Here is a 113,962-nt window from a genome sequence, read left to right on the forward strand (position 1 = left end):
CGACGCAGCAGCCACTGCCCGAGCGCGGCACCGCCGACGAACGAGAGCCCGTTCGCCGCGGCGAGGCCGAGCACGACCTGCTCCGGCGGGAGCAGCAGCGGGCACGCCAGCAGCAGCGGGATCTTGACCCCGACCATGCCGACCTGGATCAGGGTCGGGGTGCGGGAGTCGGTCATCGCGTAGAACACGCGCATCTGCAGCATGGTGACCGCGTAGGGCAGGAGCCCGAACGCCGACCATGCGACGGCCTGGCCGAGGCGTTCCGCCCCGGCCCCGCTGCCCGCGCCGACGGAGAACAGCGCGGTGCCCAGGGCCGGGCCGAACGCCGTCATGACGGCCGCGATCGGCACGAGCCCGACGGTGGACAGGCGGGCGCCGAGCGAGAGATCGGTGACGACCTGGTCGACGTCGCCCTTCGCCGCGGCCCGGCTCATCCGCGGCATGAGCGCGGTCAGCAGCGACACGCCGAGCACGCCGTAGGGGACCTGGAGCAGCAGCCACGCGTTCATGTAGGTCGCGACCGACCCCTCGGACGCCGAGGCGGCGACCCGGGTGGTCACGATGTAGCCGGCCTGCCCGACCAGCACGTAGGCGACGATCCACAGGGCCATCCCGCCGGCCAGCGACAACCGCGGGTCCCAGCCCCACACCGGGCGGTAGCGGAACCCGATGCTGCGCATGAAGGGGATCAGGACCAGCGCCTGCACGACGATGCCGAGCGTCGTCCCGATGCCCAGCACCAGCAGCTTCGGGTCGCCCATCCGGACCGGGTCGACCGAGATCTCCCCCGGCACGAGGACGTAGACCACGAGCACGCCCAGCATGACGACGTTGTTGAGCACCGGCGCCCAGGCGAACGGCCCGAACACCTGCTTCGAGTTGAGGACCGCGCCGAGCAGCGCACCGATGCCGTAGAAGAAGATCTGCGGCAACAGCAACCAGGCGAACGCCGTGGCCAGCGCCGGGTTGGCCTGCCCGTTGTCCCCCGAACCGAGGTAGAGCCTGGTCAGCAGCGGGGCGGCGGCCATCGCGATCAGGGTCGCGACCAGCAACGCCGCCCCGACGACGGTCAGCAGCCGCCGGGTGAACCGTTCGCCGCCGTCGGCGTCCTCGGACTGGGCGCGGACCAGCACCGGGATCATCACGCTGGTCAGGACCCCGCCGAGCAGCAGCTCGTAGACGATGTTCGGCAGCGTGTTCGAGATCGTGTAGGAGTCGTTGACGACCGCGAAGCCCAACACCGCGACCAGCGCGAGGTTCCGGACGAAGCCGGTGATCCTGCTGACCAGGCTCGCGATCGCGATCATGCCGGAGGAGCGGACGAGCGACCCGGTGCGCTCCGTCCCGCCGGACGGCGTCGAGGCGGCGGAGCCGTCCGCGGATGTCCCCGGGACCGGTGCCCCGCCCCCGGGGGCGTCCCCGGTCGACGCGGTGCCGTTCGACGACGTTCCCGGGCCCACGGCGGCGCCGTTCAGGGGCGCCGGGGGCCGGCCACCCGTCGGTCCGGCAGGAGAGCTCGGGTCGGCGACCGGTCCCAGTGGGGTCGTCGGCTCCCCCGGGTCGGGGACCCGGCCGGATCCGAGCGGACGGGTCACCTCGGCGGCGCCCTCGGGAGGCGTCCGCGGGGTCCGTCGGGGGTCCGCGCCCATCACCGGTCGGGGCAGCGGCTCGTGCCGTACCACCGCGGGGTGGGGCGCCCGCTCCGCCGCTCGTCGGTCCTCACGCATCGTGGTCCATCGTGCCGGATCGGAATCGTCGTGCCGACGCCCGCCCGGTCCCGTGCCGTCCTGCGCCGTCCTGTGCCGTCCCGTCCTGGGCCGTCGTGTGCCGTCGTGTGCCGTCCTGGGCCGTCACCCACCGGTGGGCGCACCCGCCCGGCGGCACGGCGCAGCCGCGGGCGTGTCGCGGCCCACGCGAGGCGGCCGGAGGCGGGCCGGGGCCGCACCGTGCGTCGCCGCGACGCAGGATGGCCCGGTGACCACTCCCGCACCCGCCGCCCCCGTCCGTGTCGAGCGCGACGGCGACGTCGCCGTCGTCCTCGACCGTCCGCCGCTCAACCTCTTCGACGAGTCCGTCTTCGCCGGGTTCGAGCGGGCCGTGGCCGAGCTGGTCGCGCTGACCGCGCCCGGCCGCGCCGACCGCGCCCGCGCCGTGCTCCTGGAGGCCCGCGGCCGCGTGGTGTCGGCCGGGGTGCAGGTGGAGACGTTCCGCGACATCGCCGAGGGCCCCGACCCGGTCGGGGAGGGCACCGCGCTGTGGGCCCGGCTGATCCGGCTCGCCCAGACCCTGGAGGACCTGCCCGTACCGACGGTGTTCGCCGCGCACGGCCTGACCCTGACCGCCGCCTTCGAGCTGGCCCTGGCCTGCGACCTGATCGTCGCCGCCGAGCAGGCGTCGTTCGGGCTGGTCGAGATCGTCGTCGGGCTCACGCCCTCGATGGGCGGCCCGCAGCGGCTCGCCGAGCGCGCCGGCCCCACCCGGGCGAAGGAGCTGGTGTTCGGCGGTGAGCGGTATCCGGCCGCTCGGCTGGAGCAGTGGGGCGTGGTCAACCGGGTGCTGCCCGACGAGGGGTTCGCCGAGGCCGCCCGGGAGTACGCGCGTCGTCTCGCCGCGGGCCCGACGGTCGCGCACGCCGCCACCAAGCAGCTCGTGTCGACCGCGGTGCGCGACGGCGTCCGCGCCGCCGACGCGGTACTGCCCCAGGTCTCCGGGCCGCTGTTCGCGAGCGAGGACCTGCGCGGTGCGGTGGCCTCGTTCCTCGCCGACGGTCCCGGACGGGCGACCTACCGGGGTCGGTGACGCCCGCCCGGGAGACCCGGCCGCCGTCCGGGGACCGCACGACGCCCGGCCGGGCGGGTCAGCCGCCCCGGCGGACGTCCAGCACCAGGTCCCGCTCCGGCGGCGGGTCCGCGGTGATCAGCAGCGCCGCGCCGGCGAGCAGCCGCCGGGCCGCCGGGAGCCGGTCGGCGTCGTCGGTGTGCAGCTCGGCCAGCGGTGTCCCGGCGCGGACCTCGTCGCCGGGGCCGACCAGCAGCCGGACCCCGGCCCCGGCCTGCACCGGGTCCTCCTTGCGGGCGCGCCCGGCCCCGAGCTTCCAGGCCGCGGTGCCCACGGCGAGCGCGTCGGCACCGGTGAAGGTGCCGGACCGCTCGGCGACGACCGTCTCGACGTGCGCGGCCACCGGCAGCGGCGCGGACGGGTCACCGCCCTGCGCGGCGATCATCCGCTCCCACACGTCGTGGGCGGCGCCCGAGGCGAGCACCGCGGCCGGGTCCGCGTCGGGCAGACCGGCGAGGGCGAGCATCTCGGTGGCCAGCGCGACGGTGAGCGACACGAGGTCGGCGGGCCCCCCGCCACGCAGCACCTCGACCGACTCGGCGACCTCCAGGGCGTTGCCCACGCAGCGGCCCAGCGGGCGGGACATGTCGGTGAGCAGCGCGGTGGTCGGCAGGCCGTGGGCGGCGCCGATCGCGGTCATCGTGTCGGCGAGCTCCCCGGCGCGCGGCAGGGTCTTCATGAACGCCCCGGACCCGACCTTCACGTCGAGGACCAGCCCGCCGGTGCCCTCGGCGAGCTTCTTGCTCATGATCGAGCTGGCGATCAGCGGGACGGACTCGACGGTGCCGGTGACGTCGCGCAGCGCGTAGAGCCGCCGGTCGGCGGGGGCGAGCGTCGGCGTCGTCGCGCAGACGACCGCGCCGACCTCGCGGAGCTGCTCGGCGATCTCGTCGGTGGTCAGCGACGCGCGCCAGCCGGGGATGGCCTCCAGCTTGTCCAGGGTGCCGCCGGTGTGGCCGAGCCCGCGCCCGGACAGCTGCGGCACCGCGGCCCCGCAGGCCGCGACGAGCGGCGCCAGCGGCAGCGTGATCTTGTCGCCGACGCCACCGGTGGAGTGCTTGTCGACCAGCGGGCGTCCGACGTCGCCGAAGTCGAGGACCTCACCGGAGTCGATCATCGCCTGGGTCCAGTGCGCGATCTCGCCGGGCTCCATGCCGTTGAGCAGGATCGCCATGGCCAGCGCGGCCATCTGCTCGTCGGCGACCTCACCGCGGGTGTAGGCGTCGACCACCCAGTCGATCTGGGCCTTCGACAGCGTGCGGCAGTCGCGCTTGGCGGCGATGACCTCGACCGCGGAGAAGCTCACGGCAGGTCCTCCGGGCCGAACGCGTCGGGCAGCACCTCGGTGAACGGCAGCACCCCGCGCGGGGTGTCGCAGAGCAGGGTGGCGCCGCCGAACTCGTGGAGCACCTGGCGGCAGCGGCCGCAGGGCATGAGCAGGTCGCCGTCGCCGGAGCGGCAGGCGACCGCGAGCAGCCGCCCGCCGCCGGACAGGCGCAGCTGCCCGGCGAGGGTCACCTCGGCGCAGACGCCGAGGCCGTAGGAGGCGTTCTCGACGTTGCAGCCGGTGACGACCCGCCCGTCGTCGACGAGCGCGGCCGCGCCGACGTGCAGCCGGGAGTAGGGCGCGTAGGCCCAGGCCGCGGCCTGCACCGCGGCGGCCCGCAGGGCGTCCCAGTCCGGGACGGGCGCGTCGGGCCGCATCATGTCCGCGCCCGCTCCGGACGGTCCCCCACCTGCCATCTAGCGTCCTTCCCCGCGCCGGTACGGCTCGCCGAGCCGGGCCGGTGGCCGTAGTCGTTGCGAGGCCGCCGCGAGCACGATCAGCGTCACCAGCTGCGGGGCGTAGGAGGCGAACTCGCTCGGCACGGTGTCGACCGACCAGTAGATCGCGTACACCAGCAGCCCCGCGACGAGCGCGACGGCGGCGGCGGTCCACATCCGGCGGATCGCCCACAGCACCGCGACGACGACCGCGACCAGCGTCGCGCCGTAGAGCAGCGCGTGCACCGCCTCGCCCCCGGCACGCAGCTGCAGGCCGTCGACGTAGCCGAACAGCGCCGAGCCGACGAGCAGCCCGGCCGGCCGCCAGTTGCCGAAGATCATCGCGGCGAGACCGATGTACCCGCGGCCGCCGACCTGGTTCTCCAGGTAGCCGAGCTGGCCGGGGTTGAGCACCAGCGCCGCGCCACCGAGCCCGGCGAGCGCGCCGGAGATCGTGACGGCGACGTACTTGTGCAGCACGACGTTGACACCGAGCGACTCCGCGGCCACCGGCGACTCGCCCGCACTGCGCAGCCGCAGCCCGAACGCCGTCCGCCACAGCACGAGGTAGCTCACCGGGACCAGCGCGACCCCGATGATCAGGATCGGCGTCAGGCCGGTGACCAGCCCGGACAGCAGCCCGGCGAGGTCGGAGACGAACACCCGTTGCTGGGCCTGCAGCGCCGCGAGGCCGTCGGAGACCCCGGGGATCGAGAACTCGGTGAACCCCTGCAGCCGCGGGGACTGGCGCGGGTTCTGCGAGACCGGCGTGAACACCAGCGTGGCCAGGTACTTCGTCAGGCCAGTGCCGAGCAGGGTGATCGCGACGCCGGAGACGATGTGGTTGACGTTGAACGTCACCGTCGCGACGGCGTGCAGCAGCCCGCCGAGCGCGCCGAACACCAGCCCGCCGAGCATCGCCGCCCACGGGCCCCACTGGTAGCCGGCCCAGGCCGCGCCCCAGGTGCCGAGCACCATCATGCCCTCGAGGCCGATGTTGATGATCCCGGCGCGTTCGGCCCAGAGGCCGCCCAGGCCGGCGAGCAGGATCGGCAGCCCGAGCCGGACCGCGGCGGACGCGGTGCCGCCGGAGGTCAGCTGGGTCTGGCCGGTCAGCGTCACCGTGATCGCCAGGACCGCGACGAGCGCGGCCGCGATCAGCGCCGACCGGGCCCAGCCGGGCAGGGTCCGCGCACGTTCTCCGACCGCGGTCACGACGACACCTCCGCGGGTTGCGGTGCGGGAGCCGCGGCGGCGACCCGCCGTTGCTCGGCCCGCCGCTCGACCCGGCGGACGATCTCGTAGGCGACGACCACCGACAGCACGATCAGGCCCTGCATGATCAGCACGATCTCCCGCGGGATGCCGACGACGTCGAGCGCCACCGCGGACTTGTCCAGGAACGCCCACAGCAGCGCGCCCAGCGCGATGCCGACGGGGTGGTTGCGTCCCAGCAGCGCGATCGCGATGCCGGTGAAGCCGTAGCCCTGCGGCGAGGACAGCGTGTAGGCGTGGTCGCGCCCGAGCAGCTCGGGCAGCCCGACCAGCCCGGCGACGGCGCCGGAGAGCAGCAGCGCGACGACGATCGTGCGGCGCGCGTTCACCCCGCCGGTCGCGGCGGCCGTCGCCGACTCGCCCGAGGCGCGCAGCTCGAAACCGAACCGGGTGCGCCCGAGCAGGAACCAGTAGCCCACGCCCAGCGCGGCGGCGACGAACACCATCCCGAAGATCTCGCCGTTGCCGACCCCGATGCCGGGGAACCAGCCCGACTCCGGGATCGGCGGGGTGGTGATGTTGTTGCCCCGCAGCTCGCCGAAGGTCTCGGCGCGGATCAGGTAGGCGATCAGCCCCGTGGCGATCGCGTTCAGCATGATCGTCGAGATGACCTCGGAGACCCCGCGGTAGGCCTTGAGCAGCGCCGGGATCGCGACCCAGGCCGCACCGGTCAGCAGCGCCACCACCATGATCAGCACGGTGTGCAGGACCGGCGGGAGCGCCACCGTCCCGCCGACGATCGCGGCGACGCAGGCGGCGACCCGGAACTGGCCCTCCACACCGATGTTGAACAGCCGCATCTGGAAGCCGATCGCGACGGCCAGCGCGGCGAGGTAGTAGACGGCGGCGGAGTTCACGGTGTCCACGACGACCGTGCCCGACCCGACCTGCCCGAGGATGGTCGTGACCGCCGTCCACGGCGACGCCCCGCTGATCACCAGCGCGACCCCGCACAGCAGGGCGGCGACCGCGATCGCCAGTACGGGCGCGACGACGGCGCCCCGCAGCCGGCTCACGTGGCTGCTCCGGTCATCTTGGTACCCAGCTCCTCGGGGGTCACGGTCGCGGGATCGGCGGTGCCGACCAGCCGCCCGCCGGAGATGACGGCGAGGGTGTCGGACAGGCCGATCAGCTCGTCCAGGTCGGCCGAGACCAGCAGCACCGCGAGCCCGGCGGCCCTGGCCCGACGCAGCTCGGCCCAGATCCCGGCCTGCGCGCCCACGTCGACGCCACGGGTCGGGTGGGCCGCGATGAGCAGCACCGGGTCGCCGGACAGCTCCCGTCCGACGACGAGCTTCTGCTGGTTGCCGCCGGACAGCGCGGCGGCCATGACGTCGATGCCGGGGGTGCGGACGTCGAAGTCGCGCACGATCCGCTCGGTGTCGGTGCGCGCGGCGGCGGTGTCCAGCAGCCCGCGCCGGGCGATCGGCGGCCGGGACTGGAACCCGAGGATCCGGTTCGCCCACAGCGGCTGCTCGCCGAGCAGGGCGTGGCGGGACCGGTCCTCGGGGACGTAGCCGATGCCGGCCTCGCGGCGGGACATCGTCGACGCCGCCGAGATGTCGGTGCCGTTGAGCAGCACCCGGCCACGGGCGTGCCTGCGCATGCCCATGACCGTCTCGACGAGCTCGGTCTGGCCGTTGCCCTCGACGCCGGCGATGCCCAGCACCTCACCGGCGTGCACGACGAGGTCGACGCCGTCGAGCAGGTCGCGGCCGCCGTCCGGGCTCGGCAGCCCCAGCCCCTCGACGCGCAGCACCTCCCGGTCGGTCACGGTCGAGTCGCGGGTCTCCGGCGAGGGCAGCTCCGAGCCGACCATCATCTCCGCCAGCTCGCGGTTGGTGACGGTCCGCGGGTCCGCGGTGCCCACCGTGCGGCCGCGCCGGATCACGGTGATCCGGTCGGCGACCGCGCGGACCTCGTCGAGCTTGTGCGAGATGAACAGGAACGTGTAGCCGTCGCCCTGCATCGCGCGCACGGTCGCGAACAGCTCGTCGACCTCCTGCGGGACCAGCACCGCGGTCGGCTCGTCGAGGATCACCGTGCGGGCACCGCGGTAGAGCACCTTGAGGATCTCGATGCGCTGCCGGTCTGCGACGCCGAGGTGCTCGACGAGCGCGTCCTGCCGGGCGGCGAGCCCGACCGTCGCGGACAGCTCGGCGATCCGCGCGCGGGCCGCCTTCCCGATGCCGTGCAGGCGCTCGGCACCGAGCAGCACGTTCTCGGCGACCGTCAGGTTGTCGGCCAGCATGAAGTGCTGGTGGACCATCCCGATCCCCGCGGCGATGGCGTCGGCGGGGCTGCGGAAGTGCGTGTCCGTCCCGTCGACGACGATCGTGCCCTCGTCGGGCGTCTGCATCCCGTAGAGGATCTTCATCAGGGTCGACTTGCCGGCCCCGTTCTCGCCGCAGAGGGCGTGGACCTCACCGTGGGTGACGGTGAGGTCCACGCCGTCGTTCGCGACGACGCCGGGGAACCGCTTGGTGATCCCGCGCAGTTCGACCGCGTGGCGCTCCTCGGTCACTTCGTGGACTTGACGTCGATCTGTCCGGCGATGATCGCGGCCTTGTACGCCTCGAGCTGCGGGACGATGTCGTCGACCTGGCCACCGGAGGTGGAGTAGCCGACACCGTTGTTGGCGAGGTCGAACCGCGCCGGGAGCTGGGCGACCGTGTTGCCCGCGACCGCGTTGACGTAGTCGTAGACCGCCACGTCGACCCGCTTGATCATCGACGTCATGATCGTGTCGCGGACCTGGGTCAGCTGCGGCGAGTTGTACTGGTCGGAGTCGACGCCGATCGCCTTCTTCTGCGCGGTCTGCGCGGCGGCGAAGACACCCTGGTTCGACTGGCCCGCCGCGGCGAAGGAGATGTCGGCACCGCCGTCGTACTGGCCGGAGGCGATCTCGGTGGCGCGGGTGGCGTCGTTGAAGCCGGTGAAGTCACCCGCCGGGGAGATGTAGGCCGACTCGACGTCGATGCTCGGCGCGACGGCCTTGGCGCCCTGCGCGTAGCCGGCGTCGAACTTCTGGATCAGCGGGTTGTCGACGCCGCCGATGAACCCGACCTTGCAGGTCGAGGTCTTCAGCGCCGCCGCGGCACCGACCAGGAACGAGCCCTGCTCCTCGGCGAAGACCAGCGGCTTGACGTTCGGCAGCTCCACCGTGTCGTCGTCGACGATGGCGAACTGGACGTTCGGGAACTCGGTCGCGACGGTCTTCACGCCGGTGGCGTAGTTGAAGCCGACCGCGATGATCGGGTTGAACCCGCTCTGGGCGAGCTGGCGCAGGCGGTTGGTGCCGGCGTCCTCGCTCTCGCCCGCCTGGGCGGTGGCCTCACGCGTGTTGGCCTTCTGCAGGCCCAGCTCGGCGACGGCGCGGTCGAGCCCGGCGGCAGCAGCGTCGTTGAACGAGGCGTCGCCGCGGCCGCCGATGTCGTAGGCGAGCCCGACCTTCAGCCTGCTCGCGTCCGCCTTCGGGGCCTCCGGCGCCGGCTGGGCCGACGCGGCCGGGACCGACGGCGGCGCGACGCGCTCGCACTCCCCGGCCTGGGCCCCGCCGCCCCCGCCCGTGTCGCGCGCGCACCCCGCGAGCGTGAGTGCCGCCGCGGCCACGAGCGCGATCGCGGTCGCGTACCGGCCCCTGCCTCCGATGCGCTGGTTGATCCGCACGAGGTGTCCTCCCCCTCCGGCGCCACCGGTCGGCGGCGCGTGTCCGGACGGGACCGTAACTGCTGGACAACGGTTTCGGCAGAACTCGAAACACGGCCGTGACGCGGAATCGTCGAGCGGTTGACGGACGGTACCGTCCGCGCACCCGGACGATCTTGTACCGGGAGGTGACCGCTGTCGTCGAGGAGGACCGATGGATCGCGCGGAACGTACGGTGCAGGCGCCGCCGGAGCGGGTGTGGGAGCTGGTCTCCGACATCACCCGGGCGGGTGAGTGGAGCCCGGAGGCCACCGGGGGGCGGTGGCGGGGCGACGCGACCGGGCCCGCGGTGGGTGCGCGATTCACCGGCGGCAACCGGCACGGCCGGATCCGCTGGTCGACGCACTGCCGGGTCACCGAGTGCGAGCCGCCGCACCGGTTCACCTTCGTCGTGACCGAGTCGCGGACGGCCTGGGGCTGGATCCTGGAGCCTGCGGGCGACGGGGCGACGACCGTCGTCGCCTGGCGGGAGAAGGTCGGCGAGGCGGCGCTGCCGGTACGGCTGCTGCAACGCAGCGGGATCCTGGGCCGGGACCGCGAGACCCTGATGCGCGACGGGCTGGAGCGCAGCCTGGACCGGGTCAAGGAGATCGTCGAGCAGTGACCCCTGACCACTGAGCACTGAGCTGGGCACTGAGCTGGGCACTGGGCTGGGCACTGGGCTGGGCACTGGGCACGACCGGCGGCCGGGCATGATCGCCAGGAGTGGAGCGCGGGACGCAGTGCACTCGCCGGGGCGCTCCACTCCTGGCGATCATCGTCCGGAGGCCGCGGCGCGCAGTGCCGGTCCCCGGCGGTCCGGTGCGACGACGTGCGGCGGTGGGCCATGCTGCACCGGTGACCGCCTCCCCAGGACGTGCATGCCGTGCCACGCCGCTCGCGCTCCTCGTGGTGGTGCCGCTGCTCGTGGTGCTGACGCTGCTCGGACACCCCGGGACCGCGGCCGCCGCCTCCGGGACCGCGGCGGCCCCGAGCGGGGTGCCCGGCGCCGCGACGGTCACCGCGACAGCAGGATGTCCGGGCCAGGACGCCCCGCCCGGTCCGCCCGCTCGGGAGGAGACGGCGCCGGTCACCCCGCTGCCCGTGCCGTCGCCGGCGGTCGGCGGGCTCGACGGCTGCGGTGACGCCCACGCCGGGTCGGTGCCGCCCCCGCCCGTGGGGGTGGCGTCCTACGTGGTCGCCGATCTCGACTCCGGTGCCGTGCTCGCCGCCCGGGCCCCGCACGCGCGGGAACGTCCGGCGTCGACGATCAAGCTGCTGCTCGCGCTGGTCGTCGACGAGCGGCTGCCGATGGACCGGGTGGTCGTGGGCACCACCGAGGATGCGAACGTCGACGGCAGCCGGGCCGGGATCGGCCCCGGTGGGCGCTACACCGTCGACCAGCTGCTGCACGGGCTGCTGCTGTCCTCGGGCAACGACGCCGCGAACGCCCTGGCCCGCGAGCTGGGCGGCGTCCCGGCGACGCTGGCGGCGATGCGTGAGGAGGCCGCCGGCCTGGGTGCACTCGACACCCGCCCCGCGACGCCCGCCGGTCTCGACGGCCCGGGGATGTCCTCCTCGGCCTACGACCTGAGCCTGCTGCTGCGCGCCGCGTTGGAACGGCCGCGGATCGCGGCCGCGCTGACCACCCGGAACATCCCCTTCCCCGGGTTCGCCGACAAGCCCGGCTTCCTGCTCGGCAACGACGACCGGCTGCTCGGCACCCCCGGCTTCCTCGGCGGGAAGAACGGCTTCACCGACGCCGCCCGGCACACCTTCGTCGGCGCGATGGAGCGCGACGGGCGACGCCTGGTCGTCGCCGTGGTGCGCGGCGAGCAACGGCCGGTGCGGATGGTCGACCAGGCCCGGGCCCTGCTGGACTGGGGCTTCGGCGCCCCGGCCACCGGGATCGGGACGCTGGTCGAGCCCGGCACCACCGGTTCCGCCGACGGCTCGGGAACGACCCCGGGCGTCGCGGCCCCCGCCGGCGGTGCCGACGGCGCGACATCGGCGTCCGGAGGAGGCGCGGACGGGGCGACGGGGCGCACCGACGAGGCGACGACGGCCGACGCCCCGGATCCCGCGGGCGCCCCGCCGGTTCCGGCCGCGGTGCTGGTCGGCGGGGTCGCCGCGCTCGCCGGCGTCGGGGCGCTGGTGGCCGCGCGGCTGCGCCGGGGTCGTTGACCCGGGCCCGGACGACGATCTGCGGACGCACGGACCACCGCGGCGGCCTGGGGACTCTCCTCCACGCACCGTTCGCCGGCTGGACGTTCGTCGGGCCCCGCCCGGGATCCCACTCCTGATCTCCCCGGCACCCCGGGGCCGGGCGCGGGACGCGGGGGCGCCTGGTGCGTAGTCGCTTACCGGGTAAGCGAGTTCGTGGGGCCCCGTCCCCACAGCCCCGCGGACGACCCGCACGACGGCCACCGTGCCGCAGGCGGCGCCGCGCCCGAGCCGTCGCCGCACCGGTGAGCGCCGTCCGCGGTCAGCGCCCTACCCGGTCAGCGCCGTCGGCGCCCCAGGACCCGCAGGCCGAGCGCTCCACCGATCAGGCCCGCGGTCAGCAGGCCCGCCGAGGCCAGCGCGCCCGGACCGTCGCGGACGACGTACTGCGGCCGGATGATCGCCGGGGCGGGCAGGTCGCGGGGACCCTGGTCGTTCTCCTCGGCGCTGGCGGCCCAGGCGGTGACGAACAGCAGGAACCGGGAGGTGAAGAAGATGAAGATGAGCAGACCGAGGATCGACCCGAACGCGGCCCCGGCCGGTGAGGCGCCGATGGTCGCGAGGTAGACGACCATGACGCGCTGCAGGATGGCGAACCCGATCGCGCCGAGCAGCGCCGCCTTCACCGCGCTGCGCAGGGTGACGGGCTCGCGCGGGAGCCGCGCGATCACCCACAGGAAGACCAGCCAGTTCCCGCCGATGCCGACCAGGAACGACAGGACGCTGAGCAGGAACCGGGCCCAGCCCACGTCACCGAGACCGACCAGGCCGAGCAGCGACGAGCCGAGTGCCCCGGTCACCGAGGCGATCGCGAAGGACGCCACCAGGGCGAGCCCCAGACCGACCAGGGCGAGCAGGTCGAACGCGAGCCGCTTGATCATCGGTGGGGCTTCGTCGCGCTGACCCCACTGCTCGGTCAGCGCCTCGCGCAGGTTGCTCATCCAGCCGATGCCGGAGTACAGCGCACCGATCAGACCGACCGCGCCGATCGCGCCAGCGCGGTTGATCGCGGTGTCGACGACCTGCCCGAGCGTCTGGCCGAGGTCGCCGGGAGCGGCGCTGGTGATGCCGTCCCGCAGCTGCGCCACCAGATCCGGGTTCCCCCGCAGCACGAAACCGGCGATCGCGAAGCCCACCATCAGCAGCGGCACCAGCGCCAGGATCGAGAAGTAGGTGATCGCCGCGGCGTAGTGGTCGCCGTGGTTCTCGGTGTAGCGCTCCCCCGCCCGCACCAGGTGGTCCAGCCACGGATGCTTCTCCCGCTGGCGGTCGAGGAAGGTGTCGGTCTCCTCCTCGTCGGTCTCCAGCCGGTGCGCGATCGTGGCGGCGCGGTTCTCGGCCATCATTCCCCCGGTTCGGTGGTACTCCCCGCCCCGGGCGCGCGGCTCAGACGGGCGGGAGGAACCCGATCCTCTCGTGAACCGCGGCCAGTGTCGCGCCGGACACCTCACGCGCACGGGTGGCACCGCGGGCGAGCACCCGGTCGAGTTCGGCCGGGTCGGCCAGATAGCCGTTCACCTTCTCCGCGAACGGCTCCGCGAACGCGGCGACGATCTCGCCCAGGTCCTTCTTCAGGTCGCCGTAGCCGCGGCCGACGTACTCGGCCTCGACCTCGGCGACCTTCCGGTCGGTCATCGCCGCGTTGATGGTGAGCAGGTTCGCGATGCCCGGCTTGTTCTCCGGGTCGAAGCGGATCTCGCGCTCGTTGTCGGTGACCGCGGAGCGGATCTTCTTCGCCGAGGTCCGCGGCGGGTCGAGGAGCTCGACGATCCCGCTGGGCGACGACGCCGACTTGCTCATCTTCGCCGTCGGGTCCTGCAGGTCGTAGATCTTCGCCGTGGCCTGCGGGATGTGGGGCTCGGGCACCCGGAACGTCTCGCCGAACCGGTGGTTGAACCGCTGCGCGAGGTTGCGGGTCAGCTCCAGGTGCTGGCGCTGGTCCTCGCCGACCGGGACGCGGTCGGCCTGGTAGAGCAGGATGTCCGCGGCCTGCAGGATCGGGTAGGTGAACAGCCCGACCGTCGCCCGGTCGGTGCCCTGCTTGGCGGACTTGTCCTTGAACTGGGTCATCCGGCCGGCCTCGCCGAAGCCGGTGATGCACTCCAGGATCCAGGACAGCCGCGCGTGCTCCGGCACGTGCGACTGCACGAACAGCGTGCAGCGGTCCGGGTCGAGCCCCAGCCCGAGGAGCTGCGCGGCCGCGACCCGGGTCCGCCGGGCCAGCTCGGCCGGGTCGTGCTCCACCGTGATCGCGTGCAGGTCCACGACGCAGTAGAACGCCTCGTGGTCGTCCTGCAGGGCCACCCACTGCCGCAGCGCACCCAGGTAGTTGCCGAGGTGGAACGAGTCGGCCGTGGGCTGGATCCCGGACAGCACCCGGGGACGGTGGGCGTCGTTCATGCCCGCCATCGTTCCCTACCGTCGGTCATCTCGGGCGCACCGGGGACACCGGGGACACCGAGTCCCTGGCGAACGCCCGCCCGCACTGCTCGCAGTCCAGCCGCACACGGAGCGGCTGCCCGCAGGCCCGGTGGCGGATCGTGAAGTCGATCGGGGCGCCGTCCGCGCCGCACCAGCGGTGCGACCACTCGACCAGGCAGGCGTGGATCGGGAAGCAGGCGCGTCCCTTGTCGGTGAGGCGGTACTCGCCGTCGCCGCTGCGGCTGAGCACCCCGAGCCCGACGAAGCGGCGCAACCGGTCCGACAGCACCTCCGGGGAGATCGCCAGCTCGTGGGCGAAGCAGCTGAACGCCCGGACGCCGGTGAGTGCGGCGCCGATGACCGCGGCGCCCCACCGGTCGCCGATGATCTCCATGGCGCCGGGGAGGAAGGAGAGCGGGTCGGCGGGCAGCGTGCCGCGGGTGCGCCGCGGGTGCCGGCGGGCCAGCACATCCAGTCCCGGTGCCCACGGCTCGCGCTCGACCTCGGTGTCCCGCGGGCCGACCTCGCCGCCGCAGGTAGCGCAGCACACCCGCACCCGGGTGGGGCGCCCGCAGTCGCGGTGCACGATCTCGGGCAGCGGGACCTCGCGCGGGACCCAGGTCTTCTCCCAGTCCCAGGTGCAGATCAGCAGCTTCCAGATGTCCCCGCCGCGCTCGGTGAGGACGTAGCCGCGGCGCTCCCGGCCGCCGTCGGCGTAGCTGCAGGTCTCGAGCAGGCCCGCCTCGACGAGCCCGCGCAGCCGCGCCGACAACGTCGCGTCGGAGATGTTGAGGGTCTCCCGCCACCCCGCGTACCGGCTGACCCCGAGGAACGCACGCTGGAGGATCAGCAGCGTCCAGGTGTCGGCGAGCAGGCCGAGACCGCGCCCGACGGCGCCCAGCTGCTGCGGCCGCACCCGCTCGCCTCCCTTGACCCCGGACTGCGCAAGATCGTACCGTTGTCTCACTCTGCCGATCGAAGTCGCACCCGGGTGTGTGACCGTCGGCGGGGTGGGCCGGATCCGGGGGGTCGGCCCACCGGCCGGGGCGGACGTCCTGCGGCAGCGCGGTGAGGGGGCTGCGTCAGCTGCGGGGCGTCGTCCCGGTCAGCACGTCACCCGTTCTCCCGGCTCCCCCGGCCGTTCTCCCGCTCCGGCTCCTCGGGCTGCGGGGCGGCCTCGTCCCCCACCGCCTCGGCCGTCACCGCCTCGACGCTCACGACGCCCTTGTCGAGGTCGATCGGGCCCAGCCGCCACTGCTGCCCGCCCTGCGCGGCGTCCGAGTCCTCGTGCATCCGCTTCCGCGGGAACATCTCTCCGAGCACACCCATGCCGCCACCGTACGGCGATCGGCGGCCGGGCCGGTCCCACGCGGCCGAGGGCGACGCGGGACCGGCCGGGCTCGAACCAGGCCCGGGCCGGAGTCAGGCCGGGGTCAGGCCGGGGTCAGCGGCAGCATCCGCGGCCCGTCGCCCGACGCCGGGGTGAGCACGCGGGGCTCGCCGCGGTAGGTCGTCGTCCGCTGCCGGACCGGGCGACCGGCCGCCGCGGCGATCGCGGTGAGCTCGGCGACCGAGCGCTCGGAGCCGTTCTCCGAGCCGGCCATCCGGGAGATCGTCTCCTCCATCAGCGTGCCGCCCATGTCGTCGGCGCCCCCGGCCAGGATGTCCGCGGCGAGGTCGTCGCCGAGCTTCACCCAGGAGCACTGGACGTGGTCGATCCGTCCGTGCAGCGCGAGCCGGGCGAACGCGTGCACCGCCCGGTTGTCGCGCTCCGTCGGACCCGGTCGGGCGATTCCGGCCAGGTAGATCGGGGCGTTGTGGTGCACGAACGGCAGCGGCACGAACTCGGTGAACCCTCCGGTGCGGTCCTGGATCGACGCCAGGGTGCGCAGGTGCCCGAGCCAGTGCCGGGGCTCGTCGACGTGGCCGTACATCATCGTCGAGCTGCTCGGGATCCCCAGCTCGTGTGCGGTCGAGACGACCTCGATCCACTGCGACGCCGGCAGCTTGCCCTTGGTCAGGACCCAGCGGACCTCGTCGTCGAGGATCTCGGCGGCGGTGCCCGGGATCGAGCCGAGCCCGGCGGCCTTCAGCTCGGTCAGCCACTCCCGGATCGACACGCCGGCCTTCGCGGCGGCGGAGACGATCTCCATCGGGGAGAACGCGTGCACGTGCATCCCGGGCACGGCCGCGGTGACCGCGCGGACCAGGTCGGCGTAGAACGACACCGGCAGCTGGGGGTCGATGCCGCCCTGCACACAGACCTCGGTGGCGCCGTCGCGGGCGGCCTCGGCGGCGCGCTGGGCGACCTCGTCGAGCGAGAGCCGGAAGGCGTCGGCGTCGCGCTCGCGCTGGGCGAAGGCGCAGAACCGGCAGCCGACGTAGCAGACGTTCGAGAAGTTGATGTTCCGGTTGACCACGTAGGTGACGTCGTCCCCGTTGACCTGCCGGCGCACGTCGTCGGCGAGGTCGAGCAGGGTGCGCAGCGCGGGCCCGTCGGCGGTCAGCACGGCCATCGCCGCGTCGGCGTGCGCCGGGTCGAGCAGCGCAGCCGGGTCGGACGCGGCCAGGTCCAGCCCGGCCCGGACGTCGGAGTCGAGCCGCTCCGGCGCCGCCCCGTGCCCGGCGCGCTGGTGCTCCAGCTCGGCGGCCACCTCGTTCCAGTCGCCGTAGACGTCACCGAAGTCGCTGCGTCGGTCCTCGGTGCGCCCGGTGGTGTCGATCGTGGAGTTCAGGTCGGTGCGCCCGGTCGAGGCGAACCCGCCGTCGGGCTCCTGCCACGCCCGCCCCTCCACGACGGCGTCGGGCCGGGCGAGCCCGTCCGGTCCGGACAGCGCGGCGACGTGGCCGTGCAGCCGCGCGTCGATCCACGGCGACCCGGCCCGCACGTACTTCGGGTAGGCGGTGAGCCGCTCCCGCAGCGTGAAGCCCTCGGCCGCGGTGATCGCGGCCAGCTCGTCGACGGCCGGCCACGGCATCTCCGGGGACACGTGGTCCACCGTCACCGGGGAGACACCGCCCCAGTCGTCGATCCCGGCGCGCAGCATCAGCGCCTGCTCGTCGCCGACGAGGTTCGGCGGGGCCTGCAGCCGCACCTTCGGGCCGAGCACCAGCCGGGCGACGGCGATCGTCGCGGCGAGGTCGTGCAGGTCGGCGTCGGGGTCGTTCGCCATCGCGGTGTCCGGCTTCGCCCGGAAGTTCTGGACGATCACCTCCTGCACGTGCCCGTGCGCGCGGGCCGCCGAGCGGATCGCGAACAGCGACTCGGCCCGCTCGGTGCGGTTCTCCCCGATGCCGATCAGGATGCCGGTGGTGAACGGGACGCCGACGCGGCCGGCGTCGGTGAGGGCGCGCAGCCGGACCGCGGGCTCCTTGTCGGGGCTGCCGAAGTGCGGGCCGCCCTTCTCGAACAGCCGCTGCGAGGTCGTCTCCAGCATCATCCCCATGCTGGCCGCGACCGGCTTGAGCCGGGTCAGCTCCTCCCAGCTCATGACGCCCGGGTTGAGGTGCGGCAGCAGCCCGGTCTCCTCCAGGACGGCGATCGCGCACGCCCGGACGTAGTCCAGCGTCGAGTCGTAGCCCCGCGCCTCGAGCCACTCACGAGCCTGCGGCCAGCGGTCCTCGGGGCGGTCGCCGAGGGTGAACAGGGCCTCCTTGCAGCCCTGCGCGGCGCCCTGACGGGCGATCTCGACGACCTCGTCGCGCTCCAGGTACATGTCCTCGAGCCTGTGCGGGACGGTCGCGAACGTGCAGTAGTGGCAGCGGTCGCGACAGAGCCGGGTCAGCGGGATGAAGACGTTGCGGGAGTAGGTGACGACGCCGGGGCGGCCCTCCTCGACGAGTCCGGCGTCGCGGACCCGGCCGGCGTGGCCGAGCAGCTCCTCCAGGTGCTCACCGCGGGCGGCGAGCAGCACCGCGGCCTCGGTGACGTCGAGGGTCGACCCGTCGCGGACCCGGCGCAGGGCCCGGCGGAACGCGGAGTCCGAGGGGACCGGCTCGGCGGGCGCGGGGGTCGGGAGGGGTACCGGCGGGACGGCCTCGGCCGGGACGGGGGCGGCAGGAGTATCGGCCATGCCACCCACACTAGGTTTCGCGGAACACCGCAGCGACCGTCCGTTTCCCGGCGATGGATCACGCCCGGTACGGGAATAGGGCTCAGGCGACCTCGGCGGGCGTGCCGCCGGTGACGGCGACGAGCTCGTCGAACGTCGTCGGGAACACCGAGCGGGCCACCCCGCCCGCCGCCCAGACCCGGTCGAACCCGCCCAGCGCGACGTCGACCAGGGTGCGGACCGGCGCCGGGTGCCCGACGGGGGCGACCCCGCCGATGACCTGCCCGGTGGCCTCACGCACGAACTCCTTCGACGCCCGTCCGACCCGCTGCGCGCCGACCAGGGCCGCGACCCGGTCGGTGTCCACCCGGTGCGCGCCGGAGGTGAGGACGAGCAGCGGGGCGCCGTCGGCGTCGAAGACCAGCGAGTTCGCGATCTGGCCGACCTCGACCTCCAGCGCGGCGGCCGCCGCGGCGGCGGTGGTCACCGCGTCGGGCAACAGCACCAGGCCCGCGATCGACGCGGGATCGGCACCGGCCCGGCGCAGCGCCTCCTTCACGGCGGCGACGCGGGGGTGGTCGGCGGGGTGTTCGACGCTCGGGCTCACCCGGGACATCCTGCCCGCACCGCGCCGCGGCCGCTGCCGGGTTCCCCGGAGGTTCCTCGTCAGCGGTTCCTCAGAGGACGGCGAGGACCAGCAACACGACGACGACCACGGCCAGCACCCCGGCCACGCCCAGCAGGATCCAGCGGTTGCGGCCGAGGTCCCCACCCTGGGACCGGGGCCGGGCACCGCGTTCGAACAGCTCGGCGGCCCGGTCGTGGGTCGGGCGGTCGGCCGGGTCGTCGGCGGTGAGGCCGTCCAGGACCGTCGCGAGCGCGCTGCCCGCCGGCGGGCGCGGGCCCACCGCCTCGCGCAGGACGACGCCGAGACACCACAGGTCCGCGGCCGGGGTGTCGGCGCCCTCGGGAGCGGCGGGCGCACCGGTCCCGCCGGGGCGCGGGCCGACCGCGCGGGCGAGACCGACGTCGGTGAGCAGGGCGCGGCCCTCCGCGGTGATCAGCACCGCGTCGGCGTCGAGCCCGCCGTGGGTGCCGCCGTCGGCGTGCACCGCCCGCAGCGCGGCCAGCACGTCCCGCCCGACCAGCGCGACCTGCCGGGGCGACGGCGGCTCCGCCTCGACGACCGCGCCCAGCGGCCGTGCGTCCGGGTGCTCGGTGACCAGGTACTCGCGCATGTCCCCGGCCGAGGACCGGTCGGTGACCAGGTCCAGCACCCCGACGACCGACGGGTGCCGCAGCCGTCCGGCCGCCCGGACCTCGGTCAGCAGCCGCTCCCGGACCCCCGCGACCGGGGGCAGCGCGATCTCGGTGACGGCGACGGTGCGGCCGGTGATGCGGTCCTCGGCGCGGTGGGTCGGCCCGAAGCCGCGGCGGCCCAGCTCGTCGAGCAGCAGGTAGCGGCCGCCGACCATCCGTCCGGCGATCACACGGCCCCCAGCCGGACGACGACGGGGGCGTGGTCGGAGAAGCGCCGGTCGTGCGCGGGTGCCCGGTCCACGACGGCCTCGTACGCCGCGTCGGCGAGCCCGGGCGTGGTGAGCAGGTGGTCGATCCGCCACCCGGTGTCGTTGTCGAAGGCCCGCCCGCGGTAGCTCCACCACGAGTACGGCCCGTCGACGCCCGGGTGCCGTTCGCGCACCACGTCGCGCCAGCCGTGTTCGAGCAGCTTCGCGAACCACTCCCGCTCGTGCGGCAGGAAACCGGAGTTGCGCCGGTTCCCGCGCCAGTTGCGCAGGTCCAGCTCGGTGGGCGCGATGTTCCAGTCCCCGCCGACGACCATCTCCCGGCCGGTCGCGGCGCACCGGTCGAACGCGGTGCGCAGGTGGTCGCCGAACGCGGCGCAGAACGCGTCCTTGGCGTCCTGCTTCGGTGTGCCCGCCTCACCCTTGGGCAGGTACAGCGAGGCCACGGTGAGCCCACCCGGCAGGTCCACCTCGAGATAGCGGCCGTCGAGGTCGGTCGCAGGGTCGGTGCTGTTGCTCGCTCCGCGGGCTCCGCTCGGGAGACCGATCCGTACGGCCTCCGGCTCGTCACGGCTCAGCACGGCGACGCCGTTGCGCCCCTTCGCCGTCAGCGAGGGCGCCAGCCGCAGGTGCCAGCCGCCCGCGTCGAGCGCGGCCAGGAAGGCGGCCGGCAGCTCGTCGGGCAGGGCCCGGACCTCCTGCAGGCAGACCGCCCGCGCGTCGGTCGCGGCCAGCCACTCCAGCAGCCCCTTGGTGGTGGCGGCACGGACCCCGTTGACGTTGACCGTGGCGAGGGCGTTCACGCCGTCTACTGTGCCGCACCCATGATCACGCTGCGCGACGGGTTCAGCACCGGCTGCCCGGGGTCGCGGCGACGGAGTCCACCGGGACCCACTGGTTCTGCTCGGTGAGCTTGCGGAAGCCGCCGTCGACGATCGTCTCGGCCGCGACCTCGGTGCCGACCGGCAGCGTGCGGACCGGTGCCGCCGAGTTGCCGGGGGCCGCGCGCACCGTGACCTGCTCGCCCTGCACGACGACACGGCAGCCGGTCGTCTCCAGATCGCCCGTGACACCGCCGTAGGCGAGTGCGACGGCCGTCAGGCCGACACCGATGAGCCCCACCAGCGGCCAGCCCCTCAGGAGGGACTTCCGGGTGAGCCCGAAGACCTTCGCCACCGTGGTTCCCCTCCCGTCGGACGCTGCCGCCGACCACGGTAGCCGGTCCGCGGCCACGGGCTCGACCATCACGGGGGTGTCGGGCCGGTTACTCCTACGGGCGTGCGGAGCCGGTGAACAGATAGCGTGTGGCCCAGTCAGCGGGTCGCCGCGCCGGGGACCCGCCCGGTCGTCCCGGGCCCGTCCGCCGGCGCCGTCGCGGCCCGCTCGCTGGACACGGCAGCACACACGACGAGCCGAGGCAGGCCTGAGGACGCGATGAAGCTCACCTACACGTACACCGACGAGGCGCCGGCGCTGGCGACCCACTCCTTCCTGCCGGTCATCGAGGCGTTCGCCGGACAGGCCGGGGTCGACGTGGAGACCCGCGACATCTCCCTCGCCGCCCGGATCCTGGCGAAGTTCCCGGACCGGCTGACCGAGGCCCAGCGCGTCCCGGACTCGCTGGCCGAGCTGGGCGAGCTGGCGAAGACCCCGGACGCCAACATCATCAAGCTGCCGAACATCTCGGCGTCGATCCCGCAGCTCAAGGCGGCCATCACCGAGCTGCAGGGTGCCGGCTACGACGTACCGGACTACCCGGAGAACCCGCAGACCGAGCAGGAGAAGGCGGCCCGCGCCGCCTACGACTCGGTCAAGGGCTCCGCGGTCAACCCGGTGCTGCGCGAGGGCAACTCCGACCGCCGCGCCCCGCTGTCGGTGAAGAACTTCGCCCGCAAGCACCCGCACTCGATGGGCGCGTGGAGCCCCGACTCCACCAGCCACGTCGCCACCATGGACGAGGGCGACTTCCGCCACTCCGAGACCTCGTTCACCGCCGCCGGTGACGGCGCGGTCCGCATCGAGCACGTCGCCGCCGACGGCACCGTCACGGTGCTGAAGGAGAAGATCGCGCTGCTGGACGGCGAGGTGTTCGACGGCGCCGTCATGCGTCGCGAGGCACTGCGGGCCTTCCTCGCCGAGCAGGTCGCCGACGCCAAGGCCAAGGGCGTGCTGTTCTCGGTGCACCTCAAGGCCACGATGATGAAGGTCTCCGACCCGATCATCTTCGGGCACGCCGTCCGCGCCTACTTCGCCGACGTCTTCGACTCCTACGGCGACGACCTCGCCTCCGTCGGCGCCGACCCCGACGACGGTCTCGCCTCGATCCTGACCGCGCTGGAGAAGCTGCCCGCCGACAAGCGCGAGGCGATCGAGAAGGCCATCACCACCGCCTACGAGACCGGCCCGGCCCTGGCCCAGGTCGACTCCTCGCGCGGCATCACCAACCTGCACGTCCCCAGCGACGTCATCATCGACGCCTCGATGCCGGCCGCCATCCGCTCCTCCGGGAAGATGTGGAACGCCGACGACGCCCTGCAGGACACCAAGTTCGTCATCCCGGACTCGTCCTACGCCCCGCTCTACGACGAGACCGTCAAGCACTGCCAGGCCAACGGCGCCTTCGACCCGACGACGATGGGCACCGTCCCGAACGTCGGCCTGATGGCGCAGAAGGCCGAGGAGTACGGCAGCCACGACAAGACCTTCGAGATCGCCTCCGCCGGCACCGTGCGCGTCGTCGACGCGGCCACGGGCGAGGAGAAGCTGTCGCACGAGGTCGGCGAGGGTGACATCTGGCGCGGCTGCCAGACCAAGGACGCCCCGATCCGCAACTGGGTCGGGCTGGCCGTCGAGCGGGCCCGGGCCACCGGCTCCCCCGCCGTCTTCTGGCTGGACTCCGCGCGCGCCCACGACGCGCAGCTGATCGCGAAGGTCGAGAAGTACCTGGGCGAGCACGACACCGACGGCCTGACCATCGAGATCCTCCCGATCGCCGAGGCCACCCGCTACACCCTGGAGCGGACCCGCAAGGGCGAGGACACCATCTCGGTCACCGGCAACGTGCTGCGCGACTACCTCACCGACCTGTTCCCGATCATGGAGCTGGGCACGTCGGCGAAGATGCTGTCGATCGTCCCGCTGATGAACGGCGGCGGCCTGTTCGAGACCGGCGCCGGTGGGTCCGCGCCGAAGCACGTGCAGCAGCTGCAGAAGGAGAACCACCTGCGGTGGGACTCCCTCGGCGAGTTCCTCGCGCTGGCCGTCTCGCTGGAGATGCTGGCGTCGAAGACCGAGGAGCCGCTGCGGGCGAAGCTGCTCGGCCAGACCCTCGACGAGGCCACCGGCAGGCTGCTGGAGAACGGGAAGTCGCCGTCGCGCAAGGTCGGGGAGCTCGACAACCGCGGCAGCCACTTCTACATCGCGCTGTACTGGGCGCAGGCCCTCGCCGCGCAGACCGAGGACACCGAGCTGGCCGCGATCTTCGCCCCGCTCGCCGAGAAGCTCGCCGCCGCCGAGGACACGATCGTCGGTGAGCTGAACGCGGTCCAGGGCGACCCGGTCGACCTGGGCGGCTACTACTACGTCGACCGCGCGAAGACCGACGCGATCATGCGGCCGAGCGCCACGTTCAACGCGGCGATCGACGCCTTCGCCGGCAAGTAGCCCCACCGGCGACGGCCCGTCCCCCGCTACCGGGAGGGCGGGCCGTCGCCGTGTCGGGACGACCACCATCCGTGGACCCGTTCGCGACACCACACCGCCGTCCGGGTGGCCGGAGGGTGATCGTTGCGATCATCGAGTGATCATGAGCGACGCCGTGGGCGACGTCACTGACCCGTCCGGCGCAACCCCGGTCACGGTCCGACCGTACTCGCCGGTACAATTACGTTAGCTATGATCATCATCGCCCTGCCCCGCACCAGCCCGACCGGGCCGCGCTCCCCCGCCCCGTCGGGCGCTCCGGTGCGAGTACCGCGGGCGACGAGCACCGGCCCCGGCCGTCCGGGCAGCAAGCGCCCCGCCGACCCACGCCGGCCACCCACCAGGCGTCCCGCCGGGCCCGAGACGACCGGCGGCAGCCGGAGCTGAACCCGGCCCGGACCGGGGCGGGGTCAGCTGATCGTCAGCGAGCCCTGCGTGATCGTCAGCGCGAGCAGCAGGACGACGACGCCGAACCCGCCGTACACCAGCGCGTCGGCGTAGCGGCCGCGGATCGCGAGCAGCCCGACCCGGTCCGGCGGCAGCGCCACCCGCAGCCCCGCGGCGACCAGCATCGCCACCGCCAACGCCGCGGACCCCTCGCGCCAGTGCTCGGTCACCACCCGCTGCAGACCGACCAGGGACACCCCGAGGACGACGAGCAGCGGCCAGTGCGCCCGCAGCCGGGCCCGCAGACCGTGCCCGGAGCGGGTCTCCACCATCACTGCCCCCTGCTGTCCGTCACTCCGACAAGCTCCGCTCGGCGGCCTCGACGACGTTCGTCAGCAGCATTCCTCGGGTCATCGGCCCCACACCACCCGGCATCGGCGCCAGCAGTCCGGCGACCTCGGCGACCTCGGGGGCCACGTCACCGACCAGACCCAGGTCGGTCCGGGTCACCCCGACGTCGAGCACCGCGGCGCCCGGCTTGATCTGGTCGGCGGTGATGAGCCCGGCCCTCCCCGCGGCGGCGACGACGACGTCGGCCTCCCGCAGGTGCGCCGTCAGATCCCGGGTGCCGGTGTGGCATAGGGTGACGGTCGCGTTCTCCGAGCGGCGGGTCAGCAGCAGCCCCAGCGGGCGGCCGACGGTCACGCCGCGACCCACCACGACGACCCGCGCCCCGTCCAGCTCGACACCGAACCGGCGGCACAGCTCGACGATGCCGCGCGGGGTGCACGGCAGCGGTCCCGGCTCGCCGAGGACCAGCCGGCCCAGGTTCGTCGGGTGCAGGCCGTCGGCGTCCTTGCCCGGGTCGACCCGCTCCAGCGCGGCGCCGGCGTCGAGGCCGCCCGGGAGCGGGAGCTGCACGATGAAGCCCGTGCAGGTCGGGTCGGCGTTCAGCTCGTCGATCGTGTCCTCGACCTGCGTCTGGCTCGCGTCGGCGGGGAGCTCACGCTGCAGCGAGGTGATCCCGACCTTGGCGCAGTCGCGGTGCTTGCCGCGCACGTAGGCGTGTGACCCGGGGTCGTCACCGACCAGCACCGTGCCCAGGCCGGGGGTCACCCCGGCGGCGGTCAGCTTCTCGACACGGCCCCGCAGGTCGTCGAGCAGCTCCGCCAACGTCGCCTTGCCGTCCATCACGCGTGCGCTCACCCGGGCATCCTCTCAGGCAGCGCCCGGGCCGGTCGAACCTGACCGGAGGACGCCCGCGTGCCGGGCGGGTAGGGGACGCCGCCCCAGCGACCTGCGACGACGGTCCGATCGCGTGCAACCGGGGCACAGGCCGGGGTCTGGCCGTACGGAGGGGCGATGAACGATCTCCATGAGAGGAGAATCACACCACCGGTGCACGGCCGGTCATGAACTCGACGAGGAGTTTTCCATGAGCGTGGAGAGCGACACCGCGGGAGCACAGGCTGCTGCCCCGCCCGCCCCGGCAGCAGCCGCCCCGGCAGGCAACCCGGCCCTGATGGGTCTCATCTGCTTCCTGCCGTCCGGCATCACGCTGGGCCTGTGGTTCGTGGGCTATCTGGACACCACCGCGCTGCCCGGCGGCATGATCCCGATCCTGACCTTCTCGGCGGGCCTGTTCCTGTTGCTGTCGGCCATGGCCGCGCTGCGCGTCGGGGACAGCGTCACCGCCGCGATCTTCGCCGTCTTCTCCGCGTTCTGGACCAGCTTCGGCGTGCTGCTCATGGCGCTGAACAACGGCTGGATCATCGACGCCGGGACCGGGCAGGCGCTGTCCACCGAGCAGGTGGGGTCGATCCAGTCGACCTACCTGCTCTCCTTCACCCTGGTGTTCGTCCTGCTGACTCTGGCGACGCTGCGGCTGCCGCTGATGTTCACGATCGGCTTCGTGCTCGTCGACATCACCTTCGTACTGGCCTACATCGGCGTGACCGCGGGCAACGCGAGCTTGTTCCCGATCGCCGGGATCGCGACGTTCGCGTTCTGCCTCGTGTTCGCCTACATCCTGTTCGACGCGTTCGGCCAGACCCTGGGCGGACGCGCGATGTCGATGGGCGGACCGCTCGTCAGGTCCTGACCCCGTCGCGGCCCACCCGCGGGCCCCGCCGGTTCCTCCGGCGGGGCCCGCGGTGTGCCGCCCGGTCCCGGTGTCGGCCGCGGGCAGGACGGTCAGCGGAAGTCCCGGGACGCCACCTTCACCGCCAGCGGCATCCGCTGCAGTCGGTCGGCCAGCAGGTTCAGCACGCCCTCCGGGCTGCGTTCGAGCCGGCCCCGGACCAGCAGCGCGGCACTCCCCAGCGCCACCGACCGGTAGCGCGCCCACAGTCCCTCCGAGCAGGTCACGTTCAGCATCCCGGACTCGTCCTCGATGTTCACGAACGTCACCCCGCCCGCCGTCGCCGGGCGCTGGCGGTGGGTGACCAGTCCCCCGACCAGCACCCGGGCCGGGGTGTCCGGGCCGGCGCGGCGGCCCACCTCGTCGAGCCGGTCGATCCGGACCGCACCGAGCGCGTCGAGGTCCGCGCGCAGGTGCTGCACCGGGTGGCTGTCCGGGGAGACGCCGGTGGCCCAGACGTCGGAGACGGTCAGCTCCGCCTCGGTCATCCCCGGCAGCGCCGGCGCGTCGAATCCGGCGGCGGTGCCCGGCAGGTGCTCGGGCCGCACGCCCGCGACGACGCCCGCCGCCCACAGCGCCTCCCGCCGCTCCACCCCGAAGCAGCCGAACGCGCCGGCCGTCGCCAGCGCCTCGGCCTGCGGGCCGGTCAGCCGGACCCGGCGGGCCAGGTCGGGCAGGTCCGCTAACGGCCCGCCCGCGTCGCGCTCGGCGTCGATGACCCCGGCGAGGTCCGCACCGACGGTGCGGACGCCCGCCAGACCCAGCCGGACCGCCTGGCCACCGGTGCTGTCGTCGTCGGGCTCGAGGACGGCGTCGGCCCGCCCGGCGTTCACGTCCGGCCGGTGCACCCGCACGCCGTGCCTGCGGGCGTCGGCCACCAGCGACTGCGGCGAGTAGAAGCCCATCGGCTGGGCGTTGAGCAGGCCCGCACAGAACGCCGCCGGGTGGTAGAGCTTGAACCACGCCGAGTAGTAGACGAGCGCGGCGAAGCTGATCGAGTGGCTCTCCGGGAACCCGAAGTTCGCGAAGGCCAGCATCTTGGTGAAGATCCGTTCGGCGAGCTCGCCGGTGATCCCGTTCGCGGCCATCCCGTCGTAGAACCGCTCCCGCAGCCGCTCCATCCGCTCGGTGGACCGCTTGGACCCCATCGCCCGGCGCAGCTCGTCGGCCTCGGCCGCGGTGAACCCCGCGACGTCGACGGCGATCTGCATCATCTGCTCCTGGAACAGCGGGATGCCCAGCGTCTTGTGCAACGCAGGCTTGAGCAGCGGATGGTCGTGCTCCCAGGTCTCGAGCTCGTTGCGCCGCCGGATGTAGGGGTGCACCGAGCCACCCTGGATCGGGCCGGGCCGGATCAGCGCGACCTCGACGACCAGGTCGTAGAACTTGCGTGGGCGCAGCCGCGGCAGGGTGGCCATCTGGGCGCGGGACTCCACCTGGAACACCCCGACCGAGTCGGCGCGCGACAGCATCGCGTAGACCTCCGGGTCGGACTCGCCGATCTCGTGCAGCTCGATCCGCTCGCCGGTGACGGTCTCGACCAGGTCCACCATCAGGTGCAGCGCGGTGAGCATGCCCAGCCCGAGCAGGTCGAACTTCACCAGCCCGGCCGCGGCGCAGTCCTCCTTGTCCCACTGCACGACGGTCCGGTCGGCCATCCGCGCCCACTCCACCGGCACGACCTCGGACACCGGCCGGTCGCAGATGACCATGCCGCCGGAGTGGATGCCCAGGTGGCGGGGCGCACCCAACAGCTGCCCCGCGAGGTCCAGCAGCAGCGGCGGCATCTCCTGCGGGAGCTCGCTCGCCTCCAGGGCGTGCCAGCGTTCGACGCGTCTGCTCCAGGCGTCCTGCTGGCCGGGTGAGAACCCGAGCGCGCGGGCGGTGTCCCGGATCGCCGACCGCGGCCGGTAGGTGATGACGTTCGCGACCTGTGCGGCGAACAGCCGGCCGTAGCGGCGGTAGACGTACTGGATCGCCTCCTCGCGGCGACCGGACTCGATGTCGAGGTCGATGTCGGGGTAGCCGTCGCGCTCCGGGGACAGGAACCGCTCGAACAGCAGCCCGTGCCGGACGGCGTCGACGTTGGTGATGCCCAGCGCGTAGCAGACCGCCGAGTTCGTGGCCGAGCCCCGGCCCTGGCAGAAGATGTCCGACCGGCGGCAGAAGTCGACGATGCCGTGGACGATCAGGAAGTAGCCGGGGAAGTTCTTCGCCTCGATGATCTCCAGCTCGCGCTGCACGGTGTACGCCGCGAACGGGTTCTCGTCATAGCTGCCATAACGCTCCATCCGGCCGCGTTCGGTCAGCACCCGCAGCCACGTCGTCTCGGTGTGCCCGGCCGGGACGTCGAACGGCGGCAGGTCCGGCGCCACCAGGTGCAGCTCGAACGCCAGCTCCCGGCCCAGCTCCGCCGCGCGTTCCACCGCGCCGGGGTGGCGCTCGTCGAACCGCAGGGCCATCTCCTGCCCGGACCGCAGGTGCGCGGTGCCCGCCGCGGGCAGCCAGGGGTCGATCTCGTCGAGGCTGCGCCGGGCCCGGACCGCGGCGACGGTCGCGGCCAGCGGGGCCCGGTCGGGGGTGGCGTAGTGCGCACCGGTCGTCGCCACCGTCGCGACCCCGGCCCGCTCGGCCAGCGCGGCCAGCACGTCGTTGCGCTCGGTGTCGCCGGGCTCGCCGTACACGGTCAGCTCGACCCGCACGTTCTCCGCACCGAAGCACGCGACCAGCCGGTCCAGCTCCGCCGCGGCGGCCGCCGGGCCCGAGCGGTCCAGGGCCCGGCGCACCGCGCCCTTGCGACAGCCGGTGAGTACGACGACCTTCCCCGCGGTGTCGGCGACGACCTCGTCCGGGTCGTAGACCGGCCGGCCCTTCTCCCCGCCCCGCATCTGCGCGGTGGAGATGGTGCGGCACAGCGCGCGGTACCCGTCGGGGCCGCGGGCCAGCAGCAGCAGGTGCTCGCCCTCGGGGTCGGCGACGCCGTTCTGCGGCGCGGTCAGCCCGGTGCTCAGCTCGGCTCCGAACACCGTGCGCACCCCGAGCGCGCGGGCCGCCTCGGCGAACCGCACGACCCCGTACATGCCGTCGTGGTCGGTGAGTGCGACCGCCTCCAGCCCCAGTTCGGCGGCGCGTTCGACCAGCTCCTCCGGAGCGCTCGCGCCGTCGAGGAAGCTGAAGTGCGAATGACAGTGCAGCTCCGCGTACGGCACGACGCCGGGCCCTGCCGGGCGCAGGCCCTCGGGCGGCTCGTAGGGGTCGCGGTGGACGGACCAGGCGGGGGCGTCCCCGCCGTCGGCCTCCGGGCCGCCGCGCAGGCTCGCGCCGTCGCGCACGGGCCGGCCCGACAGCGCGCTCTCCAGCTCCGCCCAGGGGACGTCCGGGTTCTGCCAGCCCATCCGTGCACGGTACTCGAACATGAGTTCGAACGTCGAGTGCCGGGTTCCGCGGACGGGCGTCGCCGTGCGGGCCGGCCGGCTGCTCCCCAGCGCCGGTCGGCCCCGCACGGCGGATCCGGGCTCCGGCGCGGCACACCGGCCGCTCCCCAGCGCCGGCCCGCGGGCCACCCGGACGTACCCATCCGGTGCCGGCAGGTGGTTCGTGGACCGCCCCGCCGACATCTCCGAGTCCACCAGCCGAACCTGTGGAACGACTGAGACCCCGGTGTGGATCGACCGAGGATCACCGCGGCCCGGGTCGCGCCGGGCCGTACCGTCGTGTTCGTGACGCCATGTCGTGATCGTCGGTTCACCGCACGACCACGCCCGATGACGGATGCTGGTCCGACGCCGCGGCACCCGACCGGTGCCGCGCACGCACCGAGCAGCGCCGGACACCCGGCGCGGACGAGGCCCGGCACCGGGCCGGACGACAGGGGTGGCTCCATGGGACGGGCGAGCACGACGGGGGCCGGTACCGGCCGCGGCTGGGGAACCGGCTGGTCAGGGTCGCAGCGGCCGGGGTGGCCGTCGTCGCGCTCGCGGCCTGCGCGGACGTCCCCGCGGCACCGGGCTCCGCGACGATCGGCGCTGCCGGCGGCGGGGGCCAGGCCGCCGCACAGGGCGATCCCGGCCTCCCGCAGCGGCTCGCGGCCGCGGTCGGCGGCGACGGCGCCTACGCCCACCTGCAGCAGTTCGAGAAGCTCGCCGACGCGAACGCCGGCAACCGCGCCGTGGGCACCCCCGGGTACGACGCGGCCGTCGACCACGTCGTCGGGACGCTGCGCGCGAGCGGGTTCACGGTGTCGACACCGTCGTTCGAGGTGCGGACCTTCTCCGCGGGCGACGCGCGGCTGACCGTGGCCGGCGCCCCCGTGACGACCGAGGTGCTCGGTTTCTCCCCCGCCACCCCGCCCGGCGGGCTGACCGCGCCGCTGTCGCTGCGCCCGCGCACCCCGCAGGACCCGACACCGGGCTGCGAGGCGGCCGACTACACCGGCATGCCGGCCGGGGCCATCGCCGTCGTCGAGCGTGGGACCTGCGAGTTCGGGCAGAAGTCCCGGCTCGCGGGCGCAGCGGGTGCGGTGGCGGTGATCGTCATCAACACCGAGGACGCGGCCCTGCCCGCCACCCTCGGCGACACCCCGGGGGTCGTCCCGACGGCGTCCGTGACGAAGTCCGCCGGGGCCGCCCTGCGCGACGGCCAGCAGGCCTCGCTCGTGCTCGACACCACGATCCGGCAGCAGACCTCGCGGAACGTGATCGCCGAGACCACCACCGGTGACCCGGCCAGCGTCGTGGTCGCCGGGGCCCACCTCGACAGCGTCCCCGAGGGCGCCGGGATCAACGACAACGGCAGCGGCAGCGCCGCCCTGCTCGAGATCGCGCAGAAGCTCGGCGGTTCCCCGCCGGTCGGTCAGAAGGTGCGCTTCGCGTGGTGGGGCGCCGAGGAGATCGGCCTGGTCGGCGCCACGAAGTACGTCGAGGGCCTGTCCGAGGCCGACCGCGCGCGGATCGCGCTGTACCTCAACTTCGACATGGTCGGCTCGCCGAACCCCGGCTACCTCGTCTACGACGGCGACAACTCCGACGGCCTCGGCGGCGAGGCCGGCCCGCCCGGTTCCGACACTGCGGAGCGCGTCCTGACCGAGGCGCTGGTCGGGGCGGGCGTGAACGGCCCCGAGGGCACCGCGTTCGACGGGCGCTCGGACTACGGCCCGTTCATCGATGCCGGCATCCCGGCCGGTGGCCTGTTCACCGGCGCCGAGGAGCGGAAGACCCCGGAGCAGGCGCAGAAGTGGGGCGGCACGGCGGGGCAGTCCTACGACCCCTGCTACCACACACCCTGCGACCGGCTGACCAACATCGACCGGACCGCGTTGGACCGGAACGTGACGGCGATGGCCTCGGCGATCGGCCGGTTCGCGGTCGACCTCACCGGGGTCCCACAGCGCTGACCCGGCCGCGCCGGGCCCCGCTCCGGCCGCGTGGGCAGCGCTGTCGGCACGACGGTGCCGCCTGCGGTGCCCGCCGTCGGCCGGTGGCTCAGTCGTAGACACCGGTCACCTCCCAGCGGCCGCCGCGGCGCACGAGCAGCAGGGCCGCGCCGTCGGCGAGCACGACCTGCAGCCGGACCGCGGGCCCGGGGCCGTCGGGGTCCCACCAGCGGGTGTGCACCGGCCAGGGCCCGGCCCAGCCGGTGACCTCCCGGTCCGGGTCACCGCCCGCGACCCGGTGCGGGACGCCGTCGAGCAGGTCCGGCGCGGCCAGGTGCACCTCGGTGCCGTCCGCGGCGAGCAACCGGACCGGGACCGGGTCCGGGGGCACCGTCGACGGCGACGGTGCCGGGAGCCGGCCGGGCCAGGTCGCCGGGGGGTCGGCAGGGGGACGACGGCCGGGGGCGCGGCGGTGGTGCTCGGTCCCGGCCCGCCCACCGCCCGGACCGGCGACTGGGCCTGCCGACCCGGCCGGGGCGGTGGTGCGCTCCCCGGCTCCGCGACCAGCGGGCGCCGTCACCGCCGGGCCCGCCGCTGACCGTGGCCGGACACTGCTCGACCCGACCGCCGTCCTGGGCAGCACCGTCCCGGGTGCGGCGGCGCCCGGGCGGGCGGCCACCGTCATCCGCCCCGGGACGAGGGCCGCCCCCGCGGGGTCCTCCTGCCCGGCGCCCCCGACGGGTCCCCCTCCACCGTCCGCCGCGGGGACCGCGGGCCCCGGGCGGGCGGGCTCCGCGGTGTCCTCGACGACCCGTTCGTCGCCCCACCGCACCAGCCGCACCCGCTCGCCCGGGTCGCGGCCACCCGTCGGGACCGCGGTGAACACCGCCTCCGGCCCGAGCAGCGCCTGCACCCGGACCAGGGCCCGCCCGGCCCGCTCGTCGCCCTCGCCGACGTCGCCCCACAACCCGCGCTGCAGCGCCCCGGCGACCACGGTGTCCTCCGGCGTGAGCCGCAGCGCGACCAGCGTCCCGGAGCCGCCGCGCCCGAGCCACGAGTCGAGCTGCCAGCGCACCCGGTCGACCGTCCCGGACGGGGTCAACGGCTCGGCGCACCGCCAGACCCGCAGCAGCTCCTCCCCGCTCTCGGTGCGTGCGTGCACCCCCAGCCGGGTGCAGGCCAGGCCGTGACCGGCGAGCGCGGTGTGCAGCCGGGTCGCGAGCGCCCGCGCGGCGAAGGCGGCCGCGTCGACCCGGTCCACCGGTGGATCCAGCTCGACCGCCGCGGCCAGCTCCTCCGGCGGGACCCGGCGCGCGGGCGGGCGGGGGTCTCGCCCGCGGGCGAGCCGGTGCGCGGCCACCGCGTCGGCGCCGAAGCGCGAGGCCACGTCGGCCTCCGACAGCGACGCGAACGCCCCCAGCGAGCGCAGCCCCAACCGGCGCAGCAGGTCCACCAGCGCAGCCCGGTCGACGTCGGGGTCCCGGTCCAGCTCGGCGACCTCCAGCGGCGCGAGGAACTCCGCCGACCGCCCCGGCGGCACCCCACGCCCCCGGCGGGCGGCGAGCTCGGCGGCGAACATCCCGTCCGCGACGCCGATCTGGCACTCGGTCCCGGCGTGCAGCGCGACCTGGTCGATCAGCCGCTCCACCGCGGCGCGCTCCCCGCCGAACCAGCCGACCGGACCGCGCGCGGACAGCACCAGCAGCCCCGGCCGCACCACCTCGACGCCGGGGGCGAGCGCCTCCACCGCGGCGACGACCGGCTCGAACAGCCGGGCGTCGCGCCCCGGGTCGGGGGCGAGCACCACGAGCTCCGGGCACCGGGCCTGCGCCTCCCGACGCCGCAGCCCCCGGCGGACGCCGTGCCGGCGGGCCGTCGCCGAGCAGGCCAGGACCCGGTTGGCGTGCAGGACCGCGGCCGGCCGGTCCGCCGGGACGTGCGCGGCGCGGGCGGCCGCGGTGACCGGCCAGTCCGGGGACCAGACCGCCAGCACCCGCGGGTCGGGCTCCGCCCGCCCACCGTCGCCCGGGCCGGCTCCGCCGCGCACGCTCGCGCTGCCGCCCGCGCTCCCGACGGGGCCCGCGTCCGCCCTGCCGACCGCACCCGTCACGCCGCCCGCCTCCGTCGTACCGGACGTGCTCATCCCGCCGCCCGGGCCACGGGGCGCGCAACCGGGGCCTCGCCCACCGCCGGCCCGTGGACCGCGGGGACCGACGGCACCGAGGCGATCGCGGGCACCGACGGCGCCACCGGGACCGAGGGCGTCACCGGGGCCGGGGCGACCGTCCCGCCGGGCCCGGGGAGGAGCACCTCCACCCCCCGGCCGGCCGGGCCGATCCCGCGCCCCTCCGCCCGGACCTCGACCCGCCGGGACCGCAGCCGCCCCGTCCCGCGACCGACGCCCTCCCAGCGCGGACGGGTGCAGTGCAGCCGCAGGTCGGCCCCCGGCCACCCGCCGAGCGCCAGCAGCACCGCGCCCCGCTGCCGGGTCCGCGCGGCGAGCCGCTGCCGGTCACCGGCCCGCAGCCCGGCCCGCTCCGGCCCGGCCACGACCACGAGGTCCAGCCCGTCCAGCAGCGCCGCGGTCACCCCGACCAGGTCCGCACCGGGGTCGGGGACCAGCGCCAGCCGGTCCAGCCGCACGCCCGCCTCCGCCGCGGCCGTCGCGCCGAGTCCGGGGCGGCCGACCACACCCGCCCACGCGCCCTCCGCGGGCGCGGCGGCCAGCAGCGCGAACAGCAGCGACCCCGCACCGGATCCCACGCCCACCGCCACGGTGGATCCCCGCCGCAGGCCCCCACCGGGCAGCAGACCGGCCAGCGGCCCCGGCACCGGCAGCAGGTCCGCCTCGCTCACCGGACGCGGCTCGACCGTCCCGACCCTGCGGGCCGGGGCCTCCGGCTCCGGGCAGGGCCCCGCGGGCCCCGACCGGGACCGCTCCAGGCCCGCCCGGGTCTCCGTCCGGTGCAGGACGTGCCGGGCCCGGGCGAGCCGCTCGGCGGCGGAGCCTGCCGAGGACCCCGGCCCCCCGGCCGGGCCCCGCGCCCCGGGCAGCGGCTCCCGCCCGCCCCCGGGGACACGGGACCCGGCTCCGACCACCGGCCCGGACCCCTCCGGACCGGTGTCGGCCCCGACGTCGGCGCCGGCTCCCCCACCGGCACCGCCGATCACCCGGCCGACCGCCGCCGCTCCCCCGACGACGACCGGCCCCTCGCCCGCACCGACGCGCACCGCAGTACCTCCCCGCCACACACCGCGCCACGGCCGAACGGCCGCGACCTCGCCCGGCGCGCCGCGGGGAAGGCGACGCGTGCTTGAACTGATGTTCGAAGCATAGGGCCCGTGCCGCCGCTCCGCATCCCCCGGGTGGGGGTGGCGACGACGACGGGAGGACCGTCGCACGCACCCCTGACATTCTCGGCCGGAAGACCCTCCGAGCTGCTCCGAACGCCGACGGCCCGGGACCGCGCGAGGCGGTCCCGGGCCGTCGGGTGGATCGGTGGGTCAGCAGCGGGTCAGTGGGCGAAGTGCCGTGTCCCGGTCAGGTACATCGGCACGCCCGCCTTGGCGCAGGCCGCGACGACCTCCTCGTCCCGGACCGAGCCGCCGGGCTGCACGACGGCGGCGACACCGGCGTCGAGCAGCACCTCCAGCCCGTCGGGGAAGGGGAAGAACGCGTCGGAGGCGGCGACCGCGCCGCGGGCCCGGTCCCCGGCCCGGGTCACGGCGAGCTTCGCCGCGTCGACCCGGTTGACCTGGCCCATGCCGACGCCGACCGCGGCGCCGTCGTGGGCGAGCAGGATCGCGTTGGACTTCACCGCGCGGCAGGCGCGCCAGGCGAACGCCAGGTCGTCGAGCACCTCGGGGGCCACGGCGTCGCCGGTGACGAGCTTCCAGGCGGCCGGGTCGTCGCCGTCGGCGTCGACGAGGTCGCGCTGCTGCACCAGCAGCCCGCCGGAGATCGGGCGCAGCTCGGTGCCGGTGCGGGCGGCGCCGTCGGGGATGCGGAGCACGCGGACGTTCTTCTTGCGCGCCAGCACCTCCAGCGCGCCGTCGGCGTAGCCGGGGGCCACGACGACCTCGGTGAAGATCTCGGCGACCTGCTCGGCCATCGCGACCGAGACCTCGCCGTTGACCGCGATGACCCCGCCGAACGCCGACACCGGGTCGGTGGCGTGCGCCTTGCGGTGGGCCTGCGCGACGTCGGCGCCGACCGCGATCCCGCACGGGTTGGCGTGCTTGATCACCGCGACCGTCGGGCGGTCCCCGTGGTCGTGCGCGGCGCGCCAGGCGGCGTCGGCGTCGACGTAGTTGTTGTAGGACATCTCCTTGCCGTGCAGCTGCTCGGCACCGGCGAGGCCGGAGCCGGTGCCGTCGGTGTAGAGCGCGGCGGACTGGTGCGGGTTCTCGCCGTAGCGCAGCGGGCGCTCGCGGGTCCAGGTGGCGCCGACCCACTCGGCGGAGGCCTCGTCGTCGCCGGTGGGGAACTGCTCGCCCATCCAGGTCGCGACCGAGACGTCGTAGGCGGCGGTGTGCCGGAAGGCGTCGGCGGCGAGCCTGCGGCGGTCCTCCACGACGAAACCGCCCGCGCCGACCTGCTCGAGCACCCAGGCGTAGCGCGACGGGTCGACGACGACCGCGACGCTCTCGTGGTTCTTCGCCGAGGCCCGCACCATCGCCGGGCCGCCGATGTCGATCTGCTCGACGGCCTCGTCACGGCTCGCGCCGGACGCGACGGTCTCGCGGAACGGGTAGAGGTTCGACACCAGCAGGTCGAACGGCGCGATGTTCAGCTGCTCGAGCTGGGCGAGGTGCTCGGGCTTGCGGGTGTCGGCGAGCAGCCCGGCGTGCACCCGCGGGTGCAGGGTCTTGACCCGGCCGTCGAGGCACTCGGGGAACCCGGTGACCTCCTCGACGGGGGTGACCGGGACGCCGGCGTCGGCGATCCGCTGGGCGGTGGAGCCGGTCGAGACGATCTCCACCCCGGCGGCGTGCAGCCCGGTGGCCAGGTCGAGGAGACCGGCCTTGTCGTAGACGCTGATCAGGGCCCGGCGTACCGGCCTGCGCTCACTCACTGTTCACCTCGTGGGGTTGGGCGGCGGTGGCGAACCGTCGCACGGTCGCGACCAGCAGCCGTCGTTCCTCGGTCTTGATGCGCTCGTGCAGGGAGGTCTCGTCGTCGCCCGGGAGCACGGGGACCTCCGCCTGTGCGAGCACCGGTCCGGTGTCGAGCCCGGCGTCGACCTCGTGCACGGTCGCGCCGGTGACGGGCACCCCGGCGGCCAGCGCGTCCCGGACGGCGTGCGCGCCGGGGAACGCCGGCAGCAGGGCCGGGTGCGTGTTCAGCATCGGGCATCCGAGCGCGTCCAGGAAGGCCGGGGAGACGAGCTTCATGAACCCCGCCCCGACGACGAGGCCCGGCCGGTGCGCGAGGACGGCCGCGGCGAGCGCGGTGTTCCAGGCGTCGCGGCCGGCGTGGTCGGCGACCCGTTCGACGAAGGTGGGGACGCCGGCGGCACGGGCCCGGTCGAGCCCGGCGGCACCCGGGCGGTCGGCCCCGACGGCGACGACGGCGAACCCGGCGTCCGCAGTGTCCGCAGTGTCCGCGGCGTCGAGCAGTGCCTGCAGCAGGGTCCCGCTCCCGGAGACGAGGACGACGACCCGCAGCGCCTCGTGCCGCTCCTGCGCGCCCACCGTGTCCCTTCCTCGCCGGTCCGGGCCGCTCCACGGCCCCTGGCCAGGGTAGACGCGCCCTCCGACGGCGACGGCGCCCGGTGCGGTGGCCCGGGTCACCCGGCCCTGGTCGTGGGCCGCGACGGGTCAGTCGGCCCTGTCGGCCCTGCGGTCCCGGTCGGCCCTGTCCGCCACGTGGTCGCCGCGGTCGCGGTCCCGTTCGGTGGGGCCCTCGTCCGCGGCGCCGCGGCGGGAGGCCGTGCGCCCGGCTCCGTCGGGCTCCTCGTCGGAGACGGCGTGGCGGTGGGGATGGACGTCGCCGTGCTCTCCGTCGTCGTCCCACGCGGCGTCGACCCGGCGGACGGGTGCCCCGGCGGTGCGACGGCGCTCGACCAGCTCCGCCACCGTCGGGGTGCGACGGCGGTCCCGGGCGGCCCGGGCCCGGTCGACCGCGGTCCGCGGCCGGTCGGTGCCGCCCATCGGGACGTGCCGGGCGAGCTCGGTCCCCGCGCAGGTCAGCACGGCCGGGATCCCGACCAGCAGCAACGCGCAGCCGAGGACCGCCCACGGGTGGAACGACACCGGGTCGTAGGGCCCGCCCGCGAGCGCACCGCCCGCGAGCGCCGCCGGGACCGCCGCCCCGACCGCGACGACCACCGCCGCCGTCGCCGGGGCCGCGACCCGCTCCACGACCGGCGCGTCCTCCCCCAGCGCCCGGCGGCAGGCGATCCCGCCGAGCACCCCCGCGACGACGGGCAGCAGCACGACCAGCACCGCGGCCGTCGGGACGGTGGTGACGGGCAGGACCGCCACGGGCGGGAACGGCGGCAGCGGCCCCGGCTCGGCGCCGAACGGGCCCGATCGGGCGATGCCGACCGACACCCCCGCGCCCAGCGCCCAGGACAGCGCCCCGACCAGGGCGTTCGGCAGGTACCCCACGCTCAGCACCAGCACCCCGAAGCCCGCCCAGGCCCCGGGGGCGATGCGCTCGGCGGTGTCGGCGACGTCCGAGGCGCTCGCGAGCAGCGCCACGGTCAGGACGAGGGCGGCGACCAGCAGCAGCCCGGCGGCCGCGACCCGGGCCCCGGCGAGTGCCGCGCCGGGCCACCCGGCCAGCACCCGCTGCCACGCGGCCGGGGCCCCGCACGCGTGGACGACGCCGATCCCGGCGGCCGTCCCGGCCACCAGCCCGGCCCCGATCATCGAGGCCCAGGGCGCGGTCACGGCCATGTCCCGCGGCAGCAGCGCCCCGGCGAGCACGGCGACCGCGGCGGCGGCCCCGGCCTGGGAGGCGACGACGGCACCGGCGTCGTGCCGGACCCGCCCGCCCAGCCGGAGCACCGCCCAGCGCGAGCAGAAGGCGACCAGCGCGACGACCACCAGCGTCGGCAGCAGCGGCAGCACCCCGAACGGACGCCCGTCCACGGCGACCGGGATGAGGTGCGCGGCCAGCCACAACGGGACGGCGGTGGCGAGTGCCCCGTCCGCGGTGACCTCGACGCCGCCGGTGCCGGTCAGCAGCGCCGCCACCGGGACGAGCATCGTGTACCCGGCGAGGACGGCACCCATCGTGGCCACGAGGAGGATCCGCAGCCGGTCCAGCCCGGTGCCGGTCCCGGTGCCGCGCGTCGGGGTCCGGACGGGGCGGCGGTGCCCCCGCTCCCGCTCCGCGACGGCGGTCGCGCGCCCACCGCGGGACCGCTCGGGTGCGGGCCCGGTGGACCGGGCCCGGGAGGCCGGGCGACCGCGGGCGGGACGGGGCGGGGTGGTGCTCACCCGGTCAGCGTCGCAGCGAACCCCGTCCGGGAGGGGCAGGCACGCCGTGACGTGCCGGGGCCCACGGTCCCGGCAGGTCAGGCGGAGCCGTCACCGCCGGGCCGGAAGGTGCGGGTGGCCTCGGCATCGCCGGTGGCCGGAGGCCCGGGATCCTCGGCCTGCTCACCGGCGGCCGGGGTGGAGCCGGGAATCGCGGAGGGGCGGGTGACGCCCGTGTCCTCGCCCGCCTGGTCCGCGCCCGCCGTGTGGGGGGTGGTCGCGGGCGGGGCCTGCTCGGATCCCGGTGTGCCGGTCACCGCGGCGGCGCGATCGCCGTAGGACACCCCGGAGAAGGCGCCACCCCCGCCGGACGGCGTGTGCGGTGCCGCGTCGGCCTGCGGGCCGCGTCCGCCGCCGACCGCGTGCCGGCCCGCGTCGTCGCCGGTCCGGTCCTGCACCCCGGGCGCCTCGGGCGCGCCGTGGGCCCCGGGCTGGCCCGGGTACTGCCCGACGGCGGGCTGCGACGCCGCGGGCACCGCGCCGGAGGCGCCGTAGGGGGCGGCGCCGTACTGACCCGGTCCGTACTGACCGGCGCCGTACTGACCGGCGCCGTACTGGCCGGCCCCCGGCTGCGCGGCGCCGTGCTGGCCCGCGCCGTGCTGGCCCCCACCGTGCTGTCCTGTGCCGGGCTGCACCCCACCGGGCTGCCCCGGGGCGTACGGAGCGGCGCCGGACGGGGCCCCGTAGGGACTCGCGCCGTACTGGCCCGCGGCGTAGGGGTCCGCCGCGTAGGGCGCAGCACCGGAGGCCGCGCCGTACGGCGCCGCGGCTCCCGGCTGGCCCACGCCGTAGGGCTGCTGCGGCATCCAGGGCGCCTGCTGGCCCGGCGGGACCTGGCCGGGGCCCCAGCCGGGCTGCCCGACGTGAGACGGGCGCTGTGCCCGCGGGGCGGGAGCGGCGACCACGCCGGACAGGAGGAGCTGGGCGTAGAGCAGTGCGGCGCCCGCGAGCAGGGCGACCACGAACACGACCCAGCCCAGCGTGCCGCCGATCGCCGCGGTGCCGGCACCGGCCAGGACCAGCAGCATCGTCAGCGCACCCGTCGTCGACAGGACCACACCCGCGACCAGGGTGCGGCCGGTGCCGGGCAGCAGGGTGAGCGCACCCGCGACACCACCGGCGACGACCATCGCGACCGGGAACAGCCCGGTGGTGACGTCGAAGAAGGTCAGGACCAGCGCCAGCAGGGCCAGCACGGCCCCCGCCAGCACGGCGATCCGCACCGTCGGAGCAGGCGGGGCCTGCTCGGGAGCCGGGGCGGCCCCTGGCTCGTTGCTCGACATGACGACCACTCCCGTGTGACGGACGGACTCGCTGCACCGCACGCTAGCCGATGCCCCCGACACGACCGGGTGAGGCGCACGGGGTGCACACAGCACGACGCGCGGGCGCCGGGAGGAGTTCCCGGGGCCCGCGCGTCGGACGTGCGGAGAGCGCTCCGATCAGGCGGAGAGGATCTCCTTCATCAGGGCGGCGGTCTCGGACGGCGTCTTGCCGACCTTCACGCCGGCGGCCTCGAGGGCCTCCTTCTTCGCCTGCGCGGTGCCGGCCGAGCCGGACACGATCGCGCCGGCGTGGCCCATCGTCTTGCCCTCGGGAGCGGTGAAGCCCGCGACGTAGCCGACGACCGGCTTGGTGACGTTGGCCTTGATGAAGTCCGCGGCGCGCTCCTCGGCGTCGCCACCGATCTCACCGATCATCACGATGGCCTCGGTCTCGGGGTCCGCCTCGAACGCCTCGAGGGCGTCGATGTGGGTGGTGCCGATGACCGGGTCGCCGCCGATGCCGATGGCGGTGGAGAAGCCGAACTCACGCAGCTCGTACATCATCTGGTAGGTCAGCGTGCCGGACTTCGACACCAGGCCGATCTTGCCGGGGCCGGCGATGTTCGCCGGGATGATGCCCGCGTTGGACTTGCCGGGCGAGATGATGCCGGGGCAGTTCGGGCCGATGATCCGGGTCTTGTTGCCCGTGGCGACCGCGTGCGCCCAGAAATACGCCGAGTCGTGCACCGGGATGCCCTCGGTGATGACGACCGCGAGCGGGATCTCGGCGTCGATGGCCTCGATGACCGCGTCCTTGGCGAACTTCGGCGGGACGAAGATGACCGACACGTCGGCGCCGGTCTCCTTGATCGCCTCCTCGACCGTGCCGTACACGGTGACGTCCTTGCCGCCGACCGTGTGCGTGGTGCCGGCCTTGCGGGCGTTCACACCGCCGACGATGTTCGTCCCGGCCGCCAGCATCTTGGTGGCGTGCTTGGTGCCCTCGCCACCGGTGATGCCCTGGACGATGACCTTGCTGTTCTCGTTGAGGAAGATCGACATGTCTCAGGCTCCAGCGTTCGCGAGCTCGGCGGCCTTGGCGGCCGCGTCGTCCATCGTGCCCACCACGGTGACGAGCGGGTGGTTCGCGTCGGCGAGGATCTGACGACCCTCCTCGACGTTGTTGCCGTCCAGGCGGACGACCAGCGGCTTGGTGGCCTCGTCGCCCAGGATCTTGAGGGCCTCGACGATGCCGTTGGCCACCGCGTCGCACGCGGTGATGCCGCCGAAGACGTTGACGAAGACGCTCTTGACCTCGTCGTCGCCCAGGATGACGTCCAGGCCGTCGGCCATGACCTGCGCCGAGGCGCCGCCGCCGATGTCGAGGAAGTTGGCGGGCTTGACCCCGCCGTGCGCCTCGCCGGCGTAGGCGACGACGTCGAGGGTGCTCATGACGAGCCCCGCGCCGTTGCCGATGATGCCGACCTGGCCGCCGTCGAGCTTGACGTAGTTGAGGCCCTTGGCCTTGGCCTTCGCCTCGAGCGGGTTCTCGGTGCGCTCGTCGACCAGCTCGGCGTGCGCCGGGTGCCGGAAGTCCGCGTTGGCGTCGAGGGTGACCTTGCCGTCGAGGGCGATCACCTTGTCCTGCGGGTCGCGGACCAGCGGGTTGACCTCGACCAGCGTCGCGTCCTCGGAGACGAAGGTCTCCCAGAGCTTCACGATGACGTTCGCGGCCTCGTCGGCGACGGCGGCCGGGATCTTGCCCGCGGCGACGATCTCGTCGGCCTTGGCCTTGTCGACGCCGGCGATCGGGTCGATCGCGATCCGGGCCAGCGCGTCCGGCCGCTCGACGGCCAGCTGCTCGATCTCCATGCCGCCCTCGGCCGAGCACATGGCCAGGAAGGTGCGGTTGGACCGGTCCAGCAGGAAGGAGAAGTAGTACTCCTCGGCGATGTCGCTGGCCTCGGTGACCAGGACCTGGTGCACGGTGTGGCCCTTGATGTCGAGGCCCAGGATGGCCTCGGCCTTCTCCTTGGCCTCGTCGGCGTCCTGCGCCAGCTTCACGCCGCCGGCCTTGCCCCGACCACCGGTCTTGACCTGCGCCTTGACCACGACGGCGGTGCCCAGCTCGGCCGCCGCGGCCGCCGCGTCGGCGGCGTTGTCCACGGTCCGGCCCGGCAGCACCGGGACTCCGTGCGCGGCGAAGAGGTCCTTCGCCTGGTACTCGTAGAGGTCCACTCGGCTCTCCCGCTCCACTTCGCTCTCGCCGCGACCGGCGCGTCCCCGGCTCGTTCCCCGGGCGCGCCCCGCACAGGTGGCGGGCGGCAGCGGTCGCGGACGTCGGTGATGCTGCGTCGGGGAGCCTAGCCACGCCGCGCGCACCGGTCCTGACCTGGGCCGGTGACCGCAGTCACCCTGTCGGCGCAGTGCTCGATTCAGATGGACCGTCCGAGTGATCGGGACCACGGATCGCTCCGCGAGACAGCGGAATCCTGTGACCTGCCTTACCTTTCGACTATGGCGACGTCGCTACCCGGAGGCGCTCGCCTGCACGCGATCGCCGACGGGGCGCTGTCGACAGTGACGGCCGCGACGTCCGATCTCGCGCAGGCGGCGGGCTACGCCGCGCGAACATTCACCTCGCGTGCGGGCCTGCGCGGGCTGGCGCTGGAGGGCGCCTGGCTGGCCGCGCACCTCGCGCTGTACCCGATCGGACTGGCCGAGGAGACCGTCCGCCCGCAGGGCCACTGGCGCACCGACAGCCTGCCGCCGGTCAAGCGGAGCCTGGTCGTCGCCGACCCCGCCGCGGCCGGGACGCCGATCCTGCTGGTGCACGGGATCATGGACAACCGCTCGGTGTTCACCGTGTTCGCCCACGAGCTGCGCCGGCGCGGCTTCGGCGTCGTGCACGCCATCAACTACAGCCTGCTCACCGACGACGTCCGCACCGCGGCGCACGAGCTGCGCGGCCACGTCGAACGACTGCGCGAGGCCACCGGGTCGGACCGGGTGCACATCGTCGGGCACTCCCTCGGCGGCGTGATCGCCCGCTACTACGTGCAGCGGATGGGGGGCGACGCCGTCGTCGACACCCTGGCGACGCTCGGCAGCCCGCACGCGGGCAGCAACCTGGCCCGGCTCGCGCCGCTTCCGCTGTGCCGCCAGCTCCGCCCCGGCTCGCCGATCCTGCGTGAGCTGGACGAACCGGCCCCCGGCTGCCGGACCCGGTTCCTGGTGGTCTGGTCACGGATGGACGAGATCATCGTCCCGCAGCGGAACTCCCGGCTGCGCCACCCCGACCTCGACGTCACCGAGCTGGAGCTCGACGACGTCGGCCACCTCGCCCTGCCGGTGGACCGGCGCACCGTGCACTTCGTGGCGAGCACGCTGGCCCGCGGCGAGGCGGAGCGCCGCGAGCACGACCGGGTGCGCGACCGGAGGCTGCGCGGGTCGCTGCGACTGGTCGGACGGCACGCGGCGCAAGGCGCCTGAGGGACCGGTCCGCGCGGGGGAACGGGGCTCCTCCGTTCGCCGTCGCGTCGATGACCGCCCGACCGGTCGCCGATGATCCACGACCGTCCGCAACGGCGCGATGGCCCGCCGTTGCCGCTCGGCGAGGCCCGGGTTACCGTCGCGTTGTCCACGTCACGGACCGGTCACGGTGATCGGTGTCGCCCCGAACGACACCATCCCCCGACGGAGCCCCCACTCCGACGATCACCGCCGAACGGCCCGCGGCGCCCTTGACCACCAGAAGGGCAGTCTTGTCGCGCCACCGCTCCCCCAGCGGCGCCACGCGACCGGAGGCCCGGCCCGGCACGCTCCCCCCTGTGCCGCCGGCCGGTCACCGGCTCCCGGCGCTCCCGGCTCCCCCGCCGGTGGTCTCGCGCACCCGGGTGACCGTCGCCGCGGCGGCCGGCGGTGCGCTGGTCGCGGCCGGTCAGACGGTCGCCGGGGCCCTCGGGGTGCCCGGCTGGGGCGGTGAGGCCTCGGTCGAGGAGTCCTACGCCCGGCTCGCCGCGTCGGCGATGCTGCCGGTGTCCGGCGACACCCGCCCGGCCGACACGACCGCCCCGCTGGACACCTCCGCGATCGGCGGGGAGCAGCTCAGCGCGCAGGCCGCGTCGCTGCCCGACCTGGACGCCACCTCGAAGGTCGACGTCGCCAACCTGACGAAGGCCGCCCGGATGGGCCGCGAGGCCGCCAAGCTGGAGCGGGCCGTGACGACCGCGATGTCGCACGGCGCCCCGAAAGCCGTGTTGTACGACGGCGAGGCGTTCGTCCTGCCGACGGCGGGCCGGTTCACCTCCGGCTTCGGCGCCCGCTGGGGCGTGCAGCACAAGGGCATCGACCTCGCCGCCCCGATCGGCACCCCGATCTTCGCCCTCACCGACGGCGTCGTGGAGAAGTCCGGTCCCGCCAGCGGCTTCGGGATGTGGGTGGTGCTCAAGCACCCCGACGGCACCAGCACCGTCTACGGCCACATCAACCGGTCGTTCGTGCAGGAGGGCCAGCAGGTCAAGGCCGGCGACGAGATCGCCGAGGTCGGCAACCGCGGCCAGTCCACCGGCCCGCACCTGCACCTCGAGGTGTGGGAGCCGGACGGCACCAAGATCGACCCGCTGCCGTGGCTGGCCGCGCGCGGTCTCGACGTCACCGCCGCGACGGGCTCGCGCGACGCCTGATCGCCGGGCACCGCTCCCCCGACCCGCCCGGACGGGTCAGAATGGCCGGGTGGGGGACGAGGCGGGGTACCGGGTGGGGGACGACGAGCGGCGGGCAGTGGACGCCCGGCTGCAGCGCGCGCACAGCGAGGGACGGCTGTCCCTGCCCGAGTACGAGGAGCGCTCGGCCACGGCCTGGGCGGCCCGCACCCGCGCCGACCTGGAGCCGTTGACCCGCGACCTCCCGGCCGACACCGCCGGGACGCCCACCGCCGCCGTCGAACGGGCGCCGACCGGGGCCCTCCGGGCACCGGCCGGGGAGTTCGCCGCGGCCGCCGGGCGACGCGCCGGCGGGATCCTCGCCGCGGTCGCGGTGGCCGTCGCCGCGGTCTGGGGACTGGCGCAGGTCGTGCCGATCACCGAGGGACTGACCGTGTTCGGGTCCCGCACCGTCGGGGCCGAGGCCGGCGACCGGGTGGGCGGGGTGACGGTGTTCGGCTCGACGACGGTCCTCGTGCCCGAGGGGACGCGGGCGGACGTCTCCGGGTTCACCGTGTTCGGCTCGACCGAGTGCCCGACGGCGTGCGCCGCGCCCGGCGACCGGACGGTGGACGTGCACGTCGTCGGGGCGTTCGGGTCGGTGAAGGTCCTGACCCCGGCCGAGGCCGCGGTGCAGGACCGCGACGACGACTGAGGTCTACAGCTTCTGCATCGGGACGCCACCGATCAGCATCAGCCGGACCGTCCCGCCCGAGCCGAAGTCGATCGTCACCGTCGCGCGCGGGCCGATGCCGTCGGCCGCGACGACCGTGCCCAGGCCGTACTTGTCGTGGTTGACCCGGTCCCCGACGTCGAGGTTCAGCGTCTGGTTGTTCAGCGACCGCTCCGGGACCTTCCAGCTCCCGCGGTCGGTCGCCTGCGGACGCTTCCCGAACCCGAACCGCCCGACCGGCGCCGACGGGCGCTGCGCGGCGAGCTGTTCCTCGCTGCGCCGCCAGTCGAGCAGCGACGGGGGCACCTCGTCGAGGAAGCGCGACGCCGGGTTGGTGCTGGGCTGCCCGAACGCGGACCGCACGATCGCCCGGGACAGGTAGAGCCGCTTCTCCGCGCGGGTGATCCCGACGTAGGCCAGCCGGCGCTCCTCGGCGAGCTCCTTGGGATCGCCGAGGGTGCGCAGGTGCGGGAAGATCCCGTCCTCCCAGCCGGTCAGGAAGACCACCGGGAACTCCAGACCCTTCGCCGTGTGCAGGGTCATCATCGTGACCACGCCGGAGTCGTCGTCGGGGATGGAGTCCGCATCCGCGACGAGTGCGACCCGCTCCAGGAACGCGGCCAGCGAGCCGGGCTCCGGGACACCGTCGGGGGTGTCGTCGTAGGTGTCGGCCTCACCCTCGGGTGCCGCGCCGTCGGGTGCCACGCCCTCGGGTGCCGCGCCGGATCCGATCGCGCCCCCTCCGTCCGCGGCGAGGTCGGTGACCGCGGCGTCGCCCGCGAACTCCCGCGCCACCGTGACGAGCTCGGCGAGGTTGTCCATCCGGGTGCCGTCCTGGGGGTCCTCCGAGGCCTGCAGCTCCTCCAGGTAACCGGTCCGCGCGTAGACGGCCTCGAGCACCTCGGCGGTGTCGTCGCCGCGGTCGACGAGCTCGCGCAGCTCGTCGAGCATGCGCACGAACCCGGCGATGTTCTTCTGCGAGCGGGTCGCCAGCGCGGGGAGCCGCTGCGGCTGTTCGGCGGCGGTGCGCAGCGCGCGGGCGAACGAGGTGCGCTCGCGCTCGGCGTACTCGGCGACGACGGCCTCGGCCCGGTCCCCGATGCCGCGCTTGGGCACGTTGAGGATGCGGCGCAGGCTGACCGTGTCCTCCGGGTTGGACAGCACCCGCAGGTAGGCCAGCGCGTCGCGGATCTCGCGGCGCTCGTAGAACCGCACCCCGCCGACGACCTTGTAGGGCAGCCCGACCCGCAGGAACACGTCCTCGAAGACACGGGACTGGTTGTTGGTCCGGTAGAAGACCGCGATGTCGGAGTTGCGGTACTCGCCGGTGTCGACGAGCCGGTCGATCTCCCGGGCGACGAACGACGCCTCGTCGTGCTCGTTGTCCGCGACGTACCCGACGACGCGCTCACCGTCGCCCGAGTCCGACCACAGCCGCTTGTCCCGGCGCTCCGGGTTGCGGGCGATCACCGCGTTCGCCGCGGACAGGATGGTCTGGGTGGAGCGGTAGTTCTGCTCCAGCAGGATGGTCCGCGCGTCGGGGAAGTCCTGCTCGAACTCGATGATGTTGCGGATGTTCGCGCCGCGGAAGGCGTAGATCGACTGGTCCGAGTCCCCGACGACGCACAGCTCGCCGGGCCGGCCGTTCGCCGTCGCCGGGGCGACGAGCTGGCGGACCAGCTCGTACTGCGCGTGGTTGGTGTCCTGGTACTCGTCGACCATCACGTGCCGGAAGCGGCGCCGGTAGTACTCGGCGACGGCGGGCAGCCTATCCAGCAGCGAGACCGTCTCCATGATCAGGTCGTCGAAGTCGAAGGCGTTCGCCTGGCGCAGCCGCGACTGGTAGACGCCGTAGACCTCGGCGATGCGCCGCTCGTGGTCGGTGGCGGCGCGCTCGGCGGCCTCGTCCGGCGAGACCAGCTCGTTCTTCAGGTTGGAGATCTGGGCGGCCAGTGCCCGCGGGGCGAACTTCTTCGGGTCCAGCTCCAGGTCGCGGCCGACGATGCCGACGAGGCGACGGGTGTCGTCGGCGTCGTAGACGGAGAAGGCGCTGCGCACGCCGAGGTGCTTGGCCTCGCGGCGCAGGATCCGCACGCACATGGAGTGGAAGGTGGACACCCACATCGGCCCGGACCGCCGCCCGACGAGGGCGTCGACGCGCTCCTTCATCTCGGCCGCGGCCTTGTTGGTGAAGGTGATCGCCATGATCTCGCCGGGATGCACCCCGCGCTCGGCGAGCAGCCAGCCGATCCGGTGGGTGAGCACCCGGGTCTTGCCCGACCCCGCGCCGGCGACGATCAGCAGCGGCGAACCCGCATGGGTCACGGCCTCCCGCTGACGGTCGTTGAGGCCTTCCAGCAGGCGGCGGCCCTGGGCCGTCGTCGGCTCGGCAGCGGCGGAAGGGCCCGTCCCGGGGAGTTCGAACAGCGCACTCATCGTGTCGAACACGGTACGCCGGGGGTCCGACAGAGCCCGCTCCGGCGTCGCCGGTCCCCGGGAAGCACGGCGACCCGGTGCGCCGGGTGGTCTACACTCGCCGCGTGGCACACGACGGGCGATTTCGCTACGGGTACCGGACCCCGGTTCCCGCTGCGCCGCCCGTCTGAGCCCAGACGCCACCCGCACGCCCCGGAGTCCGACGGACCCGGGGCGTTCGTACGTCCTCGGTCCCGACGGCCCGTGACCGAGACGAGGAGACCATGACCGTGACCGATCCCGCAGCCCCGCAGCCCCGCTCCGGCACGAGCACCGAGGTGCGCACCGGAGCCGACCCCGAGATCGAGCAGCTGCGCCGGGAGATCGACCGGCTCGACGCCGAGATCCTCGACGCGATCCTGCGCCGCACGGAGGTCTCGAAGCGCATCGGCGCCGCCCGCATGGCCGCGGGCGGACCGCGGATCGTCTACAGCCGGGAGATGGCGGTGCTCGACCGGTTCGCCGACCTCGGACCCGAGGGGCGCGAGCTGGCGATGATGCTCCTGCGGCTGGGCCGTGGACGCCTCGGCGGCCGCTGACCCCTGGTGCGACACCCGGTCGCGTCCGGCGACCGGGTAGAGGTGACGACCGTTCGGCGATTCACGCACAGTGCACAGCGCGACACGCCGGCGAGCGCCCCACCTGGGGTTCAGGTCAGGTCACCCTTGCGCAGGGGTTGCCTTCCGAGGCAACGAGCAGGCCGAGCGGTCGGATACGGCCGATGAACGGGAACCACCCGAAAGGTTACCTGCGACGAGCGGAGGGTGATCACTTGGGAATCAAGCGCTCCTTCCGGTATATCTTCCCAGGTCGAAATGACCCGAAGGAGGACGTGCGGCCGTGACCGACACACCTGCCGGAGCCCCGCTCCCCGGCGCCCCCGGCGCCACCGGGCCCCGCGACGTGGTGAGCGTCGCCGAGCTACTGGCGCGCCACTCGCGCGCGTCCCACGCCTCTTCCGACGGAGCGGGCCCGCTCACCGGGCCCGTCCTGTCCGTCGGCGACCTGCTGCGCCGCGAAGGGCGTCCCCCGGTGGCCGAGGGTGCCTCCGCCGACGCCGCCTCGGCCGGTGACATCGCCGCCGCGGGCGCCCCGGGCGGCTGGCCGGACATCGACCTCCCGCAGCCCCGCTCCGCGGCCGTCGCCGACGGCTGGACCGGCCGTCAGGTGTCCGGGCGCCGGCGCGCCGGTGTGGTCGCCGGCGCGCTGCTCGCCGCGGGCTCCGTGCTCGGCGCCGCCCTCTACAACGGCGTCGGCACCGAGAACTCCGACGCGCGCGCCGCCGCCGACGGCCTGTTCCCCGGCTTCGGCCTGCCCACCGCGGGCACCCCGGACACGCTGCCCGCCCAGTACCTCCCGGCGAACGTGGCGCTGAGCTCGCCGCTGCCGGACGCACCCGCCCCCGGTGCCACCGACTGGATGGCAGTCGCCTTCGGCCCGCAGCAGCCGGTCCAGGCGGCCGCGGCCAGCCGTACCCCGGGCACCGCAGCCGGTCCCGCCGCCGCGGTCCCCGCGCCCCGCACGCCCTCGACCGGCAACCCGGGCACCGGATCTCCGTCGTCGCCGACGGTCCCGGGGCCGCGCGGTGCCGGCGGCACGGGCTCGCCGCTCGCGCCGATCGTCGCGCCGATCAACAACCCCGACCGGGCCCCCGCCGGCAACCTGCTCGAGCCCGTGACGGGCACCCCGCCGTCGCGCGGCGGGACCAGCACCGGCCCGCTCCAGGACGTCACCGAGAACGTCCGCCCGGTCGACAACGCCGTCGGCGGCGTCGTCGCCCCGGTCGCGCAGGCCGCGGCACCGGTCGGCAGGGCCGTCGGCGGTGCCGTGTCCCCGGTCACCGAGGCCGTCCGCCCGGTGACGGACGCGGTCAAGCCGGTCACCCGGCCCCTCACCGACACCCTCGAACCGGTGACGACGCCGGTGCTCGGCGCGCTGTCGCCGGTCACCGAGCCCGTGCTCGACAGCACCAAGCCGCTCACCGGGCCGATACTGAAGGCCGCCGAGCCGGTCACCGGGCTCCTCGACACCTCGGCCAAGAAGCCCGACACCGGTTCCTCGTCCGAGGAGGCCACCCAGCCGCTGCAGGCCGTCACGAAGCCCGTGGGGCAGGCGGTCAGCACGGTGACCGAGCCGGTCGGGAGCGCCCTGTCCGGCGTGACCGAGCCGGTCGGCGGGGTGCTCGGCGGTGTCACGAAGGGCGCCGGCGGGCTGCTGGGCGGCTGACGCCCTCCCACGACGACGGCCCCGGCCCCCGCACACGCGGAGGCCGGGGCCGTACGCCGTTCCGGTGCCGACGCTCCTTCCGGCACGCTCCGGTCGCTGCGCGACCTACACGAGCCTCCTGTCGGTGCCGATGCTCCTTCCGGCTCGCTCCGGTCGCTGCGCGACCTACACGAGCCTCCTGTCGGTGCCGACGCTCCTTCCGGCTCGCTCCGGTCGCTGCGCGACCTACACGAGCCTCCTGTCGGTGCCGACGCTCCTTCCGGCTCGCTCCGGTCGCTGCGCGACCTACACGAGCCTCCTGTCGGAAGCCCAGCGGGACAGCTCGTGCCGGTTCGACGTCTGGGTCTTGCGCAGCACGCTCGACACGTGGGTCTCCACCGTCTTCACCGAGATGAACAGCTCCTTCGCGATCTCCTTGTAGGCGTAGCCGCGGGCCAGCAGCCGCAGCACGTCCCGCTCCCGCTTGGTCAGCTGGTCGACCTCCGGGTCCACCGGCGGTGCCGCGCCCGGACGGTCGGAGAACGCGTCCAGCACGAACCCGGCCAGACGTGGCGAGAACACCGCGTCGCCGGCCCGCACGCGCCGCACGGCATCGGCGAGGTCCCGGCCCGAGATCGTCTTGGTGACGTAGCCACGGGCACCGGACCGGATCACCGAGATCACGTCCTCGGCGGCGTCGGACACCGACAGCGCCAGGAACACCGACTCGGTGCCCGCCGCGCGCGCCCGACGCAGGATCTCCGCGCCCCCGCCGCCGGGCATGTGCACGTCGAGCAGCACCACGTCCGGCGCGAGGTGCCCAACGCCGGCCACCGCCTCGTCGACGGAGCCCGCCTCGCCGACCACCTCCAGCACCGGACTGCGCCCGTCGCCGCGGTCCAGCTCGGCGCGCACGCCGGAGCGGAACAACGCGTGGTCGTCGACCAGGTAGACCCGGATACCGGTGTCGTCCGGACCGGCCGGGGTGTCCTGTACGTCGTCGGCGGTGGTCATGCCGTCTCCTTCTCCCTCAGCGGCATCGACAGCCGCACCTCCGTGCCCTCGCCGGCCCCGGTGCGGATCCGGACCGTACCGCCGTGGCGGCGCATCCGGGCGTGCACCGAGTCCGCGAGGCCGTGCCGGTCATCGGAGACCTCATCCGGATCGAAACCGGTGCCGCGGTCGCGCACGAACACCTCCGCGGCGCCCGGGCCCTCGGCCGAGGCGGGCTCGACCTCCACGTAGACGTCGACCTCGGACGTGCCCGAGTGCTTCGCCGCGTTCACCATCGCCTCACGCGCCGCCAGCACCAGGGCACGCAGGTCGTCGTCGAGCTCGGCGTCGCCGACCAGCACCGGGCCGACGGTCACCGCGTAGGTGTCCTCGACCTCCCCCGCGACGCGCGTGATCGCCACCGACAGCAGCGTCTCCGCCGCGTCCGGGCTGCCGCTGCCGCCGCGGGCGCGCCCACCGGGCCCGTAGAGCCAGGCGCGCAGCTCCCGTTCCTGGCCACGGGCCAGCCGCTGCACCTCGCGCGGGTCGCCGGACTGCCGCTGGATCAGCGCCAGGGTCTGCAGCACCGAGTCGTGCAGGTGCGCGGCGATCTCGGCGCGCTCGGCGGCGACCGCGCGAGCCCGCCGCTCCTCACCGAGGTCGCGCACCAGCCGCACCCACCAGGGGACGGTGAGGACCGCGACGCCCAGCAGCGTCGCCAGCGCCGCGAGGATCCCGAACCGCACCTGGCCCAGGTCCAGGTTCCCGAGCAGGAACACCGCCAGCCCGGTCAGGACCAGCGCGGCGCCGAGCAGGGTGCGGGCCAGCACCGCACGGCCGGCCCCGACACGGCTGCGGGCGTCGCGCGCCCACTGCCGTCGCTGCGCCTCGTCGGCCTCCCGCCACACGACGGCCGCGCCGACCGTCGCCAGTCCCAACGGGCCGGCGATCCAGCCGAGCACCGCCGAGCCCGAGGTCACCGCGACCAGCGACAACCCCAGCCCCAGCGTCAGCAACCCGGCGGCCTGCAGCCGTTCGGACCGGGTCAGGGTCCGCTCGACGACGTCGGCCTCCTGCCGCAGGAACACCCACAGCAGGCCGTAGGCCAGCACACCCGCCCAGCCCAGCAGGCTCAGGGCGACGAAGGCCGCCCGGATCCACCGGACGTCGACGCCGAGATGGTCGGCCACCCCGCCCGCGACGCCGCCGACCATCCGCCCGGAGCGGCGCCGGGCCAGCGGGACGCGCGCTCCGGGGCTCGGCGGCACCGGGCCCCCCGGCCGCGGGGCCCAGGGACCGCCGGGCTGCGCGGGCGCCGCGCCATCGGAGAACGGCACCGTCGGCGCATCCGCCGACGACCGTGCATCCCCAGAGGGCTCCACGGAGGGCCGTGCGTCCGCCGACGACGCTGCGGCGCCGGTCGAGGGATCCGAGCTGTTCACGACACCATCGTCACACGCCCCCCGCCGGATCCCCTCCGGATCGGGACCGGGGTCGTCTCGGGGTTGTCCCCGAGACGCCGGGGCCCGCCCGGACGGCAGGCTCGACGCCATGAACGAGACGCAGCTGCCCGGGAGCGGCCGACCACCGTCGGCGGCAACGACGGCCCGGAACACCCTGCGCGACATGTGGGACTCCCGGCCCCTGCGTCCGCGCGACGACCGCAAGCTCGCCGGGGTCTCCGCCGCGATCGCGCGCCGCTACGAGATCGACCCGACGCTGGTCCGGGTGGGGTTCGTCGTCGCGGCGATCGTCGGCCCCGGAATCCCGCTCTACCTGGCGGGCTGCGCGGTCCTGCCGGACGCCGGGCCGCCCGGCAGCCCCGTCCCGCCGCGCAACGGACCGTCCTCCGCGCTGTCGGTGGCGCTGCTGGTCATGGCCGCGCTGCTGGCCGTCCCGCTGGTGCTGTCCAGCGACCGGGTGATCCCCGCCGCCGTCACCGTCGCGCTGCTCGTCACGCTGCACGTGACCCGGGGGAACCGGCCCGGGGCCCGGGAGGCCGCCGCGGCGCCCACACCCGTGGTGCCGTGGGTCGCGGACCCGCACGCCCCCACCGTGGCGCAGGCTGCACCACCGGCCTGGGATCCGCTCGGCGTTGCCCCGTTCGCCTGGGACCTGCCCGAACCGGGCCCGGAGCCGGGTCCGCCGTCGGCCCCCCGGTCGTCGCTGACGCCGATCACGCTGGCCGTGTCGCTGGTCGTCGCCGGGATGGTCGGCGGGCTCGCCCTGGCCGCACCGGGGGCGGTGCCGGCCTCGGCCGTCCCGGGGGCCGCGCTCGCCGTCGTCGGGATCGGGCTGGTCGTCGGTGCGCTGCGACGCGCCGGACGCTGGCTGGTGCCCTTCGCGGTGCTGCTCGCGCTCGTCACCGCGGCCGCCATCCCGCTCAACGACGCCGTCGGCCCCGACGGATGGGCCGTGCGCGGTGGCATCGGGGAGACCGTCGAGGCCCCGACGACCGTGGCCGCGCTCGCCCCGGAGTACCGGCGGGGCACCGGCGCCGTCGAGCTCGACCTGACCCGCCTCGACCTCACCGCGACGCCCGGCGCGACCGGACCCGTCCGCACCCGGGCCGAGGTCGGCGCGGGAGTGGTGCAGGTCCGGGTCCCGCGTGACGCCGACCTGCGCGTCCGCAGCTCGGTCGGCACCGGCGACCTGACCGTCGACGGACAGACGCGCACCGGGCAGAACGTGGACCTGACCGTGAACGACCCCGGCCCGGACGGACCCGGTGGCCGGGTGCTGGAGCTCGACCTGCGGGCCGAGCTGGGAACCGTGGAGGTCACCCGTGGATAGCTCGCTCGTCCGTCGCGCCGACCCGTTCGCCCTCGTCGCCGGGATCCTGTCGCTGCTGGTGGCCGTGTGCGGGGTCCTCGGGATCGCCCCCTGGGAGGTCGTCGACCTGCGCTGGATGCTCGCCGGGACCGCGGTTGTGGTGGGGATCGCATTCCTGATGGCGAGCGTGCGTAACTCCCGGGCCACATCGGACGACTAAAGGGTCATCACGGGAGCCGGCGGGCTGGGGAGCGCCGCCGGACCCGCTGCCGCCCGCGTGGCAGCGGCGTCCGACGGGGGTCGGACACCGCACAGGCCCGGGCTGGCCGGGGCGGGGCCGAGACATCGGCCCCGCCCCTGTTACGTCGGGCCCCGGCTCACTCCCACTCGATGGTGCCCGGGGGCTTGCTCGTCACGTCGACGACCACCCGGTTGACCTCGGACACCTCGTTGGTGATCCGGGTCGAGATCCGCTCGACGACGTCGTAGGGCAGCCGGGTCCAGTCCGCGGTCATCGCGTCCTCGCTGGACACCGGACGTAGGACGATCGGGTGGCCGTACGTGCGGCCGTCGCCCTGCACGCCGACGCTGCGGACGTCGGCCAGCAGCACCACCGGGCACTGCCAGATCTCGCGGTCCAGCCCGGCGGCGGTCAGCTCCTCGCGGGCGATCGCGTCCGCGGCGCGCAGGGTCTCCAGCCGGTCGCGGGTGACCTCGCCGATGATGCGGATGCCCAGGCCGGGTCCGGGGAACGGCTGACGTCCGACGATGACCTCGGGCAGCCCCAGCTCGGCGCCGACCATCCGGACCTCGTCCTTGAACAGCGCGCGCAGCGGCTCGACGAGCTCGAACTCGATGTCGTCGGGCAGCCCGCCGACGTTGTGGTGGCTCTTGATGACCGCGGTGCCGTCACCGCCGCCGGACTCCACGACGTCCGGGTACAGCGTCCCCTGCACGAGGAACCCGACGTGGTGGTCGGCGACGACCTCCGCCGTGGCCGCCTCGAAGACCCGGATGAACTCCCGGCCGATGATCTTGCGCTTCTGCTCGGGCTCGGTGACCCCGGCGAGCGCGTCGAGGAACCGGTCGGCGGCGTCGGCGACGTGCAGCGTCGCGCCGGTGGCGGCGACGAAGTCCTTCTCGACCTGCTCACGCTCGCCCGACCGCATCAGCCCGTGGTCGACGAACACGCAGGTCAGCCGGTCACCGATGGCGCGCTGGACGAGCGCGGCGGCGACCGCGGAGTCGACCCCGCCGGACAGCCCGCAGATCGCGCGACCGTCGCCGACCTGGGCGCGGATCGCCTCCACGGTGTCGTCGATGATCGACGCCGTCGTCCAGGACGGGCGGATGCCCGCGACGTCGTGCAGGAACCGGCGGAGCACCTCCTGGCCGTGCGGGGAGTGGCCGACCTCCGGGTGGTACTGCACGCCGGCGAGGCGCCGCTCGGTGTCCTCGAACGCGGCGACCGCGACCCGGTCGGTGGAGGCGGTGACGGTGAAGCCCGCCGGCGCCGCGGTCACCGAGTCCCCGTGGCTCATCCACACCGGGTGCGTGCGCGGCAGGCCGTCGTGCAGCGTGCCGGGGGTGCCGGTGAGCGCGACCTCGGTGCGGCCGTACTCGCGGGTGCCGTCGTGGGCGACCTCGCCGCCCAGCGCGCGGGCCATCGCCTGGAAGCCGTAGCACATGCCGAACACCGGGATGCCCGCCTCGAACAGCGCCGGGTCGACCGCGGGGGCGCCCTCGGCGTACACGCTCGCGGGTCCCCCGGAGAGGATCACCGCGGCGGGCTCGCGGGCCACGATCTCGGAGACGGGCAGGGAGGCGGGCACGATCTCGGAGTAGACGTCCGCCTCGCGCACGCGACGGGCGATGAGCTGCGCGTACTGGGCGCCGTAGTCCACGACGAGGACGGTCGGGGTCTGCACACGACCAGGGTAAACGGGCGACGCAGGTCACCCGCCGTCCGTACCGCCCCGGCACCGTCCCGGCACCGTCTCGTCGATCCTGATGATCCCCGCCCGGCCGCAGGCGTGCGGCGTAACGGCGAGGCCCGGTTGCTCCGATGGGGGGATGACGGCACCGTACGACCTGGAGGCACGCCCCGATGGCCACCACCCCGACCGGCCACACCACCGGCACCAGCACCGGCGATACCCCCGCCGACCCGGCCGTCGACGGCACCACCACGACCGTCGCGCCTCTCGTCCCCGCCCAGCGCTCCGCGCCGGAGCAGGAGACCCGCCCGGCCGCCGCGCCCACCGCGGCGCCCACCGCGGCCGCCACCCTGGCCCCCGTCGACGAGCCCGTGGCCGCGGAGCCGGTCCGGGAGACCGCGGCACCGGTCGTCCCCCGGGCCCGCGCTTTCCGGGCCCGGGTCCTGCCGGTGTTCCTCTGCGCCGCCGCCACCGGCACCGCCGCGATCGCCGCCGCAGGGCTGATCATGTCCCCGCCGGCGACCTCGCCGCTGCCCACCCCGCAGACCGTGACCGCGTCCGGCGCGACGGTGCCCCAGGGCCCGCCGCTGCCGCAGACCGTCGCCGCGTCGCTGGTCGGGTCCGCCGCCGGGACCGGCCTGTGGGCCGGGGACCCGGTCGTCGCGATGACGGCGTGGCGCGACAACGGCGGCCTCACCCACCTCACCGCGATCGGCGACGGCTTCACCCGGGTCGCCGACGCCGCGGGCCGTCAGGACGCGGTGGCGCTCGCCGTCGCCTGCGGACGGCTGCGGACCGCCGTCGACGCCGCGCGAGCCTACGACGCCGTGCCCGACGCCGCCGCCCAGACGTCCTGGGCCGCGCTGCTCGACCACGGCGCCGCCGCCGCCACCGCGGGGACCTCCGGGGCGCTCGCGCTGGACCCGTCCCAGCTGTCGGTGTTCACCACGCAGGCGAACCTGGTGCGCGACGACCTGACCGCGGTCACCGACCGGGTCCGCGCCGTCCTGGCGGGCTGACCCTCACTCCTCGTGCCGCCCGCGCGACCGCAGCGGCGGCGGCTGCACCGACCCGAGCAGCGCCCGCAGGTCCGCCGCGCTCGCCGCGCGTCGCCCGAGGTCGACCGCGACGGTCGGCGCGATGTCGCGCAGCCGGCCGAGCAGGGCCGGGGCGGCCAGGTCGTACCGGCCCCCGGCCGTCCCGGTGACGATCGCGTCCGGGCGCAGCGCCCGCACCGCCTCCGGATCCGGGCTGCGGTCCTCGCCGACCGGGTCGACGCCGTCGAGCGTCCCCGCGCAGCCGACCAGCTGCGCGCCCAGCTCCAGCAGCAGCTCCCCCACCCGGGGATCGGTCGCGACCACCCGCACGACCGGCCCGCGCAGCGGCACCGGGGTCCCGGTCGCGTCGACGAAGGCACGTCCGCCGCCCATGGCGGCTCCGGCGGTGGGGCGGCTCATCGGCGGGCTCCTCCTGGGGTGACGACGGCGTCACCCCCGAACCTACCGCGGCGAAACCCGTTCGACCGCCGTCACCGGAGGCGCCTAGCGTGGTCCGCCGTGACCAGCCCGACCGAGACCCGGATCCGCCGCGCCCTCACCAACTGTTCCAAGGGGGAGGCGACGCGGCTGGTCCTGCCCGCGTGGGTCCGCGACCTGGACCCGGACCGGCTCGACGACGTCCGCGGCTGGCGTGACCCGAAGGCCCCCGACCGCGGGGTACTGCTCGTCCCGACCGACGACGGCCCGGCCGGTGTCGTCCTGCGCGCAGCCTCCGGCGGCGCCCGGTCCGCCGCGATGTGCGCGCTGTGCCGGACCACCCACACCGTCGGCGGGGTCGCGCTGTTCGCCGCTCCCCGGCGCGGGGCGAAGGGACGCCAGGGCGACACCGTCGGCACCTACATCTGCGCCGACCTCGCCTGCGCCGAGCACGTCCGTGTGGAGACGGCCACGGCCGCGCTCAAGCCCACCCCCGGCACGACCGTCGACGAGCGACGGGCCGGGCTGCGGGAGCGGGCCGTGGAGTTCGTCGCCGCCGTCACCGGGTGACCCAGCACTCCCCTGCTCGCATCGCTTGTCGTCATCGGCTCCCTCGTCGCTGCCTGCGACAACGACGACGAGGAGAGGACACGACCGCTGACCGGCGGCTACTGCGCCCGCGCGTGGTGGTGCTGATCTACTCGACCGGTGGATCAGCAGCTGATTGCAGTCGCGGTGGTTCGTGGCCCGCACGGCGTCCTGGTCGGCCGCCGGGCTGATGGCATCCCGCTGTGGGTGTTCGCAGGCGGAAAGGTCGAGCAGGGCGAGACCCCTGCCGCGGCCGCCGTGCGGGAGACGGCCGAAGAGACGGGCCTCGTGGTCGACGTCGTCACTGAGATCGGGCGCCGTCGCCACCCGCGGACCGGACGGCTGATGGTCTACGTTGCGTGTCGCCCCGTCGGCGAGGTCGAGCCGGTCGCGGCGCCGGAAGAGCTGGCCGAGGTTCGGTGGGTGTCCCCGGTCGAGCTGAGCGAGCTGATGCCGGATCTGTTCGGCCCGGTCCGCGAGTACCTCGGGGAGGAGTGAGCGGCCGGTCGCCCCGACGACACGAAGAACGGCTCGGAGGCCGAGAGCCGTGGGACGCGACCAGGATCAGTCGGGCAAGGCGTGGCGTGGACGTGTCACGAGACCTGACACGTCCGGCCAACGTGTTAGGTTCATCCGAATTTTTTAACGTGTGGAACGGATGAGGTGAAGGAGTCGACGCGTGCCCTGGAGCCCCGACGTTCCTTCAACGATCTGCCCCCGCTGCCGCCGGCCGGACTGGACCTCGAGCCGAAGCCCGTGCTCAAAGCGACCATCGAAGCCCGAACAGCGCTGGCGACACTCGCCCAGGCCGGCCAGTTCCTGCCGAACCCGAACATCCTGCTCCATGCTGTCCCGCTACTCGAGGCGCAGGCCAGCTCCGAGATCGAGAACATCGTGACCACGGCCGATGAGCTGTTCAAGCACGTCGACTCCGGCGGGGGAGATCATGCCACCACGGAGGCACTGCGCTACCGCAGCGCGCTGTTCGCAGGGGTCGAGTCGATCAGGGACCGGCCGCTCACGTCTGTGACAGCAGCTCGAATCTGCTCCGAGTTGCAGGGCCGGGAGATGGACGTTCGTGCGGTGCCCGGCACGCGCATCGCCAACCCGGCCACACGGCGAGTCGTGTACGCACCGCCCGAGGGTGCGGACCTCATTCGCGACAAGCTCTCGGCTTGGGAACGCTTCGTCCACGCTGACGACGATCTCGATCCACTGGTGCGCATGGCGGTGGGCCACTATCAGTTCGAGGCCATCCACCCCTTCCACGACGGCAACGGTCGTACCGGCCGCGTCATCAACATCCTGATGCTCATCGAGGCTGGTCTGTTGAACGACCCGATCCTCTACCTCTCACGCGCCATCATCGCCCGCAAGAACGACTACTACCGACTCCTGCGAGCCGTGACAGAGGACGGCGCCTGGATCGAGTGGGTCCTCTACATGCTCGACGTCGTCCGCGAGTCCGCTGTGTCGACGACGCGAAAGATCGGAGCCATCCGCACGTGCCAGGAGGACATCGCCGAGCGAGCTCGCGCTGCCACCTCGGGTGGACGGGACGCGCAGTTCCTGGCCGTGCTGTTCGAACAGCCCTACTGCCGCATCAGCACTGTCGCACGCCGGTGTGACGTATCGCGCCAGACCGCTTCCACCTGGCTGCACGCCCTGGTCGAGGCAGGCCTTCTCCACGACGTCAAGGCCGGTCGAGAGACCCTCTTCGTCAACCACGAGTTCCTGAGTGTGTTGACTCGCCCTGAGTGACAGAGCACGAAGAGTGCGAGCGCTGACCGGCGACGACGACCACCAGCTCGTGGTCCCGCCGGACGGCGGAACTACGGCTCGGGGGGCCGGCTCAGGTCCGCAGGTTCAACCCGACCCGCTGGAACTCCTTGAGGTCGGAGTAGCCGGTCTTCGCCATCGCCCGGCGCAGCGCGCCGAACAGGTTCGTGGTGCCGTACGGGCTGTCGGTCGGCCCGAACAGCACCTGCTCCAGGGACCGGCCGGACCGGGCGAGCCCGGTCACCTCCGACCGCGGCAGCGACGGGTGCGCCGCCGAGGAGGTCCAGTAGAGCCCGCCGGCCGGGGACTCCGCGGCCTCGGCGAGCTGCTCGCCGAGCATGACCGCGTCGGCGCCGCAGGCCACGGCACGCGCGATGTCACCCGAGGTGCCGATGCCGCCGTCGGCGATCACGTGCACGTACCGGCCGCCGGTCTCGTCGAGGTAGTCACGACGGGCAGCCGCGGCGTCGACGATCGCGGTCGCCATCGGGACGCCGACCCCCAGCACCTCGTCAGTGGTGGTCGAGGTGGCCTGCCCGTACCCGACGATCACGCCGGCGGCGCCGGTGCGCATCAGGTGCAGCGCGGTGCGGTAGTCCCCGACACCACCGGCGACGACCGGGACGTCCAGGTCGGCGATGAAGTCCTTCAGGTTCAGCGGCTCGCCGTCCGAGACGTGCTCGGCGGAGACGATCGTGCCCTGCACGACGAGGATCTCGACGCCCGCGGCGAGCAGCGCCGGGGTGAGCTCGCGGGCGCGCTGCGGGCTGACCCGCGCCGCCACGGTGTGCGAGCTGTCGCGCAGCGGGCGCAGTGCCTCGGTGATGAGCTCCTGCTGGATCGGGGCCTGGTGCAGCTCCTGCAGCAGGGCGACCGCGGAGTCCGGCTCGTCGCCGGTGGCCGCCGCGACGATGCGCTCCAGGGCGCCCTTCGGGTCGGCGTGCCGGGCCCACAGACCCTCCGCGTTCAGCACCCCCAGACCGCCGAGCTCACTGATCCGCACCGCCGAGTCCGGCGACACCACCGCGTCGGTGGGGTGGGTCAGCAGCGGGATGTCGAAGCGGTAGGCGTCGAGCTGCCAGGCCGTCGAGACGGCCTTCGAGCTGCGGGTCCGCCGCGACGGGACGATCTCGATCTGGTCGAGGTCGTAGGCACGACGGGCCTCCCGGCCCATCCCGATCTCCACGAGGTCACGCACGGGCACCACCCTAAGCGGCGCTGCTCAGAGCGGTGCTGGGGCCCCCGTGACTACCGCGCGGCGTAGTTGGGGGCCTCGACGGTCATCGTGATGTCGTGCGGGTGGCTCTCCTTGAGACCGGCCGCGGTGATCCGCACCAGGCGCGCCTGCTGCAGGTCCGGGATGGTCTGCGCGCCGACGTAGCCCATGCCCGAGCGCAGCCCGCCGCCGAGCTGGTGCACGACCGAGGACAGCGGCCCGCGGAACGGGATCCGGCCCTCGATGCCCTCGGGGACGAGCTTGTCCTCGCTGAGCACGTCGTCCTGGGCGTAGCGGTCCTTCGAGTACGACCGGCCCGCCGCGCCGGCGCGGCCCTGCATGGCGCCCAGCGAGCCCATGCCGCGGTAGGTCTTGAACTGCTTGCCGCCGACGAGCACGACCTCGCCGGGCGACTCCGCGGTGCCGGCCAGAAGCGAGCCCAGCATGACCGTCGACGCGCCGGCCGCGATCGCCTTGGCGACGTCGCCGGAGTACTGGATGCCGCCGTCGCCGATCACCGGGACGCCGGCCGGGGCGCACGCCCGGGTGGCCTCGTAGATCGCGGTGATCTGCGGGGCCCCGACCCCGGCGACGACCCGGGTGGTGCAGATCGAGCCCGGCCCGACGCCGACCTTCACCGCGTCCGCGCCCGCCTCGACGAGCGCCTTGGCGCCGTCGAAGGTGGCGACGTTGCCGCCGACGACGTCGACGTGGTCGCCGACCTCGGCGCGCAGCTTCGCGACGGTCTCCAGCACCCGACGGGAGTGACCGTGCGCGGTGTCGACCATCAGGACGTCCACACCGGCCTCGACGAGCTGCATCGAGCGGGCGTAGGCGTCGTCGCCGACCCCGACCGCGGCGGCGACGACGAGCCGCCCGTCCGGGTCCTTGGTCGCCAGCGGGTACTGCTCGGTCTTGTTGAAGTCCTTGATCGTGATGAGGCCGCGCAGCATGTCGTCGCCGTCGACGATCGGCAGCTTCTCCAGCTTGTGCCGGCGCAGCAGGCCCAGCGCCGCCTCCGCGGTGACGCCGACCTTGGCCGTCACCAGGGGCGCGCGGGTCATGACCTCCGACACGGGCCGGTCGGTGTCGACCTCGTAGCGCATGTCGCGGTTGGTGATGATGCCGACCAGGCGGCCGGTCTCGTCGGTCACCGGCACGCCGGAGATCCGGAACTTGGCGCACAACGCGTCGACGTCGGCCAGGGTCGCGTCCGGGCTGCAGGTCACCGGATCGGTGACCATGCCGGCCTCGGACCGCTTCACCACCTCGACCTGCGCCGCCTGCGCGTCCGGGGAGAGGTTGCGGTGCAACACCCCGAGACCACCGGCGCGGGCCATCGCGATCGCCATCCGGGACTCGGTGACCGTGTCCATCGGGGACGACACCAGCGGCACCTGGACCCGCACCCGGCGGGTCACCTGGCTGGAGGTGTCGGCCGAGCTGGGGATCACGTCCGACTCGGCGGGCAGCAGCAGCACGTCGTCGAAGGTCAGCCCGAGCATCGCGAACTTGTCCGGCAGGCCGCCCATCTCGCTCGTCATCTCTCCGGGGCTCCTCTAGCGGTCGAAGCAGTGTTGTCGAGGCGGTGCGGTCGACGCTGACGGCGGGCTCCCGCCGCAGGCCGCCATCGTACGTCCACCACCCCGGGGTGGGCCGGGCCCCGACCCCCCGCACCGGTACCGTGTACACCGTGTCACCAGAGGCGCTGCCACCGGACCCGTTCGCCGGAGACCCGGATGATCCTGCGCTGTCGATGCAGGCCTACGACGACCGTGGTGACGGCGCGTGGCCGGGTTCCGGTGACCCGGAGGTAACCCCGTTGAACGAGACCGACCGCGGCGAGATCCTCGCCGACCTGGCGGACCTGGCCGTCTACCAGGCACTGCTGGCGGGCCGCGGCGTCCGCGGGATCGTCGTCGACTGCGCCGACTGCGGCGAGCAGCACTTCCACGAGTGGAACCTGCTGCGCGCGAGCCTGCAGCAGCTCCTCGACGAGGGCCGGATGCGGCCGCACGAGCCGGCCTACGACCCGGACCCGGCGCACTACGTCACGTGGGAGTACTGCCGCGGGTACGCCGACGCGACCCTCGCCGACTGAGCCCGGCGCGACCCCACCAGACACGAAGGGCCCCGGAGGAGATCCTCCGGGGCCCTTCGCCGTGCTCGGTGCCGTACCGCGTCATCGCGTCGGTTCGGCGTCAGTTCGGCCTGCTGCTCACCGCGCCGGTCGTCGTCGACGACGGCGGGGTGGTGTCGTCCGCCGGGTCGCTCTGCCCCTCCCCGGCTGCGGTGGGCCGGGTCGTGGGCGAGGTCGTCGGGGTCGTCGGGTCCGCCTGGCCCTCCGTCGTCGGCGAGGTCTCCGACGGCGACGGCGCCGGGGTGGGTGCCGTCTCCCCCGGCCCGCTCAGCACCGACGGGTCGGTGGTGCCCTCCGGCGAGGTCGGACCACCCGGGGTGGTCGTCCCCTCCGACGGCGGCGGGGACGGCGTCGGGGTGTCCTCGTCGCCCTCGGTGACCGGAGGCGGCGGGGCAGGGGTCCCGTCGCGCAGCGGCGACCGCGGGTCGGTGGGTGTGCCCGGCGGGGTCTCGGCGACCTTCTGGCTCAGGAAGCGGTTCTGCTGCTCGAAGTCGTCGCGCACGTCCGGTGCGGTGCGGTCGACCAGCGGGCCGAGCGCGGCGAGCTCCTGCTGCGCACCGACGGTGTCCCCGGCGGCGAGCTTGGCGTTGACCCGCTCGATGCCCTCGCGCAGCGTGGCCGCCGCCTGCACCTGCTCGGCGCGCTCGCTGTAGAGCACCCGGGAGACCCCCCACAGGGCGTCGCCCGGCTGGGCCTCGTGCGCGCTGATCGACACGACGGCCAGCGCACACGCCGCGACCGCCGCAGCGGCGACGAGCGGGCGCAGGAAGGAGACCTTCCGCGACGGCTTCGCCGGCTGCAGGATCTGGACGGCCTCGTCGGTGTCGACGAGCTGCGGGATCGGGTCCCGGTCCACCCCGTCCTTCCACGACGAGAGCATCGCGGCCAGGTGGTCGTCGACGTCGTAGCCGCGCCGGCCTGGCCCGGACACGCCGAGCCCGGAGGACAGGGCGTTGATCAGCTCGTCGTCGGCCTGGAGCTCGACGAGGTCGACCGGGCCCTCGTCCTCGATGTCGTCGAAGGCGTCCCAGTCGTCGCCGCGGGCGGCGTGCCGCCGCACGACCGGCTGCGGGACGGTGTGCGCGTCGAACGGCAGCGGGTGGCCCCGGTGACCGAGCGGGTGGGAGTGGCCGTTGGTGCGGGGCGGGCGGGGCTCGCCGAAGCGGCCACGCGTCACCGGCGCGGGCGGACGCTCCCAGCCCTCACCGGGTGGGGGGAAGCCCGGACCGTGCGGACCCTGGTCACGCATCCCGGACCACCTGCTCACTCATCATCTTCCTCAGCCGGGCCAGCGCCCGGTGCTGGGCGACGCGGACGGCGCCCGGAGTGGAGCCGACAGCCGCCGCGGTCTCCTCCGCGGACAGTCCCACGACCACGCGCAACACGATGATCTCCCGATGCTTCTCCGGAAGGATCTCCAGGAGCTTGGACATCTCCTGCGACAGTTCCACCTGCAGGGCCCGGGACTCGGGGCCGTCGGAGGACTCCATGCGGTCCGGCACGTCGGCCATCGGTTCGGAGCGGTTCCGGGACGCAGCCCGGTGCGCGTCGATGACCTTGTGGGACGCGATGCCGTAGACGAAGGCGAGGAACGGGCGCTTGCACCCGGTACCCCGGCAACGCCGTGAGCACGGCCACGCAGACCTCCTGGGCGACGTCGTCCGCCGAGACGGACCCTCGGTCGGTCCCGAGTCGGGCGCGGCAGTAGCGCACGACGAGGGGCCGAATCATGGCGAGAACGCGCTCGACCGCGGACCGGTCGCCGGCCATGGCGGCTTCGATCCACTCGTCGGGAACGTCTCTTGATTCACTCATCGTGGGGAACCGCCCAGGCGTTACGAGCATCCAGCAGTGTCATCCGATCGTGGAAGCAACCCGCGTTCGCGCAGGTGAGATCGGCTCGGATCCACCGTATCCGAGCGGGACTCGCCGACGGGAGTCGCTCCATGCCAGATCAGACGATCGTGCACAGTTCCGGGTTGCGCGGGGCCCGTCCGCAACACGTCCACGGGGCGACCACGGTCGGCAAGCGGTTCGTCACCCACCGCAGAATGCGGTCACCGGACGCAGTGAAGATCGTCCGCGTCCGATCACCGGCGGTGGACCGCCCGGCGCGGGTCGCGTCCGGTTCGGCGCGGGATCCGGACGGTCGTCGTCGAGGTCGCGGGACTGCGGTGACGCGTGTGATCCCAGGGACGTGGGGGACACCGGGTGACAGTTCCCGGCGTCCCGTCGACCGCTCGCCGAGCGAGGGCCGATCGGAGGCCGCCGTTACGACGTCCGGCGCATCCGTCGTCGCCCTCGGCCCGGGGCCGCCCGCGTGCCCGGCGGGGACCGTCACACGCCGGCGGGGGTCGGTCACCTGCCGGGCGGGCGTCCCGGTCGTGGGATTCGGCGGGGTCCGGTCGCGGGGAGCACGACCGGCGTCCCGTCGGCGGGGCGGCGGACCGGCCGGAGCCGGTCGGTGCGGACGACCCGGGCGCGATGTCCCGGGTGCGGGCCGCGAGGTCGGCAGCGGCCCGTGTGCGTGGGGTCCGGACACGGGGGTCCGGGGCGTGGAGCCGGACCGCGGGGGTCGGTCCGGCTCACGATGCCCACCCGCGCGCGGGTGGGGTGGAGCGGCCGGTTCGGGGTCGGTCGCTCGGCGGTGCGGGGTCGTGCCGTTCCGGGTGGGGACCCGGTCAGGACACCAGGCCGCGTCGGAAGCCGTGGGCCACGGCCTGCGCGCGGTCACGGACGCCGAGCTTGCGGAACAGCCGGCGTGCGTGGGTCTTCACGGTGTCCTCGGACAGGTAGAGCTCGCGGCCGATCTGGCCGTTGCTCTTGCCCTGGCTCATCCCGCGCAGTACCTGGAGCTCGCGCTCGGTGAGCTGGACCCCCGGGTCGGTGGGGACGCGCGGGGTCGGCACCGAGGTGCTGGCCAGGGTGTGTGCCAGCGCGGCGACCAGCTCGGGACGCGAGGCGTCCCAGCGCAGGTAACCGCGCGCCCCACCGGCGATGGCGGCGGCGATGCTGCCGGCGTCGTCCGGGGCTCCGAAGACGATGACGTTGGCCTGCGGGTGAGCGGCCACCAGTCGGCGGGTGGCCTCCACCCCGGTGGGCACAGCACGCTGCGTCCCGACCAGGACGACGTCGACGGACTGGCGGGCGTAGCGGGCGAGGAGTTCGTCCCCGTGGGCGACGCAGTCGATGCGTTGGACCCCCGGGACCGCGGACATGACGCGAGTCAGTCCCTCGCGGACGCTGCGACGATCGTCGCAGATGAGTACCGTCGTCACGACGATTCCTTCCTGCAGCTTCCTGCAGCCGGGTGATTCTTCACCCTCCGAATCGGCGGGTGACACTCTCACCTTGACACGGTCGGGGCGATTTTGTGCCCTCCGTTCGGCGCGCTGATCCACGTGCCTCAGCGTCATGTGGGTGAAGCGTCGCCGAATGGAGTAGTCCATACGGTACATCGTCCGGACCAGACTTCGGGCACTACTCCCGCAGCAGGTCCCGCCCGCTACGGTCACTTCGCGTATAGAGGACGCTCACCGTGTGCAACACCGCATGTCGGCGACCCTCCGCATCCGCTCGGCGACTGCGCGTATCGACTGGTGACGCTCCGGCGTGTCGCGCTGCGGCGACCGGTCCGGAACCGGCGTCCGGCGTCGCCCGATCGGCCCCCGCCCGCCCGCGGTGCGGCCCGACGGGTACGGCATCCGGGCCACCCCCGGCCGGCTCCGATGCCCCGTCCGGCCCTGGCCCCGCGAGGTCGGCCCGGGCGAGCAGCGCGGGGCGGTGCAGCGGGAGCAGCCCGTGTGCGAGCGCGTCCGCGGCCACCGCGTCCAGCGCCGCGACGGCGCCCGCCCGGTCCCGCCCCGCCACCCCGGCGGCGACCGCCCGGACCAGACGGCTCTTGAGCACGTGCCGTGTGGACCCGAGCGCCAGCGCCCCGGCCAGTGCCTCGTCGGCGGCGGCGAGCGCCGCGGCCGGGTCCCCCGCGACCAGCGCGGTCTCCGCCCGCACCCATCCGTACCGGACCCGGGTGCGGTGACCCTGCGGGCCGCACCACGGCCGCGCCCAGCGCAGCAGCGCGGCGGCGGTCGCGACGTCGAGGCGACCGAGCGCGTCGGCGGCGAGACCGGTCAGCGCGTCGGCGACGGCCGCGGCGCGGTCGAGGCCCCACGGCCCGGGGTCACGCGGGGTCCCCGCGTCCGGCAGCACGAGTCGCAGCGCGGCGCCGTCGAGCGCGGCCGCGGCGCGGTGCCCGCCGAGCTGCCGCAGGTGGGAGGCCCGGGTGACGGTCGCGTGTGCCCGCGGCACCACCCCGGCCGCCGGGTCACGGCGCACCCCGTCGAGCAGCGCGGCCGCGGCCGCGTAGTGCCCGGAGCCGCCCCGGGCGACCGCGGCCGCCCACCGCAGCTCCGGTGCCCCGTCCGGGCGCGCCGCCCCGGCCACCTCCCGGTCCGTCGCCGCCCCGGTGATCAGGGCCCGGATCCCGGCCGACGGCTCTCGGTCTGCACCACCCTGTCGGACGTGCACCATCGTTCACCTCGAATCAGGTTTGCGGCCGCCGTGGCCAGGGAATCTGAGCGTCGTCAGGTTCGATAGCGAAGGCAGGTGACGAACATGGCGGACATCCGGAGGCTTCCCGGCCCGGTCGCCGACATCTACGACTGGCAGATGGAGGGAGCCTGCCGGGGGATGGACAGCGCGTTCTTCTTCCATCCCGAGGGTGAGCGCGGTCCCGCCAGGGCCCGTCGCGAGACCCGAGCGAAGCAGGTCTGCTCCGAGTGCCCCGTGGTGCAGCAGTGCCGCGAGCACGCACTCAAGGTGCACGAGCCCTACGGCATCTGGGGCGGCCTGTCGGAGTCCGAGCGGGACGCGATCATCCGCGGTCCGCGCCGCACGCTCAAGGTCGCCGCCGAGGCGGCCGTCCAGCCGGTGGAGATTCCCGTCCACACCGCCTGAGAGCCCCGACCGACGGGGGCTCCCATCTCCCGACGGACGGCACATCCACTTCCTGCCCCGCAACGCACAACGGCGGGCGACCCTCGGGTCGCCCGCCGTCGTCGTGCTCGGGGTGGAGCTGAGCCAGGGCTCAGTGCCCGTGACCGTGCCCGTGGCCACCGGCCGGGGCCGGGTCGGCCTCCTCCGGCTTGTCCACCACGGCGCTCTCGGTGGTCAGCACCATGCGCGCGATGGACGCGGCGTTCTCCACGGCCGACCGGGTCACCTTGACCGGGTCGATGACGCCGTCGGCGAGCAGGTCCCCGAAGGTGCGGGACGCCGAGTTGTACCCGGTCCCCCAGCCGCCCTCGGCCACCTTCGACACCACGATCGCGCCCTCGTCGCCACCGTTCTCGGCGATCCAGAACAGCGGGGCCGACAGGGCCTTGCGGACGATCGCGACACCGGTCGCGGCGTCCCCGGTCAGGCCCAGGCCGCCGTCGAGCTCGGCCGCGGCGTGCACCAGCGCCGAACCGCCGCCGGGCACGATGCCCTCCTCGACCGCCGCACGGGTCGCCGCGACGGCGTCCTCGATGCGGTGCTTGCGCTCCTTGAGCGCGGTCTCGGTGGCGGCACCGGCCTTGATGACCGCGACGCCGCCGGAGAGCTTGGCCAGGCGCTCCTGGAGCTTCTCCTTGTCCCAGTCGGAGTCGGACTCCTCGATCTCGCGCTTGAGCTGCGCGACACGGCCCTCGACGTCGGCCTTGGCGCCGGCGCCCTCGACGATCGTGGTGGCGTCCTTGGTGACGACGACGCGGCGGGCGCGGCCCAGCAGCTCGAGCCCGGCCTCGTTCAGCTTCAGGCCGACCTCGGGGTTGATGACCTGACCGCCGGTGGCGACCGCGAGGTCGTCCATGAACGCCTTGCGGCGGTCACCGAAGAACGGCGACTTGACCGCGGCGACCTTGACGGTCTTGCGGATCGAGTTGACGACCAGCGTGGACAGGGCCTCGCCCTCGACGTCCTCGGCGATGATCAGCAGCGGCTTGCCCTCGCCGAGCACCTTCTCCAACAGCGGGAGCAGGTCCTGGATGGAGCTGATCTTGTCGCGGTGCAGCAGGATGTACGGGTCGTCGAGCGCCGCCTCCATGGACTCGGAGTCGGTGACGAAGTACGGCGACAGGTAGCCCTTGTCGAACTGCAGGCCCTCGGTGATCTCCAGCTCGGTGGAGAGCGTGGAGCCCTCCTCGACGGTGATCACGCCGTCCTTGCCGACGGTGTTGATCGCCTGGGCGATCAGGTCGCCGATCTCCTGCTCGCGCGAGGCGATGGCGCCGACCTGCGCGATGTGGCTCTTGGCGTCGACCGGGGTGGCCTTGGACAGCAGCACCTCGGAGACCTTCGCCGACGCGGCGGCGATGCCCTGGCCGAGGGCGAACGGCGCGGCACCGGCGGCCACGTTGCGCAGGCCCTCCTTCACCAGGGCCTGGGCCAGCACGGTGGCGGTGGTGGTGCCGTCACCGGCGACGTCGTTGGTCTTGGTCGCGACGGTCTTCGCCAGCTGGGCGCCGAGGTTCTCGAACGGGTCCTCGAGGTCGACCTCACGGGCGATGGTCACGCCGTCGTTGGTGACGGTCGGACCGCCGAACTTCTTGTCGATGACGACGTGGCGGCCACGCGGGCCGAGCGTCACCTTGACGGCATCGGCGAGCTGGTTCACGCCACGCTCGAGCGCGCGACGGGTGTCCTCGTCGAAGCTGATCTGCTTCGCCATGTCTTGTTCTCGCTACCTCTCGGAGTTTCGCTCTGGTTCTCGGGGGAGAAACGCGACCGCCCCGGTGCGGACCACCGTGGGGTGGACCACCCGGGGCGGTACGTCAGGCGATGGCTCGCGTCAGTTGACGACGGCCAGCACGTCGCGCGCGGAGAGGATCAGGTACTCCTCGCCGTTGTACTTGACCTCGGTGCCGCCGTACTTCGAGTAGATGACGACGTCGCCGACGGCCACGTCGAGCGGGACGCGGTTGCCGTTGTCGTCCACCCGGCCCGGGCCGACGGCCAGGACCTTGCCCTCCTGGGGCTTCTCCTTGGCGGTGTCCGGGATGACGATGCCGGAGGCGGTGGTGGTCTCCGCCTCGCTGGCCTGGACGACGAGCTTGTCCTCGAGCGGCTTGATGTTCGCCACGACGATGACCTCCCCTTCCTGGGGTGAATCCGGTGTCACGGGTTCTCTAGCGGTGTCAGCAGCGCGCACGTGACGACTCCCGCCCCGCCGTCGCGGGTGTCGGAGCGGAGGTCGTCCGCCGCGCGCATTGGCACTCTATCCATGAGAGTGCCAGAAGCCGAGCGGGGGCTCAACCGCACCGTTCGGGACTGTCCGGAGTTCCCGGTCGTCGCCCGTTGTTCACGTCCTCGTCGCCGGGCCGCCGGGTGTCACTCGATCGGGAACGTTGCACTGCACATCGTGGTCACCTCCCGCCGTTCGCTGCTGCGCGCCGGACTCACCGCCGCCGCCGTCACCGCCGCCGCACCCCTGCTGCCGGGCGCCGCCGTCGCGGCGCCCGGGCCCGCACCGGCCCGGCCGCCCGGCGACCCGTTCGGTCTCGGCGTCGCCTCCGGGGAACCCGACGCGACCTCGGTCGTGCTGTGGACCCGGCTCGCCACCGACCCCCTCGCCGACGACGGCCTGGGCGGTGTCGGGAACCGCGCCACCGACGTCGAGTGGGAGATCGCCGACGACGAGCGCTTCACCCGCGTCGTGCGTCGCGGCCGGGTCCGCACCGGGCCGGAGGCGGGCCACAGCGTGCACGTCGAGGTGCCGGGCCTGCGCCCGGGCCGCGACTACCACTACCGCTTCCGCGTGGGCCGCACCGTCTCCGACGCGGGCCGCACCCGGACCGCGCCCCCGCCGGCCTCGATGACGCCGGTGCACATGGCCTTCACCTCCTGCTCCCAGTTCGAGCACGGCTGGTTCACCGCGTACCGGCGGATGGCCGAGGAGCGCCCGGACGTCCTGCTGCACCTGGGCGACTACATCTACGAGTACCCGGCGAAGGACTACGTCGCGCCCGGCGGGAACGTGCGCGACCACGCCAGCCCGGAGACGACGACGCTGGCCGGCTACCGGCAGCGCCTGGCCCAGTACCACGCCGACGCCGACCTGCAGGCCGCCCACGCGGCCGCGCCCTGGCTGGTCGTGTTCGACGACCACGAGGTCGAGAACAACTGGGCCGGCGACGTCCGGGAGCTGCCGATCGACCCACCCGGCGACTTCACCGCCCGCAAGGCCGCCGCGTTCCGCGCGTACTGGGAGAACATGCCGCTGCGCGCCGCCCAGCGCCCCCGCGGCGCGGCCATGCGGCTGTACCGGCGCGTCGGCTACGGCGGGCTGGTCACCTTCCACATGCTCGACACCCGTCAGTACCGCGGCGACCAGCCCTGCGGCGACACCTTCCGCAGTGACTGCGCAGAACGCACCGACCCGGCCCGCTCGCTGCCCGGCTCGGCACAGGAACACTGGATCGCCGACGGCTTCGCCCGCTCCCGCGCCCGCTGGGACGTGCTCGGCCAGCAGGTGTTCTTCTCCCAGGTCGACTACACCCCGGGCGCCGGGCGCGGCTTCAACCCGGACGCGTGGGACGGCTACCCCGGCTCGCGCGACCGCGTCGTCGACTCCTGGGTCGCGGCCACGCAGCGCGGCCGGGCCCGCAACCTCGTGGTGCTCACCGGTGACGTGCACGCGCACTGGGGGGCCGACGTCAAGCGTCGCTTCGACGACCCCGCCTCGCCGGTGGTCGGCACCGAGCTGGTGTCCAGCTCGATCACCTCGGGCGGTGACGGCTCGGAGAAGCAGAACGGTTCCGACACCGTCCTCGCCGAGAACCCGCACATCCGGTTCCACAACAACCGCCGCGGCTACGTCAGCACCCGGTTCACCGCGGACCGGATGGAGGCCGAGTTCAAGGTGGTGCCGTTCGTGAAGCAGCCGGGCGCCCCGGTGCAGACGCGCGGACGGTTCGTGACCGAGGACCGGCGGCCCGGCCTGCGGCCCGTCTGAGGAGTAGGTTCGGCGACGTGGCTGACCTGGTTCTCGGCGCGAACGTGTTCGGCTGGACGGCGGACAGGGAGACCTCCTTCGCCGTCCTCGACGCCTTCGTCGCCGCCGGCGGACGGATGATCGACACCGCGGACTCCTACATGTGGCGCGCACCGGGGAACTCCGGCGGCGAGTCCGAGACGATCCTCGGCGAGTGGATGGCAGCCCGCGGCAACCGCGACGCGCTGCACCTCGCGACGAAGGTCGGCGCGCTGCCCGGCCGGGAGGGTCTGTCGGCGGAGAACATCGCGGCGGCGGCGCGGGACTCGCTGCGCCGCCTGGGCACCGACCGGATCGACCTGTACTACGCCCACCGCGACGACGAGGCGACCGCGCAGGAGGAGACCCTCGACGCGTTCGACGCACTGGTCCGCGAGGGGCTGGTCCGCGAGATCGGCGCGTCGAACTTCAGCCCGGAGCGGCTGCGGTCGGCGCTGGAGATCTCCGCGCGCGACGGGCTGACCGCGTTCAGCGCCATCCAGCCGCACTACAACCTCATGGAGCGCGACGACTTCGAGGCGGGCCTGGCCCCGCTCGCCGAGTCGGAGAAGCTGGCCGTCCACCCCTACTTCGGGCTGGCCAAGGGCTTTCTCACCGGCAAGTACCGGCCGGACTCCCCCGCGCCGGAGGGCCCGCGGGCCGAGGGCGCGGCGGCGTACCTGGACTCCCGCGGCCGCGCCGTGCTGGCCGGGCTCGACGAGATCTCCGCCGGCTACGGCGTGCCGGTCCCGGCGATCGCGCTGACCTGGCTGGCCGCACAGCCCGCGGTGACCGCGCCGATCGCGAGCGCGCGGAATCCCGAGCAGCTGGAGCAGCTGCTGCCGATGCTCACCCTGGAGCTGACCGAGGACGAGCTGCGCCTGCTGTCCTACCTGTCCGCGACGTCCTGAGCGGGCGTGCGCACGCGGTCGCGGCGCATCGTGTAGGCGTCGGCCATCGACGGCCGGTAGTAGCGCTTGCGCACCCCGACGACGGTGAACCCGGCGCTCTCGTAGAGGGCCCGGGCCGGCTCGTTGTCGGTGCGGACCTCCAGGAACACCGTGGCCGCCAGCTCGTCGGCGACGGCGAGCAGCCCGTTCAGCAGGGCGCGGCCGATGCCGTGGCCCTGCCAGGCCGGATCGACGCCGATGGTGTGCACCTCCGCCTCGGCCATCGGCGGCCCGGCGACGACGGCGAGCCCGGCGTAGCCGACCAGCTCGTCCCCGGCCCGGGCGGCGAGGTAGAGCTGCCCGGAGGTCACGGCGTCGCGGAAGGCCTGCGCGGTCCACGGGTCGTCCCCGGGGAACAGGATCTGCTCCAGCTCCGCGCAGCGCCGGGCGTCGGACCGGTACAGCGGGCCCAGCGCGACGGTGGCGTTCATGCGGTGACGCGCTTGCGCCCGGTCGGTTCGACGGCGTCCGGGCGGCGCAGGTAGAGGGGCTCGACCGGGGCGGGGGCCCGGCCGGCGAGCAGGTCCGCCGCGGCGACGCCGACCAGCCCCTCGACGGTCGGGGCGCCGGGGCCGCCGATGTCGCGACCGAGCCGGTCGGCGAACGCCGGATCACCGATCACGGTGCCGATCGCCAGCTCGTCCAGGCGCGCGGCCAGCGCCTCCGGGGCCTCGACCGCGGGACCGGACAGCCTGCGGACCGAGTGGGCGTCGGCGGGGTCGGAGGCGTCGTAGGCGGCCCAGTAGACCTCCCTGCGCCGGGCGTCGGTGACGACCAGGAGGTTCCCGCCGGTGTGCAGCCCCCAGGCAGTGTCGATGTGCGTTCCGCCTGCGCTCCACGCGATCGCATCGTGGGTGACGACACCGTGCACGGGCACGTCGAGGGCGTGGCCGAGCGCGGCGGCCGAGGCGATCCCGACCCGCAGCCCGGTGAACGGGCCCGGTCCGGCGCCGACGACCAGCGCCTCGACCTCGGTGAGCGCACGGCCCGCCTCGGCGCACAGCGCGCGGACCGCGGGCATCAGCAGCTCGCCGTGCCGGCGGCCGTCGTGCGCGCGGGCGGCGACGGTCACCGGCGCGGCGTCGGGGCGGAGGTCGACGAGACCGGCGGTGACGACGGTCGTCGCGGTGTCGAGGGCCAGTACCAGCACGCCCGCGAGCCTACGGACGCGCGGTACGGCGCAGCGTCGCGACCCGGGTGTCGTCGTCGCGGCGCTCCAGGGCGATCGTCACCGCGGACCCGGCGAGCCGCTCCGCGACCCCGACGCCCCATTCGACGGCGACGACCGCGCGGTCCAGCTCGGTGTCGAGGTCGAGGTCGTCCAGCTCGGCCGCCACGTCCACGTCCCCGTCGGGACCGCCCAGCCGGTAGGCGTCGACGTGCACCAGCGCCGGGCCGTCGCCCGCGGAGGGGTGCTCACGGGCGATCACGAACGTCGGCGAGGCCACCGTGCCGGTCACCCCGAGCCCGCGGGCCAGGCCGCGGACCAGGGCGGTCTTGCCCGCGCCGAGCGGACCGGCCAGGAGCACCACGTCGCCGGCGACCAGCTCGCGGCCGACCGTCTCGCCGAAGGACTCGGTGTCGGCGACGGTCGGCAGCTCCGCGACGACGGCGTCCGCGCCGGGAGCGGGGATCACGGCCGGTCCTTCTTCCGGGACCGCCCGGCCCTGGCCGGGACGCGGCTGCCCCGGCGGACCCGGCCCGCGCTGCGCAGCAGTCCCTGCAGGGCGCTGCCGCCCGCCGCGGCCTGGTCATCCTCGGTCGCGTCGGTGACCTGCGGCGGCCGCTTGGCCCGCAGTTCGCCGCCCGCGGTGCGCTCGGTGGTGCGGGCGATCAGCCCGTCCAGCTCGGCGTCGACGACCTCGGGCTGCTCCAGCATCGGCATGTGCCCGACCCCGGGCAGCCGCACGAGCCGTGCGGTCGGGATCGCCTCGGCGATGACCTCGCTGTGCCGCCACGGGATGATCCGGTCGCCGTCGCCCGCCAGGACGAGCACCTCGCAGCCGGACAGGCCGGGCAGCGCCGCGAGCCGGTCGTGGGTGCCGAGGGTGTCGACGAAGTCGGTGAGCGCGCCGACGGCGTTCGAGTCGATCATCGTGTCGACGAGGTCGACCATCCGCGGGTCGACCTGGCGGTCGCCGTAGGCGAAGCGCTTGGTGAACATCCAGATGATGTCGCCCAGCGCGCGCCGGCCCGTCTCGACCAGGCCGGGCTGCCACGCGGCGAGCCCACCGAGGGTCCGGATGATCGGGTTGCGCCGGGACAGGAACGTCCCCGGCAGCCCCGAGGACGCCATCTCCCCCGCCGAGGTCGACACCAGCGCCACCCCGGCGACGCGCTCGTGGAACAGCTCGGGGTGCTGCTCGGCCAGCGCCATCACGGTCATGCCGCCCATCGAGTGCGACACCAGCACCAGTGGCCCCTCGGGAGCCAGCGAGCGGATCACCGCGTCGAGGTCGCGGCCGAGCTGGTCGATCGTGCAGGAGTCCGCGGGCGCCCGCTCGGAGCGGCCGTGGCTGCGCTGGTCGTAGAGCACCATCCGCACCGACGGGCCGGTCAGCCCGGCCAGGTGCGGCCGCTGCTCCTGCCAGGTGCGCCGGTCGAGGGCGAACCCGTGCACGAGCACGACGGTCAGCGCGGGCTCCGAGCCGTCGGCCGGCGCGACCACCTCGCAGGCGATGCGGATGCCGTCGTCGGCCATCACCGACATCTCCTCGCCGACGGTGCCCGGCGGCGTCTCGGCGTGCGCGGACATCTCGGTGGCCAGGCTGCGGCGGGTGGCGGCGATCTTGCGTCGCTGCGCGGCGACACCGACCCCGGCCGCGGCGCCCGCCGCGCCGACCACACCGCCCGCGATCCCGGCGACGGTCCATCCCCTGCGGCTCATGCGACTCCCCCGCGCCCGTCGGTCACCGTGCGGCGGACCCGCCCCCGGACGCCCGTGACGATCTCGTAGTGGATGGTGCCCAGCTCGTCGGCCCACTCGCGGGCGGTCGGGCCGCCCTCGGTGCCGGTGCCGAACAGCTCGACCGGGTCGCCGATCGCGACCGGCAGCGTCCCCGGCCGACCGCAGTCGACGACGAACTGGTCCATGCAGACCCGCCCGGCGACCGGCCGGACGGTGCCGCCGATGCGCACGCGCATCCGACCGCCGTCGTTGAGGCGGCGCGGGACGCCGTCGGCGTAGCCCAGCGGCACCAGTGCCAGCGTGCGGGGCTCGCGGGCGACCCACTCGTGGCCGTAGGACACGCCCTCGCCCGGCTCGACGGTCTTGGTGAGCGCGACCCGGCCGCGCAGCGTCATCGCCGGGCGCAGCGGGCTGTCGGCGGGGTCGGCGATCGGGTCGAGGCCGTAGACGGCGATCCCCGGCCGGACGACGTCGAGGTGCAGGTCGGGGCGGGTCATCAGGCCCGCGGAGTTGCACAGGTGCAGCTGCGGTGCGAACCCGCGGTCCCGGGCGAGCGCGGCGGCGGCGTGCAGCCGCGCGGCCTGGCTGTCGACGGCGGGCTGGCCCGGCTCGTCGGCGGCGGCGAGGTGCGACCAGACGGCCGCGACCTCGCAGGTGCCGTCGGCGACCCCGTCCGCGACGGCGTCGAGCAGGGCGGGCCACTCGCCGGGCGGGCAGCCGTTGCGCGACAGCCCGGTGTCGGCCTTGAGGTGCAGCCGGACCCTGCGGCCCGCGGCGCGGGCACCGGCCAGCACCGCGGCGAGGTGCTCACGGCCGGACACCGACAGCTCCACCCCGGCGGCGACGGCGGCGGCGAAGTTCTCGTCGGGCAGGTGCAGCCAGGACAGCAGCGGCGCGTCGACCCCCTCGGCACGCAGCGCGAGCGCCTCGTCCAGGGTGGCGACGCCGAGCCGGGTCGCCCCTGCCGAGAGCGCCGCCCGGGCGACGGCGGCGGCGCCGTGGCCGTAGCCGTCGGCCTTGACCACGACCATCGTCTCGGCGCCCGAGGCGAGACCGGACAGGTACCGGGTGTTGTGCCGGACGGCGTCGAGGTCGACCACCGCCTCGGCCGCCGGTGCGCCGGGGACGCGACCGTGGCCGGGCCCGTACGTGCGTCCGGGTCCCGGGCCGGGAGCGTGGTCGGTCGTGGGTGACACGGCCCCGATCATCGCATCCCGGCCCGACGGGGCCCGGTCCTGCGCCCGGCTCAGTCGTTCCCGGCCTCCATCGCGGCCCGGTCGAGGGACTCCTCTGCCTGCTCGGCGTCGGGGTCCGACGGCGTCGCGGTGATCTCCGCCGCACGCCCGGCCTCGACCTCGCCGACGAAGGTGCCGAACTCGCCGCCGAGCATCCCGGTGGCCGAGTACTGCTCCAGCTTGGCGCGGGAGTCGGCCAGGTCCAGGTTGCGCAGGGTGAGCTGGCCGATGCGGTCGCCCGGGGTGAACGGGGCGTCCTCGACGCGCTCCATCGACAGCCGGTCCTCGGCGTAGGCCAGGGCGGGGCCGCGGGTGTCGAGCACCGACCAGTCGTTGCCGCGGCGCAGCCGCAGGGTGACCGAGCCGGTGACCGCGTTGCCGACCCAGCGGGTCAGGGACTCGCGCAGCATCAGCGACTGCGGCTCCAACCAGCGGCCCTCGTAGAGCAGCCGGCCCAGGCGGCGGCCCTGCTCCTCGTAGGCCGACAGCGAGTCGTGGTTGTGGATCGCGGAGACCAGGCGCTCGTAGGTGACGAACAGCAGCGCCATCGCCGGGGCCTCGTAGATGCCCCGGCTCTTGGCCTCGATGATCCGGTTCTCGATCTGGTCGGTCATGCCCAGGCCGTGCCGGCCACCGATCCGGTTGGCCTCGGCGACCAGCGCGACCGGGTCGTCGTAGCGGACACCGTTGATCGCGACCGGGCGACCGGACTCCCACTCGACGGTGACGTCCTCGGTCTCGACCGTGACGGCCGGGTCCCAGAACCGCACGCCCATGATCGGCTCGACGATCTCGATCGAGGTGTCGAGGTGCTCCAGCTTCTTCGCCTCGTGGGTGGCGCCCCAGATGTTGGCGTCGGTCGAGTACGCCTTCTCCGCGGAGTCCCGGTAGGGCAGCTCGCGCTCCCCCAGCCAGGCGCTCATCTCCGCGCGGCCACCGAGCTGGTCGACGAACGCCTCGTCCAGCCACGGCTTGTAGATCCGCAGGGCCGGGTTGGCGAGCAGGCCGTAGCGGTAGAACCGCTCGATGTCGTTGCCCTTGAAGGTCGAGCCGTCGCCCCAGATGGAGACGCCGTCGTCGGCCATGGCGCGGACCAGCAGCGTGCCGGTGACGGCGCGGCCGATCGGGGTGGTGTTGAAGTAGGGCATCCCGCCGGCGCGGATGTGGAAGGCACCGCAGGCGATCGCGGCGATGCCCTCGTCGACCAGCGCGCGGCGGCAGTCGACGACGCGGGCGGCCTCGGCGCCGTACTCCAGCGCGCGCTCGCGGACGGCGACGAGGTCGGGCTCGTCGGGCTGTCCGAGGTCGGCGGTGTACGCGTAGGGGACCGCGCCGTTCTCGCGCATCCAGGCGACCGCGACGGAGGTGTCGAGGCCACCGGAGAAGGCGATGCCGACGCGCTCGCCGACGGGGAGGCTGGTCAGGATCTTCGGCACGCGCGGAACGCTAACAACCCGCTCCCGGCGCAGGTCCGCCGGTGTGCCGCTTCAGTACGGGGCTGCGGCCGCCCGCACCGCCCGCAGCGCGACCGGGATCGCCGCCTGCATCGCCGACGCCGGAGCCGGGACCGGCGGCAGGCCGTGCTCGCGGGCGGCCGCCGTCGCGGCGCGGGCGTGCACCAGCGTCGCGCAGCCCGCCGCCCACCACGGGTCGAGCCCGGCGGCGAGCAGCGCGCCGATCATGCCGGTGAGCACGTCGCCGGAGCCCGCGGTCGCGGCCCAGGAGTCCGCGGCGGGGTCGACCAGCACCCGTCCGTCCGGTGCGGCGACGACGGTCGCGTTCCCCTTCAGCAGCACCGTCACCCCGAGGTCGGCGGCGGCGCGGCGGGCGGCGCCGATCCGGTCGGGCCCGACCTCGCCCGCGATCCGGGCGAACTCCCCCGCGTGCGGGGTGAGCACGACGGGCTCGCCGTGGATCCGGTCCCGCAGGTGCGCGTGCTGTGCGAGCAGGGTGATCGCGTCGGCGTCGAGGCAGAGCGGCACCTCCCGGCCCAGTGCCTCCTCCAGCACGGCCAGGCCCTGCCCACCGGTGCCGAGCCCCGGCCCGACCGCCCAGGCCTGGGTGCGTCCGGCGTCGGTGATGTCCCCGGTGGCGACGATCTCCGGCCAGTGCCTGCGGACCTCGTCGGCGGCGGACCCGGCGAAGCGCACCATCCCGGAGGTGGCCAGGGCCGCGGCGCCCGCGGCGAGGACGGCGGCGCCCGGGTAGGTGGCCGACCCGGCCGCGATCCCGACGACGCCCTGGCTGTACTTGTCGTCGTCCGGCCCGGGGACGGGCCACCGGTCGCCGACGTCGGCGTCGGACAGCACCCGGGCGTGCGGCTCGACCCCCTCCAGGAAGGGCCCGAGCCCGAAGTCCACCAGCCGCACCGGCCCGCACAGCGGCGCGGCGAGGGCGTGCACCGGCTTGCGGGTGCCGAAGGTGACCGTCAGCGCGGCGCGCACGTGCGGCCCGTCGGTCGCCCCGGTGTCGCCGTCGACCCCGGAGGGCAGGTCGCAGGCCACGATCGGCACGCCGGCCCCGTCGGCGGCGGCGACCAGCTCCGGCGCCGGGTCGCGCAGCGCACCGCGCCCGGAGATCCCGACGATCCCGTCCACGACGACGTCGGCGCCGGCCACCAGCGCCCGCGCCGCGTCGAGCCCGCCGGCACCGGCGGCGACCGGGGTCCCCGCCCCGGTGCCCCCGGGGTCGGCGGCCGGGGCGGAGGGGGTCAGGGCCAGTACCCGCCCGCGGGCCCGGCGCAGCGCGGCCAGACCCTCCGGGTGCGCGCGGTCCGGGGCCAGCAGCACCGCGGTGACGTGCGCGCCCCGGCGGCGCAGCCCGGCGCCGGCCCACAGCGCGTCGCCGCCGTTGTCACCCGCCCCGACGAGCAGCACCACCCGGCGGCCGTAGGTGGAGCCGAGGAACTCGCCGACGTGGTGGGCGAGCCCGGCCGCGGCCCGGCGCATCAGCACCCCGTCGCCGACGGTGCGCATCATGGCCGCCTCGGCCGCCCGTACCTGGTCCGCGGTGTGGAGCGCGTGCATGGCCGCGAGGCTAGCGCCGGGCGCCCGTGTCCGACGGTCGTGGAGCGGGGCGCCCGCGTCGCGAGCGCTCCGCTCCCCGACCGGTGATCACTCGACGGTGACCGACTTCGCCAGGTTGCGGGGCTTGTCGACGTCGTAGCCGCGGGCCCGGGCGATCTCGGCCGCGATGACCTGCAGCGGGATCGTGGCGACCAGCGGCTGCAGCAGCGTCGGTACCGCGGGCAGCTCGAAGAGGTGGTCGGCGAAGGGCCGCACCGTCTCGTCGCCGGCCTCGGCGAGCACCACGGTGCGGGCACCGCGCGCCTTGATCTCCTGGATGTTGGACAGCAGCTTGGAGTGCAGCACCGCGCGCCCCTTCGGCGACGGCATCACCACCACGACCGGCAGCCCGTCCTCGATCAGCGCGATCGGGCCGTGCTTGAGCTCGCCGGCGGCGAACGCCTCGGCGTGCATGTAGGCGAGCTCCTTGAGCTTGAGCGCGCCCTCCAGCGCCACCGGGTAGCCGACGTGCCGCCCCAGGAACAGCACCGCCTTCGACGGCGCCAGCTCCTGCCCGAGCGCGCGGGCCTCGCCGAGGGACTCCAGCACCTGGGCGACGGCCGCCGGGATGGCCTCCAGCTCCTCGAACTCGCGGACCACCTCGTCCGGGTACTTGGTGCCGCGCGCCTGCGCCAGGGCCAGGCCGACCAGGTAGTTCGCCGCGACCTGGGCGGTGAACGTCTTCGTCGCGGCGACGCCGATCTCCGGGCCCGCGTGGGTGTAGATCACCGCGTCGGACTCGCGCGGGATCTGTGCCCCGTTGGTGTTGCAGATGGCCAGCACCCTGGCCTTCTGCTCCTTGGCGTGGCGCAGCGCCTCCAGGGTGTCCGCGGTCTCGCCGGACTGGGAGATCGCGACGACCAGCGTCGAGCGGTCCAGCACCGGGTCGCGGTAGCGGAACTCACTGGCCAGCTCGATCTCGACCGGGATCCGGGTCCAGTGCTCGATCGCGTACTTCGCGAGCAGACCGGAGTGGTAGGCGGTGCCGCAGGCGACGACGAAGACCTTGTCGACGTCGCGCAGCTCCTGGTCGGTGAGCCGCTGCTCGTCGAGCACGATGCGCCCGTCGACCAGGTGGCCGCGCAGGGTGTCGGCGATCGCGGTCGGCTGCTCCTCGATCTCCTTGAGCATGAAGTAGTCGTGACCGCCCTTCTCGGCGGCCGCGAGGTCCCAGGTCACCTCGAACGGGTTGACCGCCACGGGCTCCCCGACGAAGTCGGTGACCTCGTAGCCGTCCCGGGTGATCGTGACGACCTGGTCCTGGCCGAGCTCGACCGCGGAGCGGGTGAACTCGATGAACGCCGCGACGTCGGAGGCCAGGAACGTCTCGCCGTCGCCGATGCCGAGCACCAGCGGGGAGTTGCGGCGGGCGGCGACGATCCGGTCCGGCTCGTCGGCGTGGGTCACGACGAGGGTGAACGCGCCCTCCAGCCGCCGCGCGACGGCGCGCACCGAGGCCGGGAGGTCCCCGGCGGTGTCACCGTGGGCGTAGGCGAGCGCGACCAGGTGCGCGGCGGTCTCGGTGTCGGTGTCGGACTCCGCCCAGATGTCCTGCGCCTCCAGCTCGGCCCGCAACTCCAGGAAGTTCTCGATGATGCCGTTGTGGACGACCGCGAGCCTGCCGTCGCTGCTGCGGTGCGGGTGGGCGTTGCGGTCGGTGGGCGGGCCGTGCGTCGCCCACCGCGTGTGCCCGATGCCCGAGGTCCCGGTGAACCGGTCCCGCCCGATCTCGTCGAGGCGTGCCTCCAGGTTGGCCAGGGCGCCCGCCTTGCGCTCGACCAGCAGCTCACCGCCGTCCGGCAGCGCGACGCCGGCGGAGTCGTAACCGCGGTACTCCAGTCGTCGCAGGCCGCCGAGGACGACGCCGAGTGCGGACCGATGACCGACGTAACCGACGATGCCACACATAAGGCTGAGCGTATCGACGCCCGGTTGCCGATCTTCGGGCGACGGGTGCGACCGGCGCCACGCCGGGCGCCCGTGCGAGGCGGGCACGCGGTGACCTGCACCGGTACGGTGCCGTCCGTGGCCCGGACCAGCGTGACCCGCCCCCCGTCGACGAAGGGGGCCAAGGACGCCCTCGGTGTGCTGTCGCGTCCGGGGCCGAACCCGGTGAAGTACGGCGACCTGGGGCTGATCGGCCTGCCGGGCATCGTCTACACCCCCGCGGAGGGCTACCAGCTGCCCGCCGTGGTCGTCGGGCACGCGTGGCTGCAGCCCGCGCATCGCTACCACGAGCTGCTGCGACACCTCGCGACCTGGGGGTTCGTCGCCGCCGCGCCGAACACCCAGCGCGGCCCGGTCCCGAGCATCGCCCAGTTCGCCTCGGACCTGAACACCGTCCTGGACGTGTGCGTCGGTGTCCGGCTCGGCGACGGTCACGTCAGCGTCGACGCCCGCAAGACCGCCCTGGTCGGGCACGGCACCGGGGGCGGCGCGGCCGTCCTCGCCGCGGCCCGGCGCGAGCGCCTCGGCGCGCTGGTGACCCTCGCCGCGTCGGAGGTGAAGCCGTCCGCGATCGAGGCGGCCGCCGCGGTGACCGTCCCGACGCTGCACCTGGCCGCCGCGGTCGACTCGCTGGCCCCGATGGAGGGACACGCGCAGCGGATCGCCACCGCCCAGCACGAGGCCGGCACCGACGTGACGCTGCGCGAGATCGAGAAGGCCGGGCACCTCGGGTTCTGCGAGGGCAGGCACTGGACGAGCTTCCTGCTGCAGAACCGCCCGCAGCACCGGACCCGGAAGATCACCCGGGCACTGGTGACCGCGTTCCTCATGCAGGAGCTGCAGAACGAGAAGCGCGTGTCCTCCCTGACCTCGGGGAACGTGCCCGGGGCCCCGCTGGTGGACCTCACCCCGCAGCCCGACGACGAGCAGGACCAGCAGCCGTCCGGGCTCCTCGGCATCGGCCGCTGACCCCTCCGCCCCGCGCCCGCACAGGTCCGCCGACACAGGGATCCGCCGCCCGCGCGGAGATCCGCACCTCGCGCGGTGATCCGCCGCCCGCGCGCGTCCGGACGCGCGCGGGGCGCGGATCAGCGCGCGGACACGTCCCGGCGGCGGCTCAGGGCGCCAGCCAGACCTTCCGGTCGGCGGTGGCGACGGCGTCGAACGCGGCGGCGGCCCGGTCCGGCGCGAACGGCTCGGACTCCATGAGCCCCACCAGGGCGTCGGCGACGGCGGGCAGGTCCGCGAGCGCACCGGCGAAGTCGCCGGGGTGGTCGTAGATCAGCGACCCGGTGACGGTCACCTGCCGCTGCACCAGGTCGTGTGTGTTCACCGGTGACTCGCCGTCGTGCTGCCCGATGAGCAGCAACGTCCCGGCCCGGTCGACCGCGGCGACGGCCGTCGGCCAGGCGGCGGGGGCGCCGGAGGTCTCGAACACCGTCCCGAACACCTCGCCGGGGACGAGCTCCTCGGCGCCGAGATCCACCGCGCGCCGCCGGCGCCCGTCGTGCGGCTCGGCGACGACCGGGACGTGCCCGGCCGCGAGCAGGCTCAGGCACAGCAGGGTGCCCTGGCTGCCCGCCCCGACGACCAGGCAGCGCGATCCCGGTTCCGGTGCGGCCCGGCGGAGCGCGGCCCGGGTCACCACCCACGGCTCCACGCAGGCGACGACCCGTTCGGCCGTCGCCGGGTCGAGCCCGGCCGGCAGGGCGTGGGCGTACCCGGCCGGGACGGCGACGAGTCCGGCGAGCAGGCCCGGCGCGTTCACCCCGAGGCTGCGCCGGTCCGGGCAGGCCGACGTGCGGCCCGCGACGCAGAACCGGCAGCGTCCGCAGGCGAGGTTCGGCTCGACCACGACGATCTCGCCGACCCGGCCCGGGTCGACGCCCGCGCCGACGGCGACCACCCGTCCGCCGCCCTCGTGCCCGACCGTCCACGGCAGCTCCGGGACCGGCCGGGCGCCGCTGCGGACGGCCAGGTCGGTGCCGCACAGCCCGACCGCCGTGACCCGCACGAGGACCTCGCCCGGCCCGGGCTCCGGCGCCGCGACCGGAACGACGTCGAGACGGCCGGGAGCGGTGTCGAGGCCACCGGAGCCGGTGTCGGCGCGGCCGGAGCCGGTATCGGTGCGACCCGAGCCGGTACCGGTGCGACCGGTGTCGACGCGGGCGAGGCCGGTGAGCCGCACGGCCACGGTGGTGGCGGGGGCGGGGGCGGTGGAGGTGGTCGACATGAGGGTCTCCCGGGTCGTCGGGTGCGGTCAGGAACGCGAGGCCACCGGGGTGGCCGGTGCCTCCTCGCTCTCGGCGTGGGGTGCGTAGCTCATGAAGGACGCGACGAGCAGCGAGATCAGGCAGCCGCCGCAGAGGTAGGCCGCGACCAGGTACCAGCTGCCGCCGCCGACCGCGACCAGCGCCGTCGCGATGAACGGGGTGAACCCGCCGCCGACCACGCTGGCGAGCTGGTAGCCCAGGCCCGCGCCGCTGTTGCGGTGCCGGGCGCCGAACATCTCGGTGAACAGCGGCTGCTGCACGCTGACGATCGCGTCGTGGCCGATGTTGACCAGCAGCACGGCGCACAGCACCAGCAGCACCGCCGAGCCCTGCTCCATCGCGACGAAGAACGGCACCGACGCGAGTACCGCGACGACGGCGCCGACCAGGTAGACGGGGCGGCGTCCGTAGCGGTCGGACAGCCAGCCGAACAGCGGGATGGTGATGATCCCGAGCCCGCCGACGAGCAGCCCGACACCGAGCATGAAGCCACGGGTGAAGCCGTACTGCTCGGTGGCGTAGGCCAGCGCGAACGTCACGACGATGTACATGGTCAGCAGCTCGGCCAGACGCAGCGCGACGATCTTGACGAAGGCGCCGGGGTGGCGGCGCAGGGCCTCCAGCACCGGCAGCTTCTGCTTCTCGACGGGCTCGGCGGCCTGCGCGGCGGCAGCCTTCTTGAACGTCTCGGACTCGTCGACGCCGGACCGGATCCACAGCCCGACCAGCGTCAACAGCAGGCCGAAGAAGAACGGGATGCGCCATCCCCAGGTCTCGAAGGCGGTCTCGCTCATGACCGCGACCAGGATCGCGACGAAGCCGTTCACCATCAGCAGCGCGACCGAGTAGCCGACCTGCACACCGCTGGAGTACAGCGCCTTCCACCGCTTCGGGGCGTGCTCGACGGCGAGCAGCGCGGCGCTGGCCCACTCCCCGCCGACAGCGAGGCCCTGCACGCAGCGCAGCGCGACGAGCAGGACCGGGGCCAGGTAGCCGACCTGGTCGAAGGTCGGCAGCAGGCCGATCGCCGCCGTCGTCATGCCCATGATCGCGATCGTCCAGACCAGGGTGCGCTTGCGGCCGATCCGGTCGCCGAGGTGGCCGAACACGATCCCGCCGAGCGGGCGGAACAGGAACCCGATGCCGAAGGTCGCGAACGCGGCCAGCGCGCCGGCGGTGGGGCTCTCGCTCGGGAAGAACAGCGGGCCGAAGACGAGTGCGGCGACGACCCCGTAGAGGAGGAAGTCGTACCACTCGACGACGGCGCCGACGAACGAGCCTGCAGCGGCACGCCGTGCTCCGGCCGGTGCGCCCGGCGGCTGGGCTGATGACACCTGTGTCATGACCTTCTCCTGTACGCGTCCTTGCGTTGTGCGCTGTGCGCACACTCGTGTGCTGTGCGCACAACCGTACGGCGCGCCGAGCACTGGTCGCAAGACCGGGGCGCTTCCGGCCCGCCGGTAGGGTCGGGCGTCCGACGGGAGAGGGGTCCGATGACGGCGGAGCCGGCCGGCCAGGAACGCCACTTCGTGCGGGCGGTGGAGCGGGCGTTCCGGGTGGTCCGCGCGTTCGGGCCGGACACGCCGTCGATGACGCTGAGCGAGGTCGCGTCCCGCACCGACCTGGACCGGGCGACGGCCCGGCGGCTGCTGCTGACGCTCGTCGACCTCGGCTACGCGCGCCGCTCCGGGCGGGACCGCTTCGAGCTGACGCCGCGGGTGCTGGAGCTCGGCTACGCCTACCTGTCCGGACTGTCGCTGGTCGACGTCGCGCTGCCACACCTGCAGGCGATGTCCTACGAGCTGCGGGAGACCGCGTCGCTCACCGAGCTCGACGGGCCGGACGTCGTGTACCTGGCCCTGGCGCAGAGCTCCCGGTTGAGCGGGCTGCGCATCACCGTCGGCACCCGGTACGAGGCGTGGGCGACGTCGATGGGCCGGGTGCTGCTGGCCGGCCTGCCCGACGACGAGCTCGACGCGCACCTGGCGTCGGTGACGGTGCAGCGGCGCACCGACCACACGGTGCGCGACGTGGCGGCCCTGCGCGAGGCGGTCGTCGCCGCGCGGGAGCAGGGCTGGGCGCTGGTGGAACGGGAGCTCGAGGACGGCCTGCGGGGGATCGCCGCGCCGGTGCGGAACCGGTCGGGGCGGGTGATCGCCGCGGTCAACGTGTCCACCCACGTCGGCGTGGCCTCGCGGGAGGAGCTGACCGGGCGGCACCTGCCGCGCCTGCTGGAGGCCGCCGCGGGGATCGAGGCGGACCTGGTGGCCTCGGATCTCTGAGGCCGTTCCGCCTGCTCACCGCTCGTACGGGCCGGCGAGCGAGGGGGCCACGGGACCGCGGCGGTCGGTGACGCGCGTCCCGGTGAGACCGGGCAGCCGCATGCCGGGGACGGCGTCCTCCGCCCGGGTCGCGTCGCGCGCGGCCTCGTCGGCCAGCCGGCCCACCTCGCGCCCGACGAGGTCGAGCCGGGCCGTCACCGCCTCCCCGGCCGGGTCGTCCCACGCGGCGGCGACGGCGGCGCGGATCCCGGCGAGCAGACCAGCGGTGTCGTCGAGCCGGTCCACCAGCGCCCGCAGGGCCGTGGCCTGGTCCGCGGCGCCGGCGTCCGGGCCGCCGGTCAGCACGGTCGCGCCCCGCCGGGGCCGGGCCCGTGCCGGGGGTCGGGGGCGTCCCGGAACGCGGTGGCCGCGGCGGTGTCCGCCACCCGGGCGGTGGCCGCGGCGCGCCGGGCCGCGTCGGCCAGCGACGCCAGCTCGTCCGCGACCCGCCGCAGCCGGACCGCGCGGTCCCCGTCACCGGGGCCGGTCGCGGGGGCCTCGGTCAGCCCGGCAGCCAGGTCCGCCAGCCCGCGGGCCGCGCGGTCGAGCGCATCGGGGTCCCGCCGCACGTCCGGTCGCATCGCCCCAGCATGGCGACGGGCCCGCGCCGGCGGGCCCGGACGCGCGGATCCGGTTCGCCATCGCGAACCGGAGTCGCGGCAGGCCGGCCGGACGACGTCGGGGCCGCCACCCGGTGTGGGTGACGGCCCCGATCGGCGTGCGTCGGTCAGCGCGCGGCGGCGACGATCTCGGCCAGCCGGCCCGCGACAGCATCGGCCTCGTCCTCGCTGGGCGCCTCGACCATCACGCGGACGAGCTGCTCGGTGCCCGACGGGCGCAGCAGCACCCGGCCGGTGTCGCCCAGCGCCGCCTCGGCCTTCGCGACGGCCTCGGCCACGTCCGCCGACGCGGCGACCGCGTCCTTGTCCGCGACGGGCACGTTGCGCAGCACCTGCGGCAGCACCGTGACCACCGAGGCCAGCTCGGCCAGCGGGGTGCCGGTCTGCGCGACCCGCGACATCAGCCGCAGGGCGGTGAGCAGACCGTCGCCGGTCGTGGCGTGGCCCGGCAGCACCACGTGCCCGGACTGCTCGCCGCCGAGGGTGAACCCGCCCTCGCGCAGCCGTTCCAGCACGTAGCGGTCGCCGACCTTGGTGGTGTCCAGGGTGATCCCGGCCTCGCGCATGGCGATGTGCAGGCCCAGGTTGCTCATCACCGTGGCGACGAGCGTGTCGTGCGCGAGCTCGCCGGCCTCGCGCATGGCGAGTGCCAGCACCGCCATGATCCGGTCACCGTCGACGACCGCCCCGGTCGCGTCGACGGCCAGGCAGCGGTCGGCGTCACCGTCGTGGGCAATGCCGAGATCGGCGCCGTGCTCCAGGACCGCGGACCGCAGCAGGTCCAGGTGGGTGGACCCGACGCCGTCGTTGATGTTGAGACCGTCCGGCTCGGCGTGCAGCGCGATCACGTCGGCGCCCGCCTGCCGGTAGGCCTCCGGCGCGGCCAGCGCCGCGGCGCCGTGTGCGCAGTCGACGACCACGCGCAGCCCGGACAGCGAGCCCGGTGCGGCGGACAGCAGGTGCGCGACGTAGACGTCGGTGGCGTCCGGCGCGTCCCAGACCCGGCCGATGCCGTCACCGGTCGGTCGGGCACCGAGACCCTCGGCGAACTGCTGCTCGATCGCGTCCTCGACGTCGTCGGGCAGCTTGTGACCGCCCGCGGCGAAGAGCTTGATGCCGTTGTCGGGCATCGGGTTGTGCGACGCGGAGATCATCACGCCGAGGTCGGCGCCGGTCTCGGCGACCAGGTGCGCGACGCCCGGGGTCGGCAGCACGCCGACCCGGATCGCGTCCGCGCCGGCCGAGGTGAGCCCGGCGACGACCGCGGCCTCGAGCATCTCGCCGCTCGCGCGGGGGTCGCGTCCGACGACCGCGAGGGGCCGGCGGCCGGAGCCGTTCGAGAGCGTGCGGGCGGCCGAGGCACAGACACCAACGGCGAACTCCGGAGTGAGGAGTTCGCCGTTGGCCAGGCCCCGGACGCCGTCGGTTCCGAAGAGACGAGGCATCCGGTGTGCGATCAGCGCTTGGAGTACTGGGGCGCCTTACGGGCCTTCTTGAGGCCGTACTTCTTGCGCTCGACGGCGCGGGCGTCACGGGTCAGCCAGCCGGCCTTCTTCAGCGGCGGGCGGTCCTCGGAGTCCAGCTCGACCAGCGCACGGGCGATCGCCAGACGCAGAGCGCCGGCCTGACCCGCGGTGCCGCCACCCTTGAGGTTGGCGAAGATGTCGAAGCGCTCGGTCTTCTCGACGAGGACGAGCGGCTCCTTCACGATCTGCTGGTGCAGCTTGTTCGGGAAGTACACCTCGAGCGGCTTGCCGTTCAGGGTGAACCCGCCGGTGCCCGGCAGCAGCCGGACGCGGACGACGGCCTCCTTGCGGCGGCCGACGGTCTGGACCGGGCGGTCGCCCAGCACGGGGGCCTCGGCGGCGAACTCGTCGGCGTCGAAGTCGGCGGCGTCACCGATGGTGTAGTCGACGTCGGCGACCTCGGTCTCGGTGGCCTCGGTCTCGGTCGCCTCGGCGGCCGCACCCTCGGTCTCGACCGCGTCGACGACCTCGTCGGGTCCGTTCTCGGGGCTGGTCACGGGCTGTCCCTCTTCGTTGCTCGGGGTGGTCACTGGCTGACCTGCTTGATCTCGAACGGCTGCGGCTTCTGGGCCTCGTGCGGGTGCGCCGGGCCGGCGTAGACCTTCAGCTTCTTGGCCATGGCGCGGCCGAGGCGGTTCTTCGGCAGCATGCCCTTGATCGCCTTCTCGACGAGGCGGTCGGGCTGGCTGTCGATCATCTCGCCGACGGAGCGCTGGCGGAGGCCACCCGGGAAGCCGGAGTGGCGGTAGACGAACTTGTCGGCCCGCTTGTTGCCGGACACCGAGATCTTCTCCGCGTTCACGATGACCACGAAGTCGCCGTTGTCGACGTGCGGGGCGTAGGTCGGCTTGTGCTTCCCGCGCAGCAGCGTGGCAGCGTGGGTGGCGAGCCGACCGAGGCGCACGTCCTCGGCGTCGATCACGTGCCAGGCGTGCTGGATGTCGCCGGGCTTGGGGCTGTACGTGGGCACGGATCTACCTCGTCGTCGTTCTCGGCTGGTGGGCCGTCCGCACGGGTTCCGGCCCACTCTCTAGTCTCTGGTTCCTCAGCGTGCTGCTGGTGGACGCCGGAGGGACGCTCGATCCCGCCGCTGTCGCCGGAGGACGGCGCCCGCGGGTCTCCACCGCTGCACAACGAGAGCCAAGGGTACCCGCCGGTTCCGGGGGCGGACGCAAGGGGGTCGTCCGGGCCCCCGGACCGGGGGTCAGGCGAACCGGGCCCGGTTCGCCTGCTCGGTGTCGCGGTAGTTCTGACCGGCCTGGCCGACCAGCTTCCCGATGGTGCCCAGGGTGGTGGTCAGCTCGGCCGCCGAGGTGTCCCACTTCTGCTGCGACGCCTGGTAGGTGCTGGCCGCGTCACCGGTCCAGGTCCCGACCATCGGCGCCAGGTAGCGCCGCAGGTCCTCGAGCTGGGAGTTGATGCGCGCGGTCGTCGCGACGGTGTCGGCCGACGCCCGCTCGAGCGCGCTGAAGGTGACCTTGATCTCGGATCCCACGATGTAGCTCCCCCTCACCCGAGCACCGACGTGATGGCGGTGCGGTTCTGGTCCTCCTGCTGCTGGTACGTCGTCGCCGTGCCGCCGAGCTGCTCACCAATCGCGCCGAGCGCCTCGTTCAGCCGCCGTGCCTCGGTGTCCCACTTGGCCATCAGCTGGGCGAACGCCGTCGCCGCGCTGCCGGACCACTGCCCCTGCAGCGGCCCCAGCTGGCTGCGCAGGCGGGCGAGCTCGCCGTTGACGGCGTCGCTCACCGCCCGCACCTGGCCCGCCGCGCGCACCATCTCCTCGGTCGTCGTACCGAACCCGTCGGCCATGGACCCCACCTCGTCCCCGTCCCGTCGCCCGGCCGGTCGGGTGTCCGGCGACCAGGCCCGGGGACGCGGTGTCCCCGGCCCGCGCACAGTGGCAGGGCGGCCGGGCCGCCGTGGCCGAACGGCGCGGACCGTTCGCGACCGGGAACGCCGCCCGGGTCACCGCACCCGGTGCAGCGAGGCGACGACCTCGGCGCAGGCGGGCGCGACCGGGGCGACGGCGGGCCTGCGGCACCCGGCGACGAGCTGGTCGGAGCCGTCGAACACGACGTGCCAGTCGACGACGGTCCCGTCGCCGGGGTCCTCGCTCCACCGCAGGACCGGCCGCCCGCCGACCGTCGCGCTCGCCGGGCCCTCCCCGCCGACGAGTGCGGCGAGCTCGCGACGGGCACGGTCGGGCTCGCGTCCGGCGTCGTAGCCCAGCGGGCTGCGCTCCAGCACGAGCAGGTCGGCACCGTCGGGGCTGCCGACCGGGGTGAGCAGCACCCGTCGACGCTGCGGGTCACCGCCAGTGTGCTCCCAGCCGATGGGCAGGGTGGCGGCGTAGCCGTACTGGACGACCGTCGCCCCGGCCGGTGGCGCCGGGTGCGGGCCCGCCAGGAGCAGCCCGGCGCCGAGCAGGACCGCGCCCAGCACACCGGCGACGACGATCGCCGCCCGGGCCCGGTCCGGGCCGTCCGCGAGCGGGGTGGCGGGGACGGGTGCCCCGGCCGGTCCCGGCTCCGCCGGGCCCGCTCCCGCGCCGGGGTCACCGGGCCAGGGGGCGGCGCGGCCGGCGCCCTGGCCGGGGCCGGGGTCGGGGTCGGCACCGGAGGCCGGACCGAGCTCGGTGCCCGGCCCTGAGCCCGGCCAGGTGTCCGGCCCGGTGTCGGTGGACACACCGGCCCCGAGCACGGCCGCACCGACCACCGCCGCCGCCTCCGGCCCCCAGGGCTCGCCGCCGGCGGGACGCAGCCCGGCGACACGCACCGGGCAGGGCAGCACCGGGCGGGGCAGCCGGGCCCCGGCACGATCCGCGGGCCGCGCCGGGTCCCGGCCGTCCGCGCACCCGGCCGCCTCGGGGCCCGGCCCACGGTCGTCCCCCCGACGGTCCGGGCAGGCACCGGACCCGGCGCGCCGATCCGGGGCGTCCGCCACGAGGAGCGGGCCGACCGTCCCCGCGACCACGACCAGCTTCGCACCGGTCGCCCGCACGAGCGCCGCGAGACCCGCCGGGTCAGCGAGGTCCGAGAGGTCAGCGAGGTCCGACAGGTCAGCGAGGTCCGACAGGTCGGTGCCCGGCTCCCCCACCGGCTCCGGCACCCCGTCGCGTACGAGGGTCGCGCCGTCGTCGTCGACGACCAGGACCGGCCCGTCCGGCAGCTCCGGTTCGGCCGCGAGCACCGCGACCGCGGCCGGGACCACCAGCACCCGCGGACCTCCGGGGAAGGCACCGCCCGCCGTCGTCCCGACCCGGACGACGACGCCGGGCGGATCGTCGCCGAAGAAGTCCGCGACGGCCGTCGCCGGGGGTGTGCCGGGTGGGGCCGCGGCGACCAGGCGCAGCCCGCCGGCGTCGGCGGCGGCGAGCAGCACCGCGTCGCGGCGGTCGTGCACGGCGACCGCGACGCCGCTCACCCCGGCTCGGTCCAGGCCAGCTGCACCCGGCGTGCCCCGGCCCGCCGGTCGACCAGCACGGCCCGTCCCGGCGGCATCGGCCCGGGGCGGACCTTCTCCAGCAGCGCACCCTCGTCGGGGCTGCCGGAGCCGACCAGGCCGGGGGCGCCGAGCTCGCGCAGCCGCCCGAGTACCGGGTCGAACAGCGCCCGCCCGGCGCCGCCGGTGCGCCGCGCGAGGACGACGTGCAGCCCGACGTCGCGGGCCTGCGGCAGGTACTCGGCGAGCGCGAGCAGCGGGTGCGTCCCGGTCGATCCGGCCGCGGGGACGACGAGGTCGTAGTCGTCGACGAGCAGCCACACGTCCGGTCCGCTCCACCAGGACCGTTCCCGCAGCTGGGCCGGGGTGACGTCCGGACCGGGCAGCCGCCGTCCGAGGGAGCCCGCGATCTCGGCGCAGGCGTCGGTGGTGGCCTGCGCGGTGGAGGTGTGCGCGAGCAGGTGGCTCTGCGGGATCCCGCCGAGCAGCGTCCGCCGGTGGTCGACGACGACGATCCGCGCCCGGTCCGGCGTCCACCGCGCGGCGATGCCGTGGGCGAGGGTCCGCAGCAGCGTCGTCTTTCCGCCGCCGGAGTCGGCGAAGCAGAGCAGGTGCGGCTCGTCCGGGTCGAGCTCGACGGTGGCGAGCCGGTCCTCGTCGACGCCGAACGCGGGCCCGCGGCCCGGTCCGGGCGGGAGCTCGGCGACCTCGATCCGGGCGGGCAGCAGCCGCACCGGGCCGACCGACGGGCCGTCCCAGGCGTCGTCGATCGCCCGGGCGGGGTCGGTGCCGGGGACCAGGCAGGGCGCGGCGAGGACGGTGGCCTCGCCGTCGGCGGACAGGCCGTGCCCGGGCAGCGCCGGCACGGCGGCGGCACGACGCCGGTCCACCTCGGAGTCCGACGGGTCGCCCAGCCGCAGCTCGACCCGGCTGCCGAGCTGGTCCTTGAGCGCCGGCCGGATCTCGGCCCAGCGGGCCGCGGACAGCGCGAGGTGCACGCCGTAGGCGAGCCCGCGGGCGGCGAGCGCGGTCAGCTTCTCGTCCAGGTCCTCGAACCCGGCGCGCAGCGCCGCGTAGCCGTCGACGACCAGCAGCAGGTCGGTGGCGGGCACCTCGGCGAAGCCGCCCGCGGCGCGCCGGGCCCGGAACTCCTCGATCCCGGCGACGCCGTGCGCGGCGAACAGCTGCTCGCGCTCGTCGACGGCGGCGACGGTCTCGGCCACCACCCGGCGCACCAGGTCGGTGCCGCGACGGTCGGCGACGGTCCCGACGTGCGGCAGCCCGGCCAGCGGGGCCAGGGTCCCGCCGCCCAGGTCGAGCACGTGCACGCCCAGCTCGGCCGGGGTGTGGGTGAGCGCGAGCGCGGTGACGACGGTGCGCAGCGCGGTCGACTTCCCCGACCGCGGCCCTCCGACGACGGCCAGGTGCCCGGCCGCGCCGGACAGGTCCAGCACCAGCGGGTCGCGCCGCTGGGCGTAGGGCCGGTCGACCAGACCGATCGGCGCGGCGAGCCGTCCCACCGGCCCCGGCGCGCACAGCCCCCGCCCGGTCCGGACCAGCGGGTCGCCCAGCACCACCGGCAGCGGCGGCGGCTCCGCGAGCGGCGGCAGCCACACCCGGTGCGCGCATGGGCCGGGCCCGGACACCGCCTCGGCGATGCGGTCGAGAACGGTGCCGGTGGGTGCCGGCTCGGGGTCCGGCGCCGGGAGCTGCGCCGAGGCGGGCAGCGCCACCGGGCCCGCGCGGAACGGCAGCGCGACCCGCGGCGCCCCCGGGGCCCGCCGGCGCGCGAGGCGCGGGGTGTCCGGGCCGGAGACGTAGGCGGCCCGGAAGCGCACGAGCTCGTCGGTGCCCGCGGACAGGTACGCGGCGCCGGGCGTCGGTGGGAGCAGGTGCGCGTCGGGCACGCCCAGCACCGCGCGGGACTCCGCGGCGGAGAACGTGCGCAGCGCGATCCGGTAGGACAGGTGCGACTCCAGGCCGCGCAGCCGGCCCTCCTCCAGGCGCTGCGAGGCCAGCAGCAGATGGATCCCGAGGGAACGGCCGAGCCGGCCGATCGTCACCATCAGGTCGATCATCTCCGGCCGCTGGGCGAGCAGCTCGGAGAACTCGTCCACGACGACCAGCAGCGACGGCAGCGGGTCCAGCGGCGCCCCGTCCCGACGCAGCGCGTCGTGCTCGGCCAGCGACGACAGGTTCCCCGCGGCGCGCAGCACCTCCTGGCGACGGGTGATCTCCCCGGCGAGCGCGTCGGCCATCCGGTCGACCAGGGTCAGCTCCTCGGCCAGGTTGGTGATCACCGCGGAGGTGTGCGGCAGCCCGGCGAGCCCGAGGAACGTCGCGCCGCCCTTGAAGTCGACGAGCACCAGGTTGAGCTCCTCGGCCGTGTGCGTCGCGACCAGCCCGAGGACCAGCGTGCGCAGCAGCTCGCTCTTGCCGGAGCCGGTCGCGCCGATGCACAGCCCGTGCGGCCCCGCACCGCCCTGTGCGGACTCCTTGAGGTCGAGCAGCACCGGTCGGCCGCCGCCGTCGGTGCCCAGCGGGACCCGCAGCCGCTCCGCGGGGCCCCGTCGCGATCGCAGCACCGCGACGCCGCCGGAGTCCGTCGTGGACAGACCGAGCAGCGACGGCAGCCCGGCCGCCGAACTGTCCACACCGGACGCAACGACGTCGGCGGTGCCGTCCGGGCGGTAGCGCGCGAGCCGCCGCGCCAGCGCCAGTGCCTCGGCGACGACGAGCCCGTCGGGGACACCGACCTCCCGGCCGCCCGGCCCGCCCCGGCGCAGCGTGCGCACGCCGTCGGGCCCGGTGCCGGCGGCCAGGCGCAGCACCGACGCCGCGGGCCTGCGCCCGCCCGCGGGCCCCAGCCGCAGCACCGTGACGCCGGGCAGCCCGGCCCAGGCACCGGGGGTGTCGGCCGCACCGTCCAGCACGACGAGCAGGTGTTGCTGGGCCGCGGACGGCTCGTCCACCCACCAGCGCCGCACTCGGTCCGGGTCGTCGGTGATCATCCGGACCGGCCCGACGGCGTCGGTGCGCCGCGGGTGCGCCACGTGCGGCAGCCACTTCGCCCACTCCCAGCGCGCGGCCGCACCCCCCGGTGCGACGACGGCGAGCCGCGCGTCGTCGGGGCCGTGCCAGGTGACGTACTGGGCGACCAGGGCCCTGGCGAGGTCGAGCACCGGTGCGGCGTCCGGGTCCGGCTCGAGCCAGATCGTCGCCGACGCGCGGGTGTCGACGGCCACCGGGAGATCGTCCACCGTGGACCAACGGCGCAGGAACCGGCGCAGTGCCAGTGCGGACAGCGGTTCGAGTGTCTCCATCGGACCGGTGTGCGGCGCGGTGAGCCGGGTGGCGAGCCGCTGGGTGCCGCGCCCGGCGCGCAGGCGGCCGAAGTCGTCGTCGCCGGGGCGGCGCTCCCACAGCCGGTCCGCGGCGAGCACGTCCGGCCAGGCTGCCGGGTCGGGGTGCACGGTCTCCAGCGCGTGCCGCTGCTCGGCGGCGATCGCGCGGGCCCGCCCGCCCAGGACGTCGAGGTAACGCAGGTAGTCGCGGCGGTCCTCGTCCATCGTCGCGGTGCGTGCTCCGGCGCCGCGGCCGCCGCCGGCCAGCATGCCCAGCGCGGACAACGCGAACATCCCGCCGAACAGCCACGTGCTCGTGTCCCCGCGCCCCAGCACGACGAACAGCAGCGCCCCGCCGACCATCGCCAGCGGCAGCAGCCGTTGCACGAGGCCGCCGGGGACCGGGCGCTCCGGCTCGGGCGGCGGTTCGAGCACCAGCTCGCCGCCGGGCAGCTCGGGCACCGAGCGCCGCGGACGTCGCACCCCGACGGTTCCCGCCATCGCCTTCCTCCCGTTCACGGTTCTCCCGAACGCCCACGGCGGCACCGGGACCGTCGGATACTCGCAGCCGCCCCGGGCCCGCCGGGGCCGTTCGGAGAGATCCGTCAGGGAGCCGCTCGTGACCTCCGTCCTGCCCGTACCGGCCGCGACCGATCCCGGCGACCCGACGTCCGCCGCCACGTCCGGGCCCGTGCCCGGCCGCTGGACCCGGGTCGGGGTGCACACCCCACGCGGACGCCTCGACGTGGCGCTGCCTGCCGACGTCGCCGTCGCCGAGCTGGTCCCGATGGTGCGTGAGCTGCTGGGCCGCGCCACCGCGGACACCCCGCAGGCGTGGCGGTTCACCGGGCCCGCGGGCGGACCGCTGCCCGCGGCCGCCACCCTCGACGAGCTCGGCGTCCGCGAGGGCGAGCTGCTGCACCTGGGCCCGCCGCGCCCGGCGCCGGCGCCGCCCGTCCTCGACGACGCCGCCGAGACCGTCGCCGGCGCGGTGCGCGAGGCGGCCGACGCCGCCGGGACGGCGCGCTGGTCCGGCACCGCCGCGGCGGTCCTGGCGACGGCCGCCGCGGGCGCCGTGCTGTCCACCGTGGACGGACCGTGGCGGCCGTGGGCGTGCGCACTCGCCGCCGTGGGCGCCGTCGGTGCGCTGGTGGTCGCCCACCGCGGCCGCCACGACGACCGGCTCGCCACCGCCGCCGCACTCTGCGCGGTTCCCGCCGCGGCGACGGCCGGGCTCACCGCGCTGCCCGGGCCGGCCGGGGCGGGGGCGCTGCTGCTCGCCGCGGCCGGGGCCGGACTGGCCGCCGCCGCGGGCCAGGCGATCGCCCGGGCGGTGTCCCCGGTCCTGCTCGCGGTGGCCCTGGCCGCGTCCGGGACCGCCGTGGCGGCGCTGGCCCGGCTGCTGCTGGAGGCCCCGGTGACGGCCGTCGCCGCCGGTCTCGCGGCCCCGGCGCTCGCCGCCGGGCCGCTGCTGCCGCGGCTGGCGCTGCGCCTGGCCGGGATCCCGGCCCCGGCGGTCCCGACCGACGCCGACTCCGTCGCGGGCGCCGAGCAGGTGCTGCCCGGCGCGGAGCTGACCGCCCGGGCCGGGCTGGCCCGCGGGCTGCACACCGGGACGCTGGCCGGCACCGCGGTCGTCGCCGCCGGGGCGGGCGCCGTCGCCGCGACGGGGGGCTGGACCGGTGGTCTGCTGCTGGTGGTGACGGCGGCGGTGCTGCTCCTGCGGGCCCGTGCGCTCGTCGAGCCCGCGCCGGCCCGCATCCTGACCGGGTCCGCGGTGGTCGCGGTCGCCACCGCCGCCGTCCCGGCAGCGCTCGCGCTGGAGCCCGCGCCGCGCCTCGCCGTGGCGGCGGGGCTGCTGCTCGCCGTCGGACTGGGGGCCGCCGCGGCGCGGGCGACGCCGTCGCCGCCGGCCCGCCGGGCGCTCGACGTGTGCGAGCTCGTCCTCACCGCCGCCGCGGTGCCCGCCGCGCTGGCCGCGATGGGCCTGTTCTCCCTGGTCCGCACCCTGTGACCGGGCCCGTCCGGCACCCCGCTGCCGCCCCACCGACGGCAGCACCGCGGATCGCGCCGCTGCTGGCGGTGCCGCTGCTGGCCGCGTCGGTCCTCGCGCTGCCCACCCCGCCCCCGTCACCCGTTCCCGCCGCCGTCGCCCCCGCCATGTCCTGCGCCGTCCGCACCCCCTGTGGGGTCGCCGCACCCCGCGCAGCAGGTGCGGGAGCAGGCGGAGGGGTGCGGACGAGGCCTGCCGTCGCGGCCGCCGAGCCCGGGCCGCCGGGACCGGCCGACGGGTTGCGGCAGACCCGCGCCTGCACCCCGCCCGGCGACGACGGCCCGGGCGCCGCCCGCGGTGCGGTCCCGCAGCCGCCACCGGGGCTCGCGACCGGCGCGGGGCAGCTCGTCGCCGTCGTCGACACCGGGGTCGCGCCGCTGCCCCGGCTGGCCGGACGGCTCGTCGGCGGCGGGGACTACCTCACCGGCGGCGACGGTCTCACCGACTGCGACGGCCACGGCTCCGACGTCGCGCTGCTCCTCGCCGGGGCCGCCGACCCGGTCACCGGGCTCGGCGCGGGCATGGCGCCCGGCGCGCGGATCCTGTCGCTGCGCCAGTCCTCGGGGCGGTTCGCCGTACGCGGCACCGACGGCACCGAGCGACCCGCCGGCGAGATCCGCACCCTGGCCGCGGCGATCGACCGGGCCGTCGCACTCGGTGCGAGCGTCGTCAACGTGTCCGAGGTGGTGTGCGTGCCGTCCGCGCAGGTCGACTCCGCGGGGGGCGCACTGCGCGAGGCCGTCGACGACGCCGAGCGGGCCGGGGTGCTGGTCGTCGCCGCCGCCGGGAACATCGACGAGGCGGGCACCTGCACCGGCGACCCGGACCTGCGGCCGCTGCCCGCGTCCTACGACTCGGTCCTCGCCGTCGGGGCGGTCGACGGCGACGACGTCCCCGGTGACTTCTCCGTGCCCGGCCCCTGGGTGGACCTCGCCGCCCCGGGCCAGGACCTGCCCCGCCCGTCCGGACCGGACGGCGCGGTGGTCCGCGGGACGTCGTACTCGGCACCGCTGGTCGCGGGGACCGCGGCGCTGCTGCGCGAGCGGTTCCCGATGCTCACCCCGCGCCAGGTCGCCGACCGGTTGCGTGCCACGGCCCGCCCCAGCGCGGGCGACGGCCGCACCGGCCACGGCGTGCTCGACCCCGGGGCCGCGCTGACCGCCGAGCCGCTGCTCCTGACCCCGGACGGTCCCGCCGGTCCCGGCGACCGCGCCGGCTCACCCGGGGCGGGCCGGGCGCCGCTGCCGCTCGCGACAACCCCGCCGCCGGACCTGCCGGCGGTGGCCGGGGTCGGGGCGGTCGCGGCGGTCGGCGGGGCGCTCGTCGCGGCGCTGGCGGGGCTGCGGCGCCGCCCCAGGCGCCCCTGACCTCCGACCTCCGGCACTCCTTGCCCTGCACAGCCGCTCGCCCAGCAGCCGCCCGCAGCCCGCCGGTGTCGCCGCCGCCCCCGTGCGCAGCCGACCCCCTGTGGGGCCGACCCGTGTGGGGCCGACCCGTGTGAGGCCGACCCGTGTGGGGCCGACCCGTGTGAGGCCGACCCGTGTGGGGCCGACCCGTGTGAGGCCGACCCGTGTGGGGCCGACCCGTGTGGGGCCGACCCGTGTGGGGCCGACCCGTGTGGGGCCGATCCGTGTGGGGCCGATCCGTGCGCGGCGGCGCACCGTCAGCCCGGCAGGTCCGCCACCTCCCTCGCCGCCGCGACGCTCAGCACGCCCGCCCGCGGCAGCAGCCGCACCATCTCCGCCGGGGCGTCCCCCGCCACCCCGATCCCCAGCGCCCGCCCGGTCTCGGCGTCCGCGACGCCGTGCACCGCGCCGGAGGCGGCGAGCAGCAGGCGCGTCCCGCCGTCGCCGTCGCCGGTGTCGGCGGGCCCGGTCCGCAGCGGCCCCGGACCGGTCACCGGCAGCACCACGGTGTCGAGGGCGGGCCCGGCGTCGTCGGCACCGGCCAGGCGCACCCGGACCGCGCCGGGCGCGACCGGCTCCTCGGTCCCCGCGACGAGTGCGCGCCGCCCCTCCCGCCAGGTCCCGCACAGCACCGGCGGCACCTCGGTCACGTCGGTCAGCTCGGCCCGGGCGGCGGGCCAGGCCTCGGCACCGGGCACCCGGGTCTGCGGGACGTCGTCGACCAGGCCGGGCGGCAGCGTCGCCGGCTCGGCCTGCCCGGTCCGGGAGCGGACGGCGTCGGCGAGGGTGACCGGGATACGGGCGAGCCCGCCGTCGACCACCAGGAAGTACGTCGACCCGGCGCCGAGGGACTGGCTGCGCACGACCTCCCCGCTCCGCCCCAGCCCCGCGACGGGGGTCGGCTCCGGCGTGGGCACCCGCAGCGGCGCGCCCTCCGGGATCGCGGAGAGCAGGCCGTCGCCGACCCGGCGGACGGGGGCGCCGAGCAGGCCGAGGCCGTCGAGGGCGTTCCGGTCGGCCGGGTCGAGCCGGTGCCGGGCGCCGTCGTGGACGAGGTAGGTGGCGCTGCCCTCGGCGGTCAGCAGGACGACCGGTTCCGGACCGGCCGGGGCGGGGCCGAGCGACCCCGCCAGCACGGTCGTGGTGCCGGCGCCGGCGCCGGTGCCCTCACCGCGGGTGTCGCAGACCGCCCACGCGGGCGGGACCGGGACCCCGTCGAGCGGGACGCCGACGGTGCCGGGCACCGCGGCGGGTGCGGTGCGCGGCGCCGCGGCCAGCGCGCCGTCGGGCACCGGGACGGGCACGGCGGTGGCGCCGTCGTCGCGTCCGTGCGCGGCCAGGACCAGCCGTCCGGCGACCGGGTCGGGCACCGGCACGAGCAGCTCGGACCGGTCGGGGGCACGGACCACGGCGTAGAGCACACCGCTGCGCTCCCCCTGCACCAGCGCCCGGGAACGCCAGTCGGTGGCCGGGTCGACCCGGGCCAGCAACGCCGCCACCCCGAGCGCGAGCAGCCCGACCAGCACTCCGGCGAACACCGCGCGATGCTGGGACCGGATCTGTTCGTGCCGCGGCACCGGGTCCGCGCGCACCAGGGCGGCCTCCATCCGGCGCACACCGAAGCGGTGGGCGTCGACCTGGTCGCGGGTCGCCGGGGCGCGCTGCACGCGCGCGGGGGCGGGATCGGTGCGCACCGCACGGACGGTAGGACCGCCGCGGCCCGACCGGACCCGATCCACGGACGCTGCGTAGAAGTACGCCACCTGACCGCTGCGCGCGGCCCGGGCCGGTGCTGCGGCCGTGGAGCCGGGTCAGGCCTCGCGGAGGGGACGGCGCAGCTGCTCGGCCAGGGCGCCGTCCTCGCCGAAGAGGGTGTCGCGCCAGCGCTGCTCCAGCTCGCGGGTGTCGTGCCGGTCGGGGTGGAAGCGCGGGTGTCCGAAGACGGGCATCCGGCCCAGCACGCGGCGCAGGAACTGGCCGCGGCCGAACAGCAGGCGGTAGCCCTCGCGCAGGTCCCGCGGCCGTCGCCAGACGCCCTGCTGCACGAGCAGGTACACCCACCCGAACACGACCGCGGGCAGCACGGTGGCGGCGACCAGCGGTGCGGCCCGGCCGCGCTCGGGGCCGTCGGTGCCGATGAGCTCGTAGACGTCCCAGGTCACGGACTTGTGCTCGAGCTCCTCGAGCGCATGCCAGTGCCACAGCTCGCGGATGTCGGCGTGCACCCGCTCGGCGAACTCGTCGCTGCCGAGGATGTCCTCAGCCATGACCGCGGTGAAGTGCTCCATCAGCGCGGTGCAGGCGAGCTGCTGACGCGGGGATGTGCGGTCGAGGACCTTCAGGGCGAGCGCGACCGCGGCCTCCGGCACGTGCACCGGGAAACCACGGGAGCGGAACGCCTCGTTGAGCCGGTCGTGCTCGCGGCTGTGGATGACCTCCTGCGCGGTGAACCCGGCGACCCTGGCGCGCAGCTCGGGCTCGGTCACCCGGTCCCGGAAGTGGATCACCGAGCGGACGAAGAAGTCCTCCCCCGGCGGGAAGATCGCCGAGAGCATCGCGAGGAACAGCGTCGCGGTCGCGTTGTCGGCGTAGGCCCAGCGGGCCATCTGCTCGGGCAGCCGGAAGTCCAGGTGGCGCGGCGGGATGCCGACGTCGCCGCCGGTCAGCCTGCGCGGACGTGCGCCGGTTCCGTCATTGGTCGCCGTCTCGGTCACGTCGGTCCTCCGGTCGTCGTCGACGAGCGGGTCGCATCTGGTACAGAAAGTATCCCGTACAGCGCGTACCCCTTACTGGCCGATCATGGGTGGCGCCGGGCGCGGTGTCAACCAGGAGCGGGATGATGGCCGGGTGAACCGATCCGTGACCCCCGGCGACGGCCGCGCCCGCCGCTGGGCCGGGCAGCGGGCGGCCCGGCGGGCCGAGGTCGTCGAGGCCGCGATGGCCGCGATCGCCGAGCACGGACCGGAGGCCACGACCGAGCAGATCGCCGGTCGTGCCGGGGTCCCCCGGCCCGCGCTGTACCGGCACTTCGACGGCCTGGAGGACCTGCAGGGCGCGATCGCCGAGGCCGCGCTGGGCCTCTACTCCGAGGCGCTCGCACCGGTGTGGAGCCCGCGCGGGACGCCGCGGGAGATGCTCGTCGCCGCCATCGCGGCGCACGTGCGGTGGCTGGCCGCGCACACCGAGCTCTACCGCTACGTGCTGCGCGCCGCCGGGGTCACGACGGCCGTCACCGACATCCGGCACCGCATCGCCGACCGGATGACCGGCCTGCTGACCGGGGGCTACCCCGGGCTGCCCGCGACCGTCGCGGCGCCGCTGGCCGCGGGCGCGGTCGGACTGGTCGACGGGGCGACCGAGCGCTGGCTCTCCTCGACGGACCCACTGCCGCTCGACGAGCTCGCCGAGCACCTCGCCCGATGGGTCTGGTCGGTGCTCGACGCGGCGCTGCGCGAGGTCGCGATCGAGCTCGACCCGGACGTCCCGCTCACGGCGGGCTGAGCGCTACTCCGCGACGCCGATGTCCTCGTTCCACAGGTCGGGGCGCTCGGCGACGAACGCGGTCATCATGTCTACGCAACGCGCGTCGTCGAGCACCTGCACGCGCACCCCGTGCTCGGCCAGCCAGTCGTGGCCGCCGTGGAAGGTCCGGGCCTCCCCCACGAGCACCGCGCCGATGCCGAACTGCCGGATCAGCCCCGAGCAGTACCAGCAGGGCGAGAGCGTGGTGACCATCGTCGTGGACCGGTAGTCGCGGCGGCGGCCCGCGTCGCGGAACGCCGCGGTCTCGCCGTGCACCGTCGGGTCGCCGTCCTGCACGCGACGGTTGTGACCGCGCCCGAGCACCTCCCCGTCCGGTCCGACGAGTGCGGCGCCGATCGGGATGCCGCCCGAGGCCAGCCCGGCCCTGGCCTGTTCCACCGCGACGTCCAGCCAGCTCGGATCCATGCGCGCGAACCTATACCGAGATCGCGTCGAGGCGTTCGCGCAGGAACGGCGCGGACACCACCGGCTCCAGCGCCGTGCGCCCGAGCGGCGGTGCCAGCGGCGTGACGACGGCGTCGTGGTCCAGCTCGAAGAAGAACACCAGCGACACCAGGTCCTCGGTCGGGGCGTGGGTCTGCGGCGGCAGCACCCGGTGCCGCCCGGCCCGCCAGCGGTGCCCGGTCCAGTGCGCGAGCAGGTCGCCGACGTTCACCGTCAGCGCACCCGGGGTGTACGGCGCGTCGGTCCAGCCGTGTCCCTCGACGTCGACCTGCAGCCCGCCCGCCCCGGGCTCCCGGTCGAGCAGGGTGACGGTGCCGAAGTCGGTGTGCGGGCCGATCCGGAACTGACCGGGCAGCGGTGTGCCTGTCTCGGTCATCGGCGGGTAGCGGTTGATGTTGAACGTCCACGTCGGGTGGGTCGCGAGGTCGCGCAGCGTCGACGGCTCCTGCCCGAGGGCTCCCGCGCACAGCTCCAGCAGCGCGCCCGCAACGCGGGTCATCGCCGTGCAGTATGCGGTCACCGCCTCCCGCAGCGCCGGGACCTGCTCCGGCCAGACGTTCGGTGGGAACCACACCGCGTCGACGTCCGGGTCACCGGTCGGCGCGAAGGGGCCCACCGCGAAGGACTCCTTGAGGTCGGGCGGGGAGTCGCCGCCCTCGACGCGGTCGTTGGCCTCGACACCGGGGGGCAGCCACCCCCGCCCGCCGACGCCGACCGCGTAGCCGTGCTTGACCGGCTCGGGCAGCGCGAAGAACTCGCGCGCCGCGGCCCGCACCGCCTGCGCCGCGGCGTCCGGCACGCCGTGCCCGACGACCTGCAGGAACCCGGCGCGTTGCAACGCGATGTCCACCGCGGCCGGGTCCGGCGCGGCCAGGTCCACGGTCGGGATGAGCTCGGTCACCGCGTCCCCCCGGGCGTCGCGACGGCGGTGCGGCGCACCAGCAGCGCGTAGAGCCCGGCCGAGAGCACCAGCCCGACCAGGAAGGTCACGTCGCCGATCCCGGGCAGCAATCGCGGCACCAGCCCGGTGAACAGCTCCTGGTTGGCGAACAACAGCACCGACACGACGACGCCGACGCCGAGCGCGATCGGGCCCGCGTGGTTGCGGTACGTTCGGTCGTAGAGCAGATCGGGGTCGGTCGGGCGCAGCCACTGGTCGGTGAGCACCACGCCGAGCCACGGCCCGACCCAGTACACGACGACCAGCAGGAACGCCTCGTACCCGGCCGCGGCGTCGCCGAGCGCGACCAGCGCGATCACGAACCCGACCGCCCCGAACGCCAGCGCGACGACGGCCCGCGCCCGCGCCAGCGGCACGTCGATGCCGAGGGCGAGGAACGCCATCGCCCCCGAGTAGACGTTGAGGACGTTCGCCGCGACCGCCCCGACCGCGATGGCGACCAGGGTCAGCACGGCCAGCCAGCCGGGCAGCAGGCCGGTGTAGTTCGCGACGGGGTTGTCCGAGTCGAGCCCGGCCGCGGTCGCCGCCCCGACCGACGCCGCGCCGACGGACATGAACACCGTGGTGGACAGGAACAGGCCGCCGCCCGCGGCGAGACCGGTGGCCCGCGCCGACACCGAGCGCGGCAGGTAGCGGGAGTAGTCGGCGGCGTACGGGCTCCAGCCCGCCGAGTACCCGACGACGGCGCCGACGGTCAGCAGGAACCCGCCGACCCCGCCCACCCCGTCCGGCGACGCGGCCGCCCCCGGGTCCGACCCGAGGAGCACCAGCACCGCCCCGACCCCGAGCACGAGCGCGAGCAGCGGGAACGCGAGCCGCTCGAAGGCCTGCACCAGGTTGTGCCCGAAGAACGCGACGGCGACCTGGACGACGACCACCGCCACCAGCCACGCGACCGTCCCGCCGCCGGTGATCGCCGACAGCGCGAACGCGGCGCTGACGCTGTTCACCGCGAACCAGCCGAAGCCCGAGGTGATCGTCATCAGGGCGGCGGGCAACGCGTTGCCGCGGTGACCGAAGGCGAGCCGCCCCAGCACCATCTGCGGCACCCCGGCGGCCGGTCCGCGGGCGGACAGGATCCCGTGGGCGATCGCGGCGAGCAGGTTCCCGACGACGATCGCCGCGATCGCCGCCGGCACCGTCTGCCCGAACGCCGTCACCGACAGCACGCCGACGAAGATCGTCGCGAACTCCAGGTTCGGCGAGGTCCACGTCCAGAACAGCTGGCGCGGCCTGCCGTGCCGCTCGGAGTCCGGTACGGGCTCGGTGGAGCCCGGTTCGACGGCGACGATACGGTCGCCGTACCCACGGTCCGCGGCCACGCCGACGGTGTTCTCGGTGGTCATCGGGTCACTCTGACTCCCGGGACACCCGGGACGGAACCTCGGTAACCGACTGTTGACACGGGTTGGGCCGTCCGGTCGGTAGTCCTGCGGATTCCGCCGGCGGACCCGGTCCGCCACGATCGTCGGCATGCGGACGAACCTGAACGTGGCCCTGCAGGCCGGCGCCCTCCTGGCCTTCGTGGGCCTGCGGTTCACCGCGCCGGGCTGGTTCCTCATCATCCTGATCATGACCCTGGTGGGTCCGGCCCTGCTGACGGTGCCGACGGTCCTGTCGCTGACCGTGATCCGACGCCGCGTGCTCACCCCTGCGGTGACCGCCCCGTTCCTCGCCTGCGCCGGATTCCTGCTCGCCGGCGGGCTGCTGATGCCCGACTTCGGCGACAGCGAGGACTCCGAGCGCGCCCCGCTGTCGGTGCTGCTCGAGTCCGCCGGGCTGTCCGCCGGGCCGACCGAGCCGCTGTACGTCCTCGGCTCGCTGGCCCTGCTCGGCTGGTCGGTGTCGCTGGTGTGGCTGGGCGTGGCCCTGGCGCTCGACGCCCGCCGGACCCACCGCGTCGCCGGGCCGCCGCACCCGGCGTGGGTGCGGCCGATCGACTGAGGCCGCTCGCCCCCGTCCGCGCATCCGGGCCGGTCGCGACGGGGCCTGCTCAGCCCTCGCCCGGCACCCGGATCCGCCGGGTCCGCTCGGCGCGGGCGGCGAGCTCGTCGTCGGCGGGGTAGTCGACGCCGGTCAGCGACAGGCCGTGCGGCGGCGCGACGGTCACCTCGGAGGCGCGCACCTCGCGGCGCAGCAGCCCCGCGGGCCAGTCGACGGGCCTGCGACCACGGCCGACCTCGAACACCGCGCCGACCAGGCTGCGGACCATCGAGTGGCAGAACGCGTCCGCCGAGACCGCCGCGACGAGCACACCCGGCTCACCCGGCGCGGGCGACCAGTCGAAGCGCTGCAGCGCGCGCACGGTCGTCGCGCCCTCGCGGCGCTTGCAGAACGCGGCGAAGTCGTGCTCGCCCAGCAGCAGCGCTGAGGCGGCGTTCATCGGCTCCGGGTCCAATGGGTACGGCCAGGCGACGGTCTCCCGCGCCCGCAGCGGCTCGGCACCGAACGGGGCCGTGGTGACCCGGTAGCGGTAGTGGCGGCGCAGCGCGGAGAAGCGGGCGTCGAAGGTGTCGGGCACCTGCCCGAGGTCGTGCACCCGCACGTCCGGCGGCAGCAGCCGGTTCAGCCGCCGGAGCAGACCGTCGATCTGCGGGGCGAGGGTCGCCGGGAGGTCGACGTGACAGACCTGCCCTGAGGCGTGCACTCCGGCGTCGGTACGTCCGGCGACGGTGAGCCGCAGCGGGGTGCGCAGCACGGTCGACAGTGCCTCGGTGAGCACGCCCTGCACGGTGCGCCGGGTCGGCTGCTGCGCCCACCCGGAGAAGTCGGTGCCGTCGTAGGCGACGTCGAGTCGCAGCCGCACGGTGCCCGGACCCGGAACACCGGAAACGCCGATGAGCCCGCCGTCGGTGACGGCGGGCTCATCGGAGTGGTGCGGACCGATCAGGAGTCGGAACCCTGCTGGGACGCCGGCTTCGCGAAGCCGGCCGCCTCGGCGGCCTCCTCGGTGGCGAACCAGACCTCGGCCACGGTGCGGTCGTAGAACGCCGAGCCGGGGACGTGGTAGAGCTTCGAGTCCTCGTTGCCCTTGATCTCGAAGCCCTCGGGAGCCTCGGCCGGGTCCTCCAGCGGGGCGTGCGAGCCCTCGCCGTAGGGCGCCTCGGACGTCTCGGACGCCTTCAGCTCCTCGGCGGCCGCGGTCGAGTCGGCCTGCGCCTGCTCGATCTTCTCCTCGGTCACCTCGGCCGCAGCCGGGGCTTCCTGCGAGGCGGCCGCGCGACGGGCACGGTTGGCCTCGTCGGTCACCGTCTTCTGCTGGACCAGCTCGATGACCGCCATCGGGGCGTTGTCGCCCTTGCGCGGCATCGTCTTGGTGATCCGGGTGTAGCCACCGTTGCGGTCCGCGAAGAACGGGCCGATCTCGGTGACGAGGCGGTGCACGACCGACTTGTCGCGGATCACCTTCATGATCTCGCGCCGGTTGTGCAGGTCGCCGGCCTTGGCCTTGGTGATCAGCCGCTCCGCGTACGGACGCAGCCGCCGGGCCTTGGCCTCGGTGGTGGTGATCCGGCCGTGTTCGAACAGCGAGGTCGCCAGGTTGGCCAGGATCAGCCGCTGGTGCGCGGGTGACCCGCCGAGGCGGGCACCCTTGGTGGGCTGGGGCATGGCTACAACTGCTCCGTTTCTGCGTAGTCCTGACCGTCGTCACCGAAGGTGTCCGGGTCGAACCCGCTCCCACCGTCGACGCCGTAGTCGCTCGCCGCCGCCGACGGGTCGAACCCGGGCGGGCTGTCCTTGAGGGCCAGGCCGAGGCCGACGAGCTTCATCTTGACCTCGTCGATCGACTTGGCGCCGAAGTTGCGGATGTCGAGCAGGTCCGCCTCGCTGCGGCCGACGAGCTCGCCGACCGTGTGGATGCCCTCGCGCTTGAGGCAGTTGTAGGACCGGACCGTGAGGTCCAGCTCCTCGATCGGCATCGCGAACGCCGCGATGGTGTCCGCCTCCTGCGGGGAGGGGCCGATCTCGATGCCTTCGGCGTCCACGTTCAGCTCGCGGGCCAGGCCGAACAGCTCGACCAGGGTCTTGCCGGCCGAGGCCAGCGCGTCCCGCGGGGTGATGGACGGCTTCGACTCGACGTCGAGGATGAGCTTGTCGAAGTCGGTGCGCTGCTCGACTCGCGTGGCCTCGACCTTGTAGGTCACCTTCAGCACCGGGGAGTAGATCGAGTCGACCGGGATCCGGCCGATCTCGGCACCGGTGGCCTTGTTCTGCATCGCCGGGACGTACCCGCGGCCGCGCTCGACGACGAGCTCGACCTCGAGCCGGCCCTTGTCGTTGAGCGAGGCGATGTGCAGGTCCGGGTTGTGCACGGTGACACCGGCGGGCGGGACGATGTCCCCCGCGGTGACCGCACCCGGACCCTGCTTGCGCAGGTACATCGTCACCGGCTCGTCCTCCTCGGAGCTCACGACGAGCTCCTTGAGGTTGAGGATGATGTCGGTGACGTCCTCCTTGACCCCCGGCACGGTGGTGAACTCGTGCAGGACGCCGTCGATCCGGATGGACGTGACGGCGGCGCCGGGGATCGACGACAGCAGCGTCCGGCGCAGGGAGTTCCCGAGGGTGTAGCCGAAGCCCGGCTCGAGCGGCTCGATGACGAACCGCGACCGGGTCTCGGTGACGACGTCCTCGGACAGTGAGGGTCGCTGAGAGATCAGCATGGGTGTGTGCCTCCTTCGCACCTGCGACAACCGCTATTTGATGTCGCAGAGGAACCGCCGCCCCTCCCTGCGGGGCGGCGGCGTGTCGAGCTACTTCGAGTAGAACTCGACGATGAGCTGCTCGGTGACCTGGGTGTCGATCTGAGCGCGCTCGGGCAGCTGGTGGACGAGGATCCGCAGGGTCGACGGGACGACCTGCAGCCACGCCGGGACCGGGCGGTCGCCCTGGGTCTCCTTGGCGATGACGAACGGGTCGGTGTTCCGCGACTTGTCCCGGACATCGATGATGTCGTAGCGCGACACCCGGTAGCTGGGGATGTCGACCTTCTTCCCGTTGACCAGGAAGTGGCCGTGGTTCACCAGCTGACGCGCCATGCGCCGGGTGCGGGCGAGGCCCGCGCGGTACACGACGTTGTCGAGGCGCGACTCGAGGATCTGCAGCAGCTCGTCGCCGGTCTTGCCCTCCCGGCGGTGCGCCTCCTCGTAGTAGGCGCGGAGCTGCTTCTCCTGCAGGCCGTAGCCGAAGCGGGCCTTCTGCTTCTCCTGCAGCTGCAGGAGGTACTCGGTCTCCTTGATCCGGATCCGGCCGTGCTGGCCGGGCGGGTAAGGACGACGCTCGAACGCCTGGTCGCCGCCGACGAGGTCGGTCTTCAGTCGGCGGGACTTGCGGGTCATGGGGCCGGTGTAACGAGCCATGGTGGTTCTCCCTTCCCCTAGACCCGGCGCCGCTTGGGCGGGCGGCAGCCGTTGTGCGGCTGCGGGGTCACGTCGGAAATGGTGCCGACCTCGAGGCCGGCTGCCTGCAGCGAGCGGATCGCCGTCTCGCGGCCCGAACCCGGGCCCTTGACGAAGACGTCGCACTTCTTCATGCCGTGGTCCATCGCCTTGCGGGCGGCGTTCTCGGCGGCCAGCTGCGCGGCGAACGGCGTCGACTTGCGCGACCCCTTGAGGCCGACGTGCCCGGACGAGGCCCAGGCGATGACGGCACCGGTCGGGTCGGTGATCGACACGATCGTGTTGTTGAACGTGGACTTGATGTGGGCGTGACCGTGCGCGACGTTCTTCTTCTCGCGACGGCGGACCTTCTTGGGTCCGGCACCCTGACGTGCGCGGGGCGGCATTACTTCTTACCTGCCTTCTTCTTACCGGCGACGGTCTTCTTCGGGCCCTTGCGGCCGCGCGCGTTGGTCTTCGTGCGCTGACCGCGGACCGGAAGGCCGCGACGGTGACGGATGCCCTGGTACGAACCGATCTCGATCTTCCGGCGGATGTCCGCCTGGATCTCACGGCGCAGGTCACCCTCGACCTGCAGGTTCGCCTCGATGTACTCGCGGAGCTTGCTGACGTCCTCGTCGGTCAGGTCCTTCGACCGGAGGTCGGGGCTCAGCGCCGTGGCCTCGAGGATCTCCTTGGACCGGGTCCGTCCGACCCCGAAGATGTAGGTGAGCGCGATCTCCAACCGCTTTTCGCGGGGGAGGTCGACGCCGGCAACACGTGCCATGCGGCGTTGTCTCCTTGTTTGTCGTCCCAGGTCTTCCCGATGCCCGTCCCGTTCCGCCGCTGAGCTGAACGGGCCCCGGCCTGGTTCCGGGGGTGCTACCGGGCCCGTGTGGCCCGGCAGGTGCATCGGGGGCTTCTGCTGCGCGATCAGAGGATCGCGACCGGTACCGCTCTGCTCAGCCCTGGCGCTGCTTGTGGCGCAGGTTCGAGCAGATCACGATGATCCGGCCGTGACGGCGGATCACCTGGCACTTGTCGCAGATCTTCTTGACGCTCGGCTTGACCTTCACGTCGTCTGCCTCTGTGTGTCGTTCTTGTGGGTCTCGCGACCGACCGTGGTGGAGCTGGTCGTCACTTGTAGCGGTAGACGATGCGGCCGCGGCTCAGGTCGTAGGGCGACAGCTCGACGACCACCCGGTCCTCCGGAAGGATCCGGATGTAGTGCTGGCGCATCTTCCCGCTGATGTGTGCGAGCACCCGGTGGCCGTTCTCCAGCTCCACCCGGAACATCGCGTTCGGCAGGGGTTCGACGACCCGGCCCTCGACCTCGATCGCCCCGTCCTTCTTGGCCATGTCCTCCGCTATCCGTGACAGGTGTCGGTTGCCCCGATCGACAGCGGTGCCGACGACCGGTTCGGCGCGCGCGGACGGAGCCGGACCGGGAACACTGTGGGGTACACGGAGCACACGGAGCGGACGTCACACGACGCGCCGAAGGTCCAGTGTACGGAGGCCGTGCGAGACCGGCGCAGGCGGGGGTGACCGGCGTGGTAGACGTCCGGGCCGCCGACGGTAACGGACCGGCCCGGTCACGGACCAGTACCCGCGCGGAGCGCGTCGGGCACCGGTGGGACGGCGCTCAGGCGCCGGGGCGGTCCGGTGCGCCGGCGGGCGCGGTCAGCAGCCACGGCCCGTCCTCGGTGACGGCGACGGTGTGCTCCCAGTGCACGGCGCGGCCGCCGGCCGCGGTGACGACCGTCCAGCCGTCCTCCAGCTCCAGGGTGTCCGGATCCCCCGCGACGAGCATCGGCTCGACGGCGAGGGCCATGCCGGGGCGCAGCCGCGGGCCCTTGCCCGGCTCGCCGTGGTTGGGCAGGAACGGGTCCATGTGCATCGAGGTCCCGATGCCGTGGCCGCCGTACTCGGCGACGATCCCGTAGTCGGCGCGGTCGGCCTCGGCGGCGGCCCGGCACGCCTCCTGGATGGCGTAGGAGACGTCGGTCAGCCGGGCCCCGTCGCGGACGGCGAGGATGCCGGCGTCCATGGCGCCGCGGCAGGCGGCCGACAGCGCCAGGTCGGCGGGTGCGACGTCGCCGACGGCGATGGTCACGGCGGAGTCGCCGTGCCAGCCGTCGACGATCGCACCGCAGTCCACCGAGATGAGGTCACCGTCGGCGAGCACCTGCTTCGGCGACGGGATCCCGTGGACGATCTGCTCGTTCACCGAGGCGCAGATGCTCGCCGGGAAGCCGTGGTAGCCGAGGAACGAGGGGACGCCGTTGCCGTCGCGGATCGTCTGTTCGGCCAGCGCGTCGAGCTCCGCCGTGCTCACACCGGGCTTCGCGTGCTCGGTGACCGCGGCCAGCGTGGCCGCGACCAGCGCGCCCGCCACCCGCATCGCCTCGAGCTGCCCGTGGGTCTTGAGCTCGATGTCCCGACCCCGGTAACGGGCGATCGCCCCTCGGATGCCGCCGCGACCGTTCATGTGCTCTTCCCTCGGTTCCCGTCGTGGTGCCGGTTCCGGCACCCCTCCGGGTCCTCAGCCGTCGTTGCGGTTCTGCAGCGCCGAGAAGACCCGGTCGGTGATCTCGTCGATCTCGCCGACGGCGTCGATCGTGACCAGCCGGTCACGGTAGTGGTCCAGCAGCGGAGCGGTCTCCTCGCGGTAGACCCGCTGCCGGTTGCGGATGGTGTCCTCGTTGTCGTCGCTGCGGCCGCGGCCGAGCAGCCGCTGGACCACGACCTCGTCGTCGACGTCGAACTGGACGACGGCGTCGAGCTCCAGCCCCTTCTCGGACAGGATCTTCTCCAGGGAGTCCGCCTGCGCCACGTTGCGCGGGAAGCCGTCGAGGATGAAGCCGTTCGCGGTGTCGGCGTCGCCGAGCCGGTCGCGCACCATCCCGACGGTCACCTCGTCGGGGACGAGGTCCCCGGCGTCCATGTAGCGCTTCGCCTCACGACCGAGCTCGGTCTCGTCCCGCAGGTTCGCCCGGAACAGGTCCCCGGTCGAGATGTGCGGGACGTCGAGCCGCTTGGCCATCTGCTCAGCCTGGGTCCCCTTGCCGGCACCGGGCGGTCCCACCAGAACGAGTCGCACGAGAACCCGACCTCCTGAAGTCTTGTCGTCCATGGCGCCGGCGTCCTCGCCGACACACGATGCCCGAGGCACCACGATCGGGGCCGGGGCCCCGCACCGGGGTTCCCGCTCGGCCACGTTGCGGCGAGCCTAACGCAGGAAACCTTCGTAGTTACGCTGCATGAGCTGGCTCTCGATCTGCTTCAGGGTGTCGAGGCCCACGGTGACCATGATCAGCACGGCCGTGCCGCCGAACGGGAAGTTCTGGTTCTGGCCGCTGCCGGTGATCCCGAGGAAGAAGTTCGGGAGCACCGCGATGACACCGAGGTACAACGATCCCGGCAGCGTGATGCGGCTGAGCACGAAGTTCAGGTACTCCGCGGTGGGCCGGCCCGGGCGGATGCCCGGGATGAACCCGCCGTACTTCTTCATGTCCTCGGCGCGCTCGTCGGGGTTGAACGTGATGCCGACGTAGAAGTACGTGAAGAAGATGATCAGTGCTACGTATAACACGATGTGCACGGGATTGGACTGATCGACGAGATAGGTCTGCACGAACTGCTGGAACCAGCCGCCGTCGTTCCCGGCGAGCCGGGCGACCAGGTCGGGCAGGTAGAGCAGCGAGCTACCGAAGATCACCGGCACGACGCCGGCCTGGTTGACCTTCAGCGGCAGGTAGGTCGATGTGCCGCCGTACATGCGCCGGCCGACCATGCGCTTGGCGTACTGCACCGGGATCCGGCGCTGGCCGTTCTCCACGAACACGACGCTGGCGATGATCGCGAGGCCGAAGACGCAGACACCGGCGAAGACCAGACCGCCCGAGTTCTCCAGGATCAGCCGGCCCTCGGCGGGGATGCGGTGCGCGATCGAGGCGAAGATGAGCAGCGACATGCCGTTGCCGATGCCGCGCTCGGTGACCTGCTCGCCCAGCCACATCACCACCGTCGTCCCGGCGACCATCACGATCACGATGACGATCAGGGTGAAGACCGACGAGTCCGGGATGATCGGCAGCGCACAGCCCTGGAACAGCTGACCGCGCTCGGCCAGCGCCACGAAGCCGGTGGCCTGCAGCACGGCGATGCCGATCGTCAGATACCGCGTGTACTGCGTGAGCTTGGCCTGGCCGGACTGGCCTTCCTTCTTCAACTGCTCGAACCGCGGGATGACGACCTGCAACAGCTGCACGATGATGCTCGCGGTGATGTAGGGCATGATGCCCAGCGCGAAGATCGACAGCTGGAGCAGTGCCCCGCCGGAGAACAGGTTGATCAGGGAGTAGACGCTGGCGTTGTCGCCGCCCTCGACCTGACGGACACATTCCTGGATGTTGGGGTACGACACCCCCGGCGAG

General features: G+C 74.7%; 100 protein-coding genes and 2 pseudogenes (2 of these 102 running past the window's edge). 27 read left to right on the forward strand and 75 right to left on the reverse strand.

What is annotated here, in order from left to right; all coding sequences use genetic code 11:
• A protein-coding gene (gene murJ / locus Ae717Ps2_RS22565) for a murein biosynthesis integral membrane protein MurJ (protein WP_075333873.1) crosses the window boundary here: on the reverse strand, positions 1–1,727 show its 5' portion. The gene continues 259 nt to the left of window position 1, outside the view; 1,727 of the gene's 1,986 nt are visible here — the first part of the coding sequence; it begins with the start codon at positions 1,725–1,727; its stop codon lies off the left edge, out of view.
• Positions 1,728–1,974: 247 nt separating this feature from the next.
• Between murJ and Ae717Ps2_RS22570 the strand changes: the two genes are divergently transcribed.
• The gene (locus Ae717Ps2_RS22570; protein WP_075310264.1) at positions 1,975–2,799 is read left to right on the forward strand and encodes an enoyl-CoA hydratase/isomerase family protein; all 825 of its coding nucleotides are present in this window, start codon (positions 1,975–1,977) and stop codon (positions 2,797–2,799) included.
• Between the two features lie 58 nt (positions 2,800–2,857).
• Here the strand turns inward: Ae717Ps2_RS22570 and Ae717Ps2_RS22575 are convergent, their stop codons facing one another.
• The 6 genes and pseudogenes from Ae717Ps2_RS22575 to Ae717Ps2_RS22600 form a co-directional block, all read right to left on the reverse strand.
• Complete coding sequence (locus Ae717Ps2_RS22575; RefSeq protein ID WP_075333874.1) at positions 2,858–4,144, reverse strand: thymidine phosphorylase; 1,287 nt, start codon at positions 4,142–4,144, stop codon at positions 2,858–2,860.
• The gene (locus Ae717Ps2_RS22580; RefSeq protein WP_060714343.1) at positions 4,141–4,542 is read right to left on the reverse strand and encodes a cytidine deaminase; all 402 of its coding nucleotides are present in this window, start codon (positions 4,540–4,542) and stop codon (positions 4,141–4,143) included. Before Ae717Ps2_RS22580 ends, Ae717Ps2_RS22575 begins: the two co-directional genes overlap by 4 nt.
• Positions 4,543–4,581: 39 nt before the next feature.
• Positions 4,582–5,817 (reverse strand): ABC transporter permease, encoded by a 1,236-nt coding sequence (locus Ae717Ps2_RS22585; protein WP_075333875.1) that lies wholly within the window; start codon positions 5,815–5,817, stop codon positions 4,582–4,584.
• Positions 5,814–6,893 (reverse strand): ABC transporter permease, encoded by a 1,080-nt coding sequence (locus Ae717Ps2_RS22590; RefSeq protein WP_020627201.1) that lies wholly within the window; start codon positions 6,891–6,893, stop codon positions 5,814–5,816. The genes Ae717Ps2_RS22585 and Ae717Ps2_RS22590 overlap by 4 nt, the downstream gene beginning before the upstream one ends.
• A pseudogene (locus tag Ae717Ps2_RS22595) lies at positions 6,890–8,486 on the reverse strand (ABC transporter ATP-binding protein). The gene Ae717Ps2_RS22590 and the pseudogene Ae717Ps2_RS22595 overlap by 4 nt, the downstream one beginning before the upstream one ends.
• A complete protein-coding gene (locus tag Ae717Ps2_RS22600; protein ID WP_083695272.1) occupies positions 8,398–9,546 on the reverse strand; it encodes a BMP family protein in 1,149 nt (382 codons plus the stop codon). The pseudogene Ae717Ps2_RS22595 and the gene Ae717Ps2_RS22600 overlap by 89 nt, the downstream one beginning before the upstream one ends.
• 193 nt (positions 9,547–9,739) lie before the next feature.
• Between Ae717Ps2_RS22600 and Ae717Ps2_RS22605 the strand changes: the two genes are divergently transcribed.
• Together Ae717Ps2_RS22605 and Ae717Ps2_RS22610 are read left to right on the forward strand one after the other, a co-directional pair.
• Positions 9,740–10,189 (forward strand): SRPBCC family protein, encoded by a 450-nt coding sequence (locus tag Ae717Ps2_RS22605; protein ID WP_075333876.1) that lies wholly within the window; start codon positions 9,740–9,742, stop codon positions 10,187–10,189.
• A gap of 233 nt (positions 10,190–10,422) precedes the next feature.
• The gene (locus Ae717Ps2_RS22610) at positions 10,423–11,748 is read left to right on the forward strand and encodes a D-alanyl-D-alanine carboxypeptidase family protein (protein WP_075310256.1); all 1,326 of its coding nucleotides are present in this window, start codon (positions 10,423–10,425) and stop codon (positions 11,746–11,748) included.
• Positions 11,749–12,065: 317 nt separating this feature from the next.
• Here the strand turns inward: Ae717Ps2_RS22610 and yhjD are convergent, their stop codons facing one another.
• The 9 genes from yhjD to Ae717Ps2_RS22655 all read right to left on the reverse strand — a co-directional run bounded on the left by yhjD (position 12,066) and on the right by Ae717Ps2_RS22655 (position 20,962).
• Positions 12,066–13,130, reverse strand: coding sequence for an inner membrane protein YhjD (gene yhjD, locus Ae717Ps2_RS22615; protein WP_083696184.1), 1,065 nt, complete (start codon positions 13,128–13,130; stop codon positions 12,066–12,068).
• Between the two features lie 43 nt (positions 13,131–13,173).
• A complete protein-coding gene (gene trpS / locus Ae717Ps2_RS22620) occupies positions 13,174–14,187 on the reverse strand; it encodes a tryptophan--tRNA ligase (protein ID WP_075310254.1) in 1,014 nt (337 codons plus the stop codon).
• 25 nt (positions 14,188–14,212) lie between these two features.
• On the reverse strand, positions 14,213–15,124 hold the full coding sequence (locus Ae717Ps2_RS22625) for a helix-turn-helix domain-containing protein (RefSeq protein ID WP_139318926.1): 912 nt from the start codon (positions 15,122–15,124) through the stop codon (positions 14,213–14,215).
• Between the two features lie 197 nt (positions 15,125–15,321).
• On the reverse strand, positions 15,322–15,537 hold the full coding sequence (locus Ae717Ps2_RS22630) for a hypothetical protein (protein WP_075310250.1): 216 nt from the start codon (positions 15,535–15,537) through the stop codon (positions 15,322–15,324).
• Positions 15,538–15,641: 104 nt separating this feature from the next.
• A complete protein-coding gene (locus Ae717Ps2_RS22635) occupies positions 15,642–18,281 on the reverse strand; it encodes a bifunctional FO biosynthesis protein CofGH (protein ID WP_075333877.1) in 2,640 nt (879 codons plus the stop codon).
• An 82-nt stretch (positions 18,282–18,363) separates the two neighbouring features.
• Positions 18,364–18,876 (reverse strand): YbaK/EbsC family protein, encoded by a 513-nt coding sequence (locus Ae717Ps2_RS22640; protein ID WP_051050060.1) that lies wholly within the window; start codon positions 18,874–18,876, stop codon positions 18,364–18,366.
• Positions 18,877–18,937: 61 nt separating this feature from the next.
• Complete coding sequence (locus Ae717Ps2_RS22645) at positions 18,938–19,750, reverse strand: protein kinase (RefSeq protein ID WP_075333878.1); 813 nt, start codon at positions 19,748–19,750, stop codon at positions 18,938–18,940.
• Positions 19,747–20,589 carry an exodeoxyribonuclease III gene (locus Ae717Ps2_RS22650; protein ID WP_075310244.1) on the reverse strand — a complete coding sequence of 281 codons (843 nt, stop codon included), beginning with the start codon at positions 20,587–20,589 and terminating at the stop codon, positions 19,747–19,749. The genes Ae717Ps2_RS22645 and Ae717Ps2_RS22650 overlap by 4 nt, the downstream gene beginning before the upstream one ends.
• 43 nt (positions 20,590–20,632) lie before the next feature.
• The gene (locus tag Ae717Ps2_RS22655) at positions 20,633–20,962 is read right to left on the reverse strand and encodes a hypothetical protein (RefSeq protein WP_139318925.1); all 330 of its coding nucleotides are present in this window, start codon (positions 20,960–20,962) and stop codon (positions 20,633–20,635) included.
• A gap of 258 nt (positions 20,963–21,220) precedes the next feature.
• Between Ae717Ps2_RS22655 and Ae717Ps2_RS22660 the strand changes: the two genes are divergently transcribed.
• Entirely contained in the window at positions 21,221–23,449 is a 2,229-nt protein-coding gene (locus Ae717Ps2_RS22660; RefSeq protein WP_075310240.1) for an NADP-dependent isocitrate dehydrogenase, read from the forward strand.
• Positions 23,450–23,898: 449 nt separating this feature from the next.
• Here the strand turns inward: Ae717Ps2_RS22660 and Ae717Ps2_RS22665 are convergent, their stop codons facing one another.
• Together Ae717Ps2_RS22665 and Ae717Ps2_RS22670 are read right to left on the reverse strand one after the other, a co-directional pair.
• Positions 23,899–24,207, reverse strand: a complete 309-nt coding sequence (locus Ae717Ps2_RS22665; protein WP_043276732.1) for a DUF3017 domain-containing protein — start codon at positions 24,205–24,207, stop codon at positions 23,899–23,901.
• Between the two features lie 19 nt (positions 24,208–24,226).
• Positions 24,227–25,081 (reverse strand): bifunctional methylenetetrahydrofolate dehydrogenase/methenyltetrahydrofolate cyclohydrolase, encoded by an 855-nt coding sequence (locus Ae717Ps2_RS22670; protein ID WP_075310238.1) that lies wholly within the window; start codon positions 25,079–25,081, stop codon positions 24,227–24,229.
• 229 nt (positions 25,082–25,310) lie between these two features.
• Here Ae717Ps2_RS22670 and Ae717Ps2_RS22675 point away from each other — a divergent pair, with 229 nt between their 5' ends.
• Positions 25,311–25,976: a GPR1/FUN34/YaaH family transporter gene (locus Ae717Ps2_RS22675; protein WP_075310236.1), complete on the forward strand. Its 666-nt coding sequence runs from the start codon at positions 25,311–25,313 to the stop codon at positions 25,974–25,976.
• A gap of 92 nt (positions 25,977–26,068) precedes the next feature.
• On the opposite strand, the gene Ae717Ps2_RS22680 is transcribed toward Ae717Ps2_RS22675, so the two are convergent.
• On the reverse strand, positions 26,069–29,410 hold the full coding sequence (locus tag Ae717Ps2_RS22680; RefSeq protein WP_075334351.1) for an error-prone DNA polymerase: 3,342 nt from the start codon (positions 29,408–29,410) through the stop codon (positions 26,069–26,071).
• Between the two features lie 563 nt (positions 29,411–29,973).
• Here Ae717Ps2_RS22680 and Ae717Ps2_RS22685 point away from each other — a divergent pair.
• The gene (locus tag Ae717Ps2_RS22685) at positions 29,974–31,407 is read left to right on the forward strand and encodes a M28 family metallopeptidase (RefSeq protein WP_198932225.1); all 1,434 of its coding nucleotides are present in this window, start codon (positions 29,974–29,976) and stop codon (positions 31,405–31,407) included.
• 88 nt (positions 31,408–31,495) lie between these two features.
• Here the strand turns inward: Ae717Ps2_RS22685 and Ae717Ps2_RS40500 are convergent, their stop codons facing one another.
• The 8 genes from Ae717Ps2_RS40500 to sucC form a co-directional block, all read right to left on the reverse strand.
• Positions 31,496–33,529 (reverse strand): hypothetical protein, encoded by a 2,034-nt coding sequence (locus Ae717Ps2_RS40500; RefSeq protein ID WP_083702472.1) that lies wholly within the window; start codon positions 33,527–33,529, stop codon positions 31,496–31,498.
• The gene (locus tag Ae717Ps2_RS39295) at positions 33,526–34,617 is read right to left on the reverse strand and encodes a hypothetical protein (protein ID WP_075333880.1); all 1,092 of its coding nucleotides are present in this window, start codon (positions 34,615–34,617) and stop codon (positions 33,526–33,528) included. The genes Ae717Ps2_RS40500 and Ae717Ps2_RS39295 overlap by 4 nt, the downstream gene beginning before the upstream one ends.
• A 284-nt stretch (positions 34,618–34,901) precedes the next feature.
• The gene (gene purH / locus Ae717Ps2_RS22700) at positions 34,902–36,461 is read right to left on the reverse strand and encodes a bifunctional phosphoribosylaminoimidazolecarboxamide formyltransferase/IMP cyclohydrolase (protein WP_075310228.1); all 1,560 of its coding nucleotides are present in this window, start codon (positions 36,459–36,461) and stop codon (positions 34,902–34,904) included.
• On the reverse strand, positions 36,454–37,080 hold the full coding sequence (gene purN, locus Ae717Ps2_RS22705; RefSeq protein WP_075310226.1) for a phosphoribosylglycinamide formyltransferase: 627 nt from the start codon (positions 37,078–37,080) through the stop codon (positions 36,454–36,456). The genes purH and purN overlap by 8 nt, the downstream gene beginning before the upstream one ends.
• 126 nt (positions 37,081–37,206) lie before the next feature.
• Complete coding sequence (locus tag Ae717Ps2_RS22710; RefSeq protein ID WP_075310224.1) at positions 37,207–38,835, reverse strand: DUF6350 family protein; 1,629 nt, start codon at positions 38,833–38,835, stop codon at positions 37,207–37,209.
• 77 nt (positions 38,836–38,912) lie between these two features.
• Complete coding sequence (locus Ae717Ps2_RS22715; RefSeq protein WP_139318924.1) at positions 38,913–40,157, reverse strand: DUF5336 domain-containing protein; 1,245 nt, start codon at positions 40,155–40,157, stop codon at positions 38,913–38,915.
• A gap of 159 nt (positions 40,158–40,316) precedes the next feature.
• Positions 40,317–41,201: a succinate--CoA ligase subunit alpha gene (gene sucD / locus Ae717Ps2_RS22720; protein WP_020623374.1), complete on the reverse strand. Its 885-nt coding sequence runs from the start codon at positions 41,199–41,201 to the stop codon at positions 40,317–40,319.
• 3 nt (positions 41,202–41,204) lie between these two features.
• Positions 41,205–42,395: an ADP-forming succinate--CoA ligase subunit beta gene (gene sucC, locus Ae717Ps2_RS22725; RefSeq protein WP_255407945.1), complete on the reverse strand. Its 1,191-nt coding sequence runs from the start codon at positions 42,393–42,395 to the stop codon at positions 41,205–41,207.
• 261 nt (positions 42,396–42,656) lie between these two features.
• Here sucC and Ae717Ps2_RS22730 point away from each other — a divergent pair, with 261 nt between their 5' ends.
• From Ae717Ps2_RS22730 to Ae717Ps2_RS40095, 3 genes are all read left to right on the forward strand, one after another.
• Positions 42,657–43,631 (forward strand): triacylglycerol lipase, encoded by a 975-nt coding sequence (locus Ae717Ps2_RS22730; protein ID WP_020623376.1) that lies wholly within the window; start codon positions 42,657–42,659, stop codon positions 43,629–43,631.
• A 338-nt stretch (positions 43,632–43,969) separates the two neighbouring features.
• Positions 43,970–44,824: a M23 family metallopeptidase gene (locus Ae717Ps2_RS22735; protein ID WP_020624864.1), complete on the forward strand. Its 855-nt coding sequence runs from the start codon at positions 43,970–43,972 to the stop codon at positions 44,822–44,824.
• Between the two features lie 49 nt (positions 44,825–44,873).
• The gene (locus tag Ae717Ps2_RS40095; RefSeq protein ID WP_075310216.1) at positions 44,874–45,497 is read left to right on the forward strand and encodes a DUF1707 domain-containing protein; all 624 of its coding nucleotides are present in this window, start codon (positions 44,874–44,876) and stop codon (positions 45,495–45,497) included.
• Between the two features lie 3 nt (positions 45,498–45,500).
• Here the strand turns inward: Ae717Ps2_RS40095 and Ae717Ps2_RS22745 are convergent, their stop codons facing one another.
• Positions 45,501–47,951, reverse strand: coding sequence for a UvrD-helicase domain-containing protein (locus tag Ae717Ps2_RS22745; protein WP_075329817.1), 2,451 nt, complete (start codon positions 47,949–47,951; stop codon positions 45,501–45,503).
• A gap of 263 nt (positions 47,952–48,214) precedes the next feature.
• On the opposite strand from Ae717Ps2_RS22745, the gene Ae717Ps2_RS22750 reads away from it, so the two are divergent.
• Positions 48,215–48,529 (forward strand): chorismate mutase, encoded by a 315-nt coding sequence (locus Ae717Ps2_RS22750; RefSeq protein WP_020624867.1) that lies wholly within the window; start codon positions 48,215–48,217, stop codon positions 48,527–48,529.
• Between the two features lie 301 nt (positions 48,530–48,830).
• Positions 48,831–50,216, forward strand: a complete 1,386-nt coding sequence (locus Ae717Ps2_RS22755) for a hypothetical protein (protein ID WP_075333881.1) — start codon at positions 48,831–48,833, stop codon at positions 50,214–50,216.
• Positions 50,217–50,501: 285 nt separating this feature from the next.
• Here Ae717Ps2_RS22755 and Ae717Ps2_RS22760 read toward each other — a convergent pair whose 3' ends face one another.
• Together Ae717Ps2_RS22760 and Ae717Ps2_RS22765 are read right to left on the reverse strand one after the other, a co-directional pair.
• Positions 50,502–51,209: a response regulator transcription factor gene (locus Ae717Ps2_RS22760; RefSeq protein ID WP_020623003.1), complete on the reverse strand. Its 708-nt coding sequence runs from the start codon at positions 51,207–51,209 to the stop codon at positions 50,502–50,504.
• Positions 51,206–52,525 carry a PspC domain-containing protein gene (locus Ae717Ps2_RS22765; RefSeq protein WP_075310212.1) on the reverse strand — a complete coding sequence of 440 codons (1,320 nt, stop codon included), beginning with the start codon at positions 52,523–52,525 and terminating at the stop codon, positions 51,206–51,208. The genes Ae717Ps2_RS22760 and Ae717Ps2_RS22765 overlap by 4 nt, the downstream gene beginning before the upstream one ends.
• A gap of 214 nt (positions 52,526–52,739) precedes the next feature.
• Between Ae717Ps2_RS22765 and Ae717Ps2_RS22770 the strand changes: the two genes are divergently transcribed.
• Both Ae717Ps2_RS22770 and Ae717Ps2_RS22775 read left to right on the forward strand, forming a co-directional pair.
• On the forward strand, positions 52,740–53,981 hold the full coding sequence (locus Ae717Ps2_RS22770; protein WP_075333882.1) for a PspC domain-containing protein: 1,242 nt from the start codon (positions 52,740–52,742) through the stop codon (positions 53,979–53,981).
• Positions 53,974–54,180, forward strand: coding sequence for a hypothetical protein (locus tag Ae717Ps2_RS22775; protein WP_020626386.1), 207 nt, complete (start codon positions 53,974–53,976; stop codon positions 54,178–54,180). Before Ae717Ps2_RS22770 ends, Ae717Ps2_RS22775 begins: the two co-directional genes overlap by 8 nt.
• Positions 54,181–54,337: 157 nt before the next feature.
• Here the strand turns inward: Ae717Ps2_RS22775 and guaA are convergent, their stop codons facing one another.
• Positions 54,338–55,888: a glutamine-hydrolyzing GMP synthase gene (gene guaA / locus Ae717Ps2_RS22780; RefSeq protein ID WP_075310204.1), complete on the reverse strand. Its 1,551-nt coding sequence runs from the start codon at positions 55,886–55,888 to the stop codon at positions 54,338–54,340.
• Positions 55,889–56,067: 179 nt separating this feature from the next.
• Here guaA and Ae717Ps2_RS22785 point away from each other — a divergent pair, with 179 nt between their 5' ends.
• Complete coding sequence (locus Ae717Ps2_RS22785; RefSeq protein WP_075310203.1) at positions 56,068–56,916, forward strand: hypothetical protein; 849 nt, start codon at positions 56,068–56,070, stop codon at positions 56,914–56,916.
• 3 nt (positions 56,917–56,919) lie between these two features.
• Here Ae717Ps2_RS22785 and Ae717Ps2_RS22790 read toward each other — a convergent pair whose 3' ends face one another.
• Complete coding sequence (locus tag Ae717Ps2_RS22790) at positions 56,920–57,354, reverse strand: hypothetical protein (protein ID WP_020622337.1); 435 nt, start codon at positions 57,352–57,354, stop codon at positions 56,920–56,922.
• A gap of 99 nt (positions 57,355–57,453) precedes the next feature.
• Between Ae717Ps2_RS22790 and Ae717Ps2_RS22795 the strand changes: the two genes are divergently transcribed.
• From Ae717Ps2_RS22795 to Ae717Ps2_RS22805, 3 genes are all read left to right on the forward strand, one after another.
• Positions 57,454–57,942, forward strand: a complete 489-nt coding sequence (locus Ae717Ps2_RS22795) for an FBP domain-containing protein (RefSeq protein ID WP_075333883.1) — start codon at positions 57,454–57,456, stop codon at positions 57,940–57,942.
• A gap of 138 nt (positions 57,943–58,080) precedes the next feature.
• Positions 58,081–58,458 carry an NUDIX hydrolase gene (locus Ae717Ps2_RS22800; protein ID WP_075310200.1) on the forward strand — a complete coding sequence of 126 codons (378 nt, stop codon included), beginning with the start codon at positions 58,081–58,083 and terminating at the stop codon, positions 58,456–58,458.
• Positions 58,459–58,623: 165 nt separating this feature from the next.
• The gene (locus tag Ae717Ps2_RS22805; protein WP_198932226.1) at positions 58,624–59,721 is read left to right on the forward strand and encodes a Fic family protein; all 1,098 of its coding nucleotides are present in this window, start codon (positions 58,624–58,626) and stop codon (positions 59,719–59,721) included.
• Between the two features lie 91 nt (positions 59,722–59,812).
• Here the strand turns inward: Ae717Ps2_RS22805 and Ae717Ps2_RS22810 are convergent, their stop codons facing one another.
• On the reverse strand, positions 59,813–60,937 hold the full coding sequence (locus Ae717Ps2_RS22810) for a GuaB3 family IMP dehydrogenase-related protein (protein ID WP_075333884.1): 1,125 nt from the start codon (positions 60,935–60,937) through the stop codon (positions 59,813–59,815).
• A gap of 50 nt (positions 60,938–60,987) precedes the next feature.
• On the reverse strand, positions 60,988–62,499 hold the full coding sequence (gene guaB / locus Ae717Ps2_RS22815; RefSeq protein ID WP_020622332.1) for an IMP dehydrogenase: 1,512 nt from the start codon (positions 62,497–62,499) through the stop codon (positions 60,988–60,990).
• Positions 62,500–62,648: 149 nt separating this feature from the next.
• Between guaB and Ae717Ps2_RS22820 the strand changes: the two genes are divergently transcribed.
• Positions 62,649–63,056, forward strand: coding sequence for a DUF5319 domain-containing protein (locus Ae717Ps2_RS22820; protein ID WP_083696187.1), 408 nt, complete (start codon positions 62,649–62,651; stop codon positions 63,054–63,056).
• A 100-nt stretch (positions 63,057–63,156) separates the two neighbouring features.
• On the opposite strand, the gene Ae717Ps2_RS22825 is transcribed toward Ae717Ps2_RS22820, so the two are convergent.
• From Ae717Ps2_RS22825 to Ae717Ps2_RS22840, 4 genes and pseudogenes are all read right to left on the reverse strand, one after another.
• Positions 63,157–64,344 carry an anti-sigma-D factor RsdA gene (locus tag Ae717Ps2_RS22825; protein ID WP_075333885.1) on the reverse strand — a complete coding sequence of 396 codons (1,188 nt, stop codon included), beginning with the start codon at positions 64,342–64,344 and terminating at the stop codon, positions 63,157–63,159.
• Positions 64,337–64,910 (reverse strand): annotated as a pseudogene (locus tag Ae717Ps2_RS22830) (sigma-70 family RNA polymerase sigma factor). The gene Ae717Ps2_RS22825 and the pseudogene Ae717Ps2_RS22830 overlap by 8 nt, the downstream one beginning before the upstream one ends.
• A gap of 866 nt (positions 64,911–65,776) precedes the next feature.
• Positions 65,777–66,373: a response regulator transcription factor gene (locus Ae717Ps2_RS22835; protein ID WP_010225624.1), complete on the reverse strand. Its 597-nt coding sequence runs from the start codon at positions 66,371–66,373 to the stop codon at positions 65,777–65,779.
• Between the two features lie 202 nt (positions 66,374–66,575).
• The gene (locus tag Ae717Ps2_RS22840; RefSeq protein ID WP_075333886.1) at positions 66,576–67,625 is read right to left on the reverse strand and encodes a hypothetical protein; all 1,050 of its coding nucleotides are present in this window, start codon (positions 67,623–67,625) and stop codon (positions 66,576–66,578) included.
• A gap of 84 nt (positions 67,626–67,709) precedes the next feature.
• On the opposite strand from Ae717Ps2_RS22840, the gene Ae717Ps2_RS22845 reads away from it, so the two are divergent.
• Complete coding sequence (locus Ae717Ps2_RS22845; protein ID WP_075310195.1) at positions 67,710–68,051, forward strand: WhiB family transcriptional regulator; 342 nt, start codon at positions 67,710–67,712, stop codon at positions 68,049–68,051.
• 130 nt (positions 68,052–68,181) lie between these two features.
• Here the strand turns inward: Ae717Ps2_RS22845 and groL are convergent, their stop codons facing one another.
• Both groL and groES read right to left on the reverse strand, forming a co-directional pair.
• A complete protein-coding gene (gene groL, locus Ae717Ps2_RS22850) occupies positions 68,182–69,804 on the reverse strand; it encodes a chaperonin GroEL (RefSeq protein ID WP_020623961.1) in 1,623 nt (540 codons plus the stop codon).
• 120 nt (positions 69,805–69,924) lie between these two features.
• A complete protein-coding gene (gene groES / locus Ae717Ps2_RS22855) occupies positions 69,925–70,215 on the reverse strand; it encodes a co-chaperone GroES (RefSeq protein ID WP_020623960.1) in 291 nt (96 codons plus the stop codon).
• A 279-nt stretch (positions 70,216–70,494) separates the two neighbouring features.
• Here groES and Ae717Ps2_RS22860 point away from each other — a divergent pair, with 279 nt between their 5' ends.
• Together Ae717Ps2_RS22860 and Ae717Ps2_RS22865 are read left to right on the forward strand one after the other, a co-directional pair.
• Entirely contained in the window at positions 70,495–72,087 is a 1,593-nt protein-coding gene (locus Ae717Ps2_RS22860) for an alkaline phosphatase (RefSeq protein ID WP_233147663.1), read from the forward strand.
• Positions 72,088–72,104: 17 nt separating this feature from the next.
• A complete protein-coding gene (locus tag Ae717Ps2_RS22865) occupies positions 72,105–73,016 on the forward strand; it encodes an aldo/keto reductase (RefSeq protein ID WP_083695280.1) in 912 nt (303 codons plus the stop codon).
• On the opposite strand, the gene rimI is transcribed toward Ae717Ps2_RS22865, so the two are convergent.
• The 8 genes from rimI to glmS form a co-directional block, all read right to left on the reverse strand.
• On the reverse strand, positions 72,995–73,486 hold the full coding sequence (gene rimI, locus Ae717Ps2_RS22870) for a ribosomal protein S18-alanine N-acetyltransferase (RefSeq protein ID WP_075310193.1): 492 nt from the start codon (positions 73,484–73,486) through the stop codon (positions 72,995–72,997). The two genes, Ae717Ps2_RS22865 and rimI, sit on opposite strands and share 22 nt — an antisense overlap.
• Complete coding sequence (tsaB, locus tag Ae717Ps2_RS22875) at positions 73,483–74,205, reverse strand: tRNA (adenosine(37)-N6)-threonylcarbamoyltransferase complex dimerization subunit type 1 TsaB (RefSeq protein WP_075310192.1); 723 nt, start codon at positions 74,203–74,205, stop codon at positions 73,483–73,485. The genes rimI and tsaB overlap by 4 nt, the downstream gene beginning before the upstream one ends.
• A 10-nt stretch (positions 74,206–74,215) precedes the next feature.
• Positions 74,216–74,692: a tRNA (adenosine(37)-N6)-threonylcarbamoyltransferase complex ATPase subunit type 1 TsaE gene (gene tsaE, locus Ae717Ps2_RS22880; protein ID WP_075310190.1), complete on the reverse strand. Its 477-nt coding sequence runs from the start codon at positions 74,690–74,692 to the stop codon at positions 74,216–74,218.
• The gene (locus Ae717Ps2_RS22885) at positions 74,689–75,942 is read right to left on the reverse strand and encodes an alpha/beta fold hydrolase (protein WP_075310188.1); all 1,254 of its coding nucleotides are present in this window, start codon (positions 75,940–75,942) and stop codon (positions 74,689–74,691) included. The genes tsaE and Ae717Ps2_RS22885 overlap by 4 nt, the downstream gene beginning before the upstream one ends.
• Positions 75,939–77,063: an alanine racemase gene (gene alr / locus Ae717Ps2_RS22890; protein ID WP_075312782.1), complete on the reverse strand. Its 1,125-nt coding sequence runs from the start codon at positions 77,061–77,063 to the stop codon at positions 75,939–75,941. Before alr ends, Ae717Ps2_RS22885 begins: the two co-directional genes overlap by 4 nt.
• Before the next feature lie 146 nt (positions 77,064–77,209).
• Positions 77,210–78,634 (reverse strand): argininosuccinate synthase, encoded by a 1,425-nt coding sequence (gene argG / locus Ae717Ps2_RS22895; RefSeq protein ID WP_075310186.1) that lies wholly within the window; start codon positions 78,632–78,634, stop codon positions 77,210–77,212.
• 51 nt (positions 78,635–78,685) lie between these two features.
• Positions 78,686–80,224, reverse strand: coding sequence for an NAD(P)H-hydrate dehydratase (locus tag Ae717Ps2_RS22900; RefSeq protein WP_075310184.1), 1,539 nt, complete (start codon positions 80,222–80,224; stop codon positions 78,686–78,688).
• Between the two features lie 87 nt (positions 80,225–80,311).
• Entirely contained in the window at positions 80,312–82,171 is a 1,860-nt protein-coding gene (gene glmS / locus Ae717Ps2_RS22905; protein ID WP_075310182.1) for a glutamine--fructose-6-phosphate transaminase (isomerizing), read from the reverse strand.
• Between the two features lie 117 nt (positions 82,172–82,288).
• Here glmS and Ae717Ps2_RS22910 point away from each other — a divergent pair, with 117 nt between their 5' ends.
• The gene (locus Ae717Ps2_RS22910; RefSeq protein WP_233147664.1) at positions 82,289–83,179 is read left to right on the forward strand and encodes a dienelactone hydrolase family protein; all 891 of its coding nucleotides are present in this window, start codon (positions 82,289–82,291) and stop codon (positions 83,177–83,179) included.
• Positions 83,180–83,327: 148 nt separating this feature from the next.
• Here the strand turns inward: Ae717Ps2_RS22910 and Ae717Ps2_RS22915 are convergent, their stop codons facing one another.
• Positions 83,328–84,443, reverse strand: coding sequence for a zinc-binding dehydrogenase (locus tag Ae717Ps2_RS22915; protein ID WP_083702475.1), 1,116 nt, complete (start codon positions 84,441–84,443; stop codon positions 83,328–83,330).
• A gap of 27 nt (positions 84,444–84,470) precedes the next feature.
• A complete protein-coding gene (gene shiA, locus Ae717Ps2_RS22920; RefSeq protein WP_020624596.1) occupies positions 84,471–85,826 on the reverse strand; it encodes a shikimate transporter in 1,356 nt (451 codons plus the stop codon).
• A 150-nt stretch (positions 85,827–85,976) separates the two neighbouring features.
• On the opposite strand from shiA, the gene Ae717Ps2_RS22925 reads away from it, so the two are divergent.
• The gene (locus Ae717Ps2_RS22925) at positions 85,977–86,765 is read left to right on the forward strand and encodes an IclR family transcriptional regulator C-terminal domain-containing protein (RefSeq protein WP_020624595.1); all 789 of its coding nucleotides are present in this window, start codon (positions 85,977–85,979) and stop codon (positions 86,763–86,765) included.
• A 15-nt stretch (positions 86,766–86,780) separates the two neighbouring features.
• Here the strand turns inward: Ae717Ps2_RS22925 and Ae717Ps2_RS22930 are convergent, their stop codons facing one another.
• From Ae717Ps2_RS22930 to eccCa, 9 genes are all read right to left on the reverse strand, one after another.
• On the reverse strand, positions 86,781–87,110 hold the full coding sequence (locus Ae717Ps2_RS22930; protein WP_075333887.1) for a hypothetical protein: 330 nt from the start codon (positions 87,108–87,110) through the stop codon (positions 86,781–86,783).
• A complete protein-coding gene (locus Ae717Ps2_RS22935) occupies positions 87,104–87,385 on the reverse strand; it encodes a hypothetical protein (RefSeq protein WP_075310176.1) in 282 nt (93 codons plus the stop codon). The genes Ae717Ps2_RS22930 and Ae717Ps2_RS22935 overlap by 7 nt, the downstream gene beginning before the upstream one ends.
• Before the next feature lie 146 nt (positions 87,386–87,531).
• A complete protein-coding gene (gene glmM / locus Ae717Ps2_RS22940) occupies positions 87,532–88,869 on the reverse strand; it encodes a phosphoglucosamine mutase (RefSeq protein ID WP_075333888.1) in 1,338 nt (445 codons plus the stop codon).
• 11 nt (positions 88,870–88,880) lie between these two features.
• The gene (gene rpsI / locus Ae717Ps2_RS22945; RefSeq protein ID WP_369804852.1) at positions 88,881–89,480 is read right to left on the reverse strand and encodes a 30S ribosomal protein S9; all 600 of its coding nucleotides are present in this window, start codon (positions 89,478–89,480) and stop codon (positions 88,881–88,883) included.
• Positions 89,477–89,920, reverse strand: a complete 444-nt coding sequence (rplM, locus tag Ae717Ps2_RS22950) for a 50S ribosomal protein L13 (protein WP_020622762.1) — start codon at positions 89,918–89,920, stop codon at positions 89,477–89,479. Before rplM ends, rpsI begins: the two co-directional genes overlap by 4 nt.
• Before the next feature lie 234 nt (positions 89,921–90,154).
• Positions 90,155–90,445: a WXG100 family type VII secretion target gene (locus Ae717Ps2_RS22955; protein WP_075312780.1), complete on the reverse strand. Its 291-nt coding sequence runs from the start codon at positions 90,443–90,445 to the stop codon at positions 90,155–90,157.
• Between the two features lie 14 nt (positions 90,446–90,459).
• On the reverse strand, positions 90,460–90,762 hold the full coding sequence (locus Ae717Ps2_RS22960; protein WP_075310172.1) for a WXG100 family type VII secretion target: 303 nt from the start codon (positions 90,760–90,762) through the stop codon (positions 90,460–90,462).
• 156 nt (positions 90,763–90,918) lie between these two features.
• Positions 90,919–92,376 carry a type VII secretion-associated protein gene (locus Ae717Ps2_RS22965; RefSeq protein ID WP_075333889.1) on the reverse strand — a complete coding sequence of 486 codons (1,458 nt, stop codon included), beginning with the start codon at positions 92,374–92,376 and terminating at the stop codon, positions 90,919–90,921.
• Positions 92,373–96,239 carry a type VII secretion protein EccCa gene (eccCa, locus tag Ae717Ps2_RS22970; protein ID WP_075310168.1) on the reverse strand — a complete coding sequence of 1,289 codons (3,867 nt, stop codon included), beginning with the start codon at positions 96,237–96,239 and terminating at the stop codon, positions 92,373–92,375. The genes Ae717Ps2_RS22965 and eccCa overlap by 4 nt, the downstream gene beginning before the upstream one ends.
• A 118-nt stretch (positions 96,240–96,357) precedes the next feature.
• Between eccCa and eccD the strand changes: the two genes are divergently transcribed.
• Together eccD and mycP are read left to right on the forward strand one after the other, a co-directional pair.
• Entirely contained in the window at positions 96,358–97,752 is a 1,395-nt protein-coding gene (eccD, locus tag Ae717Ps2_RS22975; RefSeq protein ID WP_075310166.1) for a type VII secretion integral membrane protein EccD, read from the forward strand.
• A complete protein-coding gene (gene mycP, locus Ae717Ps2_RS22980) occupies positions 97,749–99,158 on the forward strand; it encodes a type VII secretion-associated serine protease mycosin (RefSeq protein WP_075310164.1) in 1,410 nt (469 codons plus the stop codon). Before eccD ends, mycP begins: the two co-directional genes overlap by 4 nt.
• A gap of 296 nt (positions 99,159–99,454) precedes the next feature.
• Here the strand turns inward: mycP and eccB are convergent, their stop codons facing one another.
• Both eccB and Ae717Ps2_RS22990 read right to left on the reverse strand, forming a co-directional pair.
• A complete protein-coding gene (gene eccB, locus Ae717Ps2_RS22985; RefSeq protein WP_075310162.1) occupies positions 99,455–100,891 on the reverse strand; it encodes a type VII secretion protein EccB in 1,437 nt (478 codons plus the stop codon).
• A gap of 117 nt (positions 100,892–101,008) precedes the next feature.
• Entirely contained in the window at positions 101,009–101,911 is a 903-nt protein-coding gene (locus Ae717Ps2_RS22990) for a metal-dependent hydrolase (RefSeq protein WP_020622830.1), read from the reverse strand.
• 133 nt (positions 101,912–102,044) lie between these two features.
• On the opposite strand from Ae717Ps2_RS22990, the gene Ae717Ps2_RS22995 reads away from it, so the two are divergent.
• A complete protein-coding gene (locus Ae717Ps2_RS22995) occupies positions 102,045–102,698 on the forward strand; it encodes a TetR/AcrR family transcriptional regulator (RefSeq protein WP_233147665.1) in 654 nt (217 codons plus the stop codon).
• Positions 102,699–102,701: 3 nt separating this feature from the next.
• Here the strand turns inward: Ae717Ps2_RS22995 and Ae717Ps2_RS23000 are convergent, their stop codons facing one another.
• From Ae717Ps2_RS23000 to Ae717Ps2_RS23010, 3 genes are read right to left on the reverse strand one after another with little or no spacing between them, the layout of a single operon-like run.
• The gene (locus Ae717Ps2_RS23000) at positions 102,702–103,145 is read right to left on the reverse strand and encodes a nucleoside deaminase (protein WP_060710562.1); all 444 of its coding nucleotides are present in this window, start codon (positions 103,143–103,145) and stop codon (positions 102,702–102,704) included.
• Between the two features lie 10 nt (positions 103,146–103,155).
• Positions 103,156–104,085: an isopenicillin N synthase family oxygenase gene (locus Ae717Ps2_RS23005; RefSeq protein ID WP_020622908.1), complete on the reverse strand. Its 930-nt coding sequence runs from the start codon at positions 104,083–104,085 to the stop codon at positions 103,156–103,158.
• Positions 104,082–105,491 (reverse strand): cytosine permease, encoded by a 1,410-nt coding sequence (locus Ae717Ps2_RS23010; RefSeq protein ID WP_020622909.1) that lies wholly within the window; start codon positions 105,489–105,491, stop codon positions 104,082–104,084. Before Ae717Ps2_RS23010 ends, Ae717Ps2_RS23005 begins: the two co-directional genes overlap by 4 nt.
• A 127-nt stretch (positions 105,492–105,618) precedes the next feature.
• Here Ae717Ps2_RS23010 and Ae717Ps2_RS23015 point away from each other — a divergent pair, with 127 nt between their 5' ends.
• The gene (locus tag Ae717Ps2_RS23015; protein ID WP_075333890.1) at positions 105,619–106,089 is read left to right on the forward strand and encodes a hypothetical protein; all 471 of its coding nucleotides are present in this window, start codon (positions 105,619–105,621) and stop codon (positions 106,087–106,089) included.
• A gap of 49 nt (positions 106,090–106,138) precedes the next feature.
• Here Ae717Ps2_RS23015 and truA read toward each other — a convergent pair whose 3' ends face one another.
• From truA to secY, 11 genes are all read right to left on the reverse strand, one after another.
• Positions 106,139–106,945 carry a tRNA pseudouridine(38-40) synthase TruA gene (truA, locus tag Ae717Ps2_RS23020; RefSeq protein ID WP_198932341.1) on the reverse strand — a complete coding sequence of 269 codons (807 nt, stop codon included), beginning with the start codon at positions 106,943–106,945 and terminating at the stop codon, positions 106,139–106,141.
• Between the two features lie 86 nt (positions 106,946–107,031).
• Entirely contained in the window at positions 107,032–107,754 is a 723-nt protein-coding gene (rplQ, locus tag Ae717Ps2_RS23025) for a 50S ribosomal protein L17 (RefSeq protein ID WP_020622912.1), read from the reverse strand.
• 2 nt (positions 107,755–107,756) lie between these two features.
• Positions 107,757–108,809: a DNA-directed RNA polymerase subunit alpha gene (locus tag Ae717Ps2_RS23030; protein ID WP_020622913.1), complete on the reverse strand. Its 1,053-nt coding sequence runs from the start codon at positions 108,807–108,809 to the stop codon at positions 107,757–107,759.
• 90 nt (positions 108,810–108,899) lie between these two features.
• On the reverse strand, positions 108,900–109,505 hold the full coding sequence (gene rpsD, locus Ae717Ps2_RS23035; protein ID WP_043277188.1) for a 30S ribosomal protein S4: 606 nt from the start codon (positions 109,503–109,505) through the stop codon (positions 108,900–108,902).
• A gap of 17 nt (positions 109,506–109,522) precedes the next feature.
• Positions 109,523–109,930, reverse strand: coding sequence for a 30S ribosomal protein S11 (gene rpsK, locus Ae717Ps2_RS23040; protein WP_020622915.1), 408 nt, complete (start codon positions 109,928–109,930; stop codon positions 109,523–109,525).
• On the reverse strand, positions 109,930–110,310 hold the full coding sequence (gene rpsM / locus Ae717Ps2_RS23045; protein ID WP_020622916.1) for a 30S ribosomal protein S13: 381 nt from the start codon (positions 110,308–110,310) through the stop codon (positions 109,930–109,932). Before rpsM ends, rpsK begins: the two co-directional genes overlap by 1 nt.
• Before the next feature lie 175 nt (positions 110,311–110,485).
• Positions 110,486–110,599, reverse strand: coding sequence for a 50S ribosomal protein L36 (rpmJ, locus tag Ae717Ps2_RS23050; protein ID WP_020622917.1), 114 nt, complete (start codon positions 110,597–110,599; stop codon positions 110,486–110,488).
• Between the two features lie 61 nt (positions 110,600–110,660).
• Positions 110,661–110,882: a translation initiation factor IF-1 gene (gene infA / locus Ae717Ps2_RS23055; protein WP_010228514.1), complete on the reverse strand. Its 222-nt coding sequence runs from the start codon at positions 110,880–110,882 to the stop codon at positions 110,661–110,663.
• Positions 110,883–111,168: 286 nt separating this feature from the next.
• The gene (gene map, locus Ae717Ps2_RS23060) at positions 111,169–112,014 is read right to left on the reverse strand and encodes a type I methionyl aminopeptidase (protein ID WP_020622918.1); all 846 of its coding nucleotides are present in this window, start codon (positions 112,012–112,014) and stop codon (positions 111,169–111,171) included.
• Positions 112,015–112,068: 54 nt separating this feature from the next.
• A complete protein-coding gene (locus Ae717Ps2_RS23065; protein ID WP_043277190.1) occupies positions 112,069–112,626 on the reverse strand; it encodes an adenylate kinase in 558 nt (185 codons plus the stop codon).
• A gap of 129 nt (positions 112,627–112,755) precedes the next feature.
• Positions 112,756–113,962 carry the 3' portion of a preprotein translocase subunit SecY gene (gene secY, locus Ae717Ps2_RS23070; RefSeq protein ID WP_075310158.1) on the reverse strand. Its footprint extends 104 nt past the window's final position, so 1,207 of the gene's 1,311 nt are visible here — the last part of the coding sequence; the start codon falls outside the window, past its right edge — the gene reads right to left on this strand; it ends in the stop codon at positions 112,756–112,758.

Origin of the sequence: Pseudonocardia sp. Ae717_Ps2, from assembly GCF_001932475.1 — a bacterium.
Lineage (GTDB): Bacteria > Actinomycetota > Actinomycetes > Mycobacteriales > Pseudonocardiaceae > Pseudonocardia.

Excerpts from the sequence above, each read along its gene's own strand:
- Ae717Ps2_RS22790 (WP_020622337.1), bottom strand. The coding sequence starts at position 57,354 with ATGAGCCGCCCCACCGCCGGAGCCGCCATGGGCGGCGGACGTGCCTTC.
- rpsM (WP_020622916.1), bottom strand. The coding sequence starts at position 110,310 with ATGGCACGTGTTGCCGGCGTCGACCTCCCCCGCGAAAAGCGGTTGGAG.
- Ae717Ps2_RS22785 (WP_075310203.1), top strand. The coding sequence starts at position 56,068 with ATGGCCACCACCCCGACCGGCCACACCACCGGCACCAGCACCGGCGAT.
- Ae717Ps2_RS22925 (WP_020624595.1), top strand. The coding sequence starts at position 85,977 with ATGACGGCGGAGCCGGCCGGCCAGGAACGCCACTTCGTGCGGGCGGTG.
- glmS (WP_075310182.1), bottom strand. The coding sequence starts at position 82,171 with ATGTGTGGCATCGTCGGTTACGTCGGTCATCGGTCCGCACTCGGCGTC.
- Ae717Ps2_RS22675 (WP_075310236.1), top strand. The coding sequence starts at position 25,311 with ATGAGCGTGGAGAGCGACACCGCGGGAGCACAGGCTGCTGCCCCGCCC.
- glmM (WP_075333888.1), bottom strand. The coding sequence starts at position 88,869 with ATGCCTCGTCTCTTCGGAACCGACGGCGTCCGGGGCCTGGCCAACGGC.
- yhjD (WP_083696184.1), bottom strand. The coding sequence starts at position 13,130 with ATGGCCGAGAACCGCGCCGCCACGATCGCGCACCGGCTGGAGACCGAC.
- Ae717Ps2_RS22660 (WP_075310240.1), top strand. The coding sequence starts at position 21,221 with ATGAAGCTCACCTACACGTACACCGACGAGGCGCCGGCGCTGGCGACC.
- Ae717Ps2_RS22665 (WP_043276732.1), bottom strand. The coding sequence starts at position 24,207 with ATGGTGGAGACCCGCTCCGGGCACGGTCTGCGGGCCCGGCTGCGGGCG.
- Ae717Ps2_RS22630 (WP_075310250.1), bottom strand. The coding sequence starts at position 15,537 with ATGGGTGTGCTCGGAGAGATGTTCCCGCGGAAGCGGATGCACGAGGAC.
- rpsD (WP_043277188.1), bottom strand. The coding sequence starts at position 109,505 with ATGGCTCGTTACACCGGCCCCATGACCCGCAAGTCCCGCCGACTGAAG.
- Ae717Ps2_RS40500 (WP_083702472.1), bottom strand. The coding sequence starts at position 33,529 with ATGAGCACGTCCGGTACGACGGAGGCGGGCGGCGTGACGGGTGCGGTC.
- infA (WP_010228514.1), bottom strand. The coding sequence starts at position 110,882 with ATGGCCAAGAAGGACGGGGCGATCGAGGTCGAGGGCCGGGTCGTCGAA.
- trpS (WP_075310254.1), bottom strand. The coding sequence starts at position 14,187 with ATGAACGACGCCCACCGTCCCCGGGTGCTGTCCGGGATCCAGCCCACG.
- Ae717Ps2_RS22580 (WP_060714343.1), bottom strand. The coding sequence starts at position 4,542 with ATGCGGCCCGACGCGCCCGTCCCGGACTGGGACGCCCTGCGGGCCGCC.
- Ae717Ps2_RS22750 (WP_020624867.1), top strand. The coding sequence starts at position 48,215 with ATGACCGTGACCGATCCCGCAGCCCCGCAGCCCCGCTCCGGCACGAGC.
- Ae717Ps2_RS22715 (WP_139318924.1), bottom strand. The coding sequence starts at position 40,157 with ATGTCGAGCAACGAGCCAGGGGCCGCCCCGGCTCCCGAGCAGGCCCCG.
- Ae717Ps2_RS22640 (WP_051050060.1), bottom strand. The coding sequence starts at position 18,876 with ATGTCCCGGGTGAGCCCGAGCGTCGAACACCCCGCCGACCACCCCCGC.
- Ae717Ps2_RS22635 (WP_075333877.1), bottom strand. The coding sequence starts at position 18,281 with ATGGCCGATACTCCTGCCGCCCCCGTCCCGGCCGAGGCCGTCCCGCCG.
- Ae717Ps2_RS23030 (WP_020622913.1), bottom strand. The coding sequence starts at position 108,809 with ATGCTGATCTCTCAGCGACCCTCACTGTCCGAGGACGTCGTCACCGAG.
- Ae717Ps2_RS22825 (WP_075333885.1), bottom strand. The coding sequence starts at position 64,344 with ATGCGTGACCAGGGTCCGCACGGTCCGGGCTTCCCCCCACCCGGTGAG.
- Ae717Ps2_RS22900 (WP_075310184.1), bottom strand. The coding sequence starts at position 80,224 with ATGCACGCGCTCCACACCGCGGACCAGGTACGGGCGGCCGAGGCGGCC.
- Ae717Ps2_RS22745 (WP_075329817.1), bottom strand. The coding sequence starts at position 47,951 with ATGAGTGCGCTGTTCGAACTCCCCGGGACGGGCCCTTCCGCCGCTGCC.
- Ae717Ps2_RS22845 (WP_075310195.1), top strand. The coding sequence starts at position 67,710 with ATGGCGGACATCCGGAGGCTTCCCGGCCCGGTCGCCGACATCTACGAC.
- Ae717Ps2_RS23015 (WP_075333890.1), top strand. The coding sequence starts at position 105,619 with ATGCGGACGAACCTGAACGTGGCCCTGCAGGCCGGCGCCCTCCTGGCC.
- Ae717Ps2_RS22840 (WP_075333886.1), bottom strand. The coding sequence starts at position 67,625 with ATGGTGCACGTCCGACAGGGTGGTGCAGACCGAGAGCCGTCGGCCGGG.
- guaB (WP_020622332.1), bottom strand. The coding sequence starts at position 62,499 with ATGACGAGCGAGATGGGCGGCCTGCCGGACAAGTTCGCGATGCTCGGG.
- rimI (WP_075310193.1), bottom strand. The coding sequence starts at position 73,486 with ATGAACGCCACCGTCGCGCTGGGCCCGCTGTACCGGTCCGACGCCCGG.
- eccCa (WP_075310168.1), bottom strand. The coding sequence starts at position 96,239 with ATGGCGGGAACCGTCGGGGTGCGACGTCCGCGGCGCTCGGTGCCCGAG.
- Ae717Ps2_RS22680 (WP_075334351.1), bottom strand. The coding sequence starts at position 29,410 with ATGGGCTGGCAGAACCCGGACGTCCCCTGGGCGGAGCTGGAGAGCGCG.
- Ae717Ps2_RS22730 (WP_020623376.1), top strand. The coding sequence starts at position 42,657 with ATGGCGACGTCGCTACCCGGAGGCGCTCGCCTGCACGCGATCGCCGAC.
- rpsK (WP_020622915.1), bottom strand. The coding sequence starts at position 109,930 with ATGCCGCCCCGCGCACGTCAGGGTGCCGGACCCAAGAAGGTCCGCCGT.
- Ae717Ps2_RS22960 (WP_075310172.1), bottom strand. The coding sequence starts at position 90,762 with ATGGCCGACGGGTTCGGTACGACGACCGAGGAGATGGTGCGCGCGGCG.
- Ae717Ps2_RS22915 (WP_083702475.1), bottom strand. The coding sequence starts at position 84,443 with ATGTCGACCACCTCCACCGCCCCCGCCCCCGCCACCACCGTGGCCGTG.
- groL (WP_020623961.1), bottom strand. The coding sequence starts at position 69,804 with ATGGCGAAGCAGATCAGCTTCGACGAGGACACCCGTCGCGCGCTCGAG.
- shiA (WP_020624596.1), bottom strand. The coding sequence starts at position 85,826 with ATGACACAGGTGTCATCAGCCCAGCCGCCGGGCGCACCGGCCGGAGCA.
- sucD (WP_020623374.1), bottom strand. The coding sequence starts at position 41,201 with ATGTCGATCTTCCTCAACGAGAACAGCAAGGTCATCGTCCAGGGCATC.
- rplQ (WP_020622912.1), bottom strand. The coding sequence starts at position 107,754 with ATGCCCCAGCCCACCAAGGGTGCCCGCCTCGGCGGGTCACCCGCGCAC.
- Ae717Ps2_RS23010 (WP_020622909.1), bottom strand. The coding sequence starts at position 105,491 with ATGACCACCGAGAACACCGTCGGCGTGGCCGCGGACCGTGGGTACGGC.
- Ae717Ps2_RS22935 (WP_075310176.1), bottom strand. The coding sequence starts at position 87,385 with ATGCGACCGGACGTGCGGCGGGACCCCGATGCGCTCGACCGCGCGGCC.
- Ae717Ps2_RS22605 (WP_075333876.1), top strand. The coding sequence starts at position 9,740 with ATGGATCGCGCGGAACGTACGGTGCAGGCGCCGCCGGAGCGGGTGTGG.
- map (WP_020622918.1), bottom strand. The coding sequence starts at position 112,014 with ATGAACGGTCGCGGCGGCATCCGAGGGGCGATCGCCCGTTACCGGGGT.
- Ae717Ps2_RS22770 (WP_075333882.1), top strand. The coding sequence starts at position 52,740 with ATGAACGAGACGCAGCTGCCCGGGAGCGGCCGACCACCGTCGGCGGCA.
- Ae717Ps2_RS23000 (WP_060710562.1), bottom strand. The coding sequence starts at position 103,145 with ATGGATCCGAGCTGGCTGGACGTCGCGGTGGAACAGGCCAGGGCCGGG.
- Ae717Ps2_RS22760 (WP_020623003.1), bottom strand. The coding sequence starts at position 51,209 with ATGACCACCGCCGACGACGTACAGGACACCCCGGCCGGTCCGGACGAC.
- Ae717Ps2_RS22885 (WP_075310188.1), bottom strand. The coding sequence starts at position 75,942 with ATGAGCCGCAGGGGATGGACCGTCGCCGGGATCGCGGGCGGTGTGGTC.